This window comes from Acidovorax sp. LjRoot117 (assembly GCF_964252695.1).
GTDB lineage: Bacteria > Pseudomonadota > Gammaproteobacteria > Burkholderiales > Burkholderiaceae_C > Acidovorax.
Genome location: NZ_CAXUPO020000010.1, coordinates 1 through 113745, shown reverse-complemented (window position 1 = coordinate 113745; position 113745 = coordinate 1). Strand labels below are relative to the sequence as shown.

Below are 113745 nucleotides of genomic sequence, written 5' to 3'. Positions count from 1 at the left end.
GCCGCCTCGATGTCCTTGCGAGGCACGGTGTCCGACAGGTCCTTCAAACGCGCCACGCGTCGTGCCGCCAGGTCGCGCGCCGCACGCAGCTCGGCCTGCTGGGCCAGCTGGTTGGAGCGCTCGATGGCGCCCGCCGTGGGCACCACATAGGCCAGCACCTCGCCCTTGCGCACCGCCTGGCCCACACCGGGCAGGCCCTTGGGGCCTGCCTCCAGCCGGCCTGCCAGCGCAGCCTGCACCTTGCCGCCGGCGTTGGGGTCCATGACCACCGTGCCGGCCAGCTCGAAGGCCTTGGGGTGCCGGCCCTCGGCGGCCACCAGGGTGCGCACGCCGAGTTGGCGCTGCGCAGGCTTGGGCAGGAAGACGCTGCCATCGGGCTGGCGCTTGGGGCCGTTGCCGTCTGCGGCTGCGGGCGCGTCGCCATGGTCATGGCCTTCGCCGCCGAGCGCCATCAGCGGGGCGCACAGCGCAGCGGCCATCAACAGGGCCGTCACGGAATGGAGAGAGGTCAGCCGCTTCATGCTGCACCTCCGAGGCGCTGCGCGCGCGCGGCGCGGCCACGCCACAGGCCCCACGCCAGGGCCAGGGCTGCCAGCACGGCGACCACGGCACCGGCGACCAGCGCGTTGCGCCGGCCTGTGGGCTCGGCGTGGGCATGCGCCGCGGCGTGCACGTCGATCTCGCCGGCCAGCAGGTCGGTGTCGGTGCCGGCCACCACGGTGGCGGTGACGGGGCTTGCGCCCTCGGCCAGCGGAGCGGCCAGCGCGGCCTGGAACTCGCCGTCGGCCACGCGGGTGACGGGCACGCGCGTGCCGGCAATGTCGAGCTCGAGCTGCGCCTCCTTCACCGGGCTGTTGTCGCCGGCATGGTCGAGGTAGAGCGCCAGCTTTTGCCCATCGAGCACACCGACCAGTTCGAACAGGTCGGAGGTGGCGGCAAAGCGCGGCATCGCAGGGCCAGCTGCAGTGGCAGGGGCGTCTCCATGGTCATGGCCCGCATCGGCCCAGGCTGCCGGCGGCACGAGGCCCAGCACCAGGGCCAGGCCCAGTGTCGAAAAGAGAGAAAGGAGTGGCATGGTGATCACAAAAATGGGGGGGGTGAAGAGAGGCTTTGCGCTCACTGCGGCAACAGGCCCAGGGCCTGGCGAAGGGTGGAGACGGCGGCCGCGGCATCGATGCGGGCGCGTGCCCACTGGCGCTCGGCCTGCACGGCTTCGAGCTCCACGCGCAGGCGTGTGGGCCAGTCGGCCTCGCCCAGGCGAAAGGCCTTGTCGATGAAGCCGCGCGTGTCGCGGGCCAGCGCCGCATGGCGGGCCATGGCCTCGCGCTGGGCCTGGCTGGCCTTCACGCGGGCCGTGGCCGCGGCCAGGTCGGCGGCGAGGCGGTCCTGCTCGGCGCGGGCGCGCACTTCGGCATCGAGCGCGTCGGCTCGGGCCGCTGTCTCCTTGGCGCGCGCCCGGTCGCCGCCGCCCAGGGGTATGCGCACGCCGACCGTGAAGCTTTGGAGGTAGCGCTCGCCGGCCTGCTCGCGCCCGCGCGTGGCGGCCACGGTCAGCTCCGGGTTGGCACGGGTCTGCACAGCGGCCAGGTCGGCGGCGCGGCGCGCCACCGCGGCCTGGTCGTTCCAGTCCGCCACCGACGGGTGGTCGGCAGGCAGGCCGGCTGCTGGCAGCGCTTCGGCCTCGGGCTCGGCGCCGTCGGCCAGCACCACGCTGCCGCCCCATGCCGCCAGGGCTGCCTGTGCGACATCGCGTGCGCCCGTGGCCTCGGCCACCGCGGCCTCGGCCTGGGCCACGGCACTATCGGCCTGCGCCTGGTCGGCCCGCGACATGTCGCCGGCCTGAAAGCGCAGCGCCACGTCGGCCCTCAGGCGCTGCGCGTTCTGCAGCCGGTCCTGGGCCAGGCCCAGTTCTGCCTGCGCGCGCTGCAGGGTCCACCAGGCCTCGCGCACGGTGGCGGCCAGTTGCAGCTGCGCGGCCAGGCGGCGGCTTTCCACGGCCTTCATCTCGGCGTCGCCCAGCGCGGCCTTGCGCGCGCGCTCCCCGGGCAGCCACAGCGGCAGGGCCACGCCTACTTCGTACTCCCTGCTGCCCTGGTTGCTGCCGGGGCGGTCGCTCTTGCGGGACAGCTCCAGCGCCGCGGGCTCGGCCAAGAGGGACGATGCGCCGCTGCGCGCGGCCTGCGCCGACTCGCGCCGCAGCGCCGCGGACTGCGCCTCGGGCTGGCGTTCCCAGGCGCGCTCGAACAGTGATTTCAGGGTAAGTGGTGCTACTGCTGCCGGTTCAGCCGTTAATTGGGCTTGCGCACCGCCCACGGCCAGTGCGCACCCCAGCGCCACGGCGGCCAGCAGCGGCCGTGGCAGGTGGTTCTTGTTTGTCGTTCTTTGCATCCGATTCCTCTGCAGTGGCCCAGGGCCACGGGGTTGAAATCGGCGAGGCACGATGGCCGGCGCATGCGCTCGCGCGCAGGCACTGCAGCAGCCTGCAAGGGCCGCGTCACATCGTCAGGACAGGGGTTGCCCGCAACCCGCCTCGCCGCTCAGGCGAGGACGGACCACTTGGGGCGTTCGGGGCGGGTGAGCGGGGGATGGACCCAGGCCGGTGCCACCAGGGCGGCAGGCGCAGCGACCGCGACCACGATGGCCTGGCCATTGCTGCTCAGCGCCATGCCGCTGCCTGCGCCGTGGCAGGCATGGCAGTCCATGTCGGCCGTGGCGGCGGTGGCCAGTGCCTTGTGGTCAGGGGTCTCGCTGGCGGCGGACGGCTGCGCTTGCGCGGCCGGCGCATCACCGTGGTGATCGTGCGCATGGTGGCCGAAGTGCGATGCCTGCGGCGCCGTCTCGTGCTTGCAGTACGGCGATGCAGCCGCCCAGACGGACTGGAGCGGCATGAACAGCAGCAGGAAGACGAGGAGCAGGCGGCGCATGGTGTGCGCGCATTCTAGTGACAAGATGGCGCGGTGCAGCATCCGCCCACGCCCATGTCCCCACGCGGCCAAGGGCAAGGCTTGGAGGGATGACCGAACCGTCATCTGAGCATCATCCCGCTGCCACCAGAAACTGCGCCACGCCGTCGCTGGCGCGCACTTCGGAACACTCCACGCCCCACACGCGTGCAATCGCCGCGGCGTCCAGCGTCTGCTCCACGGGCCCCACATCACAGCGCCCCGCGCCCATCAGCACCACGTCGTGCGCGTACCGCAGCGCCAGGTTCAGGTCGTGCAGCACCGCGACCACGCCGATGCCCTGCTCCGCTGCCCAGCGGCGCACCAGGGCCATGGCCTGGTGCTGGTGCGCCAGGTCGAGCGCGGCGGTGGGTTCATCGAGCAGCAGCCAGCGCGTGGCGCCGTCGGGCCGGGGCTCCCAGATCTGCGCCAGGGCACGGGCCAGGTGGGCGCGGGCGCGCTCGCCACCCGACAGGGTGTTGACGCCGCGCTGCGCCAGGTGGGCCACGCCGGTGGCCTCCATCGCATCGCGGGCGATGCGCGCCTCGCTCCGGCTGGGCGACTGGCGGTGCGGAAAGCGCCCCATCTCCACGACCTCCTGCACCGTGAAGTCGAAGGCCACCGCCATCTCTTGCGGCAGCACGGCACGCAGGCGCGCCAGTTCCAATGCGCCCAACGCAGAGAGCGCCCTGCCCCCCAGGCTGACCGAGCCCGCGCGCGGCGCGCGCTGGCCCGACAGCATGGACAGCAGCGTCGACTTGCCTGCGCCGTTGGGCCCGAGGATGGCGGTGAATCGGCCGGGTGCCAGGCGTGCATGTACGGTGGCCAGCAAGGGCCGGCCAGGCAGTCCCACGCCCAATTGATCGCAGACGAGTTGGTCGCCGCGGAGAGCGCCGAGCCCACTCATACCTTGCTCCTGAATTGCCGCAGCATGGCCAGGAACAAGGGCACGCCGATAAAGGCCGTGAGCACGCCCAGCGGCAGCTCCGCCGGCTTGACGATGGTGCGCGCCACCACGTCGGCCGCCAGCACCAGCGCCGCACCCAGCAGGGCCGAGCCCGGCAGCACCACGCGATGGTCGGGCCCGGCCACCAGGCGCACCCAGTGCGGCGCCACCAGGCCGATGAAACCGATGATGCCCGTGGCGGCTGTCACCGCGCCCACCGCCAGCGCGGTGACCAGCACCGCCAGGCGCTTGGTGCGTTCCACCGGCACGCCCAGCAGCGCGGCCTGGGCCTCGCCCAGGGCAATCGCGTTGAGCGGGCGCGCGAGCGCCAGGCCCAGCCCGCAGGCCACGCCCACGATGGTGCCGACCAAGGCCACGGCGCTCCAGCGCGCCCCGCCCAGGCTGCCCAGCAGCCACATCTGGATGTTGCGCAGTTGCTCGTCGGTGGAGATGAAGTTGAGGTAGCCCAGCCCCGCCAGCGCCAGCGCGTTGACCGCCACGCCGGCCAGCAGCATCAGCCCCATGCGCGTGCCGCCATCGGCTTGCGCCAGGCCATAGATGAGCGCCGTGACCAGCAGGCCGCCGCCAAAGGCCATGCCCACCAGCGTCCAGCTGCCCAGCGTGCGCGGCAGGTCGGGCAGCCAGTGGCTGCCCAGCACGATGGTGAGCGCAGCGGCCAGCGCGGCCCCGCTGCTGACCCCGATCAGGCCCGGGTCGGCCAGCGGGTTGCGGAACAATCCCTGCATCAGCGCACCCGCCAGCCCCAGGCCTGCACCAGCCGCCACGCCCATCAACAACCGGGGCAGCCGGATGTTGATGAACACCAGATATTCAGGCGCCTGCTCGGCCGACGGCGCCGCGCCCAGGGCCTGCAGCAGCACCTGCCACAGCTGGGCTGGCGCAATGGCGTATGCGCCTTGCGTGCTGGCCCAGACAAAAGTCAGCACCACCAGCGCCGCGCCGATGGCCAACGCGGTGCGGGGCGACAGGCGCCCCACGTTCCAGCGCGCGCCGGGCTGCGCCAACGACATATCTGTCACGCCGTGATCGCCTGCGTGCGGGTGTGCAGCTCGCGCACGGCCCCGGGCAGGCGCGGGCCAAAGCCCAGCAGGTGGCTGGCCTCCATGGCGACCAGCGCCTTGCGGCGGAACGCGGGCGTGAGTGCAAGTTCAGGCCGCTGCCAGAAGGCTGTCTCGCCACCCAGCGCCTCGATACCCTGCGTGCTGTTGAGCAGCACCTCCGGCGCCGCGCTGGCCATGGCTTCGGCCGTGAGCGGCCGGTAGCCTGCGAACTGGGTGATGGCATTGGTCGCGCCCGCAAAGCGCATCAGCGCATCGGCCGCCGTGCCGGTGCCCGCCACCATGGGGCTGCCGCCGTGCGACAGGATGAAGATCGCGCGCGGGCGCCGCGACGACGCGGCCACCAGCTGTTGCACCGCTGCCCACTGCGCATCCAGGTCGGCCTGCAAGGCCTGCGCCTCGCGCTCGCGGCCGGCCACGCGGCCCACGGTGGCGACCTTGCGCTGCACTTCGTCCCAGGTGTGGTCGGCCTTGACCAGCTCCACCCGCACCCCGGCGCTGCGCACCTGGTCCAGAACCACCGGCGGGCCGGCCTCGGTGGTGCCCACCACGGCGTCGGGCCTGAGGGACAGCAGCCCCTCGGCCGAGAGCTGGCGCATGTAGCCGACCTTGGCAGTTTTGAGCGCGGCCTCGGGGAACAGGCTGGTGGTGTCGGTGCCCACCAGCTGGCCCTGCGCGCCCAGCAGGTAGACCACCTCGGTCAGCGCGCCGCCCAGCGAGACGATGCGCGCGGGGCTGGCCGCCAGTGCGCGCTCGGCACCCAGGGCGGACAGCAGTGGCAGCGCGCCCATGCCGCGCAGCAGCTGCCTGCGCGCGGTGTCGGTCAGGCCATCACGCAGCATGGGCCACCTCGTCCTGCCGCGCCTGCGGCAGCCGCGCCACCAGATCGCGCCAGCCCTGCAGCTCGGGCTTGCCGGGCTTGCGCGCGCCGAAGAACATGGCCATCAGCTCGCCCGCGTGGTCGAACGCCTCGACAGAGGTGACCACGCCATCGGCCGTGGGTTTTTCAACCACCCACACGCCGGCCACCATGTCGGTGCGCAGGTGCAGGTTGAAGCCCGCGTCCAGCACGTTGATCCACTGCGCGTGCGGCGTATCGAGCGGCTTGATGTTGCGCACCGGCCCGGTGTGGATCTGGATGCAGCCGCCGCTGCCCACGAACACCATGATGGGCAGGCCGTCCACCGCGGCCTCGTCCAGCAGGCGCGGCACGGCCTGGGGTGTGGCACGCCAGGCGAACTGGCCCTCGACCAGGCGAAAGCTTTGCTGGCGCTCCACGCCGAATTTCTTGGTGATGCCGAAGAATTCGTGCGTGTCTTTCATGGCACCCCAGGCCTCGCGCAGGCCGTCGGCGTCGACATCGGCATCGGGCCGCACCGCCTCCGGCGCGGGTGCCTTGCCGAACACGTAGCCGGCGCTCGGCTGTGCAAAGCGGCTCACCACCGCGTCGAACGCGGCCAGGTCGGTGGCATCGCGCGTGAAGATCTTGTGCACCGCGCGGCCCTGCGCGTTGTAGAACTGCAGGCTGCGCGACGGCGGCTTGGCCGGGTCGTTGGACAGCTCGGTCACCGCAAAGCCCGCATGCCACTGCGCAAAGAACAGGCGCAGGTCGATGTCTTCGCCCAGCGCAATGCCCACCGGCCCGGTGGCCGAGACGTGCGTGTACACGCCGGTCTTCTCGTGCACCGTGCCTTCGTTGCGCGTCAGCGCCATCAGGGGGCCGCAGGCTTCGAGCGCCTGCAGAAGGTGCAGCCACGAGCCCTGCAGCGGCACCACCTTGAGCGGGTGGTCGTGCTCGCCTGCGTGGGCAGCGACAGCGGCGCCTTCCGAGAGCCCGATGCTCTCGGCCGCATCCTTGGCGCGCTTGCCCGTGGCACGTGCAGCGGCGAATTGCGCGCGGATGTCCGGCGCAGCGATCGGCGCTGCCGCTGCCACTGGCGCACCTTGGGAGGTCGTCACGGCGGCGATCATTGCATGGCCTCCGGCGCGGTGTGCCACAGCACGCGGCGCTGCTCGGCGGCCACCATGGCGGCCGTGGCAGCGGTGTCCTGGCGGGCCTTGCACTGCTCTTCCCAGCGGCCTTGCAGGCTCCAGACCACCGTGCGGAAGTGTGCGGTGAAGCCGTCGGCATCGGCCAGCATCTGCAGGTTGGCCGATATCTTGCGGCCCATGGCGTCGCGGTGGCTGTCGCAGCAGGCCTGCACGTAGCCCGTCATCAGAGCGAGCGTGCCGGCCAGCAGCGCCTCTGCGCACGGCAGGCTGTATTCCTCATCGGTGTGGCTGCCGGCATCGGGCAGGTCGGGAGCGTGGCTCATGGTGGTCTCCTGGGGTGGGTGCCTGGGGGATGAAAGCGGAACTCAGAAATCGGCCACCAGCGACACGCGCACGGAGCGGCCGGGCTGGCTGTAGGCGTCGATGAAGTTGGCGTTGGCGGCCAGGCCGCGCACGTCGGCCCAGCGCCAGTGCTTCTTGTCGGTCAGGTTGTAGATGCCGAGGTTCAGGCGCAGGTCCTTGCGGATGCGCCACTGGCCCGACAGGTCGAGCACCGTGTACGACGGCGTGAGGTACTGCGTGCTGCCCGTGGCCAAAGCCACGTCGCTCGGCTTCTTGGCGGCGGCGTGGGTGGCATCCAGGCGCGCCATCCAGCCGCCGGTGTCGTAGCGCAGGCCGGCCGACAGGCGCGATGGGTCCACCGTATTCACCGGCCTGCCGGTGGCGGTGTCGCGCCCGCGCGTCTGGCCGTAGCTGAAGGGCGATGTCCATTGCCCGCCTGCCCACTGGCCCCAGCGCATGTCGCCCTTGACCTCGAAGCCGTTGAGCTTGACGCGGCCGATGTTGACCGACTGGAACACCAGCGGGTTGCCCGGCGCACCGGTGCCGCCGACCTGGCGCAGGTCTTCGATGAAGTCCTTGTAGCGGCCCGTGAACGCTGCAGCCTCGACCGACAGCGCGTCCAGCCGGCCGCGCACGCCCAGCTCGAAGTTCTGGCTCTTCTCGGGCTTGAGGTGGGCGTTGGGCACCGTGCGGTAGTTGCTGACCGGGTTCTCGAAGAAGGCGTTGACCTGGCCCGCGTTGGGCGCACGGAAGCCCGCCGCGTAGTTGCCGAACACGCTCCACTGCTCGCTGGCGCGGTACAGCACGCCGAACTTGGGCGAGGTGGCGTTGCCCGAGAGGGACACGGCCTGCGCGCCGAAGCCGGCCTGGTCGGCCTTGATGCGGAAGGTGTCGAAGCGCACGCCCGGGGTGATGCTCCAGGGGCCGGTCACGAACTCGTCCTGCACGTACAGCGCGGCGCTGGTCTCGGTGGTGTCCGGAAAGCGCTTGAGCGGGAAGGTCTCGCCCACCGGCGGGGTCACACCGGTCTGCAGGTTCTCGACCTTGGCGGACGTGTAGTCAAAACCGTAGGTGATCTTCTGCACCAGGCCGCCAGGGCCCGCGCGCAGCACCTTGCTGCCCTGCAGGTTGGCCTGCCAGGTGCGCTCGTCGTAGGTCACGTCGCGCACGCGGTCGGCAGCGGTGTTGCGGTCTTCGGTGACGTATTCGCGCGAATGCGAGTCCTGAAAACTCAGCGTTGCCTTCAGGTCGTCGGCCAGCGCCGAGTTCACGCGCCACGCGCCTTCCCACGTCGCGCGGCTGCGCTGCATGTCGGTGAACGAGGTGGAGCCCAGCACGGACGTGGCGGCCAGCGGCGGCTTGGAGCGTGCGGTCAGCAGCTCGTAGTCGGAGGTCTTGTCCACATGCTCCAGCGTGAACACATGGCGCTGGCCGCCGCCCGGCGTGAGGATGACCTTGCCCAGCAGCGCGCCGCTTTGGTCCTTTTGCGGATTGGGGCGGGTACGGTCGGCATTGGCCGCGCTGTTGGTGCCCATGTTGTCCAGTTCGCTGGCGCGCGTGACGTTGCCGCCCAGCAGCCACTGCACCGTGTCGCCCGCCTTGCCCGCCACCGTGGCGCCCACGCGCTTGCCGTGGTCGTCGCCGTCGTAGCCCAGGCTCACACGCCCGCCGATGCGCTTGTCGCCGTCGAGGAAGGCCGATGGTTCGGCCGTGATGAAGTTGACCAGGCCCGCCATGCCGTCCGACCCGTACAGCGCCGACGTGGCGCCACGCACGACCTCGATGCGCTGCAGCAGGCCGATGTCCAGGTAGTCGCGCCCGAAGGCATTGGCGCTGAAGACGTAGCTGCGCGGCAGGCGGATGCCGTCCACCATCATCAGCACGCGGTTGCCGTCCAGGCCGCGGATGTTGAAGCCAGCATTCTGCTCGCGCCCCGTGGATCCGCTGGCCAGCGTGAAGCGCGCGGGCGAGCGCGTGACCGACACGTTGGGCAGCTCGCGCGCCACATCGCGGATGTCGCGCACCTGGCCTTCTTCGATGGCCTGCGCGTTGATCACGTCGATGCTCATGGGCAGCTCGCCTGGGTCCTGCTCGCTGCGCGAGCCGCTGATGACGACCTCCTTGAGCGCCGGGCCGGCAGCGATGAGCTGCCCTGCACCCAGCGGGCCTGGCGTGCCCTGGGCCTGGGCGTTCCAGGCGGTGCAGAGCGCACAGGCCACGAGCCAGGCCACGGGGTGGAGGTTGAACGTGCGGGAGCGGAATGCGGATGCGGATGCGTGCGCCACGGGGGAGCCCTTCTTCTCTGGTCGGAGTCAATGACAGGAAGCTGGCTCTGCGCGCCCTCTCACCGCTCGGGTGCTGGCACGTCCGCTGGCAACGAAGCGGCTATTCTATATGAGAATAATTATCAATACACATGTTGCAAACTATTCCTTGTTGGCGGCTTGGGGTTTGCGGGCCCTCTCAGAGCGCAGCAGGTTGCGCCCGGGCTCCATCACTTGTTCGCACCATGAAAAAGGGAGCCCGTAGGCTCCCTGGATTTGCATGGCGACGACTGGCGATCTGCTATGCAATCAATAGCTGCTAGCGCTTATCCATCAAGCGGCAGCGGCCATTTTTATGCCTGTTGTCACACTGTTTCTGCCACCGCCGCGGCTGCGGGCGCCGCAGCCACAGGCTGGGCCACCACCGGCATGCGGATCAGGTGGTCGAACGCGCTCAGCGCGGCCTTGGACCCATCGCCCGCTGCGATCACGATCTGCTTGAACGGCACCGTCGTGCAGTCACCCGCCGCGAACACGCCGGGGATGTTGGTACGGCCGTGCGAGTCGACGATGACCTCGCCGAACTTGGACAGCTCCACCGTGCCCTTGAGCCATTCGGTGTTGGGCACGAGGCCGATCTGCACGAACACGCCTTCGAGCTGCACCAGGTGCTCCACATTGGTCGCGCGGTCCTTGTACTTGAGGCCATTGACCTTGCCGTCAGCGCCAGTGATCTCGGTGGTCTGCGCGTTGGTGTGGATGGTCACGTTGGTCAGGCTTTTCAGCTTGTTGACCAGCACGGCGTCGGCTTTCAGCTGGTCGGCAAACTCGATCAGCGTGACATGGGCCACGATGCCGGCCAGGTCGATGGCGGCCTCGACACCCGAGTTGCCGCCGCCGATGACCGACACGCGCTTGCCCTTGAACAGCGGGCCGTCGCAGTGCGGGCAGTAGGCCACGCCCTTGTTCTTGTACTCGGCTTCGCCGGGCACGTTGACATTGCGCCAGCGCGCGCCGGTGGACAGGATCACCGTCTTGGACTGCAGCGTGGCGCCATTGGCCAGCTTCACACCGATCAGGCCACCGGGCTCAGCCGCCGGGATCAGCTGGTCGGCGCGCTGCAGGTTCATGATGTCCACGTCGTAGGCACGGGTGTGGGCTTCGAGCGCGGCAGCGAACTTGGGTCCGTCGGTCTCCAGCACCGAGATGTAGTTCTCGATGGCGAGCGTGTCGTTGACCTGGCCTCCGAAGCGCTCGGCCGCCACGCCGGTGCGGATGCCCTTGCGGGCGGCGTACACCGCGGCTGCGGCGCCGGCAGGGCCGCCGCCGACGATGAGCACGTCGTACGGTGCCTTGGCCGACAGCTTGGCCGCGTCACGGGCGGCGGCGCCGGTGTCGAGCTTGGCGACGATCTCTTCGACCGACATGCGGCCGGACGCAAACACCTGGCCGTTCATGAACACCATGGGCACGGCCATGATCTCGCGGTCGGCCACTTCCTGCTGGAAGGCGCCGCCTTCGATCACGGTGGTCTTGATCTTGGGGTTGACGATGGCCATGAGCGACAGCGCCTGCACCACGTCCGGGCAGTTGTGGCAGGTCAGGCTCATGTAGACGTCGAAGCTGAAGTCACCGTCGAGCGCGGCGATCTGCTCGATCACCTCGGGCTCGATCTTGGGCGGGTGGCCGCCGGTCCACAGCAGGGCCAGCACCAGCGAGGTGAACTCGTGGCCCAGGGGCAGGCCGGCAAAGCGCAGGCTGTTGGTGGCGCCCACGCGCTGCAGGGTAAACGACGGCTTGCGGGCATCGTTGCCGTCGGTGCGCAGCGTGATCTTGTCGCTGCGCAGGGACTGGATGGTCGTCAGCAGCTCCAGCATGTCGCGGGCGGTCTCGCTGTCGTCCAGGGACGCCACCAGTTCGAACGGCTGCTGCACGCGCTCCAGGTAGGCGGAAAGCTGGGTTTTGAGTTGTTCGTCGAGCATGGTGGTGTCCTTTGCTTTGAGTTCTTGGGTGGTCGTCTATCTAGGGTGTGGCAAACACTGGCGTTTGCAATGCCTGTCGCCGCGGCCCGCATAAAAAGTACGAGCGAAAAGTACGGGCGAAAAAAAGCCGGACGGCATGGCGCACACGCGCCATGACGCTGTCCGGCTCAGGAGCGCCCGGGCTGGGGCGCTCTGCCGAATCGGTGGCGGCTTAGATCTTGCCGACCAGGTCCAGCGATGGGGCCAGGGTCTTGGCGCCTTCGTTCCACTTGGCGGGGCACACCTGGCCGGGGTTGGCGGCGGTGTACTGGGCAGCCTTGAGCTTGCGCACGGTTTCCTTGACGTCGCGGGCGATTTCGTTGGAGTGGATTTCGGCCGTCTTGATCACGCCATCGGGGTTGATCACGAAGGTGCCGCGCAGTGCCAGGCCTTCTTCAGGGATGTGCACGCCGAAAGCGTTGGTCAGCTGGTGCGTTGGGTCGCCGACCAGGGGGAACTTGGCCTTGCCCACGGCGGGGGAGGTTTCGTGCCATACCTTGTGCGAGAAATGCGTGTCGGTGGTGACGATGTAGACCTCGGTGCCAGCCTTCTGGAACTCTGGGTAGTTGTCGGCAGCGTCTTCGATTTCGGTGGGGCAGTTGAAGGTGAAGGCTGCAGGCATGAAGATCAGCACAGACCATTTGCCCTTCAGGTCGGCTTCGGTCAGATCGATGAATTCACCCTTGCCGTTGCGGTTGACGAAGGCGGTGGTCTTGAAGGGCTGAACTGCGGTGTTGATCAGGGACATTGCTGTTTCCTTAATGGTGGGTTGAGTGAACAAGGCTGAAGTCTAGGCCCATCGAGCCCATGAATCCAATTAATTGATTGCATGGAATCAATTGCCTGTGACTATACAGAGTCGGCATTGCAGCATCATGAAAATCCGATGGCCCCACCCGCCCGGGTGCGCGCGCTGGAGCATCGACCTGTAGATTGCGACAGACCCCGGGTTGGATGCACGCCCGGCACCAGCGACAGCCTGGGCTCCGCTGCGTGACCATGCTTTTGGCCCTGCAGATGCGAACACAACTCAGCATCACACGCAGACAGAGCGAAGACACAGGGGTTTGGCTTGCGGTGTTTGATCGAGGTCACGACAATCGGCCCCGAATCCACAGAACACACAAGGAGTCCCCATGAAAGGTGACGCACAGGTCATTGGCCATCTGCAGGCCCAGCTGAAGAACGAACTCACGGCCATCAACCAGTACTTCCTGCACTACCGCATGCTCAAGCACTGGGGCTTCGACAAGCTAGCCAAGAAGGAATATTCGGAATCCATCGGCGAGATGAAGCATGCCGACTGGCTCATGGACCGCATCTTCACGCTCGACGGCCTGCCCAACCTGCAGGACCTCGCCAAGCTCCAGGTCGGCGAAGACGTGCCGGAGATCCTGGCCTGCGACCTGCGCTCCGAACAAGGCGCCCAGGCGACGATCAAGGAAGGCATCGCCCACTGCGAAACGGTACGCGACTATGTCTCCCGCGACCTGCTGCAAAAGATCCTGGACGACACGGAAGAGCACATCGACTTCCTGGAAACCCAGATCGACCTGATCGACAAGGTCGGCCTGCAAAACTACCTGCAATCCCAGATGGGCGAGGCAGAGTAAGCAAGACCGCAAAGACTTCAGTTTCTCAGAGCGCTCCACGAAAAAAGCAAAGAAGAAATCAGGAAAACGGGCTTCGGCCCGTTTTTTTGTGCCCGTTTCAACGGCACCAGTGGCAGACGTCACCCGCGCAACGTGGAGGTGGACTTGGGCTGCGCCCGGCGCCCAGCTCGTCACAGAATGTTGCAACCGCACATCAAGACGGCAAAAGTCTGGATTCAATGAATGCGAATGCTTCTCAACAAAAGTAGAATGCGTTCTTACGACCAGCGTTGACCCCTGCGACGCCCGCCTGACGCTCAGGCCATGGGCCACCAGCGATCGCCGCACGCTGGCCTGAATCTCCTGAACACCAGCCAGCCAGCCAGTCAGCCGGGGCCTTGCCGCCCCGCCGCTGCAGCCAGCGTTTGACCGTTTTCGCCTGCAAACCTGCCTGGAGCCATCCCTGATGCTGCGCCGCACCGCCAGCCCCTGCCTGCCCGGGGCCTCCCCTTCGTCGCCTTCGTCCCCACCGATGGGATCACCGCTGGCCCGCTGCCGACCTGCGGCAGGCACGCCATGAAGGCCGCGCGCGTCGATTGGCGCTACCGGCTGGCCATCACCTCTCGCGCCGTGGCGGCCATTGGCGGCGGCTATGCGCTGGCGGCGGGGTTCGCGGCTGCGTTGTCGCTGGGGCTGGCGCAGTTCATGCCGCGGGTGGAAGCCGTGCTCACCGCCACCATGCTGGCCTGGCTGGCCTACGCCATGGCCGCGGGCTGGGCGTTCTATGCCCGCACCGCTTTGGGTGCCTGGGCGGGCACGCTGCTGCCGGCGCTGGTACTGGGTGCCTGCGCCATGGCGCCGCAATGGATGAAGGCCGCCGCATGAACACCACCACACTGACACCCGACGCGTCCGCAGACATTGCAGCGGGCACGCCCACGGCGGCTACTGTGAACGCCAAGGCCAAAGCCGCCAGGACACCCAACGACCGCGAGGGCTTTCGCCAAGCGATGTCGTGGCTGCACACCTGGGCCGGGCTGATCCTGGGCTGGCTGCTGTTCGCGATCTTCCTCACCGGCACGCTGTCGTTCTTCAAGAACGAGTTCAACCTGTGGATGCGCCCCGAGATGCACGGCCTGCCCGCGGCGGATGCGCAGGTGGCCCAGAAGTCGCTCGATGCCCTGGTGCGCAAGTCGCCAGAGGTCACGCAGTGGATCATGCACTTGCCCGACGAGCGCGACCCCGCCGTCAACCTGCTGTGGCGCGGCACCGGCAATGGCCGGTTCGAGACGCTGCGCATGAACCCGCAGACCGGCGAGGCCATCGAGGCGCGCCAGACCATGGGCGGCGACTTCTTCTACCGCTTCCACTTCGAGCTGCGCACGGCCCAGAAGGGCCGCTGGACCCTCGAAGGCCGCTGGGTGGTGGGCGTGGCGACGATGCTGATGTTCGTCGCGCTGATCACGGGTGTGATCACGCACCGCCGCATCTTCAAGGACTTCTTCACCTTCCGCCCCACCAAGGGCGGGCAGCGCGCCTGGCTGGATGCGCACAACGTCACCGGCGTGCTGGTGCTGCCGTTCTACCTGATGATCACCTTCAGCGGGCTGATGATCTTCCACACGCTGTACATGCCCGCCGGCATCGCCACCACGTACAAGAATGAGAAGGGCGTGGACTCCAACGCGTACTTTGCCGACCTGCAGGGCGAGAAGGCCGAAAGCCGACCCCGCCGTGGCGCAAACGACAAGGTGGAGCCCCTGCCCGCCATCGCGCTGCAGCCCATCCTGACCGAAGCACGCACCCGCTGGGACGGCGGGCGCATCGGCAGCCTGCAGGCGCGCCGCGATGCCAAGGGCCGCGCCGTGGTCGAGGTCACGCGCCACGAGGGCGACCGCCTGCAGTACCGGCCGCCGCGCCTGTTGTTCGACGCCACCACCGGCCAGTGGCTGGACCAGGCCGACCCCACCGGCCCCGCCGCCAAGACCTATGGCGTGCTGTACGGGCTGCACCTGGCGCGCTTTGCCGACGTGGGCATGCGCTGGGCCCTGTTCGGCTTTGGCGTGCTGGGCAGCCTGATGATCGCCACGGGCATGGTGCTGTGGACGGTCAAGCGCAGCGCCCTGTCGCAAACCAAAGCCGGCCGCCAGGGCGCAGCCACCGCTGCAGCGCGCACCAAGGCGCCCTTTGGCGAGCGCCTGGTGGCCGCCATCAACATCGCCACGCTCGCGGGCCTGCCGCTGGCCTGCGGCGTGTACGTGGCCTCCAACCGCCTGATCCCCGTGGGCATCGAGGGCCGGGCCGATACCGAGCTGGCCTGGTTCTTCAGCGCCTGGGGCGTCGCGCTGCTGTGGGCGCTGGCGTGCGCCGTGGTGCGGCCGAGCCGCATGGGCTGGTCGGTACCGCTGGGTGCTGCGGGTGCCGTGTGGACGGCCCTGCCGCTGATCAATGCGCTGACCACCCACACCCACCTGGGCGTCACGCTGCCCGCGGGCGAATGGATCTGGGCCAGCATGGACCTGTCGTTCCTGGCCACGGGCCTGCTGCTGTGCTGGCTGTCCTGGCGGCTGCGCCCGGGGCGCGTGCCCAAGGGCCGGGCGGCGGTGTCCCAGGCACCGCGCCACGCCGCAACCGCCAACGCAACCGCCCACGCATCGGCCCCGCAGCCCGCGGCACCGGCGCTGTCGGCCACGCCCGACGTCTCCACGACGGGAGCCTGATCCATGTCCGCTTTTCTGCTGTGTTTTGCCGCATGGTCGGCCATCGCGCTGGGCATGGACCGCCACCACGAAGACGCGCTGGGCCGCGAGGGCACAGCGCGGCGCCAGATGCACCTGCGCCGCGCCGGCTGGCTGGTGCTGGCGCTCTCGCTGTGGCTGGCGGCGCGGCCGTCGGGCGAGGTGCCTGCATCGCTGGGCGTGACGGCCTGGACGGTCGCCCTGTCGGTCGCGGCCCTGGCGGTGACCGCCATGGTGACCTGGCAGCCGCGGCGCACACCGGTCGCGGCCGGCGTCGCGCTGGCTGCCGGGCTGCTGGCGTGGGCCGGCGGCTGGTGATGGCGCCCAGCGCCGCACGGGCTGGCTGAACGCCGCTGCGGCGCAGCGGCAGCGCTGCGCACGCCCGGGCCACACCGCGTCCTGCCCCCTGCCCCGTCCACCCCAACGCATTCGTTTCGCTTCACCGCTTCGCACACCTCCCAGCCAGGGCCGACCACCGGCCCGCGCCAGGCCCGGTGTGCGGGTTGTCTTCACCTGCGCTGCGCACATACCAAAGGAAAAACCATGCACGCATTCCGCCAGTCCCACACGCTCAGGCCCCTGTCGACCGCCCTGCTCGCCGCGCTTTGCAGCGCTGCGTGGGCGCAGCAGAGCCCGCCGGCCAGCGCACCGCAGACGCTGGGTGAGGTCACGGTGCAGTCCACCACGGGCGACGACGGCTACTCGCCCGCCGCCAGCACCTCGGCCACCAAGGGCAGCGCGCCGCTGCGCGACGTGCCCCAGGCCGTGAACGTGGTGCCCGAGCAGCTCATGCGCGACCAGGGCGCGCGGTCGATGGAAGACGTGCTGCGCAACGTGCCCGGCGTGGCCATGAGCCACGGCGACGGCCAGCGCGACCAGGTGGTGATCCGCGGCTTCACGGCCATCGCCGACCAGTTTGTCGACGGCGTGCGCGACGATGCGCTGTACTTCCGCGACCTGGCCGACATCGAGCGGGTGGAAGTCCTCAAGGGCCCCGCCGCCGTGCTGTACGGGCGCGGATCGTCGGGCGGCCTGATCAACCGCGTGACCAAGAAGCCCAGGTTCGGCGAGACCTCGGGCGAGGCGTCGCTGGGCCTGGGCAGCTTCGATTACCGCCGCGCCACGGCCGATGTGAATGTGGGCATCAGCGACACCGCGGCCTTTCGCATCAACGCCGCGGTGGAGGACTCGGGCAGCTACCGCGACCAGCAGTTCGTCAAGCGCCACAACTTCGCGCCGTCGCTTGCGCTCAAGCTCGCGGCGCAGACCGACCTGCTGCTGCAGTACACCAACGCCCGCGACCAGCGCCTGACGGACTTCGGCATTCCGGCGCTCAACGGCCGGCCCGTCAACGTGTCGCCGCGCACGTACTACGGCTCCAGCAACGCCGCGCAGGACGACACCACCACCAGCACCATGCAATCGTTCGCGGCCACGCTGAACCACCGCTTCAACGACGACTGGTCGGTGCGCAACGTCACGCGCATGTACGACTACGCGCTGGACCGCTACAACACCCTGCCCGGCGGCACCACCGACCCGGTGAACCTGACCGTGGGCCGCACGCGCTCGTTCGTCCTGCGCGACGAAAAAGGCTTCTTCAACCAGACCGACGTCACCTGGCGCAACCGGCTGGGCGGCTTCCAGCAGGAATGGCTGATGGGCGTGGAGCTTGGCCAGCAAAAGAAGCGCGCCGAGTCCGTCTCGGGCGGCGCCGACCGCGTGCCGATCTTCAACCCCGGCAACCGCCCCGCCCCCGCCATCCCGGCCGCCAGCTTTGCGGCCGACGGCGCCATCCCCAGCCACACCACGCAGGACACGGCCGCGCTGTACTGGCAAAACCAGATCACGCTGGCGTCCCAGTGGAAGGCGCTGGTGGGCGCCCGCTACGACGTGTTCGGGCAGGAGACCACGTTCGACCGCAAGCTCGCGGGCCTGTCGCGCACCGACAAGAAGTTCAGCCCCCGCGCGGGCCTGGTGTGGCAGCCCAGCGAGGCGCTGTCGTACTACGTGTCGTACAGCAAGTCGTTCCAGCCCTCGGCCGAAACCTTTGCGCTGGCCGCCAACAACTCCGGCGCCGAGCCCGAGATCACCGAGAACAAGGAGATCGGCGTGAAGCTCGACGTGCTGGACGGCCGGCTGAACTTCACCGGCGCGCTCTTCAACCTTGAGCGCACCAACATCAAGAACACCGACCCGACCAACCCGTCGCGCCAGATCAACGTGGGCACGCAGCGCACCAACGGCCTGGAGCTGACCGCCAATGGCCGCCTGCCCGACCGCTGGGACGTGAGCGCCGGGTACGCATGGCTGGATGGCCGCATGACCCGGTCGCTGGCCACCACGGGCTCGCTGCAGTTGCCCACAGCGGCCATCGCCGCACAGGGCAAGGTGGCTGCACTCACGCCGCGCAACTCCGCGTTCCTGTGGGCCATGAAGGACCTGGGCCACGGCCTGCGCGCGGGCGGCGGCGTGAACTACGTGGGTGCGCGCTTCACCTCGCTGACCAACCTGGTCACCCTGCCCGGCTACACCACGCTCGACGCGGCGCTGCAGTACACGCTGGGCCAGTGGGACCTGGACGTGAACATCAAGAACCTGGCCAACCGCAAGTACTACGTGTCCGCCCACGGCAGCAACGACAACCTGATCCTGCCCGGCTCGCCCCGCGCACTGCAGGTGACGCTGCGCACGCGGTTCTGACCCGCCAGGCCATCTGCCTGCTGCGAATTTTCAATGGAAATGACTGCTACCGCTTGATAGACAAGCGGTAGCAGCTACCAAAACCATAGCGTTTTACACACCGAGGAGGAGAAGCACCATGCGCATGCACCCATTGGCCCTGGCGGCCTCGCTGCTGGCCACGCTGGCCACAGCCCAGGCCCAGGCCCAGACCACCGCCACCACTGCCGCCACCGCCGCCCTGCCCGAGGTCAAGGTGACCGACGGCGCGGACGGCGCCACCACCGAGGGCAGCGGCCAGTACACCGCCCGCGAAGTCAGCGTGGGCAAGCTGCAGCAGACGCCGCGCGAGACGCCCCAGTCCATCAGCGTGGTCACGCGCCAGCAGCTTGACGACCGCAACCTGACCAAGGTCGAGGACGCCATCAAGCTGAGCACCGGCATGACCATCACGCGGCTGGACGGCGCGGGCAACTACAACTCGTTCCAGTCGCGCGGGTTCGATCTGGGCGCGATCCAGCTCGACGGCGTGCCCATTCCGCAAGGCAACTACAGCACGCTCGATACGGCCATGTACGACCGCATCGAAGTGCTGCGCGGCCCGGCCGGCCTGCTGCAGGGCGCGAGCGAGCCCGGCGGCACGGTGAACCTGGTGCGCAAGCGCGCCCCGGCCAAGCTGGCCATCGGCGCCGATGCGGCGGTGGGCTCGTTCGGCCTGCGCCGGGGCACGGTGGACGTGGGCGGCGGCCTGAACGCCGAAGGCACGATCCGCGCGCGCGCCGTGGCCGTGGTGGAAGACCGTGACAGCCACATCGACACGCTGTTCAACAACAAGCGCCTGGGCTACGGCACGCTGGAATGGGACATCGCCCCGTCCACCACCGTGTCGGTGGGGGCTGCGCAGCAGCGCGTGCGCGCCGCCATCGACCAGGGCCTGCCCACCTATGCCGACGGCCGCCTGGCCGACCTGCCCCGCAGTTCCTTTGCAGGCCTGCGTGCCAACCGGCAGGACCTGGAGACCACCGACGTCTTCGCGGAGCTGGAGCACCGCCTGGCCGGCGGCGGCGTGGTGCGCCTGTCCGCGCGGGACATCGACCGCACCGCGTTCTACCGCTCAGCCCGCGCCAACAGCGCCCTGGCCGCCAACGGAAGCTTCACCATGGAGACGGTGGACGGCGACTTCCACGTGCGCACCCGCAACTACGACGCCTTCCTGGCCACGCCGGTGCAGGTGGCAGGCCGCACCCACAAGCTGCTGGTGGGCGCGAGCCACAACGAGGGCAAGACCTGGGACGGCAACTACGCCTACGGCCAGCCCCGGCCCTTCAATTTGCTGCGGCCCAACTACGACCTGGCCTATCCCGACATCCCGCTGCCGGGCTTCACCTCCCTCATCACCCGCCGCGAGAACGCGCTGTACGGCCAGGCCCAGGTCAGCCTGGCCGACACCGTCAAGCTGCTCGCAGGCGGGCGCCTGTCGTGGGCGGAGGTGGTGACGCGCAGCACCAGCACCGGCGCAGTCACCGCCGCCGCAGACCCCGGCCGCCAGTTCGTGCCGTCGCTGGCGCTGATGTGGGACTTCCACCCGCAGTACACCGCCTACGCCAGCTACGCCGAGACCTTCGTCGTGCAAAGCCAGCTCACCACCGCCAAGCAGCTGATCGAGCCGCGCACGGGCAAGCAGGTCGAACTGGGGGTGAAGGGCGAGTTCCTGCAAAAGCGCCTGCAGGCCCATGCAGCGCTCTTTCGCATCATCGACGAGAACCGCGCCATCCCCGACCCGGTGGTGACCAACGCATCGATCGCCGGCGGCAAGGTCCGCGCGCAGGGCTTCGAGGCCGAGGTCAGCGGCCAGCCGCAGCCCGGCTGGGACCTCGTGGCGGGCTACGCCTACAACGACACCCGCTACCTCAAGGCCCCCGTGGCCCAGCAGGGCCAGGTGTTCAGCCCCATCACCCCGCGCCACAGCGTGAACCTGTTCACCCGCTACGCCTTCACCCACCCCGCCCTGCGCGGCTTCAGCGTGGGCGGCGGCATGTCGTGGCGCAGCGAGTTCTTCGCGCAAAGCGGCGCGTTGCGCATCAACGCACCGGGCTACGCAGTGTTCAACGCGCAGGTGGGCTACCAGATCAACGACCACCTGTCGGTGAACCTGTCGGTGGACAACCTGCTGGACAAGACCTACTACGAAAAGGTGTCGGGCGTCAGCCGCCAGAACTTCTATGGCGAGCCCCGGCGGGTGACGGTGGCGCTGAAGGCGCGATATTAAGCGCCAGAGAAAGGCCAAACCCTCCCGACACTCTCCGCAATGGTCGGAAAGGGAGCGGCCTGCTAGGCCCGCCCCGCGCGAGTGCGTTCGCCACCGATCCGAAGCAGTGCAGTTGACTGGCTCCGCCGCCATGTACGACTGCCTGTTGTTGCAGCCGATCCATTCTGCGATTCAGATGCCGTCAACGAGCGGGACCACTCAATTTTTCTTTGCCGGATTGTCCTGGCGGTAGGTCCGTTTCGGGTTTATCACCAGACGCTTGATCTGTTCGTCCAGTTCTTTACTGTGGTAAAGGTCAAAGCACTTCAGGAGATCGAACCGAACGCCCTTGATTTCCGATTCCGCCACGGGATTGCGGTAGTTGCGCGCCAGGTAGCTGTCCACCAACGACTTCACTACATCAGGGCTTTTTTCCAGGTCGTAGTAGGACCAGTCACGCAGGGCGCTCACGCTGCTCCCGGCATCCGCTGCAACGCCCTTGTCGTTGCCGTACGCCGTTGCGATGCAGGTCGCCAACACCATGTCCCGGTAGTTTTGGGCGTAAGTACGCCCGCCAGCTTGTGGCGAGGCTGGCGGGCTTTCCTTGGCTTGCAGCGCCGAGGCACCGATAGCCAGTACCAGCATCCCTATGGTTTGTCGCGGGGCGTTCATGGCAGGCTCCAAAAATGCGCCCGTTCAGTGATGTACTTTGCCCCGGCTTCGTTGAAGTAACAGTGGTCATAGCACAGGGTGCCATTGAACAGCGACGCGTGCCCCTGTGCGTCCTGCCATCCCTTGACCTCAAAAAGAATCAATCCCTTCCTGCCGGCAAGAGGGCCGCCACCGGACGGCGGGTACTTGACCAGATCCGACTTGCCCCATTGCTGCTCCAGGAACGTGATGAGATTTCTTACCCGAAAGAAATATTGGCGCTTGTCCGCGCCGGAAACAGTTTGCCCTTGAATGCGTGGCACAACCATGCCTGCCTCGTTGAGTATGTAGCTCAATCGAACGGCGCAGGTGTTGCTCCACTTCTGCTGGGGGTCTGGATTGTTGATGTTGCGCTCCACGCCGCCTCCAATCACCTTTGCAACTTTCGCGCCTGGATTGGTCGGCTCGTAGATCCGCTGGGCCGCTGTCCATGCTCTAGAAAAAGAAGGTCTTCCCATCGGTCTGACTCCAACGTTACGACACTTGAGTGGACCCGTACCACTCCTTGCCCCTTGCAATGCACTTTCTGTGCGGATGGCTGGCACCAGATGCCCAGCTTCGCAAGGGTTAGCTGGAATTGGACTCGATGCCGACGGACATTGCTCACTCAATGAGGCACCAATTTCCAAAGCAATCTCTCCATCCTTCACAGATTCGGAGAAAAGTGCCGAAGCTACCGGGCAGCCCTACATCGACTGCAAATGCTGGCGCGCATGCCAGCCAGACAGGTAGCGCATCACGGCTTCGTGCATGGCGTCCATGTCCATGCCCTTCGCCTTCGACATGCCCACCAGCAGCTTGTTCTTGGCCGGCCGGTAAGTGATGCGGCGCAGGTTGGAATGCGGCGCCTGCAGCCGCGGGGCCGCGGGGTCCAGGTCGAAGGTCATCACCATGTTGGAGCCGTTGACCACCGTGCACGAGTAGTCGCTGACCGAAGACCAGGGCACGATCTGCGGCCAGCCGGGCACGACCATGCCTTCGGCGGTGAGCTGTATCACCATGACGACGGAACGCCGCCAGAACCACCAGGTGATGCCGATCAGCATGACCGTCAGTCCCCCCGTCATCAGGATCAGGTTGCGAAACCCGGCAAACGACTTACCCGGTGAGAAGCTGTGCGCGACCAGTGCGGCACATACCGCGAAGGCGATGGCAGTAAAGCCGGCAAAAAGCCAGACGTTTGACTTGCGCTCGAACAAGTCGACAGAGCCTTGGGCCTGCTCCACCGTATCGGCCAGGTTCTTGCGCACCTGCTCGTTCTGCTCACGCGCCAGGCCCTTGAAGTCGGCCAGCAACCGCGCCTGCAGGCCCTGGCTGTCGGCAAACAGCGAGCGCACCCACACCATGGCCTGGTCGTCAGGCAGCACCAGCACGCCTTGCACCATGGCATCGGTCACCGGGGCGTTCACGGCCTTGGCGCGCTCCAGCGTGGGCGGATGGGTGTCGCTGGGGTGCATCGTCGCCACTTCGGTCGCAAAGTCGGGGGCCTTCAAGCCCGCTTCCCGCACGGCATCGTGCAGCATCTGCACCAGATCGCTGCCCGCTTCTTGCGGGCGGCGGCCGATCTCGTTGAGCACGGTGTTCACGACGTCGTGCAGCGCGGTGACGCGCACCAGCGATCGTGCGACTGCCTCGCCGCTGACCAGCCGGGCGGCCATCTGGTCGGCCGCGAATTCGCGCACACGGCTCCAGTGCTTGACCGCCAGGTCGAACCGCTCCAGCAGGTATTCGATGAAGGTGGTGGCCGGCAGATCCGCCCACGAGCCGCTGTTGTTGCGGCTGTAGATGGCGTGCAGGCTGGCCACCAGCCGCTGGTAGATGGGCGAGAACTGCAGGCTGTACGCCGTGTCGGCGCCTGCGAAGTGCCCCAGTTCGTGCGCGAGGATGGCGCTGATCTCGTCACGCTGCAGCAGCGTGAGATAGGTCAGCGGCAGGTACATCGTCTCGCCTGTCAGCTGCTGGCCGCTGGGCACCAGTTGCATGGCGTGGCCGGTGACGTAGAAGCCATCGGTCAAGCCCACGACCAGATGGGCGGGCGCTGCAGCCCCGGCGGCCTGGGCCAGCGTGTCCACATAGGCCCACAGGGCGGGCGCTTCTTGCCGCGACACCGACACGCCCATGACTTCGTTGGGTTCGTCATGCAGCACCTGCAGCGATGTGTACAGCGCCCGCAACAGCGTCGCGCCCCACCACAGCACCAGGCCTGCGACCAGCAGGATGACCATCTGGAACTTGGCCTCGCCCGATCCCGCGCGCTCCAGGATCACCACCTGGTACGCCACTCCCAGGCGCGCCACCAGCAGGCCGGCCACCGTGATCATCAGCAGGCCCATGTGCATGGTGAGGTAGGTGGGCAGCAGGTTGCGCCAGCGGACAAAAAGCCGCATCAGCGCATCGCGCGACTGCAGTGCCTGGCGGCCCGCTGCGCTGACCCCGTACAGCCCCGCCAGCGCCACCAGGGCGGTCAGCACGCCGGCCACCATGGCCGCGATACTGGCCGGGCGCACCACCGCTGCCACCTGGGCGCGGGTTGCCGAGTCGCCCCGAATGCTCTTGGCGATCTGCTGCAGCCTGAGCGATGCAGAAAACCCGCTGTGCTGTTGTCCGTCGATGGTGATCACCGTGCGAGGGTTCTCGCGCACGGCCTCCAGCGCATCCGTCACCTCGGCCAGCATTTGCTGCTGCTCTGCAGACAGCCCCGTCTGGGCGTACTGACGGTATTCCCAATAGCCGATGCCCGAGAGCAGCAAGGGAATGCACACCGCCCACAGCACCAGCCTCGCACTGGTGGGCAGGGCCTGCAAGGCACTGGATATTTTTTGACCGAACGAAGACGCCATGATGGTTGGAATGGTTGATTTTTTGATGGATCCGCGTGCGGGCCCCACGCAGGGTGCTGCCGCAGCAGCCACGGGCCACTGCCTCCGCGTCAGTGACCGCGCCCGAGTGACGCCCACCCAAGGCCCTGCAGCCTCCGACGTGAACCGGGGTGCTGCGCAACGGGCTGACAGGGCGTTGTTTCAGGCGGTGCGATTCTGCCGCCGCCACACCGCACAACGCGATGGCAGCGCTACCAAGAAGCAACCGTTTGTGTTTTTGGCTCCGCCGGTGCCGCGCCGCGGTGCTGTGAACCACGACCGCCACAGCATGTGCTGTTGCAAAAACGCACGCGCACAAGAAAAAGAACCATTCTCATTTAGAATGTAACCATTCATACCGCAAGCCAGTCGCGGGGAGCATCACTCCTTCGGACCAGCCAGCACTCGCTGTCGCCTCCTTTTCACTGTTGAAGAGGGCGACCGTCTGGACCCAAGCCCATCTGGCTCGCTGTAGCGGCCGCCGTGGCCGCTGACCACAGCGGCCTGTCGGCAGGCATGCCCGCGAGGGGGCCGAGGCCAGGATCACCTGCTGACCACCACCCGCCATGCTTTCGCCCACCGCCCTGCGCCGCTGGTCATGGACCCACAAGTGGTCCAGCCTGGTCTGCACCGTCTTCATGCTGCTGCTGTGCCTGACCGGCCTGCCGCTCATCTTTCACCACGAGATCGGCCATCTGCTGGGCACCGAGGTCGAGGCGCCTCCCATGCCCGCTAACACGCCGCGCGCCAGCCTGGACACGGTGCTGGCCGCCGCGCAGGCGCTGCACCCCGACCGCGTGGTGCAGTTCGCCTCGCAGCCCGAGGACGACGACGCCCTGTGGTTCGTGACCCTCACGCCCACGCCCGCGCCGACCGAGGATTTCAAGTCCATCGCGGTCGACGCGCGCACTGCGGCCGTGTTGTCGCAGCGGCCGGTGGACCAGGGTTTCATGTACATCATGTTCCGCCTGCATGTGGACCTGTTCGCGGGCCTGGCGGGCAAGCTGTTCCTGGGGTTCATGGGCTTGCTGCTGCTGGTGGCCATCGTCACCGGCGTGGTGCTGTACGCGCCGTTCATGCGCAAGCTCGCGTTCGGCGAGGTGCGCCGGGACCGGTCCACCCGCGTCAAGTGGCTCGACCTGCACAACCTGCTGGGCATCGTCACGCTGGTGTGGGCCTTCGTGGTGGGTGGCACGGGCATGATCAACACCTGGGCCGACCTGATGATCAAGTACTGGCAGTACGACCAGCTGTCGACCCTGCTCAAACCGTACGAAGGCCAGCCCACCGTCCCCATGGCCGAGCGCGGGCCGCTGCAGCAGGCGCTGCAGGCCGCGCAGGCACATGCGCCGGGCATGAAGCTGTCGTTCATCGCCTTCCCGGGCACGGCGTTTTCCAGCCCGCACCACAACACGTTCTTCCTGAAGGGCAACGAGCCGCTGACCTCGCGGCTGCTGCAGCCCGTGATGGTGGACGCGCGCACCGCGCAGGTCACTGCCGCGCCGCAACTGCCGTGGTACCTGACGGCACTGCTGGTGTCGCAGCCGCTGCACTTTGGCGACTACGGCGGCATGCCGATGAAGATCATCTGGGCGCTGCTCGACGTCGCGACCATCGTCGTGCTGGGCAGCGGGCTGTACCTGTGGCTGCGCAAGGGCGTGCAGGCGGGCAGCACCACCGCAGCCGCCACCGCGCCCGCGCCCGCGCCTACCGGCCTGCCCAACGCCTCTACCGCCATCCCTGCGGCACGCACCGGCACCCCGCTGTCCCGCACGGAGGGCCGCGCATGAAGCCGAACCCGTTCTGGTCGCTGTGGGGCTGGCCCATCGTGATGGGCGTGCTGACCACCACGGGCCTGATCACCGCCCTGGTGTCCGACACCTGGGGCGACTGGTGGTCGTGGGTGGGCCTGGGCGTGCCGGTGGCGGTGATGGGCTGGTTCTCATGGCCTTTTTCACAGCAGGCACACCATGCACGCCGCGCCCTCCGTGACACCCCGGCACCGCAGACCACCCCGGGCCGCGCCGGCGACCCCGTCGACACCGACATCCACAGCGGCGGCACCGCTTCGGCGCCGCGCTGACACCTCCTTCAACTTCATTTTTCACACCACGACCATGCGCCCAGCCACATCGTTCCAGCCAGCCCCGCTGCGCCCCGTTTTTGCCGCCACGCCGGTGGCCATTGCCGCCGCCGTGATGTTCGCGCTGGCAGCGCCTGCCGTACTGGCCCAGCAGGCTGCGCCGTCCGCCGCCGCGGAAGGCAAGGCGCTGTCCACCGTCACGGTGAACGCCAGTGCCGACGCATCGGCGCAAGGCCTGTCGCCGGCCTACGCTGGCGGCCAGGTGGCCCGCGGCGGCCGTGCCGGCGTGCTGGGCACCAAGGACGCGATGGACACGCCGTTTTCCATCACCAGCTACACCAACGAGTTCATCCAGGACCGCCATGCCCGCAGCGTGGGCGACGTGCTGCAGAACGATCCCACGGTGCGCGTGGCGCGCGGCTTCGGCAATTTTCAAGAGGCGTACTTCATCCGCGGCTTCATCCTGGACTCGGACGACACGGCCTACAACGGCCTGTACAGCCTGCTGCCGCGCCAGTACATCGCCACCGAGCTGTTCGAGCGCGTGGAAGTGCTGCGCGGCGCATCGGCCTTCTTGAGCGGTGCCAGCCCCAATGGCGGCGGCATCGGCGGCTCGATCAACCTGCTGCCCAAGCGCGCGCCCAACGAGCCCTTGAACCGCGTCACATTCGGCGTCTCCAGCGGCGGGCAGACGCAACTGGCGGCCGACATCGCGCGCCGCTTCGGTCCCGACGGCAACACGGGCATCCGCGTGAATGCGGCCACCCACAACGGCGGCACGGCCGTGGACCATGAAGACGTCAAGCTCGGCCTGGCAGCCGTGGGGCTGGACTGGCGCAGCCGCGACGTGCGCCTGTCGGGCGACATCGGCTGGCAGGACCACAAGCTCAAGAGCACCCGCACCAACGTGACGCTGGGCGCCACCGCCACGCAGATGCCCACGGCACCCGACGGCGGCACCAACTTCGCACAGCCCTGGACGTATTCGAACGAGCGCGACACCTTCGGCACGCTGCGCGGCGAGTGGGACATCACGCAGGACATCACCGGCTGGGCCGCGGCCGGCGCACGCCGCAGCTCCGAGGCCAACTCCCTGGCCAACCTGACGGTGAGCGACAGCAGCACGGGCGCGGGCTCTACCTACCGCTTCGACAACACCCGCAAGGACAGCGTCAACACCGGCGAGCTGGGCCTGCGCGGCAAGCTGCAGACCGGCAGCGTGGGCCACGAGTGGGTGGTGGTGGCATCGCACTTCAGCGCGGACAAGAAGAACGCGTACGCGATGGACTTTGCCAACACGCAGTCCACCAACCTCTACAACCCCGTGTACAGCCCGCTGCCAGGCTTCAGCGCAGGCGCCTTCCGTGGCGGCGACCTGGCCGACCCGCGCCTGACCGGCAGCACGCGCCTGACCAGCTTTGCCATCGGCGACACCCTCTCGCTGCTGGACAAGCGCCTGCTGCTCACCGGCGGCCTGCGCCACCAGACCATCGAGATCGCCAACTACGCCTATGGCACGGCCGCCGAGACCGACCGCTACGACCAGAGCCGCACCAGCCCGCTGCTGGCGGCCGTCTACAAGCTCGACAAGAGCCTGTCGCTGTACGGCAACTACGTGGAAGGCCTGAGCCAGGGCGCCACCGCGCCCTCCACCGCCGCCAACCGCGGCGAGATGCTGTCGCCCTACGTCGCCAAGCAAAAGGAAGTGGGCGTGAAGTTCGACGGCGGCAGCTTTGGCGGCAGCGTGGCGCTGTTCTCCACCACCAAGCCGCGCGCCTACGTGGGCAGCGACAACATCTTCCGCAGCAACGGCAAGGACCGCCACCAGGGCATCGAGCTGGCCGTGCAGGGCGAGGCGACCAAGGGCCTGCGCCTGCTGGGCGGCCTGACCTGGCTCGAAGCCAAGCAGCTGAACACGGGCACCGCCAGCACCGACGGCCGCCGCGTGATCGGCGTGCCCAAGCTGCAGGCCAACATCGGCGCCGAGTGGGATGTGCCGGGCGTGAACGGCCTGGCGCTGGACGGCCGCCTGGTGCACACCGGCTCGGTGTATGCCAACGCCACCAACACCATCAGCGTGCCCGGCTGGAACCGCCTGGACGTGGGCGTGCGCTACCTGACCGAGGTGCAAGGCCGCCTCGTGACGCTGCGCGCCCGCGTGGACAACCTCACCAACCGCAACTACTGGGCATCGTCGGGCGGCTACCCCGGCGCGGGCTACCTGGTGGTGGGTGCGCCGCGCACGCTGTCGGTCAGCGTGGGCGTGGACTTCTGACGCCACCGGCTCTCCGCACCCTGCACCACAGCCCCTTGCCCCAGCGGCGCGTTCATCCGGACGCTGCACCCTGCACACCGCCGCACAGCCACCCAGCGCCTGACCACCGGGCGTAGGCAGCCACTCCCTTTCGCACCGCGTCTCGCCCCCTCGTCCAGGGGCGCGCAGCGCTGCGCGCTCGCCGATTTTTGTTGAAACCACCGAAAGGAAACTGCCATGTCCTCGTCCCTGCGCCCCAAGGCCCCCGTGCTTGCCGCCCTGCTCGCCTGTGCATCCCTCACCGCCGTCACCGCCGCCCACGCCCACCAGGTGTGGCTGGAAAACGCGGGCGGCCAGGCCCGCCTGCACTTCGGCGAGTTCAACGAGAACCTGCGCGAGACCTCGCCAGGCTCGCTGGACAAGTTCAAGGGCGTGCCCGCACTCGAGCAGCGCACCGGCACCGCCGCGCAGCGCGTGGACGGCCAGCTGGGCAAGGACGGCTTCAACTACACCGTGGCCGGCACGCCCGACACACTGTTCGCCGCTGCCACCTACCCGCTGATCGACCGCAGCAAGCGCAACCTGCCCGCGATGTACTGGCAGCCCTCGGCCCGCTGGGTGGCGGGCCTCACGCAAGCCGTGGCGCCCACCGCGCCGCTGGACCTGGTGCCCACCGGCAAGCCTGGCGAGTTCAAGGTGGTCTACAAGGGCGCGCCACTGCCCAAGGCCAAGGTGCAGCTGGCAGCCCCCTCGGGCTGGACGCGCGAGGCCGAGGCGGCTGAAGACGGTACCGTGACCTTCGTCACGCCCTGGAAGGGCCAGTACGTGGCCGAGGTCAAGCACAGCGACAAGACCCCCGGCGAAGCCCAGGGCGAGAAATACGGCGAAGCCAGCTACGTGACCACGCTGACCTTCGTGCTGGCCGACGGCATGGCGTCGCCCGCCCTGCCCGCGCCCCCCAAGGCCCACTGAGAGCGGCTCACAAAGCGCTTCTGGCGTTGTTGCCACGTCTTGTCGTAGTGCTCGTACTGCTCGTGCTGCTCGTACTGCTCGTACTGCGCGTACTGCTTGCGACGTGGCGCCTGGCCAGAACCGTTTCGCTGAGTTTTGTGATCCGCTCTGAGCCTTAGCGACCGCCGCGACGCCGCCCGCAAGGCGCCACCGCGACTGGACCCACGCCATGCGCAGTCCCTGCAGCGCGGGCCGACGCACCACCGGCAACAGCCAGTCGCTCACGCCAGCGGTGTCGTGCAGGGTGCGGCTTCTGCATCCAGCGTCTGGTGGGGTGCTTGCCGCAAATCCACCGTTCGCCCTGAGCCTGTCGAAGGGCCCTTCGCAGAAAGCGCCTTGGCTTCGACAGGCTCGGCCCGAACGGACCAGAGCCTGGATGAGGTATGCAGCCAACCCAATCCAATCCGACCCAATCCAATTGCCGCCTACCGCTTGATGGACAAGCGCCAGCAGCTATTAAAACCATAGCATCATGATCCAACCGAACTTTTTGCGCACCGCCGTGGCCCACGCCGCCTTGCTGGCGCTGTGCAGTGCAGCCCTGGCACAAACCAGCGCGGTGCCAGACCCTGCCGACCCGCCCGCCGCGGCGCCATCGTTGCGCCAGGTGGATGTGGTCGATTCGACCGCCGGCGCGGCAGCGACACCCGCACGGCGCGCGCAGAGCAGCTCGCGCCTGGGCCTGTCGGTGCTGGAGACGCCCCGCTCGGTCAGCGTGATCGACAACGCGCTGATGGAGCAGCAGATGGCCACGACCGAGCGCGACGTGCTGCGCAACGCTTCGGGCGTGTCGATGCGCAGCGAGTACTACGGCTCGTACTCGCAGTTCTCCATCCGCGGGCTGTGGGCCAACAACACCTTCAACTTCCTGCGCGACGGCGCCAAGTTCGTCCACCTGCTGGACCCGCCACTGTTCAACATCGAGCGGGTCGAGGTCATCAAGGGCCCCGCCGCGCTGGAGTTCGGCCAGGTCGCGCCCGGCGGCCTCGTCAACTACGTGAGCAAGCGGCCCCAGGCCGAGGCGCTGCGCAACGTGAAGGTCGGCGTGGGCAGCGACGGCTGGCGCAACGCGGAGTTCGACCTCACCGGCCCGCTCAACGCCGACGGCACGCTGCGCTACCGGATCGATGGCGGCGCCAGCCGGGGCGGCAGCTTCGTGGACGGCAACACCCCGCGCAAGCAGGGCATTGCGGGCAGCCTGGAGTGGCAGATCACGCCCGACACCGTCTGGCGCGCGCAGGCCGAATACCAGGGCATCGACGGCGTCTCCACCGTGGGCCTGGCGGTGCCCGACCCCAAGAACCCGCGCAGTGCCGACGTGCTGCCGGTGGGCGCGTTCTACGGCGAGCCGTGGCTGACCACCGACGGCCGCATGCGCTTTTACTCCACCGAGCTGGAGCACCGCTTCACCGATGTGCTGCAGGGCCGCGTGCACCTGTCGCGCAACGAGACGAATCGCAACGTGAACCTGCCCTCGCCCATGGGCCCTGCGGCCAACGGCCGGGTCCCGCGCGGCTACTGGCTGGCACCCGGGCAGGAATACACGTCGGACACCGCGCTGGCCGAGCTGCGCGCCAAGGTGCAGACCGGCCCGGTGCAACACACCCTGCTGGCCGGCATGGACTGGCGCACCATCCAGGGCGTGTACGGCGCGCGCGCCACCGGCAACCTGGGTGCCGTCGACCTGTACAACCCGGTGACCGGCCTCGTGCCGGCGGCAGCGTCCACCGGCGTGTCCCGGCTGTCCTCGGACGCGCGCAACACCGGTGTGTTCCTGCAGGACCGCCTGGTGCTGGGCGACTTCGGCCTGCTGCTGGGCCTGCGCCACGACCGCTTCAAGGACGCGTACTCCACGCCCGTCACCGACCTGAGCAAGACCCAGCCGAGTGCGGCGATCAGCTGGGAGCCGCGCCCTGGCACCATGCTCTACGCGAGCCACGCGCGCTCGTTCCAGGCCAACACCGGCACGCTGCTGTGGGGCGACCGCGGCGCGCCGCCGTCGGAGGGCAAACAGCTGGAAGTGGGCTGGAAGCAGGAATGGCTGGACAAGCGCCTGATGACCACCGTGTCGGCCTTCGAGCTGGAGCTGACCAACGCGCCCGCCACCGACCCGCAGCACGCGGGCTACTCGGTGCTGACCGCGCGCCAGCGCATCCAGGGCGTGGAGCTGGAGCTGCAAGGCCGCATCACCCCCGGCTGGACGGTGACGGCGCAGGCCAGCTTCCACGACCCCAAGGTGATGGCCGACACCACGGCGGGCGCCAACGTGGGCAACCGCGTCGCGCTGGCCACGCGCCGCAACGCATCGCTGTGGACGCAGTACCGCCTGCCGCAACTGCCCGGCCTGTGGGTCGGCGGCGGCCTGGTGCACCAGGGCGACAAGTTCACCGCCAACGACAACAAGTGGCGCCTGCCGGGCTTCACCACGGTCGACCTGGCCGTGGGCTACCAGTTCGCAGGCGGCGTGCGGCTGCAGGCCAACCTGAAGAACGCGGGCAACCGCCGCTACTACCTGGACGGCACGGCCACGGCGGCCGGCTTTGGCACCGTGGTGCCCGGCCAGCCGCGCACGGTGCAGGTGTCGCTGGATTACACGTTCTGACGGCAAGCGATTCCCCCACCCCGCCCGACCCACCACCCGCCCGCAGGCCAGCGCTGGCCCGCGCAAGCCTTGCGCCTCGGGCCGGACAAGTTTTCAACCATCGGAGAAACAGCACCATGAGATCTGGCACCATGAGATCTGGCACCACCGCCTGCCGCACCGCCATCGCGCAGGCCGCATTGCTCGCCCTGTGCGGCGCCGCCCACGCCCAGCAGGCCGCCACCGAAGGCACGGCCGCGCCCACGGCCGACAAGGCCCTGGCCCCCGTCACCGTGAGTGCGGGCAGCGAACAGGAAAGCCCCACCGCCCCAGTCACCGGCTTCGTCGCCAAACGGGCGCTGAGCGCCACCAAGACCGACACGCCCCTCATCGAAACCCCGCAGGCCATCAGCGTGATCACCCGCGACCAGATCGAGGCGCAGGGCGTGCAGACGCTGCGCCAGGTCACGGCGTACACGGCCGGGGCGGTGTCGAACTACTTCGACAGCCGCGTGGACAGCTTCGCCGCACGCGGCGGCACCGTGTCGCAGTACCAGGACGGCCTGCTGCGCACCTACGGCACCTACAACACCAGCCGGCCCGACCCCTACACGCTGGAGCGGGTGGAGTTTCTGCGCGGGCCGACCTCGGTGCTGTACGGCCAGGGCAGCGTGGGTGGCGTGCTCAACCTCACCAGCAAGCGCCCGCAGGCCGAAACGCAGCGCGAGGTGCAGCTGCAGCTGGGCAACAACGCCCGCAAGCAGATCGCCGCCGACCTGACGGGTGCGCTCGACCAGGACGGCCAGTGGCTCTACCGCCTTGTGGCCGTGGGCCGCGACAGCGGCAGCCAGGTGGACCATGTGGACGACGACCGCCTGGTGTTCGCGCCCTCGCTCACCTGGAAGCCCAACGCCGACACCTCGCTCACGCTGCAGGCGCTGCACCAGAAAGACCAGAGCGGATCGCTCATTGGCTTCTTCCCGTGGCAGGGCACGCAGCTGGCCAGCCGCTACGGCCAGATCCCGCGCAACACCTTCATCGGCGAGCCGGGCTGGGACGCCTTCGACACCACCAACAACTCCTGGGGCTACCTCTTCAGCCACCGCCTGAACGCGGACTGGACCGTGCGCCAGAACCTGCGCCGCACCGTGAGCGAGGTGGACTACCGCACCATCTACACCAGCTTCACCGCCAACGCCGCCACGGGCCGCCCCGCGCGCCCCGTGTTCAACAGCGACGCCCGCACCGTCGTACGCGACGCGGTGTGGAACATCAACACCGGCCGCATGCTGCTGATCGACACCCAGCTCGAAGGCAAGCTCAAGACCGGCAGCGCGGACCACACCCTGCTCGCAGGCCTGGACGTGCAGCGCAACCACACCGGCCAGCAGGCCTGGCGCGCCGTGGCACCGGCCATCGACGTGTACAACCCGGTGTACGGCAACTTCACGCCGCCCACCACGGCGCAGCTGGTACGACAACCGAACGTGGTGCAAAAGCAGCTGGGCTTTTACCTGCAGGACCAGATCAAGTGGGACCGCTGGACCGCCACGCTGGGCCTTCGCCACGACAGCGCCCAGACCGACACCGTGGGGCGCCCTGCAGCCGCGGTCGATGACAAGGCCTGGACCAAGCGTGCAGGCTTCACCTACCAGATGGACGGCGGCTGGGCCCCGTACGCGGGCTATTCCGAGTCCTTCCAGCCGCTGGGCGGCGTGGACGCGTATGGCACGGCCTTCAAGCCCCAGCGCGGCGAGCAGTGGGAGGCCGGCGTGAAATGGCAACCCGCCGGCCAGGGCATCAGCGCCTTCGCGGCGGTCTACCAGCTGCGCGAGAAGAACCGCAAGACCAACGACCCCGGCAATCCGCTCAACAGCCTGCAGATCGGCGAAGTCAAGGTCCGGGGGTTCGAAGCCGAAGTGCAGGCCAGCCTGGCCCGCCAGTGGGACTTCACCCTGGGCTACGCCTTCACCGACGCGAAGATCAGCCGCAGCAACGCAGGCGACCAGGGCACCCCCGTGGCCAGCGTGCCCAAGCACACCGCATCGGCCTGGCTGAGCCAACGCTTCGCCAGCGAAGGCCGCGGTGGCTGGACGGTGGGCGCCGGCGTGCGCTACACCGGCTCCCAGTGGAGCGGCACCAGCGCCATCAGCACCCCGGCCGCCACCCTGGCCGATGCGATGGTCGCGTACGACGCCGGCGACTGGCGCGTGGCCTTCAACGTGGTGAACCTGGCGGACAAGGTGCACATCACGCAGTGCCTGGCGCGGGGAGATTGCTTCTATGGACAGGCGCGGACGTACACGTTGACGTCGACGTACCGGTTCTGAGGACTGCGGGGGCAGGCCCCCGCACCGACGCGATCGTGCATCCCGTCCAGAAAAAAAGCCTGGGGACCGTCTTGCGAAGAGTCTCCGCAAGCCAGCCCCAAGGCTTCGTACCAGCAACCACCCGGCAGCCAACCGGCCGCCGGAGAGCGTGAATCTTCTTACACGTTCATGATCGACACCAGGCGCGTGTTCAAGTGCGCTTCGATGGCTTCGGGGCCGCCTTCGGAGCCGTAGCCCGAATCCTTCAAGCCGCCGAATGGCAGCTCTGCGGCAGGGGCTGCAGCCTGGTTGATCCAGAGCATGCCCACTTCCAGGCGCTGGGCCAGCAGGTGGGCGTTCTTCAGCGACGTGGTGAAGGCGTAGCCGGCCAGGCCGAACGGCAGGCGGTTGGCTTCGGCGATCGCGTCCTCGATCTTCTCGAAGCCGCGCACGGCGGCCACGGGGCCGAAGGGCTCTTCGTTGAAGATGCGGGCCGACAGGGGCACGTCGTTGAGCACCGTGGGCTGGAAGAAGTTGCCTTCGGTGCCGATGCGCTCGCCGCCCGTGGCCACCTGCGCGCCCTGCTGCACGGCGTCGGCCAGCAGGTCGGCCATGGCGGTGATGCGGCGGGGGTTGGCCAGCGGGCCCATCTGCGTACCGGCCGTGAGGCCATCGCCCACCTTCAGGCCCTGCGCGTACTTGGCGAACGCCGCCACGAAGTCGGCGCGGATGCTCTCGTGCACCAGATAGCGGGTGGGCGAGATGCAGACCTGGCCCGCGTTGCGGAACTTGGCGCCGCTGCTGATCTTGATGGCCAGTTCCAGGTCGGCGTCTTGCGCCACGATGACCGGTGCGTGGCCGCCCAGCTCCATGGTCACGCGCTTCATGTGCTTGCCGGCGAGGGCTGCCAGCTGTTTGCCCACGGGCGTGGAGCCGGTGAACGTGACCTTGCGGATGATGGGGTGCGGGATCAGATAGTTGGAGATTTCAGCCGGGTCGCCATAGACCAGGCCCACGGTGCCGGCAGGCACACCCGCATCGGCAAACGCGCGGATCAGCTCTGCGGGGCTGGCCGGGGTTTCTTCGGGCGCCTTGACCAGGATGGAGCAGCCTGCGCCCAGCGCGGCGGCCAGCTTGCGCACGACCTGGTTGATGGGGAAGTTCCACGGCGTGAAGGCCGCCACGGGGCCCACGGGGTCCTTGAGCACCATCTGCGTGGCCTTGAGGTTGCGCGAGGGCACGATGCGGCCATACACGCGCAGGGACTCGTCAGCAAACCATTCGATGATGTCGGCAGACGCCATGGTCTCGACCTTGGCTTCGGCCAGGGGCTTGCCCTGTTCCTGCACCATGATCGCGGCGATCGCATCGGCGCGCTCGCGCATCAGCGCAGCGGCGCGGCGCATGGTCTTGGCGCGCTCGGCGGCGGGGATGTCGCGCCAGGCTTCGAAGCCCTTTTGCGCAGCGTCCAGGGCGCGGTCCAGGTCGGCCTTGCTGGCATGGGCCACGCGGCCGATTTCCTTGCCGGTGGACGGGTTGAACACGCCGATGGTCTTGCCGTCGGCGGCGTCCTGCCACTGGCCGGCGATGAAGAGTTGGGTACTGGGGTAGCTCATGCAAAGGCTCCTGATGACGAAACGGTGGGACGGAAAGCGCTGGACCGGCCCCGGGGGCCTTGCCGCGCGCGAAACCAGACACTATAGGCGCCAGCGCGGCGCCCCGCAGAAGGAGCGCGGGAACCCCGCCCTGCGGGGCTGGCTATTGGACAGGCACAGCTGCAGAGACTACCGGGACACCGCGGCCAACCTGGCCTGCGCGTCGTCACCCCAGCCCCCACCCAGCGCGCGGATCAGTCCCACCGTGGCCACGTACTGTGCGGTGCGCACCTGCAGCTCCTGGCGGCGGTTGCGCAGTTCGCTGCGGCGCGCGTCCAGCAGCTCCAGCTGGCTCACCAGGCCGTTGCGGTAGCGCGCATCCGACAGCTGCGTGGCGCGGCGCGCGGCCGTCACGGCGCGGGCTTGCGCCTCGGCCTGGCCCGACAGCAGGCGCAGCGAGCTGAGCTGGTCTTCCACGTCGCGGAAGGCGTTGAGCACCTGGCCGCGGTGGTCCGCCAGCGCGGCCTCCAGGCGGGCCTTGGCGCCCTGCACCTGCGCATCGCGCTGGCCGCCGTCGAAGATGGGCAGCGACAGCAGCGCGCTCACGCCCCACGCACGGGCCGACCACTTGAACAGGTCACCGAGCTCGGGCGATGCATGCCCCGCATTGCCGGTGAGCGTGACCGCCGGGAACCACGCGGTCTGCGCCACGCCCACGCGGGCCTGCGCGGCCAGCACGGCGGACTGCGCGGCCGACACGTCGGGGCGCCGCGCCAGCACGGTGCCGGGCACACCGGGCGGGATGACGGGCAAGGCGGCATCGGTGGCCGCCGCCGGCAGCGTGAAGCCGCTGGCCACATCGCCCACCAGCACGGCCAGCGCGTTGGTCAGCAAGGCTTGCTGGCGCTGCAGTGCCAGCGACTCGGACTCGGTGGAAGACACCTCGGTCTGCACGCGGGCCACGTCCAGCTCGGCCACATCGCCGGCCTGCAGGCGGCGCTGCGTGAGGCGCAGCGTGTCCTGGTAGGCAGCCAGGCTCTCGTTCACCAGGATCTGCTCGGCCTGCACCGAGCGCAGTTGCAGGTACGTCTGCGCCACATCGGCCTGCACCAGGAGGCGCGTGCTCTGCAGCAGGGCGTCGCGGGCATCGGCATCCAGGCGCGCGGCATCGCTGGTCTGCGACAGGCGGCCGAACAGGTCCAGTTCATACGATGCGTTGAGGCCTGCCGTGCCCAGCGTGGACGGCGATGAGCTGCCCGTGCTGCTGGCACCGGCCTGGCGCGACACGCCCGCCGACGCGCCGATCTGCACGGACCGTGCTGCGTCGGCCGAGCGCAGCAGCGAGCGCGCTTCGGCCAGCCGCGCGGCCGCCTGCTGGATGCTGGTGTTGGCCGTGCCTGCGCGCTGCACCAGGTCGGCCAGCACGGGGTCCTGAAAGCCCAGCCACCATTCGCCGCGGGGCTGCGCCTCGGCGGGTGGGGCCACGGTCCAGGGTGCGACGGGCAGGGCTGCGCCGCCGGCGCTGAAGCTCTCGGGCACGGCCACGCCGGCATGGGGTGCGGGTGCCACGGGCTGGGTCATGCACCCGGCCAGCACCAGGGCCGCGGCCAGGGGGGCCAGCAGGCTGAGCCTGCGCGAAGGCGCTGGCGCTGGCGCCGTTACCGCGTTGGCGGCATCAGCGTTCTTGTTCGACAAAAAATCCATCATGGTCGGTCTCCTGCCCGCCCTGCTGCCAGGGGCAGCGCGGCGCGGACGGTGGTATTGAAAATGGCCAGGGAGCCCATCACTCGTGCTCTTGGCGGGGTGCGGCCAGCACGGGGTGGGCGCTGCCGCCGCCGTGCGGGTTGTGCGAGATGGGCGCCACGTGTGTGCCGTGCTCCACCAGCGGGCGGTTGCCAGCCAGCTTGCGCAGCAGCACGTAGAAGACGGGCGTGAGGAACAGGCCGAAGGCCGTCACCCCGATCATTCCGGAGAACACGGCCACGCCCATGGCGCTGCGCATCTCGGCGCCGGCACCGGTGGAGAGCACCAGGGGCAGCACACCCATCACGAAGGCCAGCGAGGTCATCAGGATGGGGCGCAGCCGCAGGCGGCTGGCCTCGATGGCGGCCTGCACGGGGGTGCGCCCGGCAAACTCCAGCTCGCGCGCAAACTCCACGATCAGGATGGCGTTCTTGGCCGACAGACCCACCAGCACGATGAGCCCGATCTGCGTGAACACGTTGTTGTCGCCCTTGCTCAGCCACACCCCCGTCATGGCCGCCAGGATGCCCATGGGCACGATCAGGATGATGGCAATGGGCAGCGTCAGGCTTTCGTACTGCGCGGCCAGCACCAGGAACACCAGCAGGATGGCCAGCGGGAACACCAGCACGGCAGAGTTGCCGGCCAGGATTTCCTGGTAGGTCAGCTCGGTCCACTCGAAGGTGATGCCCTGCGGCAGCGTCTCTGCCGCAATGCGCTCGATGGCGGCCTGGGCCTGGCCCGACGAGTAGCCGGGTGCAGGGCCGCCGTTGATGTCCGCGGCCAGGTAGCCGTTGTAGCGCATGGCACGCTCGGGGCCGAAGCTCGGCTCCATCTTCATCAGCGCCGACAGGGGCACCATCTCGCCGGTGGCAGAGCGCACCTTGAGCAGGCCCACGTCTTCAGCCCGCGCGCGGTAGGCCGCATCGGCCTGCACACGCACGCTGTAGGTGCGGCCGAACTGGTTGAAGTCGTTGGCGTACAGGCTGCCCAGGTAGATCTGCAGCGTGTCGAAGATGTCCGTCACCGGCACACCCAGCTGGCGGGCCTTGGTGCGGTCGATGTTGGCGTAAAGCTGCGGCACGTTGACCTGCCAGCTGGTGAACAGGCCGGCCAGCTCGGGCGTCTGGTAGGCCTTGGCCATGAAGGCCTTCACGGCGCCGTCCATGGCCTGAAAGCCCAGCGACGCGCGGTCTTCGATCTGCAGCTTGAAGCCGCCGGTGGTGCCCAGGCCCGCCACGGGTGGCGGCGGGAACATGGCGATGAACGCATCCTGGATGCTGCCGAACGACTGGTTCAGCTGCCCCGCCACGGCGCCGCCGCTCTGGTCGGCGCGGGTGCGCTCGGCAAAGGGCTTGAGCGTGGCGAACACGATGCCCGAGTTGGAGCTGTTGGTGAAGCCGTTGATCGACAGGCCGGGGAAGGCGATCGCGTCTTCGACGTTCGGGTTCTCCTTCATGATCTCGCCCATGCGGCGGATCACGTTCTCGGTGCGGTCCAGCGTGGCGCCATCGGGCAGTTGGGCGAAGCCGATCAGGTATTGCTTGTCCTGCGCGGGCACGAAGCCGCCGGGCACGATCTTGAACAGGCCCACCGTGGCACCCACCAGTGCGAGGTAGATCACGAACATCAGTGCCTTGCGGCCGATGACGCGCTTGACGCCGCCGCTGTAGGCCTCGGAGCCGCGGTGGAACAGGCGGTTGAAGCCGCGGAACAGGCCACCGAACACCTTGTCCATGCCGCGCGTGAGCGCGTCCTTGGGCTCGTTGTGGCCCTTGAGCAAGAGTGCCGACAGCGCGGGCGACAGGGTCAACGAGTTGATCGCCGAGATCACCGTGGAGATCGCGATCGTGACCGCGAACTGCTTGTAGAACTGGCCCGTGAGCCCGCTGATGAAAGCCAGCGGTACGAACACCGCCACCAGCACCAGTGCGATGGCGATGATGGGGCCGGACACTTCCCGCATGGCGCGGTAGGTGGCCTCGCGCGGGGTCAGGCCCGCCTCGATATTGCGCTCGACGTTCTCCACCACCACGATGGCGTCGTCCACCACGATGCCGATGGCCAGCACCAGGCCGAACAGGGAGAGCGCGTTGATCGAAAAACCCAGCAGGTGCAGCACCGCGAACGTGCCCACCACCGACACCGGCACAGCCAGCAGCGGGATGATGGACGCGCGCCAGGTCTGCAGGAACAGGATCACCACCAGCACCACGAGGGCGATGGCTTCAAGCAGCGTGTGGATCACGGACTTGATGGAGGCACGCACGAACTGCGTGGGGTCGTACGCAATGCGGTACTCCACGCCTTCGGGCATGTTCTTCTGGATCTCGTCCATGGTCTTGCGCACGTTGGACGAGATGTCCAGCGCGTTGGAGCCCGGTGCCTGGAACACGCCCATGCCCACGGCCGGGTCGTTGTTGAGCAGCGAGCGCAGCGAGTAGTCGGCTGCGCCCAGTTCCAGGCGGGCGATGTCGCGCAGGCGCGTCACGGCGCCGTCCGCACCGGTCTTGACGATGATGTCGCCGAACTCTTCCTCGGTCTGCAGGCGGCCCTGGGCGTTGATGGACAACTGCAGGTCCACGCCGGGCAGGCCGGGCGATGCGCCCACCACGCCGGCGGCGGCCTGCACGTTCTGGCCGCGGATGGCGGTCACCACGTCGCTGGCCGACAGGCCGCGCTGCGCGACCTTTTGCGGGTCGAGCCACACACGCATGGAGTAGTCGCCGCCGCCGAAGATCTGCACCTGGCCCACACCGCCGATGCGGGCGAGGCGATCCTTCACATTGAGCACCGCGTAGTTGCGCAGGTAGTCGATGTCGTAGCGGTTGTTGGGCGAGACCAGGTGGACCACCATGGTCAGGTCCGGCGCGCTCTTGACGGTGGTGACGCCCAGGCGGCGCACTTCCTCGGGCAGGCGCGGCTCGCCCTGCGACACGCGGTTTTGCACCAGCTGCTGGGCCTTGTCGGGGTCGGTGCCCAGGGCAAAGGTCACGGTCAGCGTCATGACGCCGTCGGTGGTGGCCTGGCTGCCCATGTAGAGCATGCCTTCCACGCCGTTGATGGATTCCTCCAGCGGCGTGGCCACGGTCTCGGCGATCACCTTGGGGTTGGCGCCCGGGTACTGTGCGCGCACCACCACGGAGGGCGGCGCGACTTCAGGGTATTCGGAGATGGGCAGACCGCGCAATGCGATGAGCCCCCCGAGGAAGATGAGCACCGACAGCACCCCGGCGAAGATGGGGCGGTCGATGAAGAAGCGGGATAGATTCATGGATGCAAAAAGCTCGTGTTGGTTCACCCCCTGAGTCGCTGCGCGCCTTCCCCCTCTCCTTCGGGAGGGGGACCCCCCAGCGCGGCGGGGCGGCCCTTGCGCGGGGATGCTGGCGAAGTCATGCCCGTTGCACAGGCTTAGGAGACGCGCAGCGTTAGGGAACTGAAAAGGTGTTCAGACGGCGGGCGACTTGGTGTTGTTCTTGGCTTCCTTGCGATCACCCGCAACTTCGGCCTTGGCGGTCATGGGGACGGACTGGGGTGCCACCACGGCACCGGGGCGCACGCGCTGCAGGCCGTTGACGACGATGTTCTCGCCCGCCTTCAGGCCCGACGTGACCACGCGCAGGCCGTCGATGGGCGCGCCCAGCGTGACTTCGCGGTACTCGGCCTTGTTGCCTTCGCCCACCACCATCACGAACTTCTTGTTCTGGTCGGTGCCCACGGCACGCTCGTTGATCAGCAGGGCCTGGGTGTCGCGCGCCTGGCCCATGCGGATGCGGGCGAACTGGCCGGGGATGAGTGCGCCGTCTTCGTTGTCGAACACGGCACGCACGCGCACCGTGCCGCTCTTGGCGTCCACCTGGTTGTCGATCAGTTGCAGGCGGCCGGTGTGCGGCGTGCTGCCCGCGGTGCCAGTGCCCATCTGCACAGGAATGCGCTCGATGAGTTGGCGCGCGCTGTGGCCCCGTTGGCTGCTTTGCAGGTCGGCCAGCGCCTTCACCACGATCTGCTCGTCGGTGTCGAAGCTGGCGTAGATGGGGCTCACCGACACCAGCGTGGTCAGCACCGGGGCGCCGGCGCCGGCGGCCACCAGGTTGCCCACGGTGACTTCGATGCGGCCTACGCGGCCTGCTACGGGTGCACGCACCTGGGTGTAGCCAAGGTTCAGCTTGGCGGTCTGCAGCGCGGCCTGGGCGGCGCGCAGGTTGGCGTCGGCCTCCCGCTGGGCGTTCAGGCGCTCGTCGTGCTCACGCTGGGCAATGGCGCGTTCTTCGAGCAGGCGCGTGGCCCTCTCCATTTCGCTGCGGGTGTAGGACACGCGGGCCTGGGCGGCGACCACCTGGGCTTCGGCGCGGTCGACCTCGGCCGCATACGGCGCGGGGTCCACGGTGACGAGCAGGTCACCCTGCTTGACCAGCGAGCCTTCGCGGAAGTGCACGGCCTGCACGGCACCCGAGACGCGCGGTCGCACGTCCACACGCTGCACGGCCTCGAGGCGGCCTGAAAATTCATCCCACAGGGAGATGTCCTTTTGCACCACGGCAGCGACCGACACCGGCATGGCGGGCGGCGTGGCGCCTTCGCCGTTGGCCTGGGCCGTGGGCGCCTGGAAGACGAGGACCAATGCAGCCACGGCAGCGGTGACGGCGGTGGCGATGGTGGCCAGGCCCAGGGGGCGGTTCTTGGAGAGCGGGTTGGTGGTCATGGTCGTTTCAATCAATCGTTGAGGCGGGCGTTGCGGGCGCGCCGGAAAAGGTTTTGTGCGCAGAACTCGGTGCAGGCGATAGAGGAAGCAAAGGTCAGAGGGGGATGGACGGGCAGTTCAGGTCAAAAGACGCAGTGGCCCAGCGGCAGGTGGCGGGCCGGGCTGCGGGCGTTCAAGAATTTCGCTGTGTTGTTCACGTTGTTATTTCCTCCGTATCGTTGACATCAATGGCCCTGCCAGCCGTCCTGCCCCTCACGGGCACGGCTTGCAGAAATGCGCGGGCAAAGCGTCTCCCTCCGCCACGGCGTGCCGGAAAAATCAGCGTTGAAAACCAGGTGGTCGGTAAAGAGGCTGCAGTATCGAACCTCAACTTAAGTTGAGGTCAACACCTTCTTGCAGCACGGGGTGTTGTCAGGAAGGCACCGGACATCGAGTGGCCTCGAAGAACAGCCGGAACTGCTCTTGCGCACCGGCGGCACAAGGGCATTCGAGCGGGCCGGTCTGGGTCTGCAGCAGGGCATCGGGCCACTGCGCAGCCTTGGTAAACACGTGGCAGGTGACCTTGAGGCCGGCAGCGTCCAGCCGGGCAGCGTAGGCCACTGCTTCATCGTGCATGGGGTCGGTGTCGCCCACCAGCACCAGCGTGGGCGGCAGCCCCGCCAGGCGGCGCGCCGCACCGGGCACCGCGTACGGGTGGTCGGCATCGCGCGGGCAGCTCAGGAAATTGCGCCACCCCTCTGACCACTTGCAGCCGGTGGCGTCGCCCGTGGCTTCGCGCACCGATGCAGTGCCCACGCACGGGTCCAGCATGGGCGACAGCAGGATCTGCCCGGCAAGCGGCGGGTGCGACTGGTCGCGCGCCACCAGACTCACGGCGGCGGCCAGGTTGCCGCCAGCCTCTTCACCGGCCAGGTACACCAGCGAGCCCTGCCCGCCCAGTTTGGTGCGGTTGCGGTGCACCCACTTCAAAACGTTGTAGCCTGTATCCACCGGCTGGGGGAATGGCGTGAGGGGGTAGGCCACCGACACCACCACCGCGCCGACGCTCTCCAGCAGCGACGCCACGGTGCAGCCATTGTCCAGGTCGCCCGAGGTGAATGCGCCGCCGTGAAAATGCACCACCACCGGAGACACCTTGCCCGTCTTCTTGCGGCCATACATGCGCACGGCCACGTCCTGCCCCGCGGCCACCTCAATGGTGGAGTCGGTGCACACGGACGCCGCCTTGGACACCTTGGAAGGTGCGGCGTCGGACTGCGATGTGAAAGAGGACGAAGACGGTCTGTCGGGCTGCATGGCATGTACCCAGTGAATTGAGGATGGGATAAATGTAGTGGTTGCCGCCGGCCGGATAAACAGGTCAAACACCACTGCACTGTTTCCAAAAGCTCAACAATCAAACGGCGGCTTGCGTGTGAGAATTCCTCAGCACCCACTGGTGGGTGCTGCAGTCCGGATTGCAGTTTCAGATTTCAAGGAGAAGCCATGGACCAGATACAGGCCATGCGCATATTCGTGCGGGTGGTGGAGGCCGGCACGTTCACCCGGGCAGCGGATTCGCTTTCGCTGCCCAAGGCCACGGTCACCAAGCATGTACAGGCGCTGGAGGAGCGCCTGCGCGTGAAACTGCTCAACCGCACCACCCGCCGCGTGACGGTGACGCCCGACGGCGCCGCCTATTACGACCGGACGGTGCGCCTGCTGACCGACCTGGACGACATCGAGGCCAGCATGACCAACGCGCGCGCCAACCCGCGCGGGCGCTTGCGCATCGACGTGGGCACATCGGTGGCGCAGTTGCTGCTGATCCCGCACCTGGCGGACTTCCACGAGCGCTACCCGGACATCCAGCTCGACCTGGGGGTGAGCGACCGCATCGTGGACCTGATCGGCGACAACGTGGACTGCGTGATCCGCGGCGGTGAGCTGAGCGACCAGTCGCTGGTGGCGCGGCGCATCGGCAACCTCGAATTCATCACCGTGGCGTCGCCCGACTACCTGGCGCGCAAGGGCACGCCCGCGCACCCGCTGGAGATCGAGGAAAAGCACACCAGCCTGCTGTACTTCTCGCCGCACTCGGGGCGGCACTACCCGCTGGAGTTCCGCAAGGACGCCGAGTCCATCGACATCTCCGGCCCCTACCAGCTGAGCGTGAACGAAGCCAATGCGTATGTGACGTCGCTGGTGGCGGGGCTGGGCATCGGGCAGATCACGAGCTTTCAGGCCGAGAGCCACCTGCAGGGCGGCACGCTGGTGCAAGTGCTGCCCGAATGGACGCAGCCCCTGCTGCCGGTGTATGTGGTGTATCCGCCCAACCGCCATTTGAGCGCCAAGGTGCGCGCCTTTGTCGACTGGGCGGCCGAGCTGTTCCAGCGCGAAGCCCAGATGCAGCGCAAGGGGTAGACCCGCCTGCGCCGGCCTGCGGGCTGGGTGCCGCATTACCCGGCGCCTGAAGGGGCTCCACCGGCCACCGGGCCCGCCGGCTCCCATGCCGCGATGGCAGGCCACCAGCCCGCTCCCCGGCGCTGCGGGCATCTGCGGTCTGTATGCTTCAGGGGATGAGCATTTCTGAGACCCCACCGCCCGCCACGCCGGGAACCCCGGCACCCGACGAAGCCCCCGCCCCGGTTGCCAAGCCCGTCCAGCCCCGCAACCCGCTGCACGGCGTGACGCTGGAGGCCATGGTGGTGGCCCTGGCGGACTATTTTGGCTGGGATGAACTGGGCCAGCGCATTCCCATCCGCTGCTTCCAGAGCGACCCCAGCGTGGGATCGAGCCTCAAGTTCCTGCGCAAGACGCCCTGGGCGCGCGAAAAGGTCGAAAGCCTGTACCTGTTCATGCTGCGGGATCAAAAGCGCAACAACGAGGGCTGAGCCGGAGGTTGCCGGCCTGCCGCGCCGGCAAAGCCACGGCGGCCAGCCCCCTCCCCTGGCCTGCCTTGACCGTCAGTCGCCCGCCGCCACCAGGAAGTCGCGGCTGATGCCCCCGCCCAGGTCGTTGACCCGGTCGAGGAACTGCGTGAGGAACGCATGCAGGCCCGTCGACAGGATCTCGTCGATGCGCCCGTACTGCAGGTCGGCCAGCAGGCGGCCCGCGCGGCGCTGGGTTTCGGCCGACTGCTGGTTGGCCACCACGCTGAGGTTGTCCACCACCTCGCGCATGCAGGCGTGCAGGGACCTGGGCATGTCGCGGCGCAGCACCAGCAGGTCGGCCACGCGGCCCGGGGTGATCACGTCGCGGTAGACCTTGCGGTACACCTCGAACGCCGAGACGCTGCGCAGGATGGAGCTCCAGTGGTAGAAGTCGGCCTCCTGGTTGCGCTCGCTTGCGCGGCCGAAGAAGTCGTTTTCCACCGCGTGGAACTTCACGTCCAGCAGCCGCGCCGTGTTGTCGGCGCGCTCGAGGAAGGTGCCCAGCCGCAGGAAGTGAAAGGCCTCGTCCTGCAGCATGGTGCCCAGCGTCACGCCGCGCGACAGGTGCGAGCGGTATTTCACCCACTCGAAGAACTGGCCGGGCTCACGCTCGAAGGCGCCGCTTTCCAGCACGCGGTGCAGCTCCAGCCAGGTCTGGTTCTGCGTCTCCCACACCTCGGTGGTGAGCGCCCCGCGCACGGCCCGCGCGTTTTCGCGCGCAGCGCGCAGGCACGACAGGATGGACGACGGGTTCTCGCCATCGCGCACCATGAATTCCAGCACGTTGTGGGGCGTGACCTTGCCATGTTTGGCGGTGTAGGCGGGAATCAGCTCGCTGATGGACAGCAGGCCTTCCCAACCCTCCTGCACCACGTCGGCAGACTGGGGCAGGAGCGAGGTCTCGTAGCTCACATTGAGCATCCGGGCGGTGTTCTCCGCCCGCTCGGTGTATCGAGACATCCAGAACAGGTGATCGGCAGTGCGGCTCAGCATCTCAAAATCCTCCCTGTGTTTGTGTCATCCCATCCATCGACTGCGACTGCGACTGCGACTGGGTCTCCGGCCGCGGCGCTGCTGCGGCGGCGTGTTCGCCCAGCACCCAGGTGTCCTTGGTGCCGCCGCCCTGGGATGAATTGACGACCAGAGACCCCTCCTTCAGCGCCACGCGCGTGAGGCCGCCCGCGGCCATCTGCACCTCGCGGCCGCTGAGCACGAAGGGGCGCAGGTCGATGTGGCGCGGCGCGATGCCGGCGTCCACATAGGTCGGGCAGCTCGACAGGCTGAGCGTGGGCTGCGCGATGTAGCCGGCCGGGTTGGCCAGCAGCGCGCGGCGAAAGTCCTCGATCTCGGCCTGCGTGGCCGCGGGGCCGATGAGCATGCCGTAGCCGCCGGCGCCGTGCACTTCCTTGACCACGAGGTCCTTCAGGTTGGCCAGCACGTGCTGCAGGTCGTCCTGCTTGCGGCACATCCAGGTGGGCACGTTCTTGAGGATGGGTTCCTCGCCCAGGTAGAAACGGATCATCTCGGGCACGTAGGGGTAGACGGACTTGTCGTCGGCCACGCCGGTGCCCACTGCGTTGCAGATGCCCACGTTGCCGGCGCGGTACGCCTCCATCAGGCCGTAGCAGCCCAGCGTGGAGTTGCGGCGGAACACCTGCGGGTCGAGGAAGTCGTCGTCCACGCGGCGGTAGATCACGTCCACCCGCTGCAGGCCGCGCGTGGTGCGCATGTAGACGAACTTGTCCTTGACCACCAGGTCCTGCCCTTCGACCAGCTCCACGCCCATCTGCTGCGCCAGGAAGGCGTGTTCGAAGTACGCGCTGTTGTGCATGCCGGGCGTGAGCACCACCACTGTCGGCTCGTCGGCCGCCGCGGGCGCGCTGGCGCGCAGGGTCTCGAGCAGCATGTCGGGGTAGTGCGCCACCGGCGCGACCTTGTGCAGGCTGAACAGCTCGGGAAAGAGCCGCATCATCATCTTGCGGTTTTCGAGCATGTAGCTCACGCCGCTGGGCACGCGCAGGTTGTCTTCGAGCACGTAGTACTCGCCCTCGCCCTGCGCGTTGGGGGCGCGCACGATGTCGATGCCGGCGATGTGCGCGTAGATGTTCTGCGGCACGTGCAGCCCGGCCATCTCGGGCCGGTACTGGGCGTTGTTGACGATGAGGTCCTGGGGCACGATGCCGGCGCGGATGATGTCCTGGCCGTGGTACACGTCGTGGATGAACCGGTTGAGCGCGGTGACCCGCTGCACCAGCCCCAGCTGCATGCGGCTCCACTCGTGGGCCGGGATGATGCGGGGGATCAGGTCGAACGGGATCAGCCGCTCGTTGCCGGCGCCGCCCTCGTCCTTGGCGCCGTAGACGGCAAAGGTGATGCCCACGCGGCGAAAGATCATCTCTGCCTCGGCCCGGCGGGCCTGCATCACGTCAGGGGGCTGTTTGCTCAACCACTGCGCATAGCGCTTGTAGTGTTCCCGCACATCGCTGCCCTCAAACGGCAGCATGGCGTACATCTCATCAAATTTCTGCATGAACGGGCCTCCTGCACGCAGGATAGCAAGTTGTGAGCCCACCTCCGGCCTGGTGGCCCCTTGGCGCGGCCTGCGCTTGCAAAAAGTCCGCTCAACCGGGTCGCGGCGCCATATCGTGCTGCCAGTAATGCCTGGCACCGTCGCGTTCGCAGCCGACTTCGTCCGGCCGCGCCGATGACCAGGTGGCGGCGCCGCACCGGGCGGACTCCACCATGCGGATGCCTCGCGCGTGGTAGCGCTCGAACACATCGGGCGCCGGGTGGCCGAAACGGTTGCGGTAGCCGGCCTGCACCAAAGCGGTGCGAGGCTGGACAGCCTCCAGAAACGCGGCGGTGGACGACGTCTTGCTGCCGTGGTGCGGCACCAGCAGCACGTCCGCCCGCACCGGGGCGCCGCGCGCCAGCAGCGCCTGCTCCTGCGGCGCCTCGATGTCGCCGACGAGCAGGGCGACCGGCGGGTCTGGCCTTGCCCCCTGCCCCGCCGCCGTGACACGCAGCACGCAGCTCAGTGCATTGGGGCGGCGGGCCTGCGCGGCATCGCCGTCTTGCGGGTGCAGCACCTCGAAGGCCACGCCATCCCAGCTCCACTGCTGGCCCTGCAGGCAGGGCTTGACCGGGCGCAGCGCCTGCAGCGCGTGGTCGGCTTCGATGGAGCCGGTGAGCTCGGCCTGCGGCTGCTGCGCCAGCACGGCGGCTGCGCCACCCGTGTGGTCGATGTCGCGGTGGCTGAGCATGAGCACGTCCACCCGCTCGCCCAGCGCGCGCAGCAGGGGCACCAGCACGCGGTGGCCCGCATCGCTCTCACGGCTGAAGCGCGGGCCCGCGTCGTACAGCAGCGTGTGCGTGGCCGTGCGCACCAGCACCGCATTGCCCTGGCCGATGTCTGCCGCCAACAGCTCGAACTGGCCCGCCGCCGGCCGCGCCGGCTGCCACGCCAGCAGCGGCCACAGCAGGGGCAGCGCCAGCAACCGCAGCCGCCAGGGCAACCGGGTGGCCAGCAACGCGCCGCCCGCCACGGCCGCCACGCCCGCCCAGAGAGGCGCCACAGGCAGAAAGACCACCGCCCAGGGCCACTGCGCCAGCCATTGCAGCAAGGCGGCCAGCGGCTGCAAGGCCAGCGCCGCCAGGCTCCACAGCGGCGCCCACAGCACGCCGCCCAGCGCCAGCGGGGTGACCACCAGCGTGACCCAGGGGATGGCCACCAGATTGGCCGCAAAGCCGACCAGCGACACCTGGCCGAACAGCAGCACGCCCAGCGGAGTGAGGGCCAGCGTCACCACCCATTGCTCGCGCAACAACGAACGAAAATGCCCTCCACCGCTCGATCCATGAGCGCCACCAGCTATCGAATTAGTAGCAAACAGCACACCGACCGCCACGAAGCTCAGCCAGAAGCCCGCATGCGCCAGCGCCCACGGGTCGGCCATCACCACGGCGGCGCAGGCCAGGAGCCACACCTGCGGCCATGGCCACCGCCGGCCGCTGAGCTGCAGCAGCGCGATGGCCGCCAGCATGATCACCGTGCGCTGGGCCGGTACGCCCCAGCCGCTGAACAGCGCGTAGCTAGCCGCCAGCAGCACGCCCGCAGCCAGCGCCACCGACTGCGCCGGGGCCCGCAGGCACAGCCGGGTGGAACGGCGCCACAGCGCACGCACGGCCAATGCCGCCAGCCACGCGAAGAGCGTGATGTGAAGCCCCGAGATGCTCATCAGGTGCGCCACGCCTGTGGCGCGGAACACGTCCCAGTCGGCGCGGTCGATGGCGCGCTGATCGCCTGTCACCAGTGCCGCCACCACCCCGGCGATGCGGGCACGTGTCGGGTCGTCGCTGTGCCCATCGTGCACCAGCCGCTCGATGATGGCGTCGCGCACCGCCTGCCGTGCGCGCTCCACGGGGTGCTGCCAGGTCGAACCGAGCAGCACCGGCGCCTCGTCCTTGGGGCCGGCGCGCACATAGCCGGTGGCCTGCACGCCCTGCTCCCACATCCAGAGTTCGTAGTCAAACCCGTGGGGGTTGCGCAGGCCGTGCGGCGCTTTCAACCGCACGGTCAGGTCCCAGCGCTCGCCGGCACGAAGGGAGGGCGGCGGGCGCTGCAGGTCGGCCACGCCCGCCGCATCGCGAAAGGCGCCGCCGTACCACGCGACCTCGATGCGCGGCGGCAACTGCACGGGTGCGCCCTGCAGCAACGCAGTCTCCACGTCCAGGCGCAGGCGGGTGCCTGCTTCGTTGCTTTGCGGCATGGCGGCCACCATGCCGGTGACGCGGATGTCGCGCCCTTCCAGCTGCGGCGACAGCGCCTGGCCCAGGTAGTCGGCAGACCGCAGGCCGCTGCTGCCGAACAGAGCGAGCCCACCGGCCGCAGCGGCCAGTGCCATGGCGGCGATGGGCATCCACCCAAGGTCCGCGGCCCTTGTGCGGCCCACAGCCCATGCTGCCAGCGCAAGAACACACGCAGCCACCAGCAGGACGGCGTACGCGGTGGCGCGCCACAGCGCAGGTTGCTGCAGTTGCAGCGCAGCGCCCGCCACGGCGCCCAGCAGCAGGGCGGGCACCAGCCAGGGCCGGGGTGGGCGTGCAGCCTGTGCGGTGGGCCGTGCGGCCTGCTGTGCCCCCACGCCACCGTCTTGCGCCATGCCGCCGGCCCGGGGTGACGGCCGGGCCGGAACGGCATTAGAAGCGCTTATGCGGGGCATGGGCTGATGCTAATGCGCAGGCAGCGCGCCGCGCCGGTGGCAAGCGCAGTCGGCTGTGTAACACTCGCGGCCACCCGGGCGCTGTCTGCCGGCCGCAACGCCACGCAAGCGCATGCACCTGCGCTCGCACGCACGCACGCCCCGACGTCCACCCCTTTGATCATCAAGGAACCACCATGAGCGTTTACGACAAGCTGACAGAACTCAACATCACCCTGCCACCGGTGTCGGTGCCCGCCGCAGCCTACGTGCCGTTCGTGCAGACCGGCAATCTGGTGTTCCTGTCGGGCCACATCGCCCGCAAGGACGGCAAGCCCTGGGCTGCGCAGTTCGGCCGCGACATCGGCACCGAAGAAGGCAAAACGGCCGCACGCGCAGTGGCCATCGACCTCATGGGCACGCTGCAGGCCGCCTGCGGCGGCGACCTGAACCGGGTCAAGCGCATCGTCAAGCTCATGAGCCTGGTGAACTCCACCGGCGACTTCACCGAGCAGCACCTGGTGACCAATGGCGCCAGCGAACTGCTGGGCCAGGTGTTTGGCGACAAGGGCGTGCACGCACGCAGCGCGTTCGGCGTGGCGCAGATCCCGATGGGTGCCTGCGTCGAGATCGAGCTGATCGCTGAATTGGCCTGATGACTGCCGAGGCCTCGGAGTTCAAGAGCCCCGGGAGCCCTGGAACCCCGCCTTCAGAAGGACTCCCAGTCCTCCTCGGCGCCCTGGGCCAGGGCGGGTGAGCGGGCCGGCGCCGTCTTTGCAGGCGTCTTTGCAGCGGGCTTGCCGGTGGCCTGCGCACCCTGCGTGATGCGCGGCGCGGCGGTCTTGGCCACCGCCATCGGCTGGGATGCGGCAGGCCTTGCGACTGGCTTAGCAGCCGGCGTATGCGCTGCCCGCATCGGCTCCACCGCACCGCCGTAAGCCGCTCCATTGACCTTGAACACCGAGACCACCTGCGCCAGGTGTTCCGCCTGCTCACGCAGGCTCTGGGCCGCTGCCGCACTTTCCTCCACCAGTGCCGCATTCTGCTGGGTCATCTGGTCGAGATTGCCCACGGATTGGTTCACCTGCGTGATGCCTGCGCTCTGCTCGGAAGACGCCGAGGTGATCTCGCCGATCATGTCGGTCACGCTTTGCACCGAGCGAACGATGTCGGTCATGGTGCTGCCTGCGTCGGCCACCAGGCGGGTGCCGGTCTCCACCTTCTCCACCGAGGCGCTGATCAGCACCTTGATCTCCTTGGCGGCTTCGGCGCTGCGCTGCGCGAGGCTGCGCACCTCGCTGGCCACCACCGCAAAGCCGCGGCCCTGCTCGCCGGCGCGCGCGGCCTCCACCGCGGCGTTGAGCGCCAGGATGTTGGTCTGAAAAGCGATGCCGTCGATGGTGCCGATGATGTCCGAAATCTTCCGGCTGCTCTGGTTGATGTCCTCCATGGTGGACACCACCTGCGTCACCACAGCGCCGCCGCGCTCGGCCACGCCCGTGGCGCTGGCGGCCAGGGTACTGGCCTGGCGGGCACTGGCCGCGCTCTGCGCGATGGTGCTGGTGAACTCCTCCATCGCTGCCGCGGTTTCCTGCAGGTTGCTCGATGTCTGTTCGGTGCGCGCCGACAGGTCATGGTTGCCGGTGGCGATTTCTGCGCTGGCGATGGCAATGCTGTCCGTGCTCTGGCGCACCTGGTGCACCATGCGTCCGAGCGAATCGCTCATCGCATACTGCGAACGCAGCAGGTCCCCGAACTCGTCACCGCGCGTGACCGCTGCCTGCTCGCTCAGGTCGCCCGCAGCGATCTTGGCCGCCAGGTCGTTGGCCTGCGCCAGCGGACGCTGGATGCTGCCAATCAGGTAGTACGCACCGGCGACGATGGCCGCCAGCAAGGCCGCCACTGCGACGGCCGCGATCTTGACGGTGAGCATGCGCGACTCGGCCATGTCGGCCAGGCGCGTTTGAGCGGTCTTTTGCTGCAGGTCCACAAAGTCGCGCAGCGCCGTCAGGTAGGTCGCCACGGCCGGGTTGTAGCTTTGCTTGACCAGCGTGACCGCGTCCTCGGCCTTGCCGTCGGCCTTGAGCTGGCGCGCCTTGCCGCGCAAGTCGATCATGGCCTTGCGTGCATCGGCGATCTTCGCCATCTGCGCCTTGTCTGCATCCGACAGTGTCATGGCCTCGAGCGACTTCTGCACTTCGGTGATCTGGGCCGACGTGGCGGTGATCGCGTCCTTGAATTCGGCCTCGACCGCCGGATCGCTGCTGACGATGAGCGCCTGGGTGCGTGCCGCATTGGTTTCGGTGAGCCCAGCCCAGCGGATGGCGGCCCCGACACGGGCCTGCATCTCGCGGGACACCTCGTCGGCTTCGGCCTGTACCTTGGCCGACCGATAGGCGGAAAAGCCCACCACACCGGCCAGCATGACCACGATGAAGAGGACGGCGAGCCACAGCTTCTGGGCTATTCGGATGCGTTGGAACATCATGTCTCCTCAAGTTGTGGGTTACTTCAGGCAAATCTGCCAATGTCAGCCTTTGATCCGGGAGATTGTTTGCACCGCCAGCCCGCACCTGCTAAGACATTTTTTTACATATGGTGCGCCTGTTCGGCCTTTTCTTCCAATCCGTAGCAACCCGTGATGTGCTGCGTCGCAACAAAAAAGCCACCCGATCAGGGTGGCTTCGTGTGGGCCGGTGGCGTGGGGCGCCCGCTCCGCGGGTGGTGTCATTCCACGCGCGTGACGGCCGACGGCTTGAAGCCCAGGTCCGCCGCCTTGCCCTTGCGCCCCCGCGCAGCGCGGGCGTTGTTCAGGGACCGGATCTCCAGCGTCTCGTCGCGCTGCTTGCCGCCGCGGCCGATGCCGTCGATGCGGATGCTGCGCGTGTACGCCGCGGCGCCCGCCAGGGTGTCCTTGTCTTCCAGGTCGATCAGCATCAGGCCCCGGCCGCCATTGGCCATGGTCTTGAGTTCGGCGATCTCGAACGTAAGGATGCGCCCGCCCGCCGAGGCGCAGGCCACGTGCGTCGCCGGCGCCAGGGCCGGAACGCTGGTGCTGGACGTCCCTGCCGCATGCGAGGGCTGGCACAGCGTCTCGCCCTCGCCCAGGGTGATGAACGACTTGCCGCCCTTCTGGCGCGAGACCATGTTCTCGACCGACGCCAGAAAGCCGTAGCCGCCCGAGCCGGCCAGCAGCAGCGAGGCCTGCGCCGGTCCGGCAAAGTAGTACAGCAGCTGCGTGCCCGACTCCAGCTCGATCAGCGTGGTCACCGGCTGGCCGTCGCCCCGCGCGCCCGGCAGCGCCGACACCGGCACGGAATACACGCGCCCGTTGCTGCCGAAGGCCAGCAGCGTGTCGACCGTGCGGCATTCGAAGGTGTTGTACAGGCCGTCGCCGGCCTTGAAGGCAAAGCTGGCGGACTCGTGGCCATGGCCGGTGCGGGCGCGCACCCAGCCCTTTTGCGAGACGATCACCGTCACTGGCTCGTCCACCACCTTGACCTCGGCCACGGCCTTCTTCTCGGCCTGGATCAGCGTGCGGCGCGCGTCGGCAAAGGTCTTGGCATCGGCCTCGATCTCCTTGACCATCAGGCGGCGCAGCGAGCTGGGGTTGTTCAGGATGTCTTCGAGCTTGCCCTGGCTTTCGCGCAGCTCCTTGAGCTCCTGCTCGATCTTGATGGCTTCGAGCCGGGCCAGCTGGCGCAGGCGGATTTCAAGGATGTCTTCGGCCTGCCGGTCGCTGAGGTTGAAGCGCGCGATCAGCGCGGCCTTCGGATCTTCCGCCTGGCGGATGATGGCGATCACCTCGTCGATGTTGAGCAGAACGATCTGCCGCCCTTCGAGGATGTGGATGCGTTCCAGCACCTTGCCCAAACGGTGCTGCGTGCGGCGGGTGATGGTGGCTTGGCGGAAGGCAATCCACTCTTCCAGCATCTGCCGCAGGGATTTCTGCGTGGGCTTGCCATCGAGCCCCACCATCGTGAGGTTGATAGGGGCCGACGACTCAAGGCTGGTGTGCGCCAGCAGCGCGGTGATGAGTTCCTGTTGCGGCGTCTTGCCGGTCTTGGGCTCGAACACGAGGCGCACGGGCGCGTCCTTGCTGGACTCGTCGCGCACGACGTCCAGCACGGCCAGCATGCTGGCCTTGAGCTGCGTCTGGTCCTGCGACAGCGCCTTCTTGCCGGTCTTGACCTTGGGGTTGGTGATCTCTTCGATCTCTTCGAGCACCTTCTGCGTGCTCACGCCCGGAGGCAGTTCGTTGACCACCAGTTGCCACTGGCCGCGCGCCAGGTCCTCGATCTTCCAGCGCGCGCGCACCTTGAGGCTGCCGCGGCCGGTGCGGTAGGCGTCGGCAATGTCGGACGCCGCGCTGATGATCTGGCCGCCGCCCGGGTAGTCGGGGCCCGGCACCAGGGCCATCAGGTCTTCCTGGCTCAGGGCGGGGGTCTTGATGAGCGCAACGCAGGCATCAGCGATCTCGCGCAGGTTGTGGCTGGGGATTTCGGTGGCCAGGCCCACGGCGATGCCGCTGGCGCCGTTGAGCAGCGCGAACGGCAGGCGTGCCGGCAGCTGGCGCGGCTCCTGCACGCTGCCGTCGTAGTTGGGCATGAAGTCGACCGTGCCCTCATCGATCTCGTCGAGCAGCAGGCTGGTGATGCGCGACAGACGCGCCTCGGTGTAGCGCATGGCCGCAGCGCCATCGCCGTCGCGGCTGCCGAAGTTGCCCTGGCCGTCGATCAGCGGGTAGCGCTGGGCAAAGTCCTGCGCCATGCGCACCAGCGCGTCGTAGGCCGACTGGTCACCGTGCGGGTGGTATTTGCCCAGCACGTCACCGACCACGCGGGCGCTCTTGACCGGCTTGGCCGCCGTGGTGCGCGTGGGGCCGCTGTAGCCCAGCCCCATGCGGTCCATGGAGAACAAGATGCGCCGCTGCACGGGCTTGAGGCCATCGCACACATCGGGCAGTGCGCGGCCCTTGACGACCGAGAGCGCGTACTCCAGGTACGCGCGCTGGGCATAGCTGGCCAGGCCCTGGGAATCGCCGCCGTCGTCGGAGGCCGGAAAATCGAGAGTGGGTTGGTCGCTCATTCGTTCTTGTTGGAGTCAGATTCAATCGGTGGGGGCGTCTGCGCCACCCGCGTGGGTGGCAGGTTGCCCCGGTTCACGGCGCCGCCCGACAGTTCCATGCGCACGCGGCCCGGCGCCGCGCGCTGGGCCAGCACCGGTGCCGGCGGCTTGAGCTGGTGGTACAGGCCCATCACGGTGCGCACATAGTTTTGCGTTTCCTTGTATGCCGGCACCTTGTTGCCGGCGCGCTGCACCGCGCCTTCGCCCGCGTTGTAGGCCGCCAGCGCCAGGTCCAGCCGCTCGGGAAACATGTCGATCAGATAGCGCAGGTAGCGCGTGCCCGCGGGCACGTTCACGGCCGGATCGGCCAGCTTTTTCTCGACCGAGCGTTTGGCGTCGGCACTCACCCCGAAGCGCGTGGCCGTGGCCGGCATCACCTGCATGAGCCCCACCGCACCCTTGGGCGACACGGCGCCCGCGTCGAACCCGGACTCGGTGGCGATCAGCGCCTGCAGCAGTTCGTAGTCGATGTCATGCCGGGCCGCTGCCGCGCGCAGATGGTGCTTCACGCGCTTGTAGTCCGGCGCGATGTCTAAGAAGGCCAGCAGCCGCGCGCCTGCCGGGGGCAGCGCATTCGGCATGGGCGGTGCGCCCGCGGGCACATCGCGCGTGGAGTCGAACTCGTTGCCCTTGAAGAACAGGTGGTAGTTGGCGTCCACCTGCTCCGGCGCGAAGTGCGTCACGCCGCGCGCGTCGACAAAGGCCCACAGGTCGGCGTGGACCGCGCCGTGCGCCAGGCACAGCAGCAGGCCCGCACACGCCAGGCGCAGGCGGTCAGATGTCGATGTCGACCGCATCGCCATGCAGTTCCATCAGCTCGCGGCGCGAGGCGGCTTCACCCTTGCCCATGAGCTTGGTGATCAGTGCCTCGGTCGCGGCGAAGTCCATGTCGCCCAGTTGCACCGGCATCAGCCGGCGGGTGTCGGGGTTGAGCGTGGTTTCCCACAGGTGCTCGGCGTTCATCTCGCCCAAGCCCTTGAATCGGCTGACCTGGCACTTCTCGCGCGCCACGCCGTCCTTGGCGCATTTGTCGAGGATGGCAGTCAGCTCGCCTTCGTCCAGCGCATACATCTTGGCCGCGGGCTTCTTGCCGCGCGCGGGCACGTCCACGCGGAACAGCGGCGGGCGCGCCACGTAGATGTGGCCGGCCTCGATGAGCTTGGGGAAGTGGCGAAAGAACAGCGTGAGCAGCAGCACCTGGATGTGCGAGCCGTCCACGTCGGCGTCCGACAGGATGCAGACCTTGCCGTAGCGCAGGCCCGAAAGGTCGGGCGTGTCGTTGGGCCCGTGCGGGTCCACGCCGATGGCCACCGAGATGTCGTGGATTTCGTTGTTGGCGAACAGGCGGTCGCGCTCGACCTCCCAGGTGTTGAGCACCTTGCCGCGCAGCGGCAGGATGGCCTGGCTTTCCTTGTCGCGGCCCATCTTGGCGCTGCCGCCGGCGGAGTCGCCCTCGACCAGAAACACTTCGTTGTGGGCCAGGTCACGGCTTTCGCAATCAGTCAGCTTGCCGGGCAGCACGGCCACGCCGGAGCCCTTGCGCTTTTCGACCTTCTGGCCGGCCTTCTGGCGGGTCTGCGCGGCCTTGATAGCCAGCTCGGCCAGCTTCTTGCCGTAGTCGACGTGCTGGTTGAGCCACAGCTCGAGCGACGGCCGCACGAAGCCGCTGACCAAACGCACCGCATCGCGCGAGTTGAGCCGCTCCTTGATCTGGCCCTGGAACTGCGGGTCCAGCACCTTGGCACTGAGCACGTAGCTGGCGCGGGCGAACACGTCTTCGGGCAGCAGCTTCACGCCCTTGGGCAGCAGGCTGTGCAGCTCGATGAAGCTCTTGACGGCGTTGAACAAACCGTCGCGCAGGCCGCTTTCGTGCGTGCCGCCAGCGCTGGTGGGGATCAGGTTGACGTAGCTCTCGCGCATGGGCTGGCCGTCTTCGGTGAAGGCCACGCACCACGACGCGCCCTCGCCCTCGGCAAAGCTCTCGTTGTTGCGGTCGGCAAAGCCTTCGCCTTCGAACAGCGGGATCACCGGCTCGCCGTGCAGCGTCTGCATCAGGTAGTCGCGCAGGCCGCCTTTGTACTGCCAGGTTTGCGTGTCGCGGGTCTTCTCGTTGACGAGCTGCACCGTGACGCCCGGCATCAGCACGGCCTTGCTGCGCAGCAGGTGGGTGAGCTCGCCCATGGGCAGCGCGCTCGACTCGAAATATTTGGCATCGGGCCACACCCGAACCGAGGTGCCCTGCTTGCGCTCGCCCACTTCCAGCGCACGCGCCACCAGGGGCTCGATCACGTCGCCGGCAGAAAACACCAGGCGCGCCATCTTGCCTTCGCGGTAGCTGGTGGCCTCCAACCGGGTGGCAAGCGCGTTGGTGACCGACACACCCACACCGTGCAAGCCGCCGGAGAAGCTGTAGGCACCGCCCTTGCCCTTGTCGAACTTGCCGCCCGCATGCAGGCGGGTGAACACCAGCTCGATCACCGGCGCCTTTTCTTCGGGGTGCATGCCGAACGGGATGCCGCGGCCGTCGTCCTCGACGCTCACCGAGCCGTCGGCGTGCAGCGTGACGCGGATCTTCTTGCCGTGGCCGGCCAGGGCTTCGTCGGCGGCGTTGTCCAGCACTTCCTGGATGATGTGCAGCGGGTTGTCGGTGCGGGTGTACATGCCCGGGCGCTGCTTGACGGGCTCCAGGCCCTTGAGCACACGGATGGACCCTTCGGAATATTCACTACTGGTGGACACGGAAGACGGTTTGGCAGACATAGCGGCGGATTGTAGTGCGGCAGCGGGGCAATAGCTGGATGGAAAACCAGTGACGACAGCACTGTCAAAGGCGGTGGTGACGGCCCACGCGGTGCCGGGCCGCGAGAACGGGCCCTGCGTTGAATGAACAGTGGGGCCGTTGGGGCCCGTTGCAACACACAAGGGTACTGCCGTGCTGACGGCGGGGCCGCAACCCCGCTGCCAACTGTATTGGTTACCGGTGTATCAGCGCGTTTCGTGCAATCTGGCTACATTCCTGCGCATGCATATGAATACTCCCAAACTGTCCATGTTCCAGGTGCTGGCCTGCGGCGCGGCCATCGTGACGCTGTCCATGGGCATCCGCCATGGCTTCGGGCTCTGGCTGCTGCCCATCACCCAGGAAATGGGCTGGACGCGCCAGTCGTTCGCGCTGGCCATCGCGATCCAGAACCTGTCCTGGGGCGTGATCGGCATCTTTGCGGGCATGGCGGCCGACCGGTTCGGGGCGTTCCGGGTGCTGATGGGCGGGGCGGTGCTGTACGGCCTGGGCCTGGCGGGCATGGCCCTGTCGCCCACGCCCACGCTGTTTGCACTGACCGCAGGCGTGCTCATCGGCGCCGCGCAGGCCGGCACCACCTACGCCGTGATCTACGGCGTGCTGGGGCGGCAGATTGCGCCGGAGCGCCGGTCCTGGGCCATGGGCGTGGCAGCGGCAGCGGGCTCGTTCGGACAGTTCCTCATGGTGCCGGTGGAGGGCTGGCTGATTGCAGGGCTGGGCTGGCAGCAGGCGCTGCTGGTGCTGTCGATGGCGGTGCTGCTCATCGTGCCGCTGGCCTTCGGCCTGCGCGAGCCGGGCTTCAAGGGAAGCGCCCCGGTCAAGCGCGAGCAGACCATCGTGCAGGCGCTGGGCGAGGCGTTCCGCTACCCGAGCTTCAATTTGCTGATGGCCGGTTACTTCGTCTGCGGGTTCCAGGTGGTGTTCATCGGGGTGCACATGCCCAGCTACCTCAAGGACCACGGCCTGTCGCCGCAGGTGGCCAGCTACGCGCTGGCGCTGATCGGCCTGTTCAACGTGCTGGGCACCTACGTGGCCGGCACGCTGGGCCAGCGCATGCCCAAGCGCTACATCCTGGCCTTCATCTACTTTGCCCGCGCGGTGGTGATCACCGTGTTCCTGATCGTACCGCTGTCGCCGATGTCGGTCTATGTGTTCTCGGCCGTGATGGGCACGCTGTGGCTGTCGACCATTCCACCCACCAACGCCACCATCGCCCAGATCTTCGGCGTGCAGCATCTGTCGATGCTGGGCGGCTTCGTGTTCTTCAGCCACCAGATCGGCAGCTTCCTGGGCGTGTGGCTGGGTGGCTACCTCTATGACGCGACGGGCAGCTACGATATCGTCTGGTACATCGCCATTGGGCTTGGTGTGTTTGCCGGCCTGGTGAACCTGCCCGTCAAGGAAAGCCCCATCGCGCGCAGCACACCCCAACCCGCCTGACCATGACACCACAAGCCGCCGCCCCCACACCCGCGTCCGCCGACGCACCGGCCAAGCCTGCGCGTGCGCTGCGCTGGCTGGCCGGTGCGGTGGCGGTGCTGGCCTGCCTGGCGGTGTTCGGCATGTACACGGCGCCGGACTTCATGGTGATGCTGGCCGACCAGATGTGGGCCTGCTTCTGAGCTGCGCATGCCGGGCCTGCCCCGGGGATTCAAGTCTTTTTGGCTGCTACCGCGCTTCAGACTAGCGCCATCAGCTATTATTTTCATAGCATATGCACGGTCATGAACTGGCGTCCGAATGGGTGCGCCGCTGGAGCCACCTGATCGCCCCTGGCAGCACCGCCCTGGATGTGGCCTGCGGTGCGGGCCGCCACCTGCGCTGGCTGCGCGGCCTGGGCCACGCGGTGGTGGGCGTGGACCGCTCGGTTGAGGCCTTGGCAGCCTGCGAGGGGCTCGGCGAGTTGCTGCTGGCGGACATCGAAGCAGGGCCGTGGCCCTTGGCGGGGCGCCAGTTCGGCGCCGTGGTGGTCACCCACTATCTGTGGCGGCCGCTGCTGCCCGTCATCGTGCACAGCGTGGCGCCGGGCGGCGTGCTGATCTACGAAACCTTTGCGCAGGGCAACGAAACCGTGGGGCGCCCTGCCCGGCCTGAATTCCTGCTGCAGCCGGGCGAATTGCTCGCGGCCTGCGCGCCGCTGCGCACCGTGGCTTACGAGGATGGCTTCCTGCAAAATCCCGACCGTTTCGTGCAGCGCATCACGGCAGTGCGGGAACTCCCGCACGCGGGGAGTCCGCCCCGGCACCCTTTGGTCTCGCCGCCTAGTTAGAATGCTCTTTTACCGTTTTACAACGCGGACATGACCCTCCCCAGCGCACCCCTTACCGGCAGCATCGTCGCTCTCGTCACACCCATGCACGAGGACGGCAGCGTGGACTACCCCACACTGCGCAAACTGATCGACTGGCACATTGCCGAAGGCACCGACTGCATCGGCGTGGTGGGTACCACGGGCGAGTCGCCCACGGTCAACGTGCAGGAGCATTGCGAGATCATCCGCGTCGCCGTGGAGCAGTCTGCCAAGCGCGTGCCCATCATGGCCGGCTGCGGCGCCAACTCCACCGCCGAAGCGATCGAGCTGGCCAAGTTCGCGCGCGGCGTGGGCGCCGACAGCCAGCTGCAGGTCGTGCCCTACTACAACAAGCCCACGCAAGAGGGCCAGTTCCAGCACTTCAAGGCGATTGCCGAAGCCACGGGCGACCTGCCCGTGGTGCTGTACAACGTACCCGGCCGCTCCGTGGCCGACATGCAGCACGACACCGTGCTGCGCCTGGCGGAATTGCCCGGCATCATCGGCATCAAGGAAGCCACCGGCAACATCGAGCGCGCCCAGTGGCTCATCCGCGATGTGCCCGAAGGCTTTGCGGTGTACTCGGGCGACGACCCGACCGCCGTGGCCCTGATGCTGTGCGGCGGCCACGGCAACATCAGCGTGACGGCCAACGTGGCACCGCGCCTGATGCACGAACTGTGCGTGGCCGCGCTGGCAGGTGATGCCAAGCGCGCGCTGCAGATCCAGTTCCAGCTGATGCCCGTGCACAAGAATCTGTTCGTCGAAGCCAACCCCATCCCGGTCAAGTGGGCCATGGCCCGCATGGGCCTGTGCGGTGGCACCATGCGCCTGCCCATGACACCCTTGTCCAGCGGCAACGAAGCCATCGTCGAATCTGCGCTGCGCACGAGCGGCCTGATCTAATCCGGGCCGCGCCCGCACCTGACACTTCAAGGATTTCCGCGTGAATGCTGCTACCACCCGCCTGAGCCTGCTGGCCGTTGCCATGGCCCTGTCCGCCTGCGCCGCCCTCGAAGGCGACAAGATCGACTACAAGAGCGCCACCAAGGGCTCGACCCTCGAAGTCCCGCCCGACCTGACCCAGCTGTCGCGCGACTCGCGCTACGCCGTGCCCGGCGGCGCCGTGTCGGCCGCTGCCATGCAGGCGGGCCAGGCGGCGCAGCCGTCCGGCACCGCCAACGCCGCGGCCCTGCAACTGGGCGACGTGCGCATCGAGCGCGATGGCAACCAGCGCTGGCTGGTGGTCAACCGCCCGGCCGACAAGCTCTGGGAACCGGTGCGCGACTTCTGGCAGGAAAGCGGCTTCAACCTGGAGCAGGCCGACGCCAACGTGGGCATCATGGAAACCGACTGGGCTGAAAACCGCGCCAAGCTGCCGCAGGACTTCATCCGCTCGACCCTGGGCAAGCTGCTCGACTCGCTGTATTCCACCGGCGAGCGCGACAAGTTCCGCACCCGCCTGGAGCGCAATGCCAACGGCGGCACCGAGATCTACATCACCCACCGCGGCATGATCGAGGTCTATGGCACTGCCACCAAGGACAACACGGTGTGGCAGCCCCGCCCCTCCGACCCGGAGCTGGAAACCGAATTCCTGCGCCGCCTGATGGTCAAGCTCGGCGTGAGCCAGGAGCAATCCAAGGCCGTGGTGGCCGCACCCGCACCGCGCGCGCAGTCTGCCCGCATGGCCACGGTGGACAACAAGCCCGTGGTCCAGCTGGACGAAGGCTTCGACCGCGCATGGCGCCGCGTGGGCCTGGCGTTGGACCGCACCGGCTTCACCGTGGAAGACCGCAACCGCAACGAAGGCACGTACTTCGTGCGCTATGTCGCCCCCAACGCCGACAAGAAGGAACCCGGGTTCTTCGGCAAGCTGTTCAGCGGCTCGTCGTCGGCCACGCCACCGCTCAAGTTCCGCATCGTCGTGCGCAGCCAGGGCGAGTCCAGCACGGTGTCGGTGCTCAACGAAGCCGGCGTACCCGAATCGTCGGCCAACGCCGAGCGCATCGTGCGCGTGATCGCGGACGACCTCAAGTAACCACCAGCCGCATCGCCGTGGAGTCTGGGCGGGTCCCCGTGGCCCGCACCGCTCCACGGGCGCCTGACCGGGATAACCATCTCGTCCGGGCTCCACACTTAAAACACTCCCCATGCTGCGCTTCAAGAACCTGGGGAGTGGCAGCACCGGCAATGCCACCGTGGTCGAAGGCCGCAGCGACACCCAGGTGCGCCGCCTCCTGATCGACTGCGGCTTCGGCATTCGCCAGTTGCAGGGTCGCCTGGCACAGGCACAGCTGCAGATCGAAGACCTCCACGCTGTCTTCATCACCCACGAACACTCCGACCACATCGGCTGCGCGCAAGCCGTGGCCCTGCGCTACCGCATCCCGGTGTGGATGAGCCAGGGGACCCACGCGGCGCTGGGTGCGCCGGACTTCGGCGACATGCTGCGCATTGCGCACGACATGGCGCCCATCGACCTGGGCACCTTCGAGGCGCGGCCCTTCACGGTGCCCCACGATGCCCGGGAGCCATTGCAGCTGCGCTGCTCCGATGGGGCAGCCCACCTGGGCGTGCTGACCGACCTGGGCCATGCCAGCGACCACGTGCTGCAGCAGCTGCAGGGCTGCCATGCGCTGATGATCGAAGCCAACCACGACCCCGCCATGCTGCAGGCGTCCCGCTACCCGCTGTTTCTCAAGCGCCGGGTGGGCGGCCCTTATGGCCACCTGGCCAATGGCGTCACGGCCGACATCCTGCGGGCAGTGCGACATACCGGCCTGCAGACCATCGTTGCCGCCCACCTGAGCTCCACGAACAACGCACCCGCCATCGCCCGCGAGGCATTGGCTCCCGCCCTCGACTGGCCCACGGAAGCCATCCAGGTGGCATGCCCCACGGCCGGCACGCCCTGGCTCGATGTCATCGCGACCCGCGCCGCGGCGGCGTGACCTGAAACCCGCGCAGGAGCGGCGGACGCGGCCGTGTCTTCCAACGGCCGCCCACAGTCCTTCATCAAGGCTTCGTGGCCACGGCAGATGCAAGCGCCTGCGCTGGGCAGATCAACGACGGACCCACTCCGGATGAAAGCAGGCCGAGCCCCAAAAACAAAAAAGCCCCGACCTTGCGGTACGGGGCCTTGCAGCGATGGCCGGTTCTTCAACCAGCCAGCACCTGCAGCGAATTACTTGGCTGCGGAAGCGGCAGTTGCAGCAGCGGCGGCAGCGTCAGCAGCGGCCTTGGAAGCGTCAGCAGCTGCGTCGGAAGCAGCGGATGCAGCCTCGGAAGCGGCTGGAGCGGCTTCGGAAGCAGGAGCCATTGGTGCTGGAGCAGGAGCTTCCACAGGAGCTGGTGCTGGAGCAGGAGCGGGTTCTTCCTTCTTGCCGCAAGCGGCGAGGGCTGCAGCAGCGATCAGGGCGGCCAGAACGAGGGAGTTCTTCATTGGATTTTCCTAGTTGGACAAAGTATCTTGAAAAGCCACGGCGTCAGGCTCTTGGAAGCCGCTGTACGCGTTGGCACAATGCACTTGGCTTGCACCTTTTTGGCGCAGCCGCCGATTATATTGGTATTTAGTCAATACTGACTAACACTGACGAAAGCTTTACAAGCCATTGACATCCGTGACCCCTGGTCACGGCACTCACAAACCCAGCGTGGAAGCGGGGAAACCGGGCGTGCTCTTGCTGCGCAGCCACTCGTTGAGCGTCTCGCGCAGCAGCACGCGGCGTTCGGGCTCCGGGCCGCTCACCCCCACGCAGCGTTCAGGGTCGAGCCGGTGCATCACCCACTGCGGCGACCACAGCACGCTGGGGATGTCCAGCGGGTCCGCCGAGGCGCTGCGCCGGCAGGTGATGATGTGGTCCCAGGTACTGCGCCAACGGACAAACCGTGCGTGGCGGCGCACCACATCGTCAAAATTGCCCGCGAGCATGGTGAACCGCCGGCTGCCATGGGCCCATTCCTGCAGCAGGTCGGCCACGCTGCGCTCACCCAGCGGCCAGTCGTGAAAGTTCGCATCGCTGATGACGATTTCCTGCCAGCCATCGCGCACGGCCGTGGCGAACGCGTCCCGCACCATTTGCCGAAAGTCCTCGCGGCTGCTGAACCGGCCCGCGGGCAGGCTGGGCGGCACGGGGTGGGGCGAAGGGGATGAAGGCGTATCGCTCATGCAGGGTCTCCGGTGAATGGCTCGATCGACCGATCCGTCAGCCAGGGTGCTCCGTCCAGGCATGCGCCCATCCGTCATCGCACCAGGACGACAGCAGCTCGAGCGCGTCGTCGCTGGCCTTGGCCAGCTCGCGCGCCGTCAACTGGCGCTGGTCGGCCAGGCGGCGCATCAGGGTGGCATCGCGGCCTGCGGCGCGGTAGCTCTCGCCATTGATGAACACATGGTGCGCGTCGTACATCATGCGGCTCTTGCGGTCCAGGCGCACGCCTTCCAGCATCACCCGCGTGTCGCCGGGTTCGAACCACACGCTGGCCTTGGGCTCGGTCAGGTATTCGCCCAGCGCACGCTCCAGCACCAGCGGCTCCGCCAAGGCCTTGGCCAGCGCCTCGCGCGCAAAGTCGGTCAGGCCTGCCGGGATGGCCGCAGGCTGTGCGACCGCCTCTTGCCCGGCATCGCGGTACAGCGATGGCGGGCCCTCCCTCTCGCCTGCATCCTCGGCCAGGCGCACCAGCAGCTCCTGGGCAAGCTCGGCACGTGCAGGCGCACGGAAGCCGATGGAATAGGTCATGCACTCCCCTTCGGCAATGCCGTCGTGGGCGTAGCGGGGAGGCAAATACAGCATGTCACCCGGCTCCAGCACGAACTCTTCCTCGGGCTCGAACTGGGCCAGCACCTTGAGGGGAATGTCGTCGCGCAGGCTCAGATCCTTCTGGCGCCCGATGCGCCAGCGGCGTTTGCCGTGGGCCTGCAGCAAGAACACGTCGTAGCTGTCGAAATGCGGCCCCACGCCGCCGCCGTGGGAGGCATAGCTGATCATGAGGTCGTCGAGCCGCGCCTCGGGCACGAAGCGGAACTGCTGCATCAGCGCATGCACGGCATCGTTGTGCAAATCCACGCCCTGCACCAGCAGGGTCCAGTCGGGCTGCTGCAGCGCAGGCAAGGCCCTGCGGCTGAAGGGCCCGTGGCGCAGCTTCCAGACGCCTTTGACCAACTGCACCAGGCGCGACTCCACCCCCTCCTGCGCAGCCAGCGAGAAAAGGTCGGCCCGCAGCACGGGCGCCTGAAACCGGGGAATGGCCTGGCGCACCAGCAACGGCTTTTTTTGCCAGTGGCGGCGCATGAACTGCGCAGGGGTCAGACCGCCGAGCAGGGAAAGGGGTTGCTGGATATCCATGGAAGCGGTCCGCCCCGAGCGACAGGGCCTTTGATCAAACTGCGACAATTCTCCTATGGAAATTACCCAACAATGCGTGGTCGCGCTGACCTGGACACTGAAAGACACCCTGGGCGAAGAACTTGACGTTCTGGACGAACCGGTGGAATTCTTGGTGGGCGGAGACGACCTTCTGCCCCGTATCGAAGAAGCACTGCAAGGCCACGGCCCCGGCGCTACCCTGCAACTGCACCTGGAGCCCGAGGACGCCTTTGGCGACTTCGATGACCAGTTGCTCTTCCTGGAGCCGCGGTCGCTTTTCCCGGCAGAGATCGAGGAAGGCATGACCTTTGAAGGCACCGCCCTGCCGGACGGTTGCAACCCCGACGCGCCGCGCAACGCGCTGTACACCGTGGCGGAAATCTACCCGGAGCACATCGTGCTGGACGGCAACCATCCGCTGGCAGGGATTGCGCTGCGCCTGCAGCTCACGGTTCAGGCCGTGCGGGAGGCGAGCGAGGAGGAAATTGGACGGGGCACTGCAGGCACCGGCTTCTTCCGCGTGCAGCCGCAGGCGCCGGGCGGCTCGATGCTGCATTGATGGCTGTCAGGTGCTGGAGGGTGAGGCCCCTTCAAGCACCCGACACCCAGAGGTATGTGCAGGTCAGACGCGCGAGATCTGGCCGTTGTACAGGCGAACGCGGTCGCCGATGCGCAGGTCGCCGGGGTTCGCGACGTCGTACACACGGTAGCCGCCCTGATCCAGTTGGACCGACAGGCGGTAGCCCTGGGCTTCCTGGTTGTTGTAGTTGCGGCCTTCGATGGCGTTGCCGGCTACGGCACCACCGATGATGCCCACACCCGTCGCAGCAGCGCGGCCGGAGCCCTTGCCGATCTGGTTACCCAGCACGCCACCCACCACCGCACCGATCACGGCGCCAGCGCCGGACGTCTGGCCTTGACCGCGGCTCTGCAGGACTTCGATGTTGGAGACACGGCCGTACTCGGTGCCTTGGGGGTTGTTGGGGTAGGACGGCGCGGTCTGATAGCCGCCAGAGTACCCGCCGGAGTATTGGGGCGCAGGAGCGGATTGGTTGTGGCCACAGGCTGTGAGGGAAGCAGCCAGCACGACGGCACCGGCAACAGCGAAGGAACGGGTCATTTGCAACATATTCATCTCCTAAGGTCAGATTCAGGGCAACCACGGTACGCAGGCATCACGCCTTGCAACACACCATCATTGGAACAACGCCCCAAGCCTACCCAGCGTAGACGCAGAGACCACGCTCCTGTGCGTAACAGACCCTTAGAAAAGTAAGCGCCGTCTTACATCTTCACCTGTCCTGCATCGCTTTCAGGACTTGCCCGTGGAGCCGTAGCCCCCCTCGCCGCGTTCCGTGGCTGCGAACTCCGTCACCACATTGAACTGCGCCTGCACCACCGGCACGATGACCAGCTGCGCAAGGCGCTCCATCGGCTCCAGGGTGAACGCAGTGCTGCTGCGGTTCCAGGCGCTCACCATGAGCTGACCCTGGTAGTCGCTGTCGATCAGCCCCACCAGGTTGCCCAGCACGATGCCGTGCTTGTGGCCCAGGCCGGAGCGCGGAAGGATGAGCGCCGCGTAGCCGGGGTCCTTGAGGTACACCGAGATGCCCGTGGGCACCAGTTGCCACGCGTTGGGCTGCAGGGTGAGCGGTGCATCCAGGCAGGCCCGCAGGTCGAGCCCTGCGCTGCCGGGCGTGGCGTAGGTGGGCAACTGGTCCGCCATGCGCGGGTCGAGGATCTTGACGTCAATCTTCACTGCGGTTTCTTCTTTCCTGTTTGGTTGCGTTGCTGGGCTACCCGCCGCAGTCGGTCTTGCAATGCGTCGGTGCCAAAGCCCGCCGCATCTTTACTGGTGGCGATGATCTTCGGCGCCGACTCGATCAACCAGCCGAGCCCCCACCAGATGCTCGCCATGACCACGAGGCCGGGCAGTGAGCCCTGGCTGAAAATGAACAGCGCAATGCCGTGGATCACGATCAAAAGCAGCAGCACGGGCCGAACGATACGCAGCAGACCGAGGAACGGCAGCATCGCCTGGGCCAGGTCCGGGGGCACGATCTGCCCCGCTGCGCGTGCGGCGTCCGATCTCTGGGATTTGCTCGCGGCGGTGCTTCGGATGGACGCCACAGGCACCGCTCTCGCCGCCCTGGCGGCGTTCGCCGCAGCCGGCGCGGTCAAGCGCTCCACGTAGCTTGCAAAATCGCCATCGGGCGGCGTGTCCCACTCGGGCTTGGTGGCACCAGTTTTCATGCGGCCTCCTGGATGGCAGTGTCAGAACGTGTTTGCGCTTCAGGCACGCGCAGGCGACAGGCGCGCCGCAATGTCCTGGATGAGCTGCTGGGCCAGCACGCGCTTGGAGGCGCGGGGCAGCTCCCGGTGCCCCTTCTCGTCGACCAGCAACAAGGCATTGTCATCCTGCCCGAAGGTTGCCGGGCCGATGTTGCCCACCAGCAGCGGCACGCCCTTGCGTGCGCGCTTGGCCGTGGCATGGGCCAGCAGGTCGTGGCTTTCTGCCGCGAACCCCACGCAGAACAGGCTGCCGTCCACAGCGCGTTCAGACTGCGCCACGCGGGCCAGGATGTCGGCGTTCTCGACGAAGCCGAGGGTCGGCGTCTGGTCGGAACCATCCTTCTTGATCTTCTGGGCCGACGGCGCAGCGGGGCGCCAGTCGGCCACGGCGGCAGTTGCTATGAAAACCGAAGCATCCTGCGCCCGCTGCTCCACCGCCACCAGCATGTCCTGGGCCGACTGCACATCCACACGGCGCACGCCGCGCGGCGTGGGCAGGTGCACCGGGCCGGCCACCAGGGTGACATCCGCACCCGCTTCGCGCGCAGCCCGCGCGATGGCGAACCCCATCTTGCCGCTCGACAGGTTGGTGATGCCCCGCACCGGGTCGATGGCTTCGAAGGTGGGGCCCGCCGTGACCAGCACCTTGCGGCCCGCCAGCACCTTGGGCGCGAAGAAGGCGATCACTTCTTCGAGCAACTCGGCCGGCTCCAGCATGCGGCCGTCACCCGTCTCCCCGCAGGCCTGGTCGCCATTACCCACGCCCAGCACCACGGCGCCGTCCTGTGCCACCTGGGCCAGGTTGCGCTGCGTGGCCGGGTGGGCCCACATTTCGCGGTTCATGGCGGGCGCCACCAGCAGCGGCACGCGCTGCACCGGGCGCGCCAGGCACATCAGGCTGAGCAGCTCGTCCGCCCTGCCCTGCACCAGGCGGGCGATGAAGTCCGCACTGCACGGCGCAATCAGGATCGCGTCGGCCTCGCGGCTCAGGTTGATGTGGGGCATGTTGTTGGGCTCGCGCGCATCCCACTGCGAGCCATACACCGTGCGGCCGGACAGCGCCTGCATGGTCACTGGGGTGATGAACTGCTCGGCCGCCTCGGTCATCACCACCTGTACGGTGGCCCCTGCCTTGATGAGCTGGCGGCACAGATCGGCCGACTTGTAGCAAGCCACGCCTCCACTCAGACCCAGAACCATGTGTTTGCCAGCGAGCTCATTCATGCGGCGAATTTAGCAGACGGTATGCCCCCCTGCCGGCGGGGGGCTGGCGGGGGGGCATCTATAATCCCAATTTCCCACCACCAAAAAAGACATGACCAAATTTGTCTTCGTCACCGGCGGTGTGGTGTCTTCCCTGGGCAAGGGAATCGCCTCAGCCTCCCTTGCCGCGATCCTCGAATCGCGCGGACTCAAAGTCACCCTCATCAAGCTTGACCCCTACATCAACGTAGATCCGGGCACCATGTCGCCGTTCCAGCACGGCGAGGTTTTCGTGACCGACGACGGCGCAGAAACCGACCTCGACCTGGGCCACTATGAGCGTTTCATCGAAACGCGCATGAAAAAGACCAACAACTTCACCACGGGCAAGATCTACCAGTCCGTGCTGGAGAAGGAGCGTCGCGGCGACTACCTGGGCAAGACCGTGCAGGTCATCCCGCACGTCACCAACGAAATCCAGGAGTTCATCAAGCGCGGCGCCGGCATCGGCACGCCCGATGCCGTGGATGTGGCCATCGTCGAGATCGGCGGCACTGTGGGCGACATCGAATCGCTGCCGTTCCTGGAAGCCGTGCGCCAGATGAGCCTGCGCATGGGCCCCAACAACACGGCCTTCGTGCACCTGACCTACCTGCCCTGGATCGCAGCGGCCGGCGAGCTCAAGACCAAGCCCACCCAGCACACCGTGCAAAAGCTGCGCGAGATCGGCATCCAGGCCGACGCCCTGCTGTGCCGTGCCGACCGCCGCATTCCCGAGGAAGAGCGCGCCAAGATCTCGCTGTTCACCAACGTGCCCGAATGGGGCGTGATCAGCATGTGGGACGTGGACACCATCTACAAGGTGCCCCGCATGCTGCACGAACAGGGCCTCGACGGCCTGATCTGCGACAAGCTGCGCCTGAACACGCCGCCCACCAGCCTCAAGCGCTGGGACGACCTGGTGCACGAAACCGAGCACCCGCAAGGCGAAGTCACCATCGCCATGGTGGGCAAGTATGTGGATCTGTCGGACAGCTACAAGTCCGTGAACGAAGCCCTGCGCCACGCCGGCATGCGCAACCATGTGCGCGTGAAGATCGACCACGTCGACTCCGAGACCATCGAGAGCGCCGACGCGGCCGCCAAGCTCGCAAAGTACGACGCCATCCTGGTGCCCGGCGGCTTCGGCGCACGCGGTGTGGAAGGCAAGATCGCCACCGCCCAGTTCGCCCGCGAGCACAAGGTGCCGTACCTGGGCATTTGTCTGGGCATGCAGGTCGCCACCATCGAATACGCGCGCCACGTGGCGGGCCTTGCCAACGCCAACAGCACCGAGTTCGATGCCACCACCCCGCACCCCGTGATTGCGCTGATCACCGAGTGGAAGGATGCCGACGGCACCATCAAGACCCGCAACGAGAACTCCGACCTGGGCGGCACCATGCGCCTGGGCGCGCAGAGCTCCGACGTGTCGGCCGACACCCTGGCGCACACGATCTACGGCGACGTGGTGACCGAGCGCCACCGCCACCGCTACGAAGCCAACGTGAACTATCTCGACCAGCTGCGCGAAGCCGGCCTCGTGATCTCGGCGCTGACCCAGCGCGAGCAGTTGACCGAGATCGTCGAGCTGCCCCAGGCCGTGCACCCCTGGTTCATCGGCGTGCAGTTCCACCCCGAATTCAAGTCGACGCCATGGAACGGCCACCCGCTGTTCAATGCCTTCATCAAGGCAGCCGTCGAACACCACCAAGCGGCTGTCAAAGCCTGATGGGAGACCTATGCAGCTGTGCGGATTCAACGTCGGCCTGGACCAGCGCTTCTTCCTGATCGCGGGTACCTGTTCCATCGAAGGCCTGGACATGTCGCTCGACGTGGCCGGCCAACTCAAGGAAGCCTGCGCACCGCTGGGCATTCCGCTGATCTACAAGGGCTCGTTCGACAAGGCCAACCGCTCGTCCGGCTCCAGCAAGCGCGGCGTGGGGCTGGACGCGGGCCTGAAGATCCTCGATGAAGTGCGCCGCCAGCTGCAGTTGCCCATCCTGACCGACGTGCACGACACCTCGCACGTGGCCGAGGTGGCCAGCGTGGTCGATGTGCTGCAGACCCCGGCCTTCCTGTGCCGCCAGACGGACTTCATCCGCGCGGTGGCCCAGTCCGGCAAGCCGGTGAACATCAAGAAGGGCCAGTTCCTCGCGCCCTGGGACATGAAGAACGTCATCGACAAGGCCCGCGCTGCTGCTAGGGAAGCGGGCCTGTCGGAAGACCGCTTCCTGGCCTGCGAGCGCGGCGTGAGCTTTGGCTACAACAACCTGGTGGCCGACATGACCAGCCTGGCCGAGATGCGCAACTCCGGCGCGCCGGTGGTGTTCGACGTGACCCACTCGGTGCAAAAGCCCGGCGGCCTGGGCGCCGTCAGCGGCGGCGCGCGGGACATGGTGCCGGTGCTGGCCCGCGCCGGCGTGGCCGTGGGCGTGGCGGGGCTGTTCATGGAAACCCATCCCCGTCCCGCAGAGGCGTGGTCGGACGGACCGAACGCCGTGCCTTTGAAGCACATGAAGGCGTTGCTGGAGACGCTGGTGGCCCTGGACGACGTCACCAAGAAAAGCGGATTTCTCGAAAACAACTTTGGAGCCTGAGACATGAGCAGTGGTTACGTCATCGCATCCGTCACCGTCACCAACCCCACGCAGTACGAGGAGTACCGCAAGTGGAGCACGCTGGCCATGCAGGCCCACGGTGCCGAAGTGTGCGTGCGCGGCGGCAAGGTCGAGGTGCTGGAAGGCGACTGGAACCCCGGCCGGACCGTGATCCTCAAGTTCGCGAGCTTCGACGCGGCCCGCGCGTTCTACGACACGCCCGAGTACCAGAAGGCCAAGGCTGCGCGCGAAGGCGCGGCCATCATGCGGATGGTATGCGTGGAAGGCGTGTAAAACTGTTCACTTCAACTTTGAGGATGCTTGTATGTCTAAAGGTCGCCGAGGCTTGATTCAGTTTTTCTCGTTAATCACCGTTTTATCACTATCTGCCTGCGGAGGTGGAGACGAAAGTGGGTCTGGCGAGAAGAACTTATGCTTTGACAACGGCATTTATGCGGCGAATGCCGTAACCAAGGTGGAATACATCGAATCTGATCGCCTCTCCTCGGACACCCGTACTGAAACAGGCGTTGTTCTTTCAACCAATGCTTCTTTCAACTCCGTAGAAGGATTGATCGAGCGGCAAATTAGTATTGGTATCACCTCGCAAACAGGTGAGACCAACCCGTTTACGACCACCTATTCTTCTTCTTACATGAAGATCCAAGATTCAGGTGTTCCATTGCAATATGGCAGCGTTGCCTTTGGCCGAGCAGGCACACAACGCATCCGCGTCTATACCCCCGCATACGAAGATGCGCGCCGTAATTTAACTCCAGGGGAAGAACTCACATTTTCCATGGTGGGCACCGATACGATCACAGGCTTTATGCCCTCTGGACCCACTCCGTTCAGTCAGACTACCCGTGTCAAATTCGTGGGCGTCGAGTCATTGCGACTCCCGTCTGGCGATTACCAAGCCTGTCGATATGACGTCAGCGTTAACGGTTCTTCGGTCACCAAGGAGTGGCTGTACCGTGGCCTTGTCATCCGCACGGAATACCCCTCAGGATTCATTTCTGAAATGAAATCTGGCACGTTGAACAAGCGGCCAATCTAAGCTTATATAAAACCTTGAAAGACTGAAATGAGTGCAATCGTTGACATCGTAGGCCGCGAAGTGCTGGACAGCCGCGGCAACCCCACCGTCGAATGCGACGTGTTGCTGGAGTCGGGCGTGATGGGCCGCGCAGCCGTGCCCTCGGGAGCCTCCACCGGCAGCCGCGAAGCCATTGAAATGCGCGACAGTGACAAGGGCCGCTACCTGGGCAAGGGCGTGCTCAAGGCTGTGGAACACATCAACACCGAGATCTCCGAAGCCGTGCTGGGCCTGGATGCCTCCGAGCAGGCCTTTCTGGACAAGACGCTGATCGACCTCGATGGCACCGAGAACAAGGGCCGCCTGGGCGCCAACGCGATGCTCGCCGTTTCCATGGCCGTGGCCCGCGCCGCGGCTGAAGAGTCCGGCCTGCCGCTGTACCGCTACCTGGGTGGCATGGGCGCCGTGCAGTTGCCCGTGCCGATGATGAACGTGATCAACGGCGGCGCGCACGCCAACAACAGCCTGGACCTGCAGGAGTTCATGATCATCCCCGTGGGCGCCCCCACCTTCCGCGAAGCCGTGCGCTGGGGCGCCGAAGTGTTCCACGCCCTCAAGAAGATCCTGCACGACAAGGGCATCAGCACCGCCGTGGGCGACGAAGGCGGCTTCGCCCCCAGCGTCGAGAACCACGAAGCGGCCATCCGCCTCATCCTGCAGGCCATCGAAGCCGCAGGCTACACGGCCGGCGAGCAGATCGCCCTGGGCCTCGATTGCGCGGCCAGCGAGTTCTACAAGGACGGCCACTACGTGCTGGAAGGCGAAGGGGGCCTGAAGCTCACCGCCCAGCAATGGACGGACATGCTGGCAGCCTGGGTCGACAAGTACCCGATCATCAGCATCGAAGACGGCATGCACGAAGGCGACTGGGACGGCTGGAAGCACCTGACCGAACGCCTGGGCGACAAGGTGCAGCTGGTGGGCGACGACCTGTTCGTGACCAACACCAAGATCCTCAAGGAAGGCATCGACAAGGGCATCGCCAACTCGATCCTGATCAAGATCAACCAGATCGGCACGCTGACCGAGACGTTCGCCGCCATCGAAATGGCCAAGCGCGCCGGCTACACCGCCGTGATCTCGCACCGCTCGGGCGAAACCGAAGACAGCACCATTGCCGACATCGCCGTGGGCACCAACGCCGGGCAGATCAAGACCGGCTCGCTGTCGCGCTCGGACCGCATCGCCAAGTACAACCAGCTGCTGCGCATCGAAGAAGACCTGGGCGAAATCGCGTACTACCCTGGCCGCGCCGCGTTCTACAACCTGAAATGAAGTTTGCCCTGAGCCGCTTCGCGTCTTCCCCCTCTCCTGCGGGAGGGGGACGCACCCCCTGGCCCGGCCAAGCCGGCTCCACGGGTGCGCTGATGTGGAGCGCGCCCAGGGCGTGCGTTGCGCGCCTGCGCCCAACGAGTGGACTGTGCCGCCCTGGCGGCCCGGCAGCGCCACACTGACCCACCCACCGCCTGAGTCATGGGTTCACGCATCGTGCCTGTCATCCTGCTGGCCTTGCTGGCAGCGCTGCACGCCCAGCTCTGGCTGGGGCGTGGCAGCGTGCCGCGCGTCAACGAGATGCAGCGGCAGATCGATGTGCAAAAGGCCGCCAACGACCAGGCGCGGCAGGCGAACGAGCGCTTGTCCTCCGAGGTGCACGACCTGAAGGAGGGCCTGGACATGGTGGAAGAAAAAGCACGCAGCGAGCTGGGCATGGTCAAGCCCAACGAGGTGTATGTGCAGTTCACGCCGCGCTGAGCCCACGCTGCGCCCTCTGTGGTGCCGGTGATGCCGGTGGTGCCTGTGTGGGTGGTTGGAGCTGTTACCTGCAGAGGGGCACGCACTGCAGACCTCGCGTGCACCGCTCAAGAATTGTCTGCGCACGCTCCCCTTGGCTGTTTTTATCCTTCCCGGCCATTCCCCTAAAGGCTGCCGCATGACGGGCGGCATCCATCCCAGGCCGATTGCACCGTGACTTCTACGCCTTCCGTCATCCTGCTTGGCGCGCCCGGTACCGGCGCGCAAGCGCTGTGTGCAGCGCTGGAGCGGCACCCAGCCACCACATCGGTGCGCCTGGCGTGGGGCCACATGCTGGATGCCACGGCAGACCCGGCGGCGGCCGCCGACGCGGCGGGCACCACGGTGTTGCTGATGGGCCTGGATCAACCCTGCCCGGACAGTGACCGGCGCGCCCAGGAGGCCGCCGACGCGGAGCTGCGATCAGCACTCGCACGTGCGGGCATCAGCTACCGGGTGGTGTATGGACAGGGTGCACAGAGAATCACCAGCGCACTCAACGCTATAAAAGGCATAGCGCCTGGCACTTACCCATCAAGCGGTAGCGGCCATTTTGAACCCGATACGGATCTATCCGCCACCCGCACGGCAAGGCTGCGGGCGTGGAACTGCGAGAAATGCAGCGATCCGGAGTGCGAGCACCGCCTTTTCACCGCCCTGACCGGGCGCGACAGCCAGCGCGGCTGACGACGGCCACCCCGTCTTGCACACAGGCGGCTCGCCGGTTCAGCGGTGCTGCAGCGCCTGCAGGGCGCGCAGCCCCGGACGGCCATCGACGACGCCGGCCCCTCACTCAGGCCTGCGTTTGCTGCACCAGGCCCCGCTTGAGCTCCTTGAGCAGCAGCACCACCTGGCCGGAGCCGTAGCGGTAGCCGCCGTTGAGCACCTGCACCGCCTTGTCCCACTCGCCCTGCTGGGCCAGTTCCACCAGCAGCGCCGCCTGTTCATGAAAATACTGGTGGCGCGCCATCAGCACGGCGTAGGCGGGCTGGTCGCTCAGCAGTTCACCGCCCAGACCATGCAGCCAGCGCCCCAGGGTGCCGCGGTCGCTGCGGCGCACCTCGGCGGGGTCCAGGCCGTGGGTCGTGCGGCCTTCCAGGTAGTCCATGAGGTGCGCCTTCCAGCGCTCGTGGGCGTTGATCGCGGCATCGATATCCAGGGCCGCCAACAGGGTGTCGGCGCGCAGGGAGTCCCGCCCCGAGGCGCCGTCACCCAGTTCCAGCGACGGCGCCGCAGCGCGTCGTGACCCACCCCATACCCGACGAAGAATACCCATAGCCCCTCTTGCAGCACCGCCCGCAGTTCCCACCCACCCGAGAAGATGCCCGGGGTTACGCCCTCCAAAGCGGGACAGCGCCGAAGACGCCCTCCACCCCGCGCGAAGAAGGCCGATGTTAGGTGCCCACCAGCGGGCCGTGCAAGAAAAAAAGGCGCGCCATTGTCAACGATGGTCAATGCGGGCGGCCGCGGCGACCCTGCACGCCAGCCCGGCGCGCCGGGGGCGCCGGGCACCGCCGACCGCCAGGGCGCGCTACTGGATGCCGCTGGGCCCCGGCGGCTGGCTGGCTGCGGGCGACACGAAGATCTGCGCGGCATCCACCGCATCGAAGCGGTACTGCTGGCCGCAGAATTCGCAGCCCACCTCGATGTCCTCGCGCTCGGCCAGGATGCTCTCGGCCTCCTCGGGGCCCAGGCTGCGCAGCATGCTGCTCACGCGTTCGCGACTGCAGGTGCATGCGAATCGCGGGCCCTGGTCTCCCTGCTGCGGCTCGAAGCGCAGCAGTTTTTCTTCCCAGAACAGGCGGCGCAGGATGGTGTTGACGTCCAGCGTGAGCAGCTCTTCACGCGTCAGGCTGGACGCCAGGTGCGCGATGCGGTTGTAGTCCTCGTTGTGGCCGATCTGGTCTTCGTTCTCGCTGTGGGTGAGGCTGGTGGCCAGGTTGCCTTCGCCCTTGATGGGCATGCGCTGGATCAACAGGCCGGCAGCCACCTGATCGTTGGCGGCCAGCACCAGCACGGTGTCGAGCTGCTCCGACTGCAGCATGTAGTGCTGCAGCACGTCCGACAGGCGATCGAGCTTTTCGCGCTGGTCGCCGTGCAAGGGGACCACGCCCTGGTAGGGCTGCTGGCCGGGGTGGCGGTCCTTGGGGTCCAGCGTGATGGCGCAGCGCCCGCCACCGCCCACGTTGACCATGTGGCTCAGGCGTGCGCCGTCGGGCAGCTCGCCGTTCACCGTGGCCGTGGCACGCAGGCTCAGATCGGACTGCACCTCGGCCACCGCCAGCTTCACCGGGCCGTCGCCGAAAATCTGCAGCACCAGCGCGCCGTTGAACTTGATGTTGGACTGCATCAGCACGCCGGCGGCAGCCATCTCGCCCAGCAGCTCGCTCACCGGTGCCGGGTAGGCGCCGGTGCTGGTGTTGTTGGCGCGGCGGCGCAGGATTTCGGTCCACGCATCGGTCAGGCGCACGATCATGCCGCGCACCGGCAGGCCGTCAAAAAGAAACTTGTGAAGTTCAGACACGCAAAAAATTCCCAGAAAATTACCGGCACTCAGGCGGTGCCATCCATCGCATTGCACACCGCCAGCCACCCGCAAAACCGGCCCGGCACTGCGAGCGCCCCGGTGTGACGGGCTGCGCCCGCCCACCAGGTGCATCCCCCTCCCGCAGCGCGCAGCACGGCGAGACCGTGCGAAGGCGCGAAGCGGCGCAGGGAGCGTTTCAAAGTCTTCAACCGATTTTATGCAGCCCGTTCTGGAACCGGCGCGCGTTGTCGATGTAGTGCTGGGCGCTTTGGCGCAGGCCCTCGATCTGCTCGGGCGTGAGTTCGCGCACCGCCTTGGCGGGGCTGCCGATGATCATGGAGCCATCGGGAAACTCCTTGCCCTCGGTGACCAGGGCGCCCGCCCCCACCAGGCAATGCTTGCCGATCTTCGCGCCGTTGAGCACCACCGCACCGATGCCGATCAGCGTCTCGTCGCCGATGGTGCAGCCGTGCAGCATGACCTGGTGGCCCACGGTCACGCGTTCGCCCACCACCAGCGGCTTGCCGATGTCGGCATGCAGCACGCTCGCATCCTGGATGTTGGAGCCCGCGCCGATGGTGATGGTCTCCGTGTCGCCCCGGATCACCGTGCCGAACCACACGCTGGTGTCTTCGCCCAGCACAACGTGGCCCATCACCTGGGCACTGTCGGCCACCCAGGCCGATGCCGCCAGCTGGGGCACCATGCCATCGAGTTCGTAAATCGCCATGCAATAGTCTCCGAGAGGGTGGGCCCGCCTGGGCGCCCCGTGTTGGTATCCATGCGCCGCGGGCCAGCGTTACAAACGCGTGCACGGTGCGCCAATGGCAAGGCCTAGAATTGTAAGGATGGAGCTTCGCCACCGTGCACTGCAGGTCTTGTGCCTTGCAGACCCCGAACAAAAAGCGGCTGCGGCGCTGGACCTGCATGCGCAAGCAGCTACGCTTTCGATAGCAGAAGACACCCCTGCCCTGCCGGACGGCGCTGGCGACCTGCCCGGGCGCCCCGCGCGGCCCGAACTGCGGCGCCACACCGACATGGCGCGGCGCTCGCCCGCCACTGCAGAGGGCCGCGCCGTATTGGTCCATGCGATTGCGCACATCGAATTCAACGCCATCAACCTGGCCCTGGACGCCGTCTGGCGCTTTGGCGGCATGCCGCGTGCGTACTACCTGGACTGGATGCTGGTGGCGGCCGAGGAAGCGCGGCACTTCAGGCTGCTGCGCGACCACTTGCGCAGGCAGGGGCACGACTACGGCGACTTTCCGGCCCACCAGGGCCTGTGGACGATGTGCGAGAAGACCGGCCACGACATCCTGGCGCGCATGGCGCTGGTGCCGCGCACGCTGGAGGCCCGGGGGCTGGACGCCACGCCGCAGATCCAGGCCAAGCTGCGCCAGGTGGGCGCGCCGGACGCCCTGGAGGCCGTGGCCATCCTGGACATCATCCTGCGGGACGAGGTCGGCCATGTGGCCATCGGCAACCACTGGTACCGCTGGCTGTGCGAGCGTGCGGGGCACGACCCTGAAACCCTCTATGGCACCCTGGTCACCCAGTACGAAGCCCCGCGCCTGAAACCCCCTTTCAACGAAACCGCGCGCCGCAAGGCAGGCTTTACCGACAACGAATTGCGCTGGCTGCAGCAGATCTGACCCCGGCCACGACGGGCCCGGCGATCGCTCCTACAATGCGCCGCGCCCGCGCCGCTGACACCCGCCTCTCTTTCTTTCATACTCTACCCATGACTTCACCCACTGCTCCCGGCGCCCCTCCCTCCCCTCCGCCACCCGGCAGCCAGGCTTCGGTCGCGATGATCGCGCGGCAGGCCATCGTGAATGCGCAGCAGGTCGTGGTGGGCTACGAACTGTTCAACCGCTCGCGCACCGGCGCCGCGCACACTGCGGCCACCGACGTGATCCTGGTGTTCACCGCGCTCTCGCACGCGGGCACCGAAGAGCTGGTGGGCAAGAAGCTGATCTTCGTCAATTGCACGCACGAAAGCCTCTCGGGCGGCCACCTCGAGCTGCTGGACCCGGACAAGGTGGTGCTGGAGATACCGCCCCTGGGCCACGCTGCAGCGGACGAAGTCGCCACGCGCATGCCGATCCTGGCCGAGCTGCGCGAGCGTGGCTTTCACCTCGCGTTCAACCACACGGTGCTGCAGTCGGCCTACGCCCCCTGGCTGCCGCTGGCCGACTACATCAAGCTCGACCTCTCCGTGCTGGCCCATGACCAGCTGGCCGTGCTCATCAGCTATGCAGGACGCAACTCCAAGGCCGAGCTGATCGCCGAGAAGGTCGAAACCGCCCAGCAGTACGACATGGTGTCCAGCCAGGGCGTGCAGCTGTTCCAGGGCTACTGGTTCGCGCGCCCGGCGCTGGTCGAGGCCAAGCTGCTCGCGCCCTCGCAGGCCGCCATCATCGAGCTCATCAACCAGGTGCGCAAGCAGGCCAGCACGGACGACATCGAGGAGACGCTCAAGAAGGACGCGGGCCTCGCCTTCAACCTCATGCGCCTGATCAACTCGGCCGGTTTCGGCCTGTCGCGCGAGGTCACGTCCTTCCGCCAGGCGGTGATGCTCATGGGCCTCAAAAAGCTGTTCCGCTGGGCGGCCCTGCTGCTGACGGCCTCGCGCGCTGGCGGCACGCCGTCGTCCGTGGGCCAGACCGCCGTGGAGCGCGGCCGCCTGATGGAGCTGCTGGCGCTGGAGACGCTGCCGCCAGAAGAAGCCGACCAGGCCTTCGTCGTGGGCATCTTCTCGCTGCTGGATGTGATGCTGTCCATGCCCATGGAGTCGGCGCTCGGCCTGCTCAACGTGCCGGAGCCCGTGGCGGCGGCCTTGCTGCGCCGCGAAGGCTTTCTGGGCGACCTGCTCACGCTGGCCGAGGCGTGCGAGTCGAGCGACGACGCCGCCTTCGACCGCACCGCCGGCCTGCTGCACCTGACCAGCCAGCAGATCAACTTCGCCCACCTGCAGGCCCTGGCCTGGGCAGACCAGGTCACGGCATGACGCAGCGCCCGCACCCCTGCAAACCAGTGCTGGGCTGCGGCGGCTGTGGGGTCTAGAATCAACGCAGCCCCGAAAACCCTACCGCAGACCCCATGTCCAGCTCATCCGAACAAGACGCCCCCGAAGCAGTTGCTCCTGCGGTCGAACCCGTCGACGAGAACATTGCCATCATTGCGCGTCAGGCCATCGTGGACGAGACCCGCGCGGTCTACGGCTACGAGCTGTTCGACCGCTCCACCGCCTCCGATGCGCACACCGCCGCCAGCGACGCGGCCCTGCTCTTCAACGCCCTGTCGTACGCGGGCACCGAAGCGCTGGTGGGCAAGAAGACGGTGTTCATCAACTGCACGCACGACAGCCTCTCGGGCGGCCACCTGGAGCTGATCCACCCCGAAAAGGTGGTGCTGGAAGTGCCCCCGCTGCCCGACGGCGCCACGCCGGAAGAAATCGAAGGCCGCCTGCCCACGCTCGAAGCCCTGCGCACCCGCGGCTTTCGCCTGGCTTTCGACCAGCAGGCCCTGCGCCGCGCCTACACCAGCTGGCTGCCGCTGGCGGCGTTCATCAAGCTGGACATGATGGCGTTCAAGCCCGAGCTGGCCACACCGCTGGTCAAGTTCGCCACCACCCACAGCAAGGCCACCCTGGTCGCTGAAAAGGTGGAAACCGCCGAGCAGTACGAACTGATGCGCGGCCTGGGCGTGAAGCTGTTCCAGGGTTTCTGGTTCGCCAAGCCCTCGCTGGTCAAGGCCACCACCATCCGTCCGTCGCAGGCCACCATCATCCAGCTGATCAACCTGGTGCGCAAACAGGCCACGACGGCCGAGATCGAAGACCTGCTCAAGAAAGACCCCACGCTGTCTTTCAACCTGCTGCGTTTCATCAATTCATCGGGGTTCGGCCTGTCGTGCGAGATCACCTCGTTCCGCCACGCAGTGATGATCCTGGGGCTCAAGAAGCTGTTCCGCTGGGCGGCCCTGCTGATGACCACCACCCGCGCGGGCGGTGCGCCGCCGGCCGTGGGCCAGACCGCCGTGGTGCGCGGCCGCCTGATGGAGCTGCTGGCCGCCGAACTGCTGCCGCCCGAAGAATGCGACAACGCCTTCGTGGTGGGCGTGTTCTCGCTGCTGGACACCATGCTGGGCGTCCCCCTGGAAAAGGCCCTGGAGTCCGTCGCCCTGCCCGAGCCCGTGATGGACGCGCTGCTGCGCCGCACGGGCGTGTTCGCGCCGTTCCTGGAGCTGACCATTGCCTGCGAAAGCGGCGACGAAGTGGCGTTTGCCAAGAACGCCGATGCACTGCACCTGTCCAACCGCCAGGTCAACTGGGCCCACCTGCAGGCGCTGACCTGGGCCGAAGGCTTGAACGACGAGTAGGCCTATCAAGCGCAGCGTGAGCGCTTCGGCGCCGTGGCAAGCGCTTGTCCCCCCTGCAAAAAGCCCTGCTCGCCAGGGCTTTTTGCATTTTGCTTTCTGCTTTTTGCGATGTCTTCCAGTGCATCTGGCAGCGTGGCGCGTGGCAGTTGCTGCAGCGCTGCCACGTGACCCACCCGCAAGCACCGCCGCCGGTCCGGCGGCGGTGCTTGCCAGTGCATCCACTCATCAATCCATCAATCCATCAATCGAGTTCCAGCTTGCGCTCGCGGATGAGCCGGGCCCATTTCTCGTTCTCGCCCTTCACGAAGCTGAAGAACTCCACCGGACCCAGCGAATGCACTTCGGAGCCCGTGGCCGCGAACTTGGCCTTGATGTCCGCTTGCGCCAGCACCTTGGCAAGCTCGGCGCTGAGTCTGTCCACCACCTCCTTGGGCAGGCCCGCAGGACCGACCAGGCCCTGGAAGCCCACCGACTCCATCGCGCCCAGGCCCAGCTCGCCCACCGTGGGCACATCGGGCAGTTGCGGGTCGGGCCGGGGCCCGGTCACGGCCAGCGCCTTGAGCTTGCCGCCCTTGATCTGCGGCAGCAGCACCGGCCCCGCATCGATGAGCAGCTGCGTCTGCCCGCCGATCAGGTCCTGCACCGCCGGCGCGCTGCCCTTGTAGGGCACATGCGTCACATCGAGGCCGGTGGCCTGGTTCATGAGCTCGCCGTTCAGGTGGGTGGACGTGCCCGCGCCGCCCGACGCGAAGTTCACCTTGCCGGCGTTGGCCTTGGCCCAGGCCACCCAGTCCTTGAGGTCCTTGGCAGGGTGGTCCAGGCGTGTCACGGCGATGTAGCTTCCCTGGCTGATCTGCCCGATGTAGCTGAACTGCCTGAGCGGCTCGTAAGGCATCTTGCGCTGCAGGTAGGGCGCGATGGCGAACGGCCCGGTGTTGGCCAGCAGGATGGTGTAGCCGTCGGGCGCTGCGCGCGTGAGCTCGGTCGCGGCCAGCATGCCGCCCGCGCCCGGCTTGTAGTCGACCACGATCTGCTGCTTGAGCGCCTCCTGCAGCGGCACCTGCACCGTGCGGGCGGCAAAGTCGATGCCGCCGCCCGGCGGGTAGCCCACGATGAGGCGGATGGGCTTGGCCGAGGGCCAGCCCTGGGCCATGGACAGGGTGGCCAACCCCAGCAGCAACGCGCCAGCCATCAGTTTCTTCTTCTTCATGCTTTTGTCTCCTTGTGTTGTTGTGTGAAATCAGACCTGGCACTGCAATGCCCCGCAACGCAACGCAGCGCTGCGTCACCCGCGCGGATGGTGCTCCGAATGCAGCACCTTGAGCCGCTCCCGCGCCACGTGGGTGTAGATGGTGGTCGTGGAGATATCGGCGTGCCCCAGCAGCAGCTGCACCACGCGCAGGTCGGCGCCGTGGTTGAGCAGGTGGGTGGCAAAGGCATGGCGCAGCGTGTGGGGCGACAGCGGCACGGTGATGCCCGCCACGGCCGCCCATTTCTTGACGATGACCCAGAACATCGCCCGCGTCATGCCGCTGCCGCGCTGCGTCACGAAGAGGTCGTCCGTCTGCTGGCCCGAGAGGATGGCGCCGCGCGCCTCCTGCAGGTATTGGTTCAGCCACTGGCGGGCCACCTCGCCAAAGGGCACCAGGCGCTCCTTGCCGCCCTTGCCCATCACGCGCAGCACGCCTTCGGCCAGGCCCAGCTGAAAGGTCTTGAGCGTCACGAGTTCGGTCACGCGCAGGCCGCTGGCGTACATCAGCTCCAGCATGGTGCGGTCGCGCACGCCCAGCGGGTTGCCCAGGTCGGGCGCGTTCAGCAGCGCCTCTACCTGCGCTTGCGACAGGGTCTTGGGCACGCGCAGGGGCTGGCGGGCGGCCGTGAGCCGCACCGTGGGGTCGGCCGTGATGCGGCGCTCGCGCAGCGCCCAGTGGAAGTAGCGGCGCAGCACCGTGAGCCGCCGGTTGGCGGTGGTGGCCCGGGTCTCTGCGTGCCGCGCTGCAAAGTAGCCGTTCAGGTGGCGTTCGGCCGTCTCGTCCAGCGCCACGGCGGGCTGCTGCGCGGCCAGCCACTGCGCGTACAGGGTAAGGTCGCGCCGGTAGGCCGCCAGGGTGTTGCGCGACAGGCCGTCCTCCAGCCACAACGCGTCGATGAATGCATCGATGGCGGAGTCGCCCGCACGACCCTGCCCGGTGGCGGCGAGGGCCGTCATCGAGCCCACGCGTACCCCCTGCGCGGCGGGGTGAGGTCACCCAGGACGGGGCAGATGCTGTGGTGGTGCGAATGGTGGTCCGCTGCGAAATCGGGGGTGGTCATGGTCAGGCTCTGGGGCTTGGCCATGATAGCGATGCAGCGGCCGCCTTGGCCAACCTGCATGCCACTGGCACGCCCTGCCAGGCGCGACGCCGGGCCCAAGTTGTTCAGGGGTACCGGTTCAGGCGGGTCGCACCCCTGCGTTGGGCGGGGGCTGGGCTGTTGCAGGCGTTCCGATCATCTCGCCGCATCGAGGCTGGGCGCGTAGCCGAAGGCCTGCACCGGCTTTTCGGCGGTTTCCACCCAGACGCTTTTGACCTGGGTGTATTCGTGCAGCGCCTCGATGCCGGAAGATCGGCCATACCCGCTCGCGCCATAGCCGCCGAAAGGGGCCGCGACGTTGATGACCTTGTACATGTTGACCCAGAAGGTGCCTGCGTTGACCTTCGACGCAACGCGGTAGGCGCGGCCGATGTCCTGCGTCCAGACGGCTCCGGCCAGCCCGAAGTCGCTGTCGTTGGCGATGGCGATCGCCTCTTCCTCGGTGTCGAACGGGATCGCCACCAGCACCGGCCCGAAGATTTCGGTCTGCGCCACGTCCATCCGGTTGTGCACGTTCTTCAGCACCGTGGGACGCACCCAGTAGCCACCTTCGGCGGGCTGGCCGTCGCAGCCTTGCGCGACTTCGGCGCCGTCCCGAAGGCCCGAGCGGATCATGTCCAGCACATGCTGGTACTGCCGGGCGTTGTGGATCGGACCGATGTCGGTCGCGGCAGAGGCCGGGTCGCCCATCTGGATCTGCGCGGCGCCGTCGGCCACCATTTTCACGAAGCGTTCGTAGATGCTGCGCTGAACCAGCAAGCGCGAGCCCGCGACGCAGCTTTGGCCCGCGTTGCCAAAGATGGCCGCCTGGGCGCCGATGGCTGCGCGCTCCAGGTGAGCGTCCTCGAACACGATGTTGGCCGATTTGCCACCCAGCTCCAGCACGCAGGGAATGCCGCGCTGCGCCGCCGCTGCGGCGACCTTGCCACCGGTCGCTGGCGAACCGACGAACACAACCTTCTTCACCGCACGGTTCATCAACGCGTGCTGACCGGTGGTGTGGCCAAAGCCGGCCAGTACCGACAGCACACCCCGGGGAACGCCCGCCTTTTCGATCAGCGATGCAAGGGCCAAAGAACTGAGGGGCGTGAGCTCCGAGGGCTTGAGGATCACCGCATTGCCCATGCAGATGGCAGGTGCCACATTCCAGCCGCAGGTGAACAGCGGTGCATTCCACGGCGTGATCTGCAGCAGCACGCCGCAGGGCTCGCGGCGGGTAAAGCTCAGGTGGCCGCTGGGCACGGGGATCACGTGGCCATGGACCTTGTCGGCCCAGCCGGCGTAGTACTCGAACATTTCGGCCACGCGCAGCGCCTCGCCGCGGCAGTCGCGGATGGGCTTGCCGGCAGACATGCACTCCAGCTGCGCCAGCGGCTCGATGTGCTCGCGCAGCAGCCGGCCCGCCGCATGCATGGTGCGACCGCGCTGCGCATGGCTCAGCGCAGCCCATGTGCGCTGCCCCTCCAGTGCGGCCTGCGCGGCGGCGGCGGTCACCTGCTCGCCAGCGTCCTGGTAGGACAGGAAGCGCTGGCCCGTGGCGGGGTCGATCAGCGCGATGTCCGCGCCACCACCCGGCAGGATGGCGCCGCCCACATAGGACCCGATCTGCGTGTCGGGGAAGAAGGCGGCAAAGGCAGCCAGCAGCTGCTCGGTGGCGTGGGTGTTCATGCAATGGCTCCTGGGGTGTCAGGCCGCAGCCAGGGCGTTGCGGGTGCCGAGTTCGACGATGCGGTTGAAGTCTTCGGCGTCGCCGATGGAGTCGGCGCTCTGCGCCCACAGCTCGGCCACGCGCCGCGTCAGCGGCAGGTCCAGCCCCACGCCTGCGGTGAGCTCCTGGGCCAGCCGCACGTCCTTGCGCATGAGCTGCATGGTGAAGCCGGAGTCGAACTTGCCGTTCATCACCCACGTCGGAAAGTTGTGCTCGGTCACGAAGCTTCGGCCCGAGCCTGCGTTGACGCCCTGCAGCACCTGCTCCACCGGCACGCCGGCGGCTGCGGCCAGGCGGGTGACCTCGCCCGCGACCAGCAGGTGGGCCGCGGCCAACAGGTTGTTGGCGATCTTGGCGACGTGCCCGGCACCCACCGGGCCGACATGCACGCGCTTGGCGCTCATGGCCTGCAGCACGGGCTGCGCCTGGGCAAAGTCTTCGTCGGAAGCGCCGATCACCATGGTCATGGTGGCGTTGATGGCGCCCCTGGGGCCGCCGCTCACGGGCGCATCGATGATGCGCATCCCCGCCGCCTGCAGCCTGGCTGCCAGGTCGCGCGTGGTGTCGGGGTGGGAGGTCGAGGTGTCCACGACGATCAGCCCGGGCTTGGCATGGTCGATGATGCCGCCCGCACCGGCCACGACCTCCGAGACGATCGCGGCTGTGGGCAGCGACAGGACGACCATTTCGGCCGCTGCCACCACCTCTCCGATGGAATCGACCACGCGGATGCCGTCGGCCGCCAGCTGGGCGCGAACGGCGCTCGCGGCATCGGTGCCCACCACCTCGTAGCCGCCGCGCTGCAGCGACAGGGCCATGCCGCGCCCCATGTTGCCCAGTCCAATGATGCCGATGGTTTTCATGCCGTATCTCCGTGTGAATGGCGTTGCGTGCCGATGGCAGGAATCTTCGCGCCGGCCCTTGAGTTCATCAATGTCAACACCAGTAGAATTTCGTTGACTACAAGGCAACAAAATCCCATGACCACGATGGCTGATCTGGCGGCGGGCTTCATCGACGACCGCCGCGTGCGCTACCTGTACGAGGCGTCGGTCTCCGGTTCGGTCCGGGCTGCGGCCGACAAGATGGACATGAACCCGTCGGTGGTCAGCCGGCAGATCGCGCAGCTGGAGGCCGAGCTGGCGGTCACGCTGATCGAGCGCCTGGGCCGTGGCGTGCGACCCACCGAGGCCGGGCAGATGGTGTGCGACTACTACCGCCAGCATCGGGCGCATCAGGACGACCTGATCGTCAAGCTGCAGGAACTGCGCGGACTTGCGCGCGGACACATCGACCTGGTGCTGGGGGAAGGCTTCGTCAGCGACCTCATGGACGAGCCGCTGCAGGACTTCTGGCGGCGCCATCCGCGCCTGACGGTCAACCTCAGCCTGGCCGGCACCAACGACGTTCTGCGCCGCGTCAGCGAGGATGCTGCACACATCGGGCTGGTCTACAACCCGCCACCCACGCCAGGCATCCGCTCGCGCGCGGCGGTGCGCCAGCCGATGTGCGCCATCGTGGTGCCGGACCATCCACTGACCCGGCTGCAGCGCCAGCCCCTTTTCAAGCAGCTGGCAGAGCATCCGCTGGCCCTGATGCATGGCTCTTACGGCACGCGCCAGATCGTGGCGCTGGCAGAGCAGATGGAAACGCTGAGGCTGGTGCCAAAGCTCACCACCGATTCGATCTCGGTGGTCAAGCATTTCTGCAAGGCGCAACTGGGGGTGGGGCTGCTGCCTGCCTTCGCCGTGTCGCAGGAAACGCAGGCCGGCGACCTGGTGGCCATTCCGATCGATCAGGCGGTGCTGGCCAGCGCCGAAGCCCACATCATCACGCGGCTGGGTCGCAGCCTGCCGGCCGCCGCCAACCAGCTGCTGCTGCAGCTCATTGCCACCATGCGGGCCTTTCGCAAGACCAGGACCTGAGCGCCGGCTGCGCAGCGCCGGGAGGCAGAGCGATCAGGCCCGATCCGTGCCACCGACCCACCTGCGGCAGCGATGCGGTTCAGCCTCCGAAGTACTGGGCGATGACAGCCCCTGCCAGGAAGGCACCTGCTGTGGCGATCAGCGAAGTGACCACGATGCGCCAGCCCAGGGCCCTGAGCACCGGCAGGTCCTTGGCCAGCGAGAGGCCGGCATAGGCCAGCACCGGGGTCACCACGGTCAGCAGGTTGACCTTTTCCACCATTGGATTGACCAGCGGGGCCAGGGGAGACACCGGTACGCTGACCAGCACGCCCATGATGGACACCCAGATGATGGCCGGGATGCGCAAGCGCGGTGCGAGCCGCGACATCACCAGACCCGCCAGCGCACAGGCCACGAGCACCAGCATGCCCGGCAGGGCGAGCACCAGGGACTTGCCGCCGGTGAACTGATTGCCCACCAGCGCGATCGCCGCCGTGCCCACGACCGCGGCCAGCATGCCGCCCCACGGCAGGCGCGCCTGCTGGTGCATCTCGCCCATGGCCTCGCGCATTGCGGCGTCGTGCTCGACGATGATGGCCTTGCGATTCTTGCCGAGGATGGGCTCCAGTCGCGCGTACAGCCAGTTGGCCATGGGCAGGGAGAACACGACCAGTATGTAGGTGCCGACGACGGTGGTGATGAGATTGCTCGCGGCGGCCAAGGCGGCGATGGTGTCCTTCTCGGCCGGGTACTGGACCGAGATCGCACCGACGGCCGCCGCCGTCATGCTGCCCGAGCCAATGCCCGCCGCCATGCCCAGAGCCTCGGGGCTGAAGATGCCCGTGTGCGCCACCATGCTCGCGAAGAATGCCATGAAGGCCGCGCCGATGACCGAGCCCGTCACATACTCGGCCAGAACGCCGCGGCCCTCCGCCGAGTTCATGCCGTAGCGCTCGGCGATCAGCGCGACACCGGGTTCGCGACCCACGGAGAACGTGGCGCCGATGGCCTCGCGCTTGATCCCCAGCAAGAGCGCCACGGGCAGCGCCAGCACGATGGTGCCCAGGAAGTTGCCCGCCTCCTGCAGCAGCAGGACCGGGCCTGCGGCGATCACCTTCTGCAGGTTGATGCCCACCGTGAAACCCAGCTTGGCGATGAACAGCATGATGCCGATCTGCACGAAGTCCGACGCGATGGTCTGCGTGCGGATGTATTCGCGCCCCGACGCATCCGCCCTTTTCATGGCGATGCTGCACAGAACGCAGGCAAGCAGCGCCCACAGGAACGGAAACAGCGTTACCTTCGTGAAGCCGACCGTGAACGTGGCGGTGCCAGCCCATTCCGACGCGATGGTCAGCACACCGGCGATCCCCAGCACCAGGGCAATCTGATGGACTTTCAGGGATCGCACCGGGCTGGCCTCAGGTGCCGTCGCAGGGGAAGAAGGGGAAATGGTGGACATGTGGGCCTCTGGCTTGGGTTGACGACGTCCGGCGCTCCCGTTGTGGCTCGGCCGATCCGTTCGTGCAGGCAAGATTCTTTGAATTGCCCTGGTGTTGCAATGTCACCCTCGGTAGATTTGCGTTGACTACCGAGCAACACCCAATCGCGCCGCACAGGCCCTGGCCGACAGGGCCGCGTGCGCCCACAAAAAAGCCGCCCGAAGGCGGCCTGGAAACGGTGGTGCGGAAGCACCGGGCCCGGTTTCACTCCAGCGTCAGCTTCTGCTTGACGACCACTTCCTTGTACACGGCAAACTCGGCCTTGATCTGCTCGGCGAACTGCTCGGGCGTGTTGCCCAGCACGATGGAGCCGGTCTCTTCGATGCGCTTTTTCACGGCCGGGTCTTCCAGCGCCTTGCGCACGCCGGCGTTGATCTTGTCCACGATGTCCTTGGGCAGGCCCTTGGGGCCGACGATGCCGTAGTAGGCCATGCGGTTCACAGGCTCCAGGCCCAGTTCCTTGAACGTGGGCACGTTAGGCAGGGCCGCCACGCGCTGGGGTGCGGCCACCACGATGGGCACCAGGCGGTTGTCCTTGATGAACGGCAGGGCCGAGGGCAGGTTGTCGAAGATCATCGGCACCTGGCCGGCCACGGTGTCGTTCAGCGCGGGGCCCGCACCGCGGTAGGGGATGTGCGTGACGAAGGTGTTCGACAGGCTCTTGTACAGCTCCATCTGCAGGTGGCCGATGCCGCCCGTGCCCGACGACGAGTACGAGTACTTGCCCGGCGACTTCTTGAGTTCCGCCACGAAGGCCTTGTAGTCCTTGGCGGGGAAGTTGGGGTTCACCGCGATGATGTTCGGCGTGGCCGCGATGTTGATGACGGGCGTGAAGTCCGTCAGCGGGTTGTACGGCGTCTTGGGGTTGATGGCGGGGTTGGCCGCCGTGGTGGAGACGGTGGCGATGCCCAGCGTGTAGCCGTCCGGTGCCGAGCGGGCGGTTTCCGACGCGCCCACGATGCCGCCGCCACCGGCCTTGTTCTCCACGATCACGCTCTGGCCCAGGGCGCGGCCCAGGGGGTCGGCGATCACGCGCGCAATGATGTCGGTGGTGCCGCCGGGTGCAAACGGCACCTGCAGCTTGATCACCTTGTTGGGGTAGCCCTGGGCGGCGGCCGATCCGGCGGCCGCGGCCAGTACAGTCAGAGCAAGCCATTGACGACGATGCATTCGAGTTCTCCTTCGTGCGGGGGTACAGACAGACAGCGCCGATGGTATGCGCAATGCACGCTGCGGCAGCCTGCGGATTCCACATAAGGGCTAACCCCAGGTCCTGGCCCGGCATCAAGTATTCTCAGGCGGTGAACTACGCCCAGCTCCTGCTCCCCGACTTCTCCCTCATCCTGTGCGGCTACCTCATCTGCCGGTACACCGCGCTGAACCGGTCGGTGTGGCAACCGGTGGAGAGTCTGGTGTACTACCTGCTCTTTCCGGTGCTGCTGTTCCAGTCCATCGTCAAGAGCCCGGTGGACATCGGCGCCGCCTCGGGGCTGATCGCGGCGGGGCTGTTGTCGGGGCTGATCGGCATTGCGCTCGCCTACAGCCTGCCGCACTGGCCCTGGGTCGGCAAGCGCATCGATGTGCGCGACCATGCGGCCAGCGCGCAGGTGGCGTTTCGCTTCAACTCCTTCATTGGCCTGGCGATTGCCGAGCGCCTGGCGGGCACCGAGGGGCTGCTCATGATCGCCGTGCTGATCGGCGTGTGCGTGCCGCTGTTCAACGTTGCCGCCGTGTGGCCCATGGCGCGCAATGGCAAGCACAGCTTCGTGCGCGAACTGGCGCGCAACCCGCTCATCGTGGCCACGCTGTCGGGGCTGGTGGCCAACCTGCTCGGTTTTCAGATTCCCGATTGGGCGGCGCCCACCGTGGGCCGCATCAGCGCGGCGTCGCTGGCGCTGGGGCTCATGGCCGCGGGCGCGGGGCTGGAGTTCGGCCTGCTCACCCGGGGCAAAACGCTCAGCGTGGCCGTGCTGTCCATCCGCCACCTGGTGCAACCACTGATCGCCTTCGGCATGGCGCGCCTGTTCGGGCTGAACCCGGTGCAGACCACGATGCTGCTGGCGTTCTCGGCCCTGCCCACGGCCTCCACCTGCTACGTGCTGGCCGCCCGCATGGGCTACAACGGGCCGTATGTGGCCGGCCTGGTGACGATGTCCACCTTGCTCGGCATGGTGAGCCTGCCATTTGCCCTGGGGTTCCTGCGATGACCTATGCCTGCCTTGCCAGACCTGCCGCACCCGGCACTGCTGCCACTTGCGCTCTGGCGCGCCGCCGCGCGCTGATGGCGGGCCTGGCCCTGGTCGCTGCTGCGCCCCTGGCGGCCTGCGGCCGCAAGGCCCCGCGCGGCCAGGTGGTGCCGCCCGATGCCACCGTGCTGGCGCTGGGCGACTCGCTGACCTCCGGCGTGGGCGCATCGGCCGATACGGCCTACCCCGCCGTGCTGCAGCGCCTGACGGGCTGGAAGGTGGTCAACGGCGGCGTGTCGGGCGACACCTCGGCCCAGGCGCTGGAGCGCCTGCCCGCCCTGCTGCAAAAACACCAGCCAGCGCTAGTGATCGTGAGCATCGGCGGCAACGACTTCTTGCGCCGCCAGAGCGCCACCGCCACCCGCACCCACATCCGCAGCATCTGCACGCAGGCCCGCGCCAGCGGCGCCCAGGTGGTGCTGGTGGCCGTGCCCGAGCTGACGTTTCTGGCGGCGTCGGCCGGCCTGCTGAGCGACCATGCGATGTACGAAGAGATTGCCAGCGAGCTGAAGATCCCCCTGCACAGCAAAGGCTGGTCCACGGTGCTGGCCGACGCGAGCCTGCGGTCCGACCAGATCCACGCCAACGCGACAGGCTACGAGCGGTTCGCGCAGGGGCTGGTGGAGACGCTCAAAAGCACGGGGCTCCTGGTGCGTTGATGCGCTGATGCGCTGATGCGCCAACTATCATTTTGATAGCTTCTAGCGCACGCCCATCAAGCGGCAGAGGCCATTTTCATTCAAACTCTCGACCCAGCGCCCACGCCACGTGCTCGCGCACCAGGGCGCTTTCATGGTCCGCCCGCGACTGCAGCGCCACCCGCAAGGCGCCATCCCCCGTGGCCCTGAGCGCATTGCCCAGCGCCACCGCCACGTTGCGCAGCCAGCGTTCGTGCCCGATGCGCCGGATGGGCCCGCCCTCGGTCATGCGCAAAAAGGTGGGCTCGTCCCACGCGAACAAATGCACCAGCTGCTGGCCCGACAGCCCCTGGCGCTCGTCAAAATCCGGCAGCCGGCTGACCTGCGCGAACTTGTTCCAGGGGCAGATGAGCTGGCAGTCGTCGCAGCCATAGATGCGGTTGCCCAGCAGAGGCCGCAGCTCCAGCGGTATGGCCCCCGCATGCTCGATGGTGAGGTACGAGATGCAGCGCCGCGCATCGATGCGGTGCGGCGCGATGATGGCCTGCGTGGGGCACACGTCGATGCAGGCACTGCAGCTGCCGCAGTGCGCGGTGACGGGCGCGCTCTCGGGCAGCGCCATGTCGACATAGATCTCGCCCAGGAAGAACATCGACCCCGCCTCGCGGTTGAGCACCAGCGTGTGCTTGCCGCGCCAGCCCTGCCCGCTGCGCGCGGCCAGCTCGGCCTCCAGCACCGGGGCCGAGTCGGTGAACACGCGATGGCCGAACGGGCCGATGGCCTCGGCAATGCGGTCGCTCAGCTTCTGAAGACGTGCGCGCAGCACCTTGTGGTAGTCCCGCCCCCGGGCATAGACAGAGACGATGGCCTCGTGCGGGCGGGTCAGCCGTGCCAGCTCGTGGGCCTGCCAGGCGGGCCCGGCGCCTTGGCTGCCTTCTTCCGCCGAACCCTGGCCCGCCGCCTGCCCGGTATCCCGCGGCAAATAATCCATGCGCGCCGTGATCACGCTCACCGTCCCGGGCACCAGCTCGGACGGGCGGGCGCGCTTCATTCCATGCGATGCCATGTAATGCATCTCGCCATGGAACCCCTGCGCCAGCCAGGCCGAAAGCCCGGGCTCTGCAGCGGACAAGTCCACCCCCGCCACGCCGATTTGGGAAAATCCCAGCTCGCGGGCCCACTCCTGCATTTGAGGAACGAGTTGACTGTTGCACCACATACCGGCCAGATTGTAGAAAGCGGCACGCCCGGCGCCGCCGAACCCGCCCGCCATTTCACCTGGCACAGCGAGGACGACACCGCCGCCTTCGCCCGCCGCCTCGCCGCACAGCCCCTGCTCGCCAACGCGTTTGTCACGCTGCACGGCGACCTGGGCGCCGGCAAGACCACCCTGGTGCGCCACCTGCTGCGCGCCCTGGGCGTCGAGGGCCGCATCAAGAGCCCGACCTACGCCGTGGTGGAGCCGCACGAGGCGCCGGGCCTTGCGCCGCATGCGACCACGGTCTGGCACTTCGACTTCTACCGCTTCGACGACCCGCGCGAGTGGGAAGACGCCGGATTCAGGGACATTTTTGCCAACCCGGGCCTCAAGGTGGCAGAATGGCCAGAAAAGGCTGCAGCGCTGACCCCGCCTGCAGACCTTGCTATACACATTGAAGCAATTGACGACACCGAAAGGACCGTCACGGTGCACGCCCACACGGCCCACGGCCTCCACCTGCTGCAAGGACTCTGAACGAATGACTCTGCCCCCCCGCCCGGCGCCGCGCCAGCCATCCCGCCGCACGCTGCTGCAGGCGGGCAGCCTGGTCCTTTTGCTGGGCACGCAGCAGATCGCCCGTGGCGCCACCATCCTCGCAGTGCGTGTATGGCCCGCCCCTGAATACTCCCGCGTCACCATCGAATCCGACGGCGCGCTGGTGGCCAAGCAGTTCTTCGTGACCACGCCGCCGCGCCTGGCCGTGGACATCGAAGGCATCGACCTGAGCCCCGAGCTGCGCGAGCTGGTGGCCAAGGTCAAGCCCGACGACCCGAACATCGCCGGCATCCGCGTGGGCCAGAACGCGCCCGGTGTGGTGCGCCTGGTGGTGGACCTCAAGCAGGCCGCCATGCCCCAGGTGTTCACCCTGCCGCCCGTGGCCGCCTACCAGCACCGCCTGGTGTTCGACCTGTACCCGGCCGCCCCGGTGGACCCGCTCGAAGCCCTGATCGCCGAGCGCCTGCGCGACGTACCCGCCGCCGGCAAAACGCTGCCTGCGCCGCCCACCGTCACCGCACGCACCGGCCCCCAGCCGCCCGCCGAAACCGACCCGCTGGGTGACCTGATCGCCCAGCGCAGCCAGCGCCCCGGCGCGACCGGAGCGCCACCACCACCTGTGGTGGCCGCAGCGCCGCCTCCGGCCGAGCCTGCGCGCCCCGCGCCCGCCACGCCCAATCGGGCCACTTCGACACAGACCGACCGCATCATCATCGTGGCGCTGGACCCCGGCCACGGCGGAGAAGACCCCGGCGCCATCGGCCCGGCCGGCACGCGCGAGAAGGACGTGGTCCTGCGCGTGGCCCACCTGCTGCGCGACCGCATCAACGCCACCACCGTGGGCGGCAACCCGATGCGCGCGTTTCTCACGCGCGACGGCGACTTCTTCGTGCCGCTGGGCGTGCGCGTGCAAAAGGCCCGGCGCGTGCAGGCCGACCTGTTCGTCTCCATCCATGCCGACGCCTTCACCACCCCAGCCGCACGCGGTGCCAGCGTGTTCGCGCTCAGCCAGGGCGGCGCCTCCAGCACCGCCGCGCGCTGGCTGGCCAACAAAGAGAACCAGGCCGACCTGGTGGGCGGCATCAACGTGCAGTCCAAGGACCAGCATGTGCAGCGCGCGCTGCTGGACATGAGCACCACCGCGCAGATCAACGACAGCCTCAAACTCGGCAGCGTGCTGCTGGGCGAGATCGGCGGCATGGCCAAGCTGCACAAGCCGCGCGTGGAGCAGGCGGGCTTTGCCGTGCTCAAGGCGCCCGACATCCCCAGCGTGCTGGTGGAGACCGCCTTCATCAGCAACCCCGAGGAAGAGCAGCGCCTGCGCAGCAGCGCCTACCAGGAGCAGCTGGCCGATGCGCTGATGCGCGGCATCACCCGCTACTTCGCCAAGAACCCGCCATTGGCGCGCAGCCGCTCGGTGTAGGACGGCCACGGCAGGCCGCACAGCGCGGGGCGCGTTGCTTTGCTTTGCTTCGCTGTGCCTTGGCTTGCCTTGCGCGGACCGCCAAGTACAGGCAAAGTAGCCTGCATCATCCACACCGCGCGTGCAGCCCCCGCCCCCTCCGAGCAGGCCGTGCGCCACGGACGCAAGGAGAACTGCCATGGCACTGCCCCACGCCCAATCCGGCCAGATCGTCAGTGTTCGCCCCCTGGGCGACCGCCTGCCCGAAGCCATCACCACCGCCATTCTTAAAGCCGGCCAGCTCGAGGTCATGCGCGTGGTGCTGCCCGTGGGCAAGTCCATGAAAGAACACCAGACCCCGGGCGAAGCCACGGTGCAGTGCATCGAAGGGGTGGTGGAGTTCATGAACGAAGGCGCCGTGCAGCAGTTGCACGCCGGCGACTTCGTGCACCTGGCGCCGCGCATGCTGCATGCGCTCAAGGCGGTGCAACCGGCCTCGCTGCTGGTCACCCTGTGCCTGCTGCCGGGCGAGCGCTGACAAGCATCTTGCACCGGCCCGCCGGTTCCGTCACACCGGGGGCTGCTGGTCAATTCAAGCTACAGGCGGAACACGCTCACCACCTCGGCCAGCCGCGCCGCCTGGTGCTTGAGGCTGTCGGCCGCCGCGGCGCTTTGCTCCACCAGCGCGGCGTTTTGCTGCGTGACCTGATCGAGCTGCGTCACCGCTTCGCCCACCTGGCTGATGCCGATGGTCTGCTCGCCCGTGGCGCTCGATATCTCGCCGATCAGATCGCTCACGCGTTTGACCTGGGTGACGATGTCTTCCATGCTCTGGCCCGCGTTGCTCACCAGCTGCGTGCCGTCATCGACCCTGGACACGCTGGCGTTGATCAGGGCCTTGATCTCCTTGGCAGCCTCGGCGCTGCGCCCGGCCAGGCTGCGCACCTCGCTGGCCACCACGGCAAAGCCACGGCCCTGCTCGCCCGCGCGGGCGGCCTCCACGGCGGCATTGAGCGCGAGGATGTTGGTCTGGAACGCAATGCCGTCGATCACCGCGATGATGTCGGTGATCTTGCGCGACGCGGCCGAAATGTCCTGCATGGTGGCCACCACCTGGCCCACCACTTCGCCGCCCTTGACGGCCGCAGCCGACGCGGTGCCCGCCAGCACCGCGGCGCGCTGCGCGGTGTCGGAGTTGTTCTTCACCGTGCTCGTGATCTCTTCCATCGACGCCGCGGTCTCCTCCAGGTTGGCCGCCTGCTCTTCGGTGCGCTGGCTCAGGTCCGCGTTGCCGGCCGCGATCTCGCTGGAGCCGGTGGCAATGCTGTCGCTGCTGTGGCGCACGTCGCCCACGATGCGCACCAGCGACGCCTGCATGGTTTGCATCGCCTGCATCATCCGCGCCACTTCGCCCCGGCCCTGCGCATAAATGGGCTGCGACAGATCGCCCTCGCCGATGCGCTGGGCCACCGTGGCCACCTCGTTCAATGACCGGCGGATGCGCTGCACCACCACCACCGACAGCACCACCAGCAGCCCCAGCCCGGCCACGCCCGCCACCAGCACCGTGGTGCGGTACGAGCTGATCAGCGCGGCCGCTTCGCCGGCCTGCTCGGCCGAGCGCTGCACCTGGTAGGCCACCATCTTGTCGGCCACGGTGTTGTACTGGTTGAGCACCGGTGCAAACGTGGCCAGGGCGTAGCTCTTGGCCTGGGCCATGTCGCCCGCCTTCTTGAGGGCCAGGGACTTGTCGCGCGCTTCCAGATAGCTCGTGCGCACGGCGGCCAGCTCCTCCTGGATGCGCAGGCCTTCGGGACTTTTCTCCAGCTCGGTGTAGCGCTTTTGCACCGTGCTGGTGTCTGCCGTGGTGGCGGCCACCATGTCCTTGAAGTAGTTCTGCAGGTCGTCACCGTCGCTCTGCGCAATGGAGAACACGCGCGTGGAGTTGACCGCGATGTTGCTGCGCCAGCGCAGCGCCAGCTGCAGCCGTTCGACCTGCTCGGTTGCCAGTTGGTCGACGGTGCGGCCCAGGTGCTGCACCCGCACCAGGCTCAGCGCCAGGATGATCACCAGCGCCAGCACCGCCACCCCGACGATGAGGCTGATCTGCTGCGCGACGGTGAGCTGAGGGCCTTGGCCCGCGGAGTTGGTGTGCTGGCCCATCGTGGTATCCCCTGGTTGGCCGCGTTGTGTTCGCGGCTTGTGTTCATGACCGATCAATGATCTGTCTGCGCCGCAGGATTGGCAACGGGGACGACCGCCTCGTAAACCCTAAGAAATGCGGCCAATACACGAGCGCAACGGCGCGACAGTCCAGCACCCGCACCGCCTGGCCGGGCGCCATTCGGCGGCGATGTCCGGGCCGCTTCGGATCACGCCCTGCCGTCAGCCACGGCGCGGCATGTCCTACAGGCACCTCCCCCGCTTGCCTACGCCGGCGGCGCGGTGCCGGGTGGATATTTCAGTCACAGGTCGAGTTGAGCAGCACCCGCTGAACAACTGCAAGGCCTGAATCCACACCACAAAGGACTCTTGCCATGAAAATCCGTCACATCCTCCTTGCGACCACCTGCACCGCGGCCCTTGCCCTGGGTGGTTGTGCCTCCAACCCCACCGATGCCCAAGTGGGTACCGGCGTCGGTGCCGTCGTAGGCGGCGTCGCAGGCAATGCCATCTTCGGCGGCCCTGTAGGGACCATTGGCGGTGCCGCAGCCGGCGCGCTGGTGGGCCACGAAATCGGTGAAGACCGCGACCAACGCCGTGGATATCGCCGTTAATTTGCTTCACACCCACCATCGCCGCCCGCCTGGGCGACCGATGGCGGCGTAAAAAAACTCCTGGCACTCGTACACCGAGCGTCAGGAGTTTTGCTTTGAGGGTGGCGTTGCCGGTGCTTCAGGCCGTCTTGGCCGCCCGCCCGGCGCGCCAGGCACCGAAGATCGCGATCAGCCCGGGGATGAAGATCATGGCCCAGATGATCTTGTCCAGGTTTTCCTTCACCCAGGCAAAGTTGCCGAAGAAGTAGCCCGCGGTGCAGATGCCCAGCACCCACAGCAGCGCGCCGCCCACATTGAAAGCCGTGAACTTGGCACGGTTCATCTCGGCCACACCCGCCACGAAGGGTGCGAAGGTGCGGATGAACGGCATGAAGCGCGCCAGGATGATCGTGATGCCGCCGTAGCGCTCGTAAAAATCATGCGCCTGGTTGAACGCGCGGCGGTTGAACCAGCGCGAGTCTTCCCACTGGAAGACCTTGGGCCCGAAGTACCGCCCGATCGAGTAGTTGCACTGGTCGCCCAGGATGGCTGCGGCGATCAGCACCACGCAGGCGATGGGCAGGCTCATGAGCCCCGCGCCGCACAGCGCCCCGACGATGAACAGCAGCGAGTCGCCCGGCAAGAACGGCATGACCACCACGCCGGTTTCCACGAACACGATGAGAAACAGCAGCGCGTACACCCACGGGCCGTACGCTTGCACGAACGCCTCGAGGTACTTGTCCACATGCAGGATGAAATCGATGAGAAAGGTGACAAGTTCCATGGGGCTGGTGTTGAAAAAAGCAGCGGGCATTATCCCCAGCCCGCCGGGGTGACCCGCAAAGCCCCTGCGCGAGCCCGGCCCTAAAATCCACCGGGTGAACGACACCACCGCCCCCCTCGCCACGGCCCTGCCGGCCAGCGCCCCCATCCCCCCACGCCGCCCCATCCGCGACCTGCCCGACGAGCTGATCAGCCAGATCGCGGCCGGCGAAGTGGTGGAGCGCCCCGCTTCCGTGGTGCGCGAGCTGGTGGACAACGCGCTCGATGCCGGCGCCACGCAGATCACCGTGCGGCTGTCCGCCGGCGGCGTGCGCCTGATCACCGTGGAAGACGACGGCGGCGGCATTCCGCACGAGGAGCTGCCTGTGGCGCTGCGCCGCCACGCCACCAGCAAGATCACCAACCTGAACGACCTGGAAACCGTGGCCACGATGGGATTTCGGGGCGAGGCGCTGGCGGCCATCGCTTCGGTGTCCGAGATGTCCCTGCTCTCGCGCCCTGCCGCGCAAGGCAACGCCTTTTTGCTGGACGCACGCAGCGGCGAACTGCGCCCTGCCGCCCGCAGCACGGGCACCACGGTGGAGGTCAAGGAGCTTTTCTTTTCGACCCCGGCGCGCCGCAAATTTCTCAAGACCGACGCCACCGAGCTTGCGCACTGCATCGAGTCCGTGCGCCGCCACGCGCTGGCCCGGCCCGATGTGGGATTTGCCATCTGGCACGAAGGCAAGCTGGTGGAGCAGTGGCGCGCGACCTTCGTGCCGGGCCAGGCCAGCGCCAGCGGCCTGCAGGACGCGCTGGCGCGGCGCCTGTCGGACGTGCTGGGCGAAGACTTCGTCGCGCAGTCGGTCGCCGTGCAGCACCGCGTGGGCCCGGTGGTCGTGACCGGCCGCGCCGGCCTGCCCGACGCCGCACGCTCGCGCGCCGACCACCAGTACTGCTACGTCAACGGCCGCTTCGTGCGCGACAAGGTGCTGACCCACGCCGCGCGCAGCGCGTACGAAGACGTGCTGCACGGCCACAAGCAGCCGGTGTATGCGCTGTATGTAGAGATCGACCCGGCGCGCGTGGATGTGAACGTGCACCCCACCAAGATCGAGGTGCGCTTTCGCGACAGCCGCGAGGTGCATCAGGCGGTGCGCCACGCGGTGGAAAACGCGCTGGCCGCACCACGCGCCGCAGCGCTGGCCGCGGCAGCCGCCGCAGCCTCTGCCGAGGGCGATGCGAGCCCTGCGGACAACAGCGCTGCCGTTGTGACGTCAAAACAGGCGCTACCGCGCACTTGGCAAGCGCAATCCGCTATCAGATTTGAAGAACGTGGCCACCAGGTGGCCGACCTGCAGGCGCTGTGGGGCCCGCGCAAGGACCCTGCTGCGGCCAGCGCGCCAGGCGGCCAGGCCCTGTGGCAAGGCACGCAGGGGCCGCTGGGGCAGCCAGGACAGGACAGGCCCGCTGGCGAATCGGCCGAGGCACCGCCCTGGAGCTCTCCAGGTACCGCGTTCCCGCCGCCAGCCGCTGCACCACTCAGCGCCAATGCCATGGCAGGCAGCGCACCCGCCGGCACCGGCCGAGACACCCCAGAGACCACCTGGCCCCTGGGCCGCGCCGTGGCACAGTTGCACGGCGTGTACATCCTGGCCGAGAACGCGCAGGGCATGATCATCGTGGACATGCACGCCGCGCACGAACGCATCGTGTACGAACGCCTCAAGTCCCAGGTGGACAGCGGCGCACGCATTGCCAGCCAGCCACTGCTGATCCCCGCCACCTTCGCCGCCACGGCCGAGGAAGTCGCCACTGCCGAAGAATCCACCGAGGTGCTGGCCCTGCTGGGCCTGGAGGTGGTGCCGTTCTCGCCCAAGACCCTGGCCGTGCGGGCCGTGCCCACCACGCTGGCCACCGCGTCGGGCTTTGGCGACCCGGTCGAGCTGGCCCGCAGCGTGCTGGCCGAACTGGCCGCGCACGACGCGACCACCGTGGTGCAGCGCGCCCGCAACGAGATCCTGGGCACCATGGCCTGCCACGGCGCGGTGCGGGCCAACCGCAGGCTCACCATCGACGAGATGAACGCGCTGCTGCGCCAGATGGAGACCACCGACCGCAGCGACCAGTGCAACCACGGCCGGCCCACGTGGCGGCAGTTGTCGATGAAGGAACTGGACGCGCTGTTCCTGCGCGGACGGTAGGTCCCTTCCCAGAACCACACTGCTGTTCCCCGCGCCATTCGCATAGCCAGAGTCTTCCAGCCAATGCAGCCGTCCCACCACCGCCAGCCCCATCCCGCCATGTCCGCAGTGCCCGCCGTACTGGCAGCGCTCTGCATGGCCCTGCCCAGCGCCCACGCAGGGCGCCCGCTCACCGTGGACGATGCGGGTGTGGATGAGGTGGGCCAGGGCCACATCGAAGCCTGGTGGGAAGGCCAGCGCGGGCAGCGCGGCACCTTCTATGCAGCGCCGGCCTTCACCCCCATCGAAGGGCTGGAGCTGGGCGCCCTGCTGGCGCGCGACATGGGGGAGCGCCACACGCTGCAGGGGTTGCAGGCAAAGTGGCTGTGGAGCCCCGCGCAGACCGATGGTTGCAATGCCGCCAGCACGGCGGGACTCACCCACCGCAGACAGCCCGGGGGCCACAGCGGGGGCAGCATGGTGGCGCTGAACCTCATCGGCACCTGCGCCGCACCGTGGGGCGTGGCCAACGCCAACCTGGGCACCCAGCGCGAACGCGGCCAGTCCTGGCGCGGCACCTGGGGCGTGTCCCTGGAGCACAGCTGGGGCGCCATCACGCCGCACGTGGAGGCCTTCGGCGTCCAGCGCAGTGCGCCGGTGTTTCAGGCGGGAGCGCGGTGGGAATGGGCACCCGGTCGACAACTGGATGCCACGGTGGGCCGCCAACAGGGTCGCACGCTGCTGAGCGTGGGGTTCGCAGTGGGCTTCTGACGGGGGCGCCGGACAGGCCCCTGGGGTCCACCTTTGGCTGCCGTTAAGCCGCGGGCCGCCGTTTGGCGGCAGAATCGCCCGCCCTGCTGGAATGGAAGCGCCCGCCATGATCCCCCTCGACCCCCACTTCATCGCACAGACCACCCCCACGGGCGAGGCCATTGCGCGCGCCGTGGAAGCCGGCTGGCCCCTGGGCCCTGTGGCGCACTGCGTGCTGCTGCGGCGCGGCTTTAACCAAGTCTATGAACTGCACTTTGCCAGCGGGCTGCACGCCATCGCCCGGCTGAGCGCCGAACGGCCCCGCGGCGACCCCAACATCGCCTACGAAACCGCATTGCTAACCCACCTGCGCGCGCACGGCATTCCGGTCGCCGCGCCGCTGCCCGCGGCAGATGGGTCCTTCAGCGTGGTGCTGGCACTGCCCGAAGGTCCCCGGGCGCTGCTGCTGTTCGACTTTCTACCGGGCGACCCGCCCGGCGAATCGCTGGTGGATATCGAAGCCACCGGCCGGGGCCTGGCCCAGTTGCATGGCGCAGCACAGAGCTACGCAGGCCCCGAAAGCCACTACACGCTGGACCTGCCGCTGCTGCTGGACGCATCACTGCAGCGCATGCTCACAGCACCCACCGTGGATGCGGCTCTGGCACGCGAATTCACGGCTCTGGCCGAGGACCTGCGTTCGCGCTTTGCGGACCCGCCGAGCCTCACCCGCGTGCATTGCCATGGCGACTGCCACGGCAGCAACAACTTCATGGCCGACAGCCCCGACAACCCCGAAGGAGCCGAGCGCAGCCGCGTGGCCGCGTTTTTCGACTTCGACGACGCAGGCCCGGGCCTGCTGGCGTACGAGCTGAGCGTGTACCTGTGGGTGCTGCTGCCGCGCAGTCATGAAACACCCGCCACTGCCGCGGTGATGGAGCGCTGGCACCGTTATCTCACCGGGTACACCGGAGTGCGCGCCATACACGCGGCGGACCTGGCGGCCATCGCCCCGTGCCTGGCGCTTCGGCAGTTCTGGGTGATGGGTGAATACGCCGGCCGCATCCCCGTCTGGGGCACGCAGGCCATGCCCACGCACTGGCTGCGCAAGCAGCCTGCGCTCATGCGGGCGTGGATGGATTTGCCACCCGCCGACCCGCTTGCAGCCCAGGAGCCCGCCAAAGCTGCAACTTCACCGGCATCAGCAACCGCAGCAGCAGTGGCGTGACAGCGCACCGACCATGCCAAAAACAAAGCCCGCAGTCGCGGGCTTTGTTTTTGCAGCAGGTGCACGGCACAGGGTCGCCGTGTCCCCGTCGATCTGCCGATCAGTTGTCCCGCGCCGCCTTGGCCGTATCAGGGAAGTCGCTGAACACGCCGTCCACACCCAGGTTGTAGAACAGCTTGTACTCGGCCTTGGGGTCGCCCTTGAAGTCCGATGCCAGGCGCTTGGCTTCGCTGCGGAAGGTGTAGGGGTGCACCATGAGGCCCACGGCATGGGCGTTCTTCACCACGTCGGTGGGCGCCATCATCACGCGGTCGCGCTCGTCGATCACGCCGTCGCCATTGAGGTCGTCGGGCTTGCCGTCTTTGTTGGCGTCCACCTGCTTCGAAGGAATCAGGTACGGCTTCCAGGGGCCGATGCCGTCGGCGTAGGTCTTGACTTCCTTGAGACCATCGGCGGTCAGCAGGCTGGCGAAGGTGCGCTTGTCGCCCGCCACGGCAAAGTCGTACGGCTTGTCGTAGGGGGCCGTCAGGTCCATGCTGCCGTCGGCGTTCACGTCGTTCGCGTCCACCAGTTGCACCAGGCGGATCTGGGTCTTGGTGCGCAGGTACTTGAGGTTCGATACCTCGAACGATTGCACGATGACGGGCGACGCCTTGGTGGTGTAGCCGTACTTGGCCAGGATGGCGAGCAGGCGGTCTTCCAGCGGCAGGCCCAGGTTGACGTGGTAGGTGGGGTGCTTGGTCTCGGGGTACACGCCGACGGTGCGGCCCGCCTTGGTGCCTTCGTTCTTGGCCAGGTCCAGCACTTCTTCCAGCGTGGGGATCTGGAATTTGCCGTTGAACGACGGGTCGCGGTCGGACAGCGGCTGGATGGCGCGCAGCGTCTTGATCTCGGCCAGGGTGAAGTCCGAGACGAACCAGCCCTCTTCCTGCACGCCGTCCACCATTTTCTTGGTCTTGCGGTTGGCGAACTCGGCCCGGGTGGACACATCGGTGGTGCCGGTGATGTTGGGTTCGTGGCGGGCCACGAGCACGCCGTCCTTCGTGGCCACCAAGTCGGGCTCGATGAAGTCGGCGCCCATGTCGATGGCGCGCTTGTAGCCTTCGAGCGTGTGGTCCGGCACGTAGCCTGCCGCACCGCGGTGGCCGATGACCAGGGGGCGGTCGCCGTTCAGCGTGGGATACGGGCTGTCATTGTCGCCACCACAAGCCGCCAGCGTGGCCAGCAAGGCCACCGCACCCAACTTCGCACCAGAAATGTGCATGCTCTTCTCCTCGTTGTGTTTAGAACCGCCGAACTGTGGGCTGACCTTGTGACAAGGCCGTGACGCCCTTCCCGCCAACCGGTGACGGCGTTTTGCCGCCCACCAGACGCACCAATATGTGGCATTTCACGGGCCACATTCCCCACCATTGTGCAGAGACATCCGCATGAACGTATAACTTTTGAACATAATGTCGTGTTGCAGTGCGCTCTTGCCTGCTTTTTTGCTTCAGAAAGTCTTGAGAACATGAAATACGAGTCCGCAGACAGCTTCCTTTCTCACGTGGCCCACCGCAATCCGGGTCAGCCCGAATTTCTGCAGGCTGTCACGGAGGTCATGGAGAGCCTGTGGCCGTTCATCGCCCAGCACCCCCGCTATGCCGAGCACGGCCTGCTGGAGCGGCTGGTGGAGCCCGAGCGCACGGTCATGTTCCGCGTGTCGTGGGTGGACGACCATGGCAAGGTGCAGGTCAACCGCGGCTACCGCATCCAGCACAGCATGGCCATCGGGCCGTACAAGGGCGGCATGCGCTTTCACCCGTCGGTGAACCTGTCGGTGCTCAAGTTCCTGGCGTTCGAGCAGACCTTCAAGAACGCGCTGACCACGCTGCCCATGGGCGGCGGCAAGGGCGGCTCGGACTTCGACCCCAAGGGCAAGAGTGCTGGTGAAGTGATGCGCTTTTGCCAGGCGTTTGTGACGGAACTGTTCCGCCACGTGGGTGCCGACACCGACGTGCCGGCCGGCGACATCGGCGTGGGCGGCCGCGAGGTGGGCTTCATGGCCGGCATGATGAAGAAACTAAGCAACCGAGCGGACTGCGTGTTCACAGGCAAGGGCCTGTCGTTCGGCGGTTCGCTGATCCGCCCCGAAGCCACCGGCTACGGCACGGTCTACTTCGCGCAGGAGATGCTCAAGCAGAAGGGCCGCGCGTTCGACGGCTTGCGCGTGTCGGTATCGGGCTCGGGCAACGTGGCGCAGTACGCGGTGGAAAAGGCCCTGGAGCTGGGCGCCAAGGTGATGACCGTGTCCGACTCCAGCGGCACGGTCATCGACGAAGAAGGCTTTACCACCGAGAAGCTCGCCATCCTGATGGACGTGAAGAACCACCACTACGGCCGCGTGAGCGACTATGCAAAACGCACCGGCGTGAAGTTCGAAGCCGGCGTGCGCCCCTGGCACGTCCCGGTGGATGTGGCCCTGCCCTGTGCCACCCAGAACGAGCTGGACGCCAAGGACGCGGCCACCCTCATCCAGAACGGCGTCATTTGCGTGGCCGAAGGCGCCAACATGCCCTCCACCATCGACGCCGCCAAGGCCTTCGAGGCGGCGGGCGTGCTGTACGCCCCCGGCAAGGCGAGCAATGCCGGCGGCGTGGCCACATCGGGCCTGGAGATGAGCCAGAACGCAGCCCGCCTGTCCTGGCCGCGCGAAGAGGTCGATGCGCGCCTGCTGCAGATCATGCAGGGCATCCACACCGCCTGCCTGCGCTACGGCCAACACGCCGACGGCCGCGTGAGCTATGTGGACGGCGCCAACATCGCCGGCTTCGTGAAGGTGGCGGACGCGATGCTGGCGCAGGGCGTGGTGTAACCGCAGGCCGGCCCCCCCTGGGGCACAAAGCGGTGAAAAGAAGGGGAGTTGCGGGGCATTTGGCGGTCTCTCCTGGGAGATAGGCACAAACCCTGCTTGCCGTGTCAGAACTTTCCGACACGATGGCACTCAGTCCTTCTCATGAAACGCACCCCCCTCCTGATCTCCCTGGCGCTGGCCATTGCCGTCTCGGCGGGCTGCGCCACCCTCGATGCAAAACAGCGCGAGTGGATCTTCCAGCCCAGCGACCGCAGCTGGGGTGGCTCGCAGTCCACCGACGACATGGCGGATGTCTGGATCGACTTCCGCTCAAACGACAGTGGCAAGGCCGAGCGGCTGCACGGCCTGTGGCTCCCCCACGACCGGGCGGATGCTCCAGTGCTGCTGTATCTGCACGGCGCACGCTGGAACGTGGCGGGGTCGTCCGGCCGCATCCGGCGCATGCAGGAGCTGGGCTTTTCGGTGCTGGCGATCGACTACCGCGGTTTTGGCCGCAGCAGCGCGGGCCTGCCGTCCGAAGCCACTGCGGCCGAGGACGCACGGGCGGCCTGGGACTGGCTGGCCCAGCACCAGCCGGGCAAGCCCCGCTACATCTTCGGCCACTCGCTGGGCGGCGCCATCGCCATCGACCTGGCGCGCCAGGTGAACGATGAGCAAGGCACCATCGTCGAAGGCACTTTCACCAGCATTCCGGAGGTGGTCAGCACCTTCAAATGGGGCTGGCTGCCGGTGTCGGCCTTGATCACGCAGCGTTTCGAATCCGTGCGCAAGGTGTCCGAGATCGGATCGCCCTTGCTGGTGGTGCACGGCAGCGACGACAGCCTGATCCTGCCCAGCCTGGGCCGCAAGCTGTACGAGGCCGCCCACGAGCCCAAGCAGTTCGTGCTGGTGGAGGGTGGCTCGCACCACAACACCAATTCGGTGGGGCAGAGCCTGTACCGGGAGGCGATGGTGTCGCTGTTCAAGCTGAAATAAACAGCCCACACGATCTGGCTTGCGGTCTGCCAGAGCATCAACACCAGGGCATCAATGCCACCTTGGCAGGGGCGCGGCGGCAGCCCTTGGCGCAGGTCAAGGCAGCCCCATCTGGTACCCTCAGACAGATATGTCTGCCCCTTCTGCCACCGCCGTGCCCACGGCTTCCAACGCCACGGTTGCGCCCGGCCTGGCCATCCTGGTGCTGGCCCTGCTGCTCAGCATCCAGCCCGTCACCACCGACCTGTACCTGCCCGCCCTGCCCGCGCTCACCCGCAGCCTGGGCGCGCCGATGGCGTCGGCCCAGCTCACGCTCAGCGGTCTGCTGCTGGCGTTCGGTTGTTCGCAGATGGTGTGGGGCCCGTTGTCGGACCGCTTCGGCCGGCGCCCCATCCTGCTGGCGGGCCTGGCGATCTATGCGGTGGCATCGCTGGGCAGCGCGTTGGCGCCCAGCATGGCGCTGCTGATCCTGTGGCGCATTGCCCAAGGCGCTGCGATGGGTGCGGTGGTGATGTGCGCCCGCGCCATCGTGCGCGACCTGTACACGCCGCTGGACGGAGCGCGCGCCATGTCCAAGGCGCTCACGGGGCTGGGCATCGTGGCCTGCATCTGCGCGCCCATGGGCGGGCTGCTCAGCGAATGGCTGGGCTGGCGCGCGGCGCTGATGGCGCTCACGGCGTATGCGGTCGTCACGCTGGTCCTGGTGGCGCTGCGCATGCCCGAGACACTGGCGCGGCGCAACCCCCAGGCCCTGCAGCCGCGTGTGCTGCTGGGCACCTGGCTGCAGGTGCTGCGCCACCCCACGTTCTGGGCGTTCTCGCTGCAGACCACGGCCACCTACGCCGGCTTGTTCACCTTTCTGGCGGCGTCGTCGTTCGTGTACATCGACGTGCTGGGCCTCAGCCGCACGCAGTACGGCTGGACCATGGCGTCGGCCTGTCTGGCCTACTTCGGGGGCACCTTCCTATGCCGCAGCCTGCTGGCCCGATGCGGGCTGCAGCGCACGGTGGCCATCGCGGGGGCGCTGAGCATCAGCGGCGGCACGCTGATGGCGCTGGTGGCCCACCTGGGCTGGCACCAGCCCTGGGCGCTGACGCTGCCCTTCTACCTCTTCATGCTGGGCCACGGCATCCACCAGCCTTGTGGGCAGAGCGGTGCCGTGGGCCCGTTTCCGCAGGCGGCGGGGGTGGCGTCGGCGCTCAATGGTTTCATGATGATGCTGGCCGCGTTTGCCATTGGCGGCTGGCTGGGTGCGCGCCTGGACGGCACGGTGTGGCCGCTGGTCAACGGCATCTGGTTCTGGTCCACCGTGCTGGCCGTGATCTCCTGGACGCTGGTGCAAAAATTTGGAGCCCGCGCGTGACCAGGCCCCCGCAGCAGACCCACCACCTGCCCGCCATTGCTCTGGCGGGCCCCACCGCATCCGGCAAGACCGCGGGCGCCCTGGCGCTGGCCGCCGTGCTGGGCCAGCAAGGCGTGCCGGTGGAGATCATCAGCGTGGACTCGGCCCTGGTCTACCGGGGCATGGACATCGGCACCGCCAAGCCCACGCCCGAAGAGCGCGCGGCCGTGCTCCACCACCTGATCGACATCCGCGACCCGCTGCAGGCCTACAGCGCGGCCGAATTCGTGCAGGACGCCACGCGGCTCATGGCCGATATCCGCAGCCGCGGCGCACTGCCGCTGCTGGTGGGCGGCACCATGCTGTACTTCAAGGCGCTGTTCGATGGCATCGACGACATGCCCGCCGCCGACCCCGCCGTGCGCGCGCGGATCGAAGCCCAAGCCGCCGAGCTGGGCTGGCCCGCGCTGCATGCAGAACTGGCACGGGTCGACCCCGTCACGGCCGCGCGCCTGGCGCCTGGAGACAGCCAGCGCATTCAGCGAGCGCTGGAGGTATGGCACGTGTCCGGCCAGCCACTGTCGAGCTTTCACACTACAAAAAGAGGAGCTGGTAGCGCCCTGCCAGCGAGCGACAGCGCCCTATTTTCCTTGGAACCCGACGACCGGGCCTGGCTGCACGGCCGCATCGCCCAGCGCTTTGACGCCATGCTCGCTGGTGGCCTTGTCGAAGAAGTGCAGGCCCTGCGGGCACGCGGCGACCTGCACCCGGACCTGCCCTCGATGCGCTGCGTGGGCTACCGCCAGGTGTGGGATGAGCTCGACTTTCAGGCCGCCCGCACACCGGGCGCCCCGGGCACGCCACCCAACCTCGCCCACCTGCGCGAGCGCGGCATTGCCGCCACGCGCCAGCTTGCCAAGCGCCAGATCACCTGGTTGCGCAGCATGCCGCATCGCCAGGCCATTGCCTGCGATACGCCGGACGCGGTATCCACCCTCGTGCAGGCCGTGCTGCAGCGGCTGGACCTGCGCGCACCATGACGCAGCCCGCAGCAGCACACGCGGCACAGGGCACGGGCTCGCCATCGGCCAGCCCCACTCCTGCGGGGCTGCGCGTGGAACAGCTGGGCAAGCACTATGGCGATGCCGCGGTGTTCGCCCAGGTGAGCTTCACCGTCGCGCCGGGCGAGTTCGTGGCCATCGTGGGCGACTCGGGCGTGGGCAAGTCCACGCTGCTCAACTGCCTGGCGGGCCTGGACACCTGGGACACCGGCCGCATCACCCACGGCAGCACGGACCTGGGGCCGCTCGACGATACGCAGCGCGCGCTGTGGCGGCGCGCGAACGTGGGCTTCGTCTTTCAGGCCTTCCACGTGTTGCCGCACCTGGACGTGGCGCAGAACGTGGCCCTGCCGCTGATGCTGCTGGGCCGGTCTGACCCTGCGCGCATCGGACGCATGCTGGACGCGGTGGGCCTGGCCGACCTGGGCGGCCGACTGCCGCAGCAGCTCAGCGGCGGGCAGCTGCAGCGCGTGGCCATCGCACGTGCACTGGTCCACCGCCCGGCCCTGCTGCTGGCGGACGAGCCCACCGGCAACCTCGATCCCACCACCGCGGCCCGCGTGATGGACCTGCTGCTGGCGCAGACGCGCGAGCACGGTGCATCGCTGGTGCTGGTGACGCATTCGGATGCCGCGGCAGCGCGTGCGGACCGGGTGCTGCACCTGACATCGCGCGGAATCGCGGCGCGCTAGCCGCAGCCATGCTCGCACTGCTTCGCACCTTCTCCTGGCAGGAACTGCGCCACCACCCCTGGCGCAGCGCCGCGGCCGTGGCAGCGGTGATGCTGGGCGTGGCGCTGGGGTTTGCGGTGCATGTGATCAACGCGTCGGCGCTGGACGAGTTTGCGCAGGCTGTGCGCTCCGTCAACGGCCAGCCCGACCTGGAACTGCGCGCTGCGCAAGGCGCGCTGCCCGAGTCGCTCTACGCCACCGTGGCCGCGCACCCCCAGGTGGCGCTGGCCAGCCCGTGGCTGGAGCTGACGGCCCAGGCCAGCACTGCGGGCGCCGCCGACGCCGAGGCCGCGCCGCCTGGTGCGCGTGTGGCCTTGCGCGTGGTGGGCGTGGACGCGCTCGTCGTGCCCGCCATGGCACCTTCGCTCATGCCCCGCGCCTTCGACGCCGCCGAGCGCCTGGCCATGCTGGCGCCGGGGCAGGTGTTCCTTAACGCCGCGGCGCTGCAGGCGCTGCGGCTGACCGGCGACGGCACCGGCCCGTTGGCCGAGCTGCGCCTGCAGTCCGGCCTGCAGGCCCACACCGTGCGCGTGGCCGGCACCGTGGCCGCCGGGGGCGTGCCGCTGGCGGTGATGGACATCGGCGCGGCGCAGGACCTGTTCGGGCGCGGCGGCCAGCTCAGCCGCATCGACCTGCAGTTGCGCCCTGGCGCCGTGCGCGCCGCCGTGGAACGCGAACTGCAGGCGCTGCGCGCCTGGCCGCGCGGCGTGCGCATGAGCGAGCCCGGCGATGCCGCGCAGCGCGTGAGCAACCTGTCGCGCGCCTACCGCGTCAACCTCACCGTGCTGGCGCTGGTGGCACTGTTCACGGGCGCATTTCTGGTCTTCTCCGTGCTTGCGCTCAGCGTGGCGCAACGCGCACCGCAGTTCGCCCTGCTGGCCGTTCTGGGCGCTACACCCCGCCAGCGCCTGGCCCTGGTGCTGATGGAGTCGACAGCGCTAGGGCTGCTGGGCAGTGCGGCCGGCATTGGCCTGGGCACGGGCCTCGCGGCGCTGGCGCTGCAGGTGCTGGGTGGCGACCTGGGCGGCGGCTACTTCGCTGGCGTACAGCCCGGCTTGCAGTGGAGCGCAACCGCCGCGGCGGTCTATGGCGCCCTGGGTGTGGCCGCTGCGCTGGTGGGGGGCTGGTGGCCTGCGCGCCAGGCCCAGCGCCTGGCGCCCGCGCAAACGCTCAAGGGCCTGGGCACCCACGGCGGGCGCCAGCGCGGTGGTGCCATCGGTATCGTTTTGATAGCTGCCAGCGCTTTGCTGGCAAGCGCTCCACCGGTTTTTGGCATTCCACTGGCCGCCTACGTCGCCGTGGGCATGCTGCTGGTGGGCGGCATTGCGCTGCTGCCCTGGGCCGTGCAAGCGCTGCTGCAAGCGGCGCAGCCGCTGGCGGCGCGGCATGGCGCTGCATCGTCGCCGCTGCCCCTGCTGGCCGTGGAACGCGCACGCCGCATGCACGGAACGGCCGCCGTCGCCGTGGGCGGTGTGGTCGCATCGCTCAGCCTGGCCGTGGCACTGACGGTGATGGTGGCGAGCTTTCGCGGCTCGGTCGTCCAGTGGCTGGACGCCGTGCTGCCCGCACCGTTGTATGTGCGCCTGGCAGGCAACGCGGCCGCAGACGATGCCGCGGCCTTCCCCGCCGGTTTTGCCGACCGCGTGGCGCAACTGCCCGGCGTGGAGCGTGTGCAAACCCTGCGCACCAGCAGCCTGCTGCTCGACCCGGCCCGCCCCGCCGTGGCGCTGATCGCCAGGCCCCTGGCGGCCGACCCCGCGCAGGCCCTGCCCCTGGTCGGCAACCCCGTGCCCGTGCCACCCGACCGCGTGGGCGTGTACGTGAGCGAGGCGGTGGGCGAGCTGTACGGCGTGCGCCCCGGCGCCGACTGGCCTGCGCTGTCCGATTCTTTCGGGCTGCTGGCGCCCTCAGGGCAAGCGCAGGAAGCTACGTTTTTTGTAGCAGGCGTGTGGCGCGACTACGTGCGGCAGTTCGGTGCCGTGGCGATGGACAGCGCAGACTTCGTCCGGCTCACGGGTGACGCCCGCACCAGCGACCTGGCACTGTGGCCCCGCGCGGGCGCTGACGAGGCCGCGCTGCGCGATGCCGTCACCGCACTGGTCCACTCTGCCACGCCCGGGGCCGAGGCAGGCGGCGCGGCGGCAGGGGCAGGCCCGCTCGAATTCACATCCGCCGCCAGCATCCGCGCGCGGTCTCTCGGCATCTTCGACCGCAGCTTCGCGGTCACCTACTGGCTGCAAGCCGTGGCCATCGGCATCGGCCTGTTCGGCGTGGCCGCCAGCTTCAGCGCCCAGGTGCTGGCCCGCCGCAAGGAGTTCGGCCTGCTGGCCCACCTGGGCCTTACCCGCAGGCAGATCCTCACGGTGGTGGCGGGCGAAGGCGCGGCATGGACGGCGGTCGGCGCAGCAGCGGGCACCGGGCTGGGTCTCGCGGTGTCGGTGGTGCTGGTGCATGTGGTCAACCCGCAGAGCTTTCACTGGACCATGGAGCTGCAGGTGCCGGTGGCTCGGCTGCTGGCACTGGCCGCCGCGGTGGTGGCGGCAGGCACGGTCACGGCATGGCTGGCAGGGCGCGCTGCCGCGGGGCGGGACGCGGTGATGGCGGTGAAGGAAGATTGGTAGCCGCCAATCCACACAACACCGCCTGTACCAAGTCCGGCCAGGTCCGGCCAAGTCGCTGGTCAGGTCGCCTCACGCAGACTCGTTAAGTCAAAGCACGCGATTGCTTTTGCGGCCTCGATAACAACGCCAAAGCCCGAAAAAAAGCCCACTCCCAACACTTACCAAATGCCTGGGTAAGAGTTGTGTGAAGACGCAAGCAAGCGCGCTTCGCGACCGGTTTTGCGACCCCTCCCCACCTATCATGCGCGGCGATTTTCGCGGCCCTTTTGGGGCCCGCAACTACAACAATCCGAGGGAAGAAAAAAAATGGGCCAGCAGCCATGACCCGCCGCGTCAAGATCCAAACCCCGCTGGGCGAACAACTGCAGTTTCGCAAACTCGACGGCACAGAGGCGCTGAGCGAGCTGTACTCGCTGGAGATCGACCTGGTGAGCGCGAGCAAAAGCATCGACCCCAAGGCGCTGCTGGGCAAGGCGGCATCGGTGGAGGTCGAGATAGAAGGCCTGGGCAAACGGTACCTGAGCGGCCTGGTCACGCACTTTGGCATGCAGGGGCAGGACCACCGGTGGGGGTCTTACCGGATGCGCCTTCGCCCCTGGCTGTGGGTGGCCACGCGCAAGACCGACTTCAAGATCTTCCAGCACA

Annotated in this window: 96 protein-coding genes (1 of these 96 only partly in view); 49 read left to right on the top strand and 47 right to left on the bottom strand. The window is 67.9% G+C overall.

Annotated features, from left to right (window positions below):
- The 12 genes from ACSQ3D_RS21645 to ahpC all read right to left on the bottom strand — a co-directional run.
- A protein-coding gene (locus ACSQ3D_RS21645) for an efflux RND transporter periplasmic adaptor subunit (RefSeq protein ID WP_436128277.1) crosses the window boundary here: on the bottom strand, positions 1-521 show its beginning. Its footprint begins 601 nt before the window's first position; only the first 521 of its 1122 coding nucleotides appear in the window; its start codon is at positions 519-521; its stop codon lies off the left edge, out of view.
- A complete protein-coding gene (locus ACSQ3D_RS21640) occupies positions 518-1075 on the bottom strand; it encodes a hypothetical protein (protein WP_436128276.1) in 558 nt (185 codons plus the stop codon). The genes ACSQ3D_RS21645 and ACSQ3D_RS21640 overlap by 4 nt, the downstream gene beginning before the upstream one ends.
- Before the next feature lie 41 nt (positions 1076-1116).
- A complete protein-coding gene (locus ACSQ3D_RS21635) occupies positions 1117-2388 on the bottom strand; it encodes a TolC family protein (RefSeq protein WP_436128275.1) in 1272 nt (423 codons plus the stop codon).
- A gap of 149 nt (positions 2389-2537) precedes the next feature.
- Positions 2538-2924, bottom strand: a complete 387-nt coding sequence (locus tag ACSQ3D_RS21630) for a hypothetical protein (protein ID WP_436128274.1) — start codon at positions 2922-2924, stop codon at positions 2538-2540.
- Between the two features lie 112 nt (positions 2925-3036).
- Positions 3037-3849, bottom strand: a complete 813-nt coding sequence (locus ACSQ3D_RS21625) for a heme ABC transporter ATP-binding protein (protein WP_436128273.1) — start codon at positions 3847-3849, stop codon at positions 3037-3039.
- Entirely contained in the window at positions 3846-4919 is a 1074-nt protein-coding gene (locus ACSQ3D_RS21620) for a FecCD family ABC transporter permease (RefSeq protein ID WP_436128309.1), read from the bottom strand. Before ACSQ3D_RS21620 ends, ACSQ3D_RS21625 begins: the two co-directional genes overlap by 4 nt.
- A 5-nt stretch (positions 4920-4924) precedes the next feature.
- Complete coding sequence (locus tag ACSQ3D_RS21615; protein ID WP_436128272.1) at positions 4925-5809, bottom strand: heme/hemin ABC transporter substrate-binding protein; 885 nt, start codon at positions 5807-5809, stop codon at positions 4925-4927.
- Positions 5799-6938, bottom strand: a complete 1140-nt coding sequence (locus ACSQ3D_RS21610) for a hemin-degrading factor (RefSeq protein ID WP_436128271.1) — start codon at positions 6936-6938, stop codon at positions 5799-5801. The genes ACSQ3D_RS21615 and ACSQ3D_RS21610 overlap by 11 nt, the downstream gene beginning before the upstream one ends.
- A complete protein-coding gene (locus ACSQ3D_RS21605) occupies positions 6935-7282 on the bottom strand; it encodes a hypothetical protein (protein ID WP_056173802.1) in 348 nt (115 codons plus the stop codon). Before ACSQ3D_RS21605 ends, ACSQ3D_RS21610 begins: the two co-directional genes overlap by 4 nt.
- A 42-nt stretch (positions 7283-7324) precedes the next feature.
- Positions 7325-9586: a TonB-dependent hemoglobin/transferrin/lactoferrin family receptor gene (locus tag ACSQ3D_RS21600; RefSeq protein WP_436128270.1), complete on the bottom strand. Its 2262-nt coding sequence runs from the start codon at positions 9584-9586 to the stop codon at positions 7325-7327.
- 344 nt (positions 9587-9930) lie between these two features.
- A complete protein-coding gene (ahpF, locus tag ACSQ3D_RS21595) occupies positions 9931-11547 on the bottom strand; it encodes an alkyl hydroperoxide reductase subunit F (RefSeq protein ID WP_436128269.1) in 1617 nt (538 codons plus the stop codon).
- A 211-nt stretch (positions 11548-11758) separates the two neighbouring features.
- Entirely contained in the window at positions 11759-12334 is a 576-nt protein-coding gene (gene ahpC, locus ACSQ3D_RS21590) for an alkyl hydroperoxide reductase subunit C (RefSeq protein WP_056173794.1), read from the bottom strand.
- A 388-nt stretch (positions 12335-12722) separates the two neighbouring features.
- On the opposite strand from ahpC, the gene bfr reads away from it, so the two are divergent.
- The 6 genes from bfr to ACSQ3D_RS21560 all read left to right on the top strand — a co-directional run bounded on the left by bfr (position 12723) and on the right by ACSQ3D_RS21560 (position 20867).
- The gene (gene bfr, locus ACSQ3D_RS21585) at positions 12723-13199 is read left to right on the top strand and encodes a bacterioferritin (RefSeq protein ID WP_056173789.1); all 477 of its coding nucleotides are present in this window, start codon (positions 12723-12725) and stop codon (positions 13197-13199) included.
- A gap of 555 nt (positions 13200-13754) precedes the next feature.
- Positions 13755-14063 (top strand): hypothetical protein, encoded by a 309-nt coding sequence (locus ACSQ3D_RS21580; protein ID WP_056173788.1) that lies wholly within the window; start codon positions 13755-13757, stop codon positions 14061-14063.
- On the top strand, positions 14060-15898 hold the full coding sequence (locus ACSQ3D_RS21575; protein WP_436128268.1) for a PepSY-associated TM helix domain-containing protein: 1839 nt from the start codon (positions 14060-14062) through the stop codon (positions 15896-15898). Before ACSQ3D_RS21580 ends, ACSQ3D_RS21575 begins: the two co-directional genes overlap by 4 nt.
- 3 nt (positions 15899-15901) lie before the next feature.
- Positions 15902-16234: a DUF3325 domain-containing protein gene (locus ACSQ3D_RS21570; protein ID WP_056411776.1), complete on the top strand. Its 333-nt coding sequence runs from the start codon at positions 15902-15904 to the stop codon at positions 16232-16234.
- 225 nt (positions 16235-16459) lie between these two features.
- The gene (locus ACSQ3D_RS21565) at positions 16460-18619 is read left to right on the top strand and encodes a TonB-dependent receptor (RefSeq protein ID WP_436128267.1); all 2160 of its coding nucleotides are present in this window, start codon (positions 16460-16462) and stop codon (positions 18617-18619) included.
- Positions 18620-18737: 118 nt separating this feature from the next.
- On the top strand, positions 18738-20867 hold the full coding sequence (locus tag ACSQ3D_RS21560) for a TonB-dependent siderophore receptor (protein ID WP_436128266.1): 2130 nt from the start codon (positions 18738-18740) through the stop codon (positions 20865-20867).
- Between the two features lie 198 nt (positions 20868-21065).
- Here the strand turns inward: ACSQ3D_RS21560 and ACSQ3D_RS21555 are convergent, their stop codons facing one another.
- The 3 genes from ACSQ3D_RS21555 to ACSQ3D_RS21545 form a co-directional block, all read right to left on the bottom strand.
- Positions 21066-21518, bottom strand: coding sequence for a type VI secretion system amidase immunity protein Tai4 (locus ACSQ3D_RS21555; RefSeq protein WP_436128265.1), 453 nt, complete (start codon positions 21516-21518; stop codon positions 21066-21068).
- Positions 21515-22015 (bottom strand): type VI secretion system amidase effector protein Tae4, encoded by a 501-nt coding sequence (locus ACSQ3D_RS21550; protein ID WP_436128264.1) that lies wholly within the window; start codon positions 22013-22015, stop codon positions 21515-21517. The genes ACSQ3D_RS21555 and ACSQ3D_RS21550 overlap by 4 nt, the downstream gene beginning before the upstream one ends.
- Positions 22016-22243: 228 nt before the next feature.
- On the bottom strand, positions 22244-24397 hold the full coding sequence (locus ACSQ3D_RS21545) for a M48 family metallopeptidase (protein WP_436128263.1): 2154 nt from the start codon (positions 24395-24397) through the stop codon (positions 22244-22246).
- Between the two features lie 584 nt (positions 24398-24981).
- Here ACSQ3D_RS21545 and ACSQ3D_RS21540 point away from each other — a divergent pair.
- The 6 genes from ACSQ3D_RS21540 to ACSQ3D_RS21515 all read left to right on the top strand — a co-directional run bounded on the left by ACSQ3D_RS21540 (position 24982) and on the right by ACSQ3D_RS21515 (position 34674).
- Complete coding sequence (locus ACSQ3D_RS21540) at positions 24982-26205, top strand: PepSY-associated TM helix domain-containing protein (protein WP_436128262.1); 1224 nt, start codon at positions 24982-24984, stop codon at positions 26203-26205.
- The gene (locus tag ACSQ3D_RS21535) at positions 26202-26498 is read left to right on the top strand and encodes a hypothetical protein (RefSeq protein ID WP_436128261.1); all 297 of its coding nucleotides are present in this window, start codon (positions 26202-26204) and stop codon (positions 26496-26498) included. The genes ACSQ3D_RS21540 and ACSQ3D_RS21535 overlap by 4 nt, the downstream gene beginning before the upstream one ends.
- Positions 26499-26532: 34 nt before the next feature.
- Entirely contained in the window at positions 26533-28773 is a 2241-nt protein-coding gene (locus tag ACSQ3D_RS21530) for a TonB-dependent receptor (protein ID WP_436128260.1), read from the top strand.
- Positions 28774-28989: 216 nt separating this feature from the next.
- Positions 28990-29724 (top strand): TonB-dependent receptor, encoded by a 735-nt coding sequence (locus tag ACSQ3D_RS21525; RefSeq protein ID WP_436128259.1) that lies wholly within the window; start codon positions 28990-28992, stop codon positions 29722-29724.
- A gap of 511 nt (positions 29725-30235) precedes the next feature.
- Entirely contained in the window at positions 30236-32365 is a 2130-nt protein-coding gene (locus ACSQ3D_RS21520) for a TonB-dependent siderophore receptor (RefSeq protein WP_436128258.1), read from the top strand.
- Positions 32366-32496: 131 nt separating this feature from the next.
- The gene (locus ACSQ3D_RS21515) at positions 32497-34674 is read left to right on the top strand and encodes a TonB-dependent siderophore receptor (protein WP_436128257.1); all 2178 of its coding nucleotides are present in this window, start codon (positions 32497-32499) and stop codon (positions 34672-34674) included.
- 158 nt (positions 34675-34832) lie between these two features.
- Here the strand turns inward: ACSQ3D_RS21515 and ACSQ3D_RS21510 are convergent, their stop codons facing one another.
- The 5 genes from ACSQ3D_RS21510 to ACSQ3D_RS21490 all read right to left on the bottom strand — a co-directional run bounded on the left by ACSQ3D_RS21510 (position 34833) and on the right by ACSQ3D_RS21490 (position 43989).
- Positions 34833-36269 (bottom strand): NAD-dependent succinate-semialdehyde dehydrogenase, encoded by a 1437-nt coding sequence (locus tag ACSQ3D_RS21510; RefSeq protein WP_056411794.1) that lies wholly within the window; start codon positions 36267-36269, stop codon positions 34833-34835.
- 168 nt (positions 36270-36437) lie between these two features.
- Positions 36438-37955 carry an efflux transporter outer membrane subunit gene (locus ACSQ3D_RS21505; protein WP_436128256.1) on the bottom strand — a complete coding sequence of 506 codons (1518 nt, stop codon included), beginning with the start codon at positions 37953-37955 and terminating at the stop codon, positions 36438-36440.
- A 76-nt stretch (positions 37956-38031) separates the two neighbouring features.
- Complete coding sequence (locus tag ACSQ3D_RS21500) at positions 38032-41265, bottom strand: efflux RND transporter permease subunit (RefSeq protein ID WP_436128255.1); 3234 nt, start codon at positions 41263-41265, stop codon at positions 38032-38034.
- Positions 41266-41439: 174 nt separating this feature from the next.
- Positions 41440-42693, bottom strand: a complete 1254-nt coding sequence (locus ACSQ3D_RS21495; RefSeq protein WP_436128254.1) for an efflux RND transporter periplasmic adaptor subunit — start codon at positions 42691-42693, stop codon at positions 41440-41442.
- Positions 42694-43104: 411 nt separating this feature from the next.
- On the bottom strand, positions 43105-43989 hold the full coding sequence (locus ACSQ3D_RS21490; RefSeq protein WP_436128253.1) for an alpha/beta hydrolase: 885 nt from the start codon (positions 43987-43989) through the stop codon (positions 43105-43107).
- A gap of 189 nt (positions 43990-44178) precedes the next feature.
- On the opposite strand from ACSQ3D_RS21490, the gene ACSQ3D_RS21485 reads away from it, so the two are divergent.
- Positions 44179-45096 (top strand): LysR family transcriptional regulator, encoded by a 918-nt coding sequence (locus ACSQ3D_RS21485; protein ID WP_436128252.1) that lies wholly within the window; start codon positions 44179-44181, stop codon positions 45094-45096.
- 155 nt (positions 45097-45251) lie between these two features.
- Positions 45252-45566 (top strand): VF530 family DNA-binding protein, encoded by a 315-nt coding sequence (locus ACSQ3D_RS21480; protein WP_082486162.1) that lies wholly within the window; start codon positions 45252-45254, stop codon positions 45564-45566.
- Positions 45567-45638: 72 nt separating this feature from the next.
- Here ACSQ3D_RS21480 and ACSQ3D_RS21475 read toward each other — a convergent pair whose 3' ends face one another.
- The 3 genes from ACSQ3D_RS21475 to ACSQ3D_RS21465 form a co-directional block, all read right to left on the bottom strand.
- Positions 45639-46598 (bottom strand): alpha-E domain-containing protein, encoded by a 960-nt coding sequence (locus ACSQ3D_RS21475; RefSeq protein WP_056411801.1) that lies wholly within the window; start codon positions 46596-46598, stop codon positions 45639-45641.
- A 1-nt stretch (position 46599) separates the two neighbouring features.
- Positions 46600-48135, bottom strand: coding sequence for a circularly permuted type 2 ATP-grasp protein (locus ACSQ3D_RS21470; protein ID WP_436128251.1), 1536 nt, complete (start codon positions 48133-48135; stop codon positions 46600-46602).
- 91 nt (positions 48136-48226) lie between these two features.
- A complete protein-coding gene (locus tag ACSQ3D_RS21465) occupies positions 48227-50767 on the bottom strand; it encodes a DNA internalization-related competence protein ComEC/Rec2 (protein ID WP_436128308.1) in 2541 nt (846 codons plus the stop codon).
- Between the two features lie 236 nt (positions 50768-51003).
- Here ACSQ3D_RS21465 and ACSQ3D_RS21460 point away from each other — a divergent pair, with 236 nt between their 5' ends.
- A complete protein-coding gene (locus ACSQ3D_RS21460) occupies positions 51004-51462 on the top strand; it encodes a RidA family protein (RefSeq protein WP_056173733.1) in 459 nt (152 codons plus the stop codon).
- Between the two features lie 53 nt (positions 51463-51515).
- Here ACSQ3D_RS21460 and ACSQ3D_RS21455 read toward each other — a convergent pair whose 3' ends face one another.
- From ACSQ3D_RS21455 to ACSQ3D_RS21440, 4 genes are all read right to left on the bottom strand, one after another.
- Positions 51516-53291, bottom strand: coding sequence for a methyl-accepting chemotaxis protein (locus ACSQ3D_RS21455; RefSeq protein ID WP_436128250.1), 1776 nt, complete (start codon positions 53289-53291; stop codon positions 51516-51518).
- A gap of 242 nt (positions 53292-53533) precedes the next feature.
- Positions 53534-55894, bottom strand: a complete 2361-nt coding sequence (gene parC, locus ACSQ3D_RS21450) for a DNA topoisomerase IV subunit A (RefSeq protein WP_436128249.1) — start codon at positions 55892-55894, stop codon at positions 53534-53536.
- On the bottom strand, positions 55891-56730 hold the full coding sequence (locus ACSQ3D_RS21445; RefSeq protein WP_436128248.1) for a lytic transglycosylase domain-containing protein: 840 nt from the start codon (positions 56728-56730) through the stop codon (positions 55891-55893). The genes parC and ACSQ3D_RS21445 overlap by 4 nt, the downstream gene beginning before the upstream one ends.
- Positions 56708-58693, bottom strand: coding sequence for a DNA topoisomerase IV subunit B (locus ACSQ3D_RS21440; protein WP_436128247.1), 1986 nt, complete (start codon positions 58691-58693; stop codon positions 56708-56710). The genes ACSQ3D_RS21445 and ACSQ3D_RS21440 overlap by 23 nt, the downstream gene beginning before the upstream one ends.
- Before the next feature lie 262 nt (positions 58694-58955).
- Here ACSQ3D_RS21440 and ACSQ3D_RS21435 point away from each other — a divergent pair, with 262 nt between their 5' ends.
- From ACSQ3D_RS21435 to ACSQ3D_RS21410, 6 genes are all read left to right on the top strand, one after another.
- Positions 58956-60173: an MFS transporter gene (locus ACSQ3D_RS21435; RefSeq protein WP_436128246.1), complete on the top strand. Its 1218-nt coding sequence runs from the start codon at positions 58956-58958 to the stop codon at positions 60171-60173.
- Positions 60174-60175: 2 nt separating this feature from the next.
- Entirely contained in the window at positions 60176-60355 is a 180-nt protein-coding gene (locus ACSQ3D_RS21430; RefSeq protein WP_436128245.1) for a hypothetical protein, read from the top strand.
- A gap of 92 nt (positions 60356-60447) precedes the next feature.
- Positions 60448-61002: a class I SAM-dependent methyltransferase gene (locus ACSQ3D_RS21425; protein WP_436128244.1), complete on the top strand. Its 555-nt coding sequence runs from the start codon at positions 60448-60450 to the stop codon at positions 61000-61002.
- A gap of 30 nt (positions 61003-61032) precedes the next feature.
- Positions 61033-61929 carry a 4-hydroxy-tetrahydrodipicolinate synthase gene (gene dapA, locus ACSQ3D_RS21420; protein WP_436128243.1) on the top strand — a complete coding sequence of 299 codons (897 nt, stop codon included), beginning with the start codon at positions 61033-61035 and terminating at the stop codon, positions 61927-61929.
- Positions 61930-61969: 40 nt separating this feature from the next.
- A complete protein-coding gene (gene bamC / locus ACSQ3D_RS21415; protein ID WP_082486169.1) occupies positions 61970-63064 on the top strand; it encodes an outer membrane protein assembly factor BamC in 1095 nt (364 codons plus the stop codon).
- 112 nt (positions 63065-63176) lie between these two features.
- Positions 63177-63977, top strand: coding sequence for an MBL fold metallo-hydrolase (locus ACSQ3D_RS21410; RefSeq protein WP_436128242.1), 801 nt, complete (start codon positions 63177-63179; stop codon positions 63975-63977).
- 233 nt (positions 63978-64210) lie between these two features.
- On the opposite strand, the gene ACSQ3D_RS21405 is transcribed toward ACSQ3D_RS21410, so the two are convergent.
- The 3 genes from ACSQ3D_RS21405 to ACSQ3D_RS21395 all read right to left on the bottom strand — a co-directional run bounded on the left by ACSQ3D_RS21405 (position 64211) and on the right by ACSQ3D_RS21395 (position 66368).
- Positions 64211-64468, bottom strand: coding sequence for a hypothetical protein (locus ACSQ3D_RS21405; RefSeq protein WP_082486170.1), 258 nt, complete (start codon positions 64466-64468; stop codon positions 64211-64213).
- Between the two features lie 198 nt (positions 64469-64666).
- On the bottom strand, positions 64667-65194 hold the full coding sequence (locus tag ACSQ3D_RS21400) for a hypothetical protein (protein WP_436128241.1): 528 nt from the start codon (positions 65192-65194) through the stop codon (positions 64667-64669).
- A 37-nt stretch (positions 65195-65231) separates the two neighbouring features.
- The gene (locus ACSQ3D_RS21395) at positions 65232-66368 is read right to left on the bottom strand and encodes a JmjC domain-containing protein (protein ID WP_436128240.1); all 1137 of its coding nucleotides are present in this window, start codon (positions 66366-66368) and stop codon (positions 65232-65234) included.
- Positions 66369-66423: 55 nt separating this feature from the next.
- Between ACSQ3D_RS21395 and ACSQ3D_RS21390 the strand changes: the two genes are divergently transcribed.
- Positions 66424-66948: an FKBP-type peptidyl-prolyl cis-trans isomerase gene (locus ACSQ3D_RS21390; protein ID WP_436128239.1), complete on the top strand. Its 525-nt coding sequence runs from the start codon at positions 66424-66426 to the stop codon at positions 66946-66948.
- Between the two features lie 63 nt (positions 66949-67011).
- On the opposite strand, the gene ACSQ3D_RS21385 is transcribed toward ACSQ3D_RS21390, so the two are convergent.
- From ACSQ3D_RS21385 to coaBC, 4 genes are all read right to left on the bottom strand, one after another.
- Complete coding sequence (locus ACSQ3D_RS21385) at positions 67012-67518, bottom strand: glycine zipper 2TM domain-containing protein (RefSeq protein ID WP_056411827.1); 507 nt, start codon at positions 67516-67518, stop codon at positions 67012-67014.
- A gap of 183 nt (positions 67519-67701) precedes the next feature.
- Complete coding sequence (dut, locus tag ACSQ3D_RS21380; protein WP_056173698.1) at positions 67702-68148, bottom strand: dUTP diphosphatase; 447 nt, start codon at positions 68146-68148, stop codon at positions 67702-67704.
- Complete coding sequence (locus ACSQ3D_RS21375) at positions 68145-68642, bottom strand: hypothetical protein (protein ID WP_436128238.1); 498 nt, start codon at positions 68640-68642, stop codon at positions 68145-68147. The genes dut and ACSQ3D_RS21375 overlap by 4 nt, the downstream gene beginning before the upstream one ends.
- Positions 68643-68681: 39 nt before the next feature.
- On the bottom strand, positions 68682-69905 hold the full coding sequence (gene coaBC, locus ACSQ3D_RS21370) for a bifunctional phosphopantothenoylcysteine decarboxylase/phosphopantothenate--cysteine ligase CoaBC (protein WP_436128237.1): 1224 nt from the start codon (positions 69903-69905) through the stop codon (positions 68682-68684).
- A 91-nt stretch (positions 69906-69996) separates the two neighbouring features.
- Between coaBC and ACSQ3D_RS21365 the strand changes: the two genes are divergently transcribed.
- The 7 genes from ACSQ3D_RS21365 to ACSQ3D_RS21335 all read left to right on the top strand — a co-directional run bounded on the left by ACSQ3D_RS21365 (position 69997) and on the right by ACSQ3D_RS21335 (position 76100).
- Positions 69997-71655 (top strand): CTP synthase, encoded by a 1659-nt coding sequence (locus ACSQ3D_RS21365; RefSeq protein WP_436128236.1) that lies wholly within the window; start codon positions 69997-69999, stop codon positions 71653-71655.
- 10 nt (positions 71656-71665) lie between these two features.
- The gene (gene kdsA, locus ACSQ3D_RS21360) at positions 71666-72523 is read left to right on the top strand and encodes a 3-deoxy-8-phosphooctulonate synthase (protein WP_436128235.1); all 858 of its coding nucleotides are present in this window, start codon (positions 71666-71668) and stop codon (positions 72521-72523) included.
- Positions 72524-72526: 3 nt separating this feature from the next.
- Positions 72527-72817, top strand: coding sequence for a DUF1330 domain-containing protein (locus tag ACSQ3D_RS21355; RefSeq protein WP_056173684.1), 291 nt, complete (start codon positions 72527-72529; stop codon positions 72815-72817).
- Positions 72818-72848: 31 nt separating this feature from the next.
- Positions 72849-73583, top strand: a complete 735-nt coding sequence (locus ACSQ3D_RS21350; RefSeq protein WP_436128234.1) for a hypothetical protein — start codon at positions 72849-72851, stop codon at positions 73581-73583.
- A gap of 27 nt (positions 73584-73610) precedes the next feature.
- Positions 73611-74897 carry a phosphopyruvate hydratase gene (gene eno / locus ACSQ3D_RS21345; protein ID WP_436128233.1) on the top strand — a complete coding sequence of 429 codons (1287 nt, stop codon included), beginning with the start codon at positions 73611-73613 and terminating at the stop codon, positions 74895-74897.
- Between the two features lie 198 nt (positions 74898-75095).
- Positions 75096-75374, top strand: coding sequence for a septum formation initiator family protein (locus tag ACSQ3D_RS21340; RefSeq protein WP_056411842.1), 279 nt, complete (start codon positions 75096-75098; stop codon positions 75372-75374).
- A 330-nt stretch (positions 75375-75704) separates the two neighbouring features.
- The gene (locus ACSQ3D_RS21335) at positions 75705-76100 is read left to right on the top strand and encodes a hypothetical protein (RefSeq protein WP_436128232.1); all 396 of its coding nucleotides are present in this window, start codon (positions 75705-75707) and stop codon (positions 76098-76100) included.
- A gap of 106 nt (positions 76101-76206) precedes the next feature.
- Here ACSQ3D_RS21335 and ACSQ3D_RS21330 read toward each other — a convergent pair whose 3' ends face one another.
- From ACSQ3D_RS21330 to ACSQ3D_RS21320, 3 genes are all read right to left on the bottom strand, one after another.
- Entirely contained in the window at positions 76207-76689 is a 483-nt protein-coding gene (locus tag ACSQ3D_RS21330) for a CZB domain-containing protein (protein WP_396506255.1), read from the bottom strand.
- 255 nt (positions 76690-76944) lie between these two features.
- Positions 76945-77937 carry an Hsp33 family molecular chaperone HslO gene (locus tag ACSQ3D_RS21325; RefSeq protein WP_056411848.1) on the bottom strand — a complete coding sequence of 331 codons (993 nt, stop codon included), beginning with the start codon at positions 77935-77937 and terminating at the stop codon, positions 76945-76947.
- Positions 77938-78145: 208 nt separating this feature from the next.
- Positions 78146-78670 (bottom strand): gamma carbonic anhydrase family protein, encoded by a 525-nt coding sequence (locus ACSQ3D_RS21320; RefSeq protein WP_056411851.1) that lies wholly within the window; start codon positions 78668-78670, stop codon positions 78146-78148.
- Between the two features lie 118 nt (positions 78671-78788).
- Between ACSQ3D_RS21320 and ACSQ3D_RS21315 the strand changes: the two genes are divergently transcribed.
- The 3 genes from ACSQ3D_RS21315 (at position 78789) to ACSQ3D_RS21305 (ending at position 82323) form a co-directional block, all read left to right on the top strand.
- Positions 78789-79592 carry a ferritin-like domain-containing protein gene (locus ACSQ3D_RS21315; RefSeq protein WP_056411852.1) on the top strand — a complete coding sequence of 268 codons (804 nt, stop codon included), beginning with the start codon at positions 78789-78791 and terminating at the stop codon, positions 79590-79592.
- 89 nt (positions 79593-79681) lie between these two features.
- The gene (locus tag ACSQ3D_RS21310) at positions 79682-80950 is read left to right on the top strand and encodes an EAL and HDOD domain-containing protein (protein ID WP_056411854.1); all 1269 of its coding nucleotides are present in this window, start codon (positions 79682-79684) and stop codon (positions 80948-80950) included.
- A 92-nt stretch (positions 80951-81042) separates the two neighbouring features.
- Positions 81043-82323 (top strand): EAL and HDOD domain-containing protein, encoded by a 1281-nt coding sequence (locus ACSQ3D_RS21305; RefSeq protein WP_436128231.1) that lies wholly within the window; start codon positions 81043-81045, stop codon positions 82321-82323.
- A gap of 241 nt (positions 82324-82564) precedes the next feature.
- Here the strand turns inward: ACSQ3D_RS21305 and ACSQ3D_RS21300 are convergent, their stop codons facing one another.
- From ACSQ3D_RS21300 to ACSQ3D_RS21285, 4 genes are all read right to left on the bottom strand, one after another.
- Positions 82565-83533 (bottom strand): Bug family tripartite tricarboxylate transporter substrate binding protein, encoded by a 969-nt coding sequence (locus tag ACSQ3D_RS21300; protein WP_436128230.1) that lies wholly within the window; start codon positions 83531-83533, stop codon positions 82565-82567.
- A 75-nt stretch (positions 83534-83608) separates the two neighbouring features.
- Positions 83609-84532: a site-specific tyrosine recombinase XerD gene (gene xerD / locus ACSQ3D_RS21295; RefSeq protein ID WP_436128229.1), complete on the bottom strand. Its 924-nt coding sequence runs from the start codon at positions 84530-84532 to the stop codon at positions 83609-83611.
- 278 nt (positions 84533-84810) lie between these two features.
- Positions 84811-86343 carry an aldehyde dehydrogenase family protein gene (locus ACSQ3D_RS21290; RefSeq protein WP_436128228.1) on the bottom strand — a complete coding sequence of 511 codons (1533 nt, stop codon included), beginning with the start codon at positions 86341-86343 and terminating at the stop codon, positions 84811-84813.
- Positions 86344-86361: 18 nt separating this feature from the next.
- Complete coding sequence (locus ACSQ3D_RS21285; protein WP_436128227.1) at positions 86362-87354, bottom strand: NAD(P)-dependent oxidoreductase; 993 nt, start codon at positions 87352-87354, stop codon at positions 86362-86364.
- A 9-nt stretch (positions 87355-87363) separates the two neighbouring features.
- Between ACSQ3D_RS21285 and ACSQ3D_RS21280 the strand changes: the two genes are divergently transcribed.
- Positions 87364-88308: a LysR family transcriptional regulator gene (locus tag ACSQ3D_RS21280; protein WP_235503901.1), complete on the top strand. Its 945-nt coding sequence runs from the start codon at positions 87364-87366 to the stop codon at positions 88306-88308.
- A gap of 79 nt (positions 88309-88387) precedes the next feature.
- Here the strand turns inward: ACSQ3D_RS21280 and ACSQ3D_RS21275 are convergent, their stop codons facing one another.
- The gene (locus ACSQ3D_RS21275) at positions 88388-89752 is read right to left on the bottom strand and encodes a DUF3100 domain-containing protein (protein ID WP_436128226.1); all 1365 of its coding nucleotides are present in this window, start codon (positions 89750-89752) and stop codon (positions 88388-88390) included.
- A gap of 244 nt (positions 89753-89996) precedes the next feature.
- Complete coding sequence (locus ACSQ3D_RS21270) at positions 89997-90962, bottom strand: tripartite tricarboxylate transporter substrate binding protein BugE (protein WP_056173646.1); 966 nt, start codon at positions 90960-90962, stop codon at positions 89997-89999.
- A 131-nt stretch (positions 90963-91093) separates the two neighbouring features.
- Between ACSQ3D_RS21270 and ACSQ3D_RS21265 the strand changes: the two genes are divergently transcribed.
- Entirely contained in the window at positions 91094-91999 is a 906-nt protein-coding gene (locus tag ACSQ3D_RS21265) for an AEC family transporter (RefSeq protein WP_436128225.1), read from the top strand.
- Positions 91996-92697 (top strand): GDSL-type esterase/lipase family protein, encoded by a 702-nt coding sequence (locus ACSQ3D_RS21260; protein WP_436128224.1) that lies wholly within the window; start codon positions 91996-91998, stop codon positions 92695-92697. The genes ACSQ3D_RS21265 and ACSQ3D_RS21260 overlap by 4 nt, the downstream gene beginning before the upstream one ends.
- Positions 92698-92773: 76 nt before the next feature.
- Here ACSQ3D_RS21260 and queG read toward each other — a convergent pair whose 3' ends face one another.
- Entirely contained in the window at positions 92774-93865 is a 1092-nt protein-coding gene (gene queG, locus ACSQ3D_RS21255; protein WP_436128223.1) for a tRNA epoxyqueuosine(34) reductase QueG, read from the bottom strand.
- Positions 93866-93877: 12 nt separating this feature from the next.
- On the opposite strand from queG, the gene tsaE reads away from it, so the two are divergent.
- From tsaE to ACSQ3D_RS21240, 3 genes are all read left to right on the top strand, one after another.
- Positions 93878-94411 (top strand): tRNA (adenosine(37)-N6)-threonylcarbamoyltransferase complex ATPase subunit type 1 TsaE, encoded by a 534-nt coding sequence (gene tsaE, locus ACSQ3D_RS21250; protein WP_436128222.1) that lies wholly within the window; start codon positions 93878-93880, stop codon positions 94409-94411.
- A 4-nt stretch (positions 94412-94415) separates the two neighbouring features.
- Positions 94416-95855, top strand: coding sequence for an N-acetylmuramoyl-L-alanine amidase (locus ACSQ3D_RS21245; RefSeq protein WP_436128221.1), 1440 nt, complete (start codon positions 94416-94418; stop codon positions 95853-95855).
- A 178-nt stretch (positions 95856-96033) separates the two neighbouring features.
- Positions 96034-96372 (top strand): cupin domain-containing protein, encoded by a 339-nt coding sequence (locus tag ACSQ3D_RS21240; protein WP_396506276.1) that lies wholly within the window; start codon positions 96034-96036, stop codon positions 96370-96372.
- Between the two features lie 59 nt (positions 96373-96431).
- On the opposite strand, the gene ACSQ3D_RS21235 is transcribed toward ACSQ3D_RS21240, so the two are convergent.
- The gene (locus tag ACSQ3D_RS21235) at positions 96432-97997 is read right to left on the bottom strand and encodes a methyl-accepting chemotaxis protein (RefSeq protein WP_436128220.1); all 1566 of its coding nucleotides are present in this window, start codon (positions 97995-97997) and stop codon (positions 96432-96434) included.
- Positions 97998-98371: 374 nt separating this feature from the next.
- Between ACSQ3D_RS21235 and ACSQ3D_RS21230 the strand changes: the two genes are divergently transcribed.
- Positions 98372-98611 carry a glycine zipper 2TM domain-containing protein gene (locus ACSQ3D_RS21230; protein ID WP_082486172.1) on the top strand — a complete coding sequence of 80 codons (240 nt, stop codon included), beginning with the start codon at positions 98372-98374 and terminating at the stop codon, positions 98609-98611.
- 118 nt (positions 98612-98729) lie between these two features.
- Here the strand turns inward: ACSQ3D_RS21230 and ACSQ3D_RS21225 are convergent, their stop codons facing one another.
- Positions 98730-99377, bottom strand: coding sequence for a DedA family protein (locus tag ACSQ3D_RS21225; RefSeq protein WP_056411949.1), 648 nt, complete (start codon positions 99375-99377; stop codon positions 98730-98732).
- Positions 99378-99471: 94 nt separating this feature from the next.
- On the opposite strand from ACSQ3D_RS21225, the gene mutL reads away from it, so the two are divergent.
- From mutL to ACSQ3D_RS21210, 3 genes are all read left to right on the top strand, one after another.
- The gene (mutL, locus tag ACSQ3D_RS21220; protein ID WP_436128219.1) at positions 99472-101559 is read left to right on the top strand and encodes a DNA mismatch repair endonuclease MutL; all 2088 of its coding nucleotides are present in this window, start codon (positions 99472-99474) and stop codon (positions 101557-101559) included.
- 99 nt (positions 101560-101658) lie between these two features.
- Positions 101659-102309 carry a hypothetical protein gene (locus ACSQ3D_RS21215; RefSeq protein WP_436128218.1) on the top strand — a complete coding sequence of 217 codons (651 nt, stop codon included), beginning with the start codon at positions 101659-101661 and terminating at the stop codon, positions 102307-102309.
- A gap of 106 nt (positions 102310-102415) precedes the next feature.
- Complete coding sequence (locus ACSQ3D_RS21210; protein ID WP_436128217.1) at positions 102416-103516, top strand: phosphotransferase enzyme family protein; 1101 nt, start codon at positions 102416-102418, stop codon at positions 103514-103516.
- Positions 103517-103616: 100 nt separating this feature from the next.
- Here the strand turns inward: ACSQ3D_RS21210 and ACSQ3D_RS21205 are convergent, their stop codons facing one another.
- A complete protein-coding gene (locus ACSQ3D_RS21205; protein WP_436128216.1) occupies positions 103617-104780 on the bottom strand; it encodes a glycerophosphodiester phosphodiesterase in 1164 nt (387 codons plus the stop codon).
- Between the two features lie 246 nt (positions 104781-105026).
- Between ACSQ3D_RS21205 and gdhA the strand changes: the two genes are divergently transcribed.
- The 7 genes from gdhA to ACSQ3D_RS21170 form a co-directional block, all read left to right on the top strand.
- On the top strand, positions 105027-106370 hold the full coding sequence (gene gdhA, locus ACSQ3D_RS21200) for an NADP-specific glutamate dehydrogenase (RefSeq protein ID WP_436128215.1): 1344 nt from the start codon (positions 105027-105029) through the stop codon (positions 106368-106370).
- 141 nt (positions 106371-106511) lie between these two features.
- Entirely contained in the window at positions 106512-107345 is an 834-nt protein-coding gene (locus tag ACSQ3D_RS21195; RefSeq protein WP_436128214.1) for an alpha/beta hydrolase, read from the top strand.
- A 130-nt stretch (positions 107346-107475) separates the two neighbouring features.
- Positions 107476-108708, top strand: coding sequence for a multidrug effflux MFS transporter (locus ACSQ3D_RS21190; protein WP_436128213.1), 1233 nt, complete (start codon positions 107476-107478; stop codon positions 108706-108708).
- Positions 108705-109727, top strand: a complete 1023-nt coding sequence (gene miaA / locus ACSQ3D_RS21185; RefSeq protein WP_436128212.1) for a tRNA (adenosine(37)-N6)-dimethylallyltransferase MiaA — start codon at positions 108705-108707, stop codon at positions 109725-109727. Before ACSQ3D_RS21190 ends, miaA begins: the two co-directional genes overlap by 4 nt.
- Complete coding sequence (locus ACSQ3D_RS21180; protein ID WP_436128211.1) at positions 109724-110440, top strand: ABC transporter ATP-binding protein; 717 nt, start codon at positions 109724-109726, stop codon at positions 110438-110440. The genes miaA and ACSQ3D_RS21180 overlap by 4 nt, the downstream gene beginning before the upstream one ends.
- A gap of 8 nt (positions 110441-110448) precedes the next feature.
- Entirely contained in the window at positions 110449-113100 is a 2652-nt protein-coding gene (locus tag ACSQ3D_RS21175; RefSeq protein ID WP_436128210.1) for an FtsX-like permease family protein, read from the top strand.
- A gap of 320 nt (positions 113101-113420) precedes the next feature.
- On the top strand, positions 113421-113745 hold a 325-nt coding region (locus ACSQ3D_RS21170), incomplete at its 3' end, for a contractile injection system protein, VgrG/Pvc8 family (RefSeq protein WP_436128209.1).

Bases quoted from the DNA above. Each gene is read 5' to 3' on its own strand.
- ACSQ3D_RS21310 (WP_056411854.1), top strand. From the start codon at position 79,682: ATGACTTCACCCACTGCTCCCGGCGCCCCTCCCTCCCCTCCGCCACCC.
- ACSQ3D_RS21400 (WP_436128241.1), bottom strand. From the start codon at position 65,194: ATGAGCGATACGCCTTCATCCCCTTCGCCCCACCCCGTGCCGCCCAGC.
- ACSQ3D_RS21470 (WP_436128251.1), bottom strand. From the start codon at position 48,135: ATGCAGAAATTTGATGAGATGTACGCCATGCTGCCGTTTGAGGGCAGC.
- ACSQ3D_RS21280 (WP_235503901.1), top strand. From the start codon at position 87,364: ATGACCACGATGGCTGATCTGGCGGCGGGCTTCATCGACGACCGCCGC.
- ACSQ3D_RS21315 (WP_056411852.1), top strand. From the start codon at position 78,789: ATGGAGCTTCGCCACCGTGCACTGCAGGTCTTGTGCCTTGCAGACCCC.
- ACSQ3D_RS21430 (WP_436128245.1), top strand. From the start codon at position 60,176: ATGACACCACAAGCCGCCGCCCCCACACCCGCGTCCGCCGACGCACCG.
- dapA (WP_436128243.1), top strand. From the start codon at position 61,033: ATGACCCTCCCCAGCGCACCCCTTACCGGCAGCATCGTCGCTCTCGTC.
- ACSQ3D_RS21240 (WP_396506276.1), top strand. From the start codon at position 96,034: ATGGCACTGCCCCACGCCCAATCCGGCCAGATCGTCAGTGTTCGCCCC.
- ACSQ3D_RS21545 (WP_436128263.1), bottom strand. From the start codon at position 24,397: ATGGCGTCTTCGTTCGGTCAAAAAATATCCAGTGCCTTGCAGGCCCTG.
- ACSQ3D_RS21580 (WP_056173788.1), top strand. From the start codon at position 13,755: ATGAAGGCCGCGCGCGTCGATTGGCGCTACCGGCTGGCCATCACCTCT.
- ACSQ3D_RS21335 (WP_436128232.1), top strand. From the start codon at position 75,705: ATGCTGGATGCCACGGCAGACCCGGCGGCGGCCGCCGACGCGGCGGGC.
- ACSQ3D_RS21205 (WP_436128216.1), bottom strand. From the start codon at position 104,780: ATGCACATTTCTGGTGCGAAGTTGGGTGCGGTGGCCTTGCTGGCCACG.
- ACSQ3D_RS21625 (WP_436128273.1), bottom strand. From the start codon at position 3,849: ATGAGTGGGCTCGGCGCTCTCCGCGGCGACCAACTCGTCTGCGATCAA.
- bfr (WP_056173789.1), top strand. From the start codon at position 12,723: ATGAAAGGTGACGCACAGGTCATTGGCCATCTGCAGGCCCAGCTGAAG.
- ACSQ3D_RS21500 (WP_436128255.1), bottom strand. From the start codon at position 41,265: ATGAATCTATCCCGCTTCTTCATCGACCGCCCCATCTTCGCCGGGGTG.
- ACSQ3D_RS21330 (WP_396506255.1), bottom strand. From the start codon at position 76,689: ATGGGTATTCTTCGTCGGGTATGGGGTGGGTCACGACGCGCTGCGGCG.
- ACSQ3D_RS21385 (WP_056411827.1), bottom strand. From the start codon at position 67,518: ATGTTGCAAATGACCCGTTCCTTCGCTGTTGCCGGTGCCGTCGTGCTG.
- ACSQ3D_RS21565 (WP_436128267.1), top strand. From the start codon at position 16,460: ATGCACGCATTCCGCCAGTCCCACACGCTCAGGCCCCTGTCGACCGCC.
- ACSQ3D_RS21610 (WP_436128271.1), bottom strand. From the start codon at position 6,938: ATGATCGCCGCCGTGACGACCTCCCAAGGTGCGCCAGTGGCAGCGGCA.
- ACSQ3D_RS21615 (WP_436128272.1), bottom strand. From the start codon at position 5,809: ATGCTGCGTGATGGCCTGACCGACACCGCGCGCAGGCAGCTGCTGCGC.
- eno (WP_436128233.1), top strand. From the start codon at position 73,611: ATGAGTGCAATCGTTGACATCGTAGGCCGCGAAGTGCTGGACAGCCGC.
- ACSQ3D_RS21235 (WP_436128220.1), bottom strand. From the start codon at position 97,997: ATGGGCCAGCACACCAACTCCGCGGGCCAAGGCCCTCAGCTCACCGTC.
- ACSQ3D_RS21510 (WP_056411794.1), bottom strand. From the start codon at position 36,269: ATGAGCTACCCCAGTACCCAACTCTTCATCGCCGGCCAGTGGCAGGAC.
- queG (WP_436128223.1), bottom strand. From the start codon at position 93,865: ATGCAGGAGTGGGCCCGCGAGCTGGGATTTTCCCAAATCGGCGTGGCG.
- ACSQ3D_RS21440 (WP_436128247.1), bottom strand. From the start codon at position 58,693: ATGTCTGCCAAACCGTCTTCCGTGTCCACCAGTAGTGAATATTCCGAA.
- ACSQ3D_RS21630 (WP_436128274.1), bottom strand. From the start codon at position 2,924: ATGCGCCGCCTGCTCCTCGTCTTCCTGCTGCTGTTCATGCCGCTCCAG.
- ACSQ3D_RS21175 (WP_436128210.1), top strand. From the start codon at position 110,449: ATGCTCGCACTGCTTCGCACCTTCTCCTGGCAGGAACTGCGCCACCAC.
- ACSQ3D_RS21350 (WP_436128234.1), top strand. From the start codon at position 72,849: ATGTCTAAAGGTCGCCGAGGCTTGATTCAGTTTTTCTCGTTAATCACC.
- ACSQ3D_RS21230 (WP_082486172.1), top strand. From the start codon at position 98,372: ATGAAAATCCGTCACATCCTCCTTGCGACCACCTGCACCGCGGCCCTT.
- ACSQ3D_RS21475 (WP_056411801.1), bottom strand. From the start codon at position 46,598: ATGCTGAGCCGCACTGCCGATCACCTGTTCTGGATGTCTCGATACACC.
- ACSQ3D_RS21390 (WP_436128239.1), top strand. From the start codon at position 66,424: ATGGAAATTACCCAACAATGCGTGGTCGCGCTGACCTGGACACTGAAA.
- ACSQ3D_RS21190 (WP_436128213.1), top strand. From the start codon at position 107,476: ATGTCTGCCCCTTCTGCCACCGCCGTGCCCACGGCTTCCAACGCCACG.
- ACSQ3D_RS21225 (WP_056411949.1), bottom strand. From the start codon at position 99,377: ATGGAACTTGTCACCTTTCTCATCGATTTCATCCTGCATGTGGACAAG.
- ACSQ3D_RS21515 (WP_436128257.1), top strand. From the start codon at position 32,497: ATGAGATCTGGCACCACCGCCTGCCGCACCGCCATCGCGCAGGCCGCA.
- ACSQ3D_RS21445 (WP_436128248.1), bottom strand. From the start codon at position 56,730: ATGCGGTCGACATCGACATCTGACCGCCTGCGCCTGGCGTGTGCGGGC.
- ACSQ3D_RS21505 (WP_436128256.1), bottom strand. From the start codon at position 37,955: ATGATGGATTTTTTGTCGAACAAGAACGCTGATGCCGCCAACGCGGTA.
- ACSQ3D_RS21520 (WP_436128258.1), top strand. From the start codon at position 30,236: ATGATCCAACCGAACTTTTTGCGCACCGCCGTGGCCCACGCCGCCTTG.
- ACSQ3D_RS21410 (WP_436128242.1), top strand. From the start codon at position 63,177: ATGCTGCGCTTCAAGAACCTGGGGAGTGGCAGCACCGGCAATGCCACC.
- ACSQ3D_RS21435 (WP_436128246.1), top strand. From the start codon at position 58,956: ATGCATATGAATACTCCCAAACTGTCCATGTTCCAGGTGCTGGCCTGC.
- ACSQ3D_RS21270 (WP_056173646.1), bottom strand. From the start codon at position 90,962: ATGCATCGTCGTCAATGGCTTGCTCTGACTGTACTGGCCGCGGCCGCC.
- ACSQ3D_RS21640 (WP_436128276.1), bottom strand. From the start codon at position 1,075: ATGCCACTCCTTTCTCTCTTTTCGACACTGGGCCTGGCCCTGGTGCTG.
- ACSQ3D_RS21540 (WP_436128262.1), top strand. From the start codon at position 24,982: ATGCTTTCGCCCACCGCCCTGCGCCGCTGGTCATGGACCCACAAGTGG.
- ACSQ3D_RS21635 (WP_436128275.1), bottom strand. From the start codon at position 2,388: ATGCAAAGAACGACAAACAAGAACCACCTGCCACGGCCGCTGCTGGCC.
- ACSQ3D_RS21180 (WP_436128211.1), top strand. From the start codon at position 109,724: ATGACGCAGCCCGCAGCAGCACACGCGGCACAGGGCACGGGCTCGCCA.
- ACSQ3D_RS21555 (WP_436128265.1), bottom strand. From the start codon at position 21,518: ATGAACGCCCCGCGACAAACCATAGGGATGCTGGTACTGGCTATCGGT.
- ACSQ3D_RS21460 (WP_056173733.1), top strand. From the start codon at position 51,004: ATGAGCGTTTACGACAAGCTGACAGAACTCAACATCACCCTGCCACCG.
- ACSQ3D_RS21495 (WP_436128254.1), bottom strand. From the start codon at position 42,693: ATGACCACCAACCCGCTCTCCAAGAACCGCCCCCTGGGCCTGGCCACC.
- ACSQ3D_RS21560 (WP_436128266.1), top strand. From the start codon at position 18,738: ATGCGCATGCACCCATTGGCCCTGGCGGCCTCGCTGCTGGCCACGCTG.
- ACSQ3D_RS21490 (WP_436128253.1), bottom strand. From the start codon at position 43,989: ATGCAGCCCGACAGACCGTCTTCGTCCTCTTTCACATCGCAGTCCGAC.
- ACSQ3D_RS21425 (WP_436128244.1), top strand. From the start codon at position 60,448: ATGCACGGTCATGAACTGGCGTCCGAATGGGTGCGCCGCTGGAGCCAC.
- ahpC (WP_056173794.1), bottom strand. From the start codon at position 12,334: ATGTCCCTGATCAACACCGCAGTTCAGCCCTTCAAGACCACCGCCTTC.
- ACSQ3D_RS21535 (WP_436128261.1), top strand. From the start codon at position 26,202: ATGAAGCCGAACCCGTTCTGGTCGCTGTGGGGCTGGCCCATCGTGATG.
- ACSQ3D_RS21300 (WP_436128230.1), bottom strand. From the start codon at position 83,533: ATGAAGAAGAAGAAACTGATGGCTGGCGCGTTGCTGCTGGGGTTGGCC.
- ACSQ3D_RS21210 (WP_436128217.1), top strand. From the start codon at position 102,416: ATGATCCCCCTCGACCCCCACTTCATCGCACAGACCACCCCCACGGGC.
- ACSQ3D_RS21550 (WP_436128264.1), bottom strand. From the start codon at position 22,015: ATGGGAAGACCTTCTTTTTCTAGAGCATGGACAGCGGCCCAGCGGATC.
- ACSQ3D_RS21245 (WP_436128221.1), top strand. From the start codon at position 94,416: ATGACTCTGCCCCCCCGCCCGGCGCCGCGCCAGCCATCCCGCCGCACG.
- ACSQ3D_RS21275 (WP_436128226.1), bottom strand. From the start codon at position 89,752: ATGTCCACCATTTCCCCTTCTTCCCCTGCGACGGCACCTGAGGCCAGC.
- xerD (WP_436128229.1), bottom strand. From the start codon at position 84,532: ATGACGGCCCTCGCCGCCACCGGGCAGGGTCGTGCGGGCGACTCCGCC.
- ACSQ3D_RS21485 (WP_436128252.1), top strand. From the start codon at position 44,179: ATGGACCAGATACAGGCCATGCGCATATTCGTGCGGGTGGTGGAGGCC.
- gdhA (WP_436128215.1), top strand. From the start codon at position 105,027: ATGAAATACGAGTCCGCAGACAGCTTCCTTTCTCACGTGGCCCACCGC.
- ACSQ3D_RS21375 (WP_436128238.1), bottom strand. From the start codon at position 68,642: ATGAAAACTGGTGCCACCAAGCCCGAGTGGGACACGCCGCCCGATGGC.
- ACSQ3D_RS21195 (WP_436128214.1), top strand. From the start codon at position 106,512: ATGAAACGCACCCCCCTCCTGATCTCCCTGGCGCTGGCCATTGCCGTC.
- ACSQ3D_RS21260 (WP_436128224.1), top strand. From the start codon at position 91,996: ATGACCTATGCCTGCCTTGCCAGACCTGCCGCACCCGGCACTGCTGCC.
- ACSQ3D_RS21355 (WP_056173684.1), top strand. From the start codon at position 72,527: ATGAGCAGTGGTTACGTCATCGCATCCGTCACCGTCACCAACCCCACG.
- ACSQ3D_RS21465 (WP_436128308.1), bottom strand. From the start codon at position 50,767: ATGGCGCAAGACGGTGGCGTGGGGGCACAGCAGGCCGCACGGCCCACC.
- ACSQ3D_RS21570 (WP_056411776.1), top strand. From the start codon at position 15,902: ATGTCCGCTTTTCTGCTGTGTTTTGCCGCATGGTCGGCCATCGCGCTG.
- kdsA (WP_436128235.1), top strand. From the start codon at position 71,666: ATGCAGCTGTGCGGATTCAACGTCGGCCTGGACCAGCGCTTCTTCCTG.
- ACSQ3D_RS21530 (WP_436128260.1), top strand. From the start codon at position 26,533: ATGCGCCCAGCCACATCGTTCCAGCCAGCCCCGCTGCGCCCCGTTTTT.
- ACSQ3D_RS21620 (WP_436128309.1), bottom strand. From the start codon at position 4,919: ATGTCGTTGGCGCAGCCCGGCGCGCGCTGGAACGTGGGGCGCCTGTCG.
- ACSQ3D_RS21290 (WP_436128228.1), bottom strand. From the start codon at position 86,343: ATGAACACCCACGCCACCGAGCAGCTGCTGGCTGCCTTTGCCGCCTTC.
- ACSQ3D_RS21455 (WP_436128250.1), bottom strand. From the start codon at position 53,291: ATGTTCCAACGCATCCGAATAGCCCAGAAGCTGTGGCTCGCCGTCCTC.
- parC (WP_436128249.1), bottom strand. From the start codon at position 55,894: ATGAGCGACCAACCCACTCTCGATTTTCCGGCCTCCGACGACGGCGGC.
- ACSQ3D_RS21340 (WP_056411842.1), top strand. From the start codon at position 75,096: ATGGGTTCACGCATCGTGCCTGTCATCCTGCTGGCCTTGCTGGCAGCG.
- coaBC (WP_436128237.1), bottom strand. From the start codon at position 69,905: ATGAATGAGCTCGCTGGCAAACACATGGTTCTGGGTCTGAGTGGAGGC.
- ACSQ3D_RS21320 (WP_056411851.1), bottom strand. From the start codon at position 78,670: ATGGCGATTTACGAACTCGATGGCATGGTGCCCCAGCTGGCGGCATCG.
- ACSQ3D_RS21365 (WP_436128236.1), top strand. From the start codon at position 69,997: ATGACCAAATTTGTCTTCGTCACCGGCGGTGTGGTGTCTTCCCTGGGC.
- ACSQ3D_RS21605 (WP_056173802.1), bottom strand. From the start codon at position 7,282: ATGAGCCACGCTCCCGACCTGCCCGATGCCGGCAGCCACACCGATGAG.
- ACSQ3D_RS21405 (WP_082486170.1), bottom strand. From the start codon at position 64,468: ATGAAGAACTCCCTCGTTCTGGCCGCCCTGATCGCTGCTGCAGCCCTC.
- ACSQ3D_RS21525 (WP_436128259.1), top strand. From the start codon at position 28,990: ATGTCCTCGTCCCTGCGCCCCAAGGCCCCCGTGCTTGCCGCCCTGCTC.
- ACSQ3D_RS21305 (WP_436128231.1), top strand. From the start codon at position 81,043: ATGTCCAGCTCATCCGAACAAGACGCCCCCGAAGCAGTTGCTCCTGCG.
- ACSQ3D_RS21215 (WP_436128218.1), top strand. From the start codon at position 101,659: ATGTCCGCAGTGCCCGCCGTACTGGCAGCGCTCTGCATGGCCCTGCCC.
- ahpF (WP_436128269.1), bottom strand. From the start codon at position 11,547: ATGCTCGACGAACAACTCAAAACCCAGCTTTCCGCCTACCTGGAGCGC.
- ACSQ3D_RS21575 (WP_436128268.1), top strand. From the start codon at position 14,060: ATGAACACCACCACACTGACACCCGACGCGTCCGCAGACATTGCAGCG.
- ACSQ3D_RS21395 (WP_436128240.1), bottom strand. From the start codon at position 66,368: ATGGATATCCAGCAACCCCTTTCCCTGCTCGGCGGTCTGACCCCTGCG.
- ACSQ3D_RS21480 (WP_082486162.1), top strand. From the start codon at position 45,252: ATGAGCATTTCTGAGACCCCACCGCCCGCCACGCCGGGAACCCCGGCA.